Source organism: Bacillus pretiosus (assembly GCF_051294775.1).
Lineage (GTDB): Bacteria > Bacillota > Bacilli > Bacillales > Bacillaceae_G > Bacillus_A > Bacillus_A wiedmannii.
In genome coordinates, this window is record NZ_JBPPHF010000005.1 from 1 (window position 1) to 115,343 (window position 115,343).

The following is a 115,343-nucleotide window of genomic DNA, read 5'->3' on the forward strand; positions in this document are numbered from 1 at the left end:
CCCATATTAATAAAGATTTAGACCAAATGAGTTGCCATCTCATAAGAACACTCTATAACCGACTGAGGCGAGATTGGAAAAGAGCCACTAAGCACGATATGTCATCCACTTTGAGAAAAAGGTATCGGAACTATAATCCGAAACTCTATAAAATTCAAGATATTGTACTAATCCCGATTCATGCACAAAAGCATAAATCAGCAAGGAATTTTACCCAATCTATTTCAAATTATACCGAAGAAGGTAGGGCGGAAATTCATGATACCTTGAAAGCTATTGATAAAGAAACACTTAGACATGTGCAACGATTTTATATGAATCATCGAACCGTAGAATATAACGACAATCGTATTTCAAAATTTATAGCACAGTATGGAAGATGTGCAATTACTAAACAGGAATTAGGTCTAATGGGTTGGCACTGCCACCATAAAATTCCGTTGGAATTTGGCGGGAAAGACGACTATGAAAACCTGATAATTGTGCTAGAAGATATACATGTCGCAATTCATCATGATGATTCAGAGAAGGCAAAATCCATCTTAGCCAACTATGAAATAGAAGAAGAAAAGAAGAAAAGGTTCGATAAGCTAAGAATACTTGCGAATCGAGCACCTATCTTCTCTTTAATATAAAAGTTAGGTCAATTGAATCAGATGGAACGCCGTATGAGGGGAAACCCTCACGTACGGTGTGAAGTGGGGGAAAAGGTGAAGATAACTTCAAATCCTTACCTATCACTATTTGGCTCAGGTTTCATTAGCTATGCATTAGCAAAAGGTGGTTATTCAGAGGAAACAGCCATTGAATTCTCAAGAAGTAAGGCACATTTAAATCCGGGTGGTTGTTCTGATCCTAATAACTTTCGAACCAAAGTTGGAGCGTGTTATGGGGATTATACCTACGTTACCAAAGTTTTTAAATTTTACAAAAATTTAGGTTGTGTGACGTCTGGAGATGGTGAATGGATTTCTGATAAAGGTTGGAAATGGCCAACGAAATCAGGTCGTATTACAGATACATTTGATGCGGTTCGTAATGGAAAACAACATAATGCAGTAGATATTGGAGCGATGACCGCCGGAAAAGCTGGAGACCCTGTGTGGTCGATGGAAGTTGGTATTGTAACGAACCAAACCGGAAATGTAAATGGTGGTGGTTTAGGTATTTATGTAGACCATGGAAATGGCATTGTATCTCGCTACTTACACTTGAGTAAAATATCAGTTTCACCAGGAACCATGGTAACAAAAGGACAAATAATTGGGGAGATGGGCGGTTCTAACTATAATAAAGATACTGGTTTACTTAATATGAATGGATACGCTGTCCATTTAGACTTCCAAATTCGTATTAATGACCAACCAACGGATCCAATGAAATTCTTTAAGAAAAATGATGATCCAGGATTATCATCAGATGGTTCTCCTATTATGACGAATGACAAAAGACAAAAGGTATTAGCAGAAGCCAAAAAATGGCTAGGTCAAGGAAAAGTCAGATATGTATTAGGAAATCGTAATCCACCAGGTGGTACTTCAGATTGCTCAGGATTTACACAGTATGTCTTTAGAACAAGTATAGGTGTACAGCTTGGGGATTGGACAGGTGCTCAAGTCGGACAAGGTAAACAAGTACCAGATATTAATCATGCCCAACCAGGGGATCTTATATTCTTTGAAAACCCGGGACATGTTGCCATTTATATGGGGAATCAAAAAATGATTCATATTGGTGATAATAAAGGTGTACAAATTACAGGTCTAAACTACACAGCAAGAGGTCAACATATGACGCAAATTCGTAATGTTATAGACTGATTTAGGATGTGGGAAAATGAAGAAAGTAATGAATGTGTTAGCGAATCTTCCGCAAAAGTACATAGTGATACTTGGAATCATTGTGCTAGTGCTAGGTGTTGCTGCTTATAATACTGTGCATCGTTACATGATGAAATCACAAGAGCAGAAGGAAGAACAAGTAAATCAAGATGAGATAGAGATGCTTGGAGATAAACCAAAGGGATTTGATACAAAAGAAGAGGAATATATTGCGAAAACAAAAACAGTAGAAGATTTACTACGAAAAATTTCTAATAGTAGCTATGATGTTCCTTATTTGTTTACAAAGGCTGGATTTGGTATCGAGCCAATGAAAATGACAAGTAATGAGCGTATGCTTGCTACAGAAGCTGTTCAACGATATTTTCTAAATGGAGATAAATTTTACAATGCTCGTATTGTAAAAATAGAACGTGGAAAAAAAGTAGATACGTACTACATCGAAGTTCAAATTCAACAAGTGAATTTCCTTGAACCACGTCAATTTAAAATACAAGTAAATCGATATGCGCAAATTGTAACACCGATTGAACAAATACCACACGGACAAGAAGAAGTACCTGTTGATTAATTGAAAAATGAGGGTTGTGTAAATACAAACACAGCCCTTTTAAAAAAATTAAAGAGTACCTAAAAACATTTATTGAATATTCATAATTTTCTTATATAATAAAGTCATGGTTAAATGAAATTTATATATATTATTGAAATGATATAGATGTGGAGGTTAAAACAATGAGATTATTATTTGGAACAGCAGCAAACTATTTTGCTGGATACTCTTCAGGTAGAGGATCGGGATTTTTAGGGACATTATTCGGATGGGCCTTATTAGTGGGTAGTGGATACTTGTTAATTACCAATTGGGACAGTATTACAGTTTGGATGCATGGTTTAGATATTGTAACAGGATTAGATGGGTATGAAGACATGAGTAATGGATTTATATTTATCTGCTTGATTGTAAGTGCTTTTATCTTCATGCTATTGTTACCGGTTTTCGTAATTGTATTAATAGTGGGTGTGGTATTTTTGAATATTGTCATTTGTACAATCGTATTATTGGTATCACCAAGTACATATAAAAAAAATAAAGATGTGGAGAGTGAATGGAAATGAGTACAATTCTAGTTTTAGGTGGTTCAAATGGTAGAACATTAGAGAAATTAGCGAAAAAAAGAGATTGTCAGGTGATTTTTCATGATGGAAAAAATCATGGTGGTGTAAAGAAAACGTTTCGTAGTGTCATAAAAAAATGTGATGTTATTGTAGTACAGAAAGGTGCATGTGGTCATGTGTCTATTGATGTAGCAAAAGAATACGCAAAGAAGTATGATGTCCCACTTTTATTTAATCAGGGTTTTGGAGGAACAGGCGCGTTAGAGATAGGGTTAAAGCACCTGCAAGCAGCCTAAATGCGTTTGTTAGCAAACGTTTGTTTTATTATCATATAATCAATATATATACAATAAAAATGTAAATAGAAGTGAAAGGCGAATATCATAACATGAATAATAGCATACATAAATCAGGTTATATCATACTCATCTATTTTATAATGACTCAATTTGTTGGAATTATAGGAGTGCAATTGCTAGTGAAGACAGGCTGGTATGATATTCAGGGAAACCAACAGCAAGCAATCCAACAACTTCTCGTGCATTGGGAACTAATTGGATTTTCACTTACACTAATAATCATTTTTCTTATATATAATAAAGAATTAATGAATGATCCGAAGTTATCGATTAAATTATCAAGAAATTCATTCGTATGGATTTCATTTGGAATCATTTCAATATTTCTTGCACAGATGGTTGGTAGTATGTTAGATAAGAGTATATTTCAGTTAACTACGCAATCAGCAAATACGTCTAGTACAGTCGCTGCTGCAGCAATATCTCCTGTGGCACTTGTTTCAATTGTTCTTCTTGCACCGTTAGTAGAGGAGTTTGTTTTTCGTTACGCGGCCATAAACATTTTAATGTCCAAGTTTAAGCAAACTTGGAGCATATTAATAAGCTCATTGTTCTTTTCTATCATGCATTTTGATTTTTCATTTATATTTGGATATTTTCTAATTGGAGTTATACTAGCTTTAGTATATGTGCGTACCAATAGGTTACTATTATCATTTGTTGTTCATGCTAGTATGAACTTAATTGTTGTTATACTCCAGATTTCTTGATGAAAAAGCAACGGATTCGTGCAATTTACTAGTGGTTCAGTTTTTTTATCTTTATGAACTTTAAATTTATGGTAATATTAATAGGACTACATTTGAAAATGTGGGTTCAAGTTGCTGTATTGACTGAATTGCACCAAAAAAACCAATTCCATTACACGGGAATTGGTTTTTTTGGTGTGTGTTTTGTTAGCATAATGATTGACGGCCTAAAGGAGAGTTGTTTCTTTGTAGTTTAGTATAACTTAAATGAAAAGAAAGCACAAAATAAAATGATGAATATTTACATAATTTTAAATTCCAACACAAAACTGTAAATATATGGTTTGTAATGAATGATGAAACACTCTCCTATGTTTCTAGTGATTGTATCTTTTATCTGTTTTTGGTGCGAAATCTGTTGAAAGATTTTGCACTTTTTTATTTATTGCTAATAGGATCAGAATGATATAGTGCCCCTATTTCTTGTAAACTCCTTTTCTCCATACCCATTCAATAGGGCCATAACGGAAATATTTATTCCAAATCTTGCTGAATATAATTTGTACAAATATAATTAAAAGCCCGAAAATACATAGTTGCCAGTAATATACGTGTGAGACATCTTTAAAGTACAACGAAAGAATGACAAGAGTTAGTATGCTTTGGCTAATGTAATTCGTTAAAGCATACTTACCTACGTTCATAAAGGGTTGCAGCCACTCTATATATTTTTTATTCTCACAAGCTCTAAGTAGAGTACAAATATAGAATATAGCTAGCGTTTTCCCTCCAAATAGAATCCATAGTTGTACATCCTGAGAGTAATAAACATCCGTTTTTATAAAGTAGTAGATAATAGGACAAGAGAGAAGACATGAAATGCATAACGAAATCCACTGTAAAAATCTAATTTTCTTTATTAATTCCGGTACCCTTTTAAAAATATTTTTCTTACCAGCCCATAACCCTATTAAAAATAAGCCTATATATTCCGGAATTCCTATTAGTAGTTGTTGGGATTCCTCTGTCATCAGAAAGAATAGACGCGCTTTTACTTGTTGCAAATAATGTGTAAATAGATTTACCGTGTGATTGGTAGAGTTGCCTGTAAACATATATTGATAGTAAGTTGGCACTTCAGGAATAGAAGAACTTGCTCGTAAAAATACAATAATATGTAATACATAACTAACCATTAGGAAACTACAACCAGCTATAAAAATAAGCTTAGTAGATCGCTTATAAAAGAATAAAAGAATAAATCCAGCTATAGCATACGCATGTAGAATATCTCCAAACCATAGAAAGGTGAAGTGGAGTAAACCGAAGACTAGTAAAATACACAGTCTCCGGGTAAATAGCTTATACATAGGATATCCTTTTGCTTCTGTATTTTTCATAAAGATATAAAATCCTACTCCAAATAAGAATGCGAAAATAGTGTAGAACTTTGCTTGTATAAACAAATCTACTAAAAAACGAATCGCTTTATCTGTACCGGTGTAACCTGCCTGATTAAAGGGATCTAGTCCCGTCATAGTGGGTAGATTCGCAAAAAGGATACATAGTATGGCGATACCTCTTATTATGTCTAAAGAATGAATACGGGCGTTTTGTTGCATGTTAATTCTCCTTTCTTACAAAGAAAAACGAGCACTATACTAGCTAGCGCTCGAATTACGTCTTGCAAAGAATCCATCATATGTAGCAGCTGAAACAGCTCCTTCTAGACGTTCAACTTCTTCACCTCTGTTATAAGCTACAATAACTGGAGTACCCGGAATGTCGTACTCTTGAAAGGCACTTTGATTTTCTGGTGTAGAGATATCAATACGATAGATGGTTCTATCATGTTTTTTTGACATACTATTGATATCTGGCGCAGCCTTTTTACAATAATGACAGGTAGGTTGATAGTAATACGCAATGAACTCTTCATGGGATTGTATTTTTTGCTTTAATTCTTCTTTTGAAATATCTTTTAAATTTTCAGGTGCTTCTTTTACATTTGCAGCAGATACAATTGTTTTTTCTGGTGTTATAGTTTCTGTTTTGACTGATTCATTTTTAGTTAAAGTAAAGATCGCGATACAAGCAACGCATAAAGTTGTAAAAACTGCTCCAATTTTGTAGACTTTTTTCATAGTAAATTCCTCCTTAAAATAAAAAAAGGACAAACCTCGCCCGAGTTAACAGGGCGTAAGGTTTGTCCTTCACGCTACGTACAATAGAGTATAAACAATGGAAACAAATTTTCTATCTTTATAATACCATAAGATTCATATAGAAGGCTATAAGAATTTTAAAAGAAATACAAAGGAATAACTTGATTCATATAATTTCATGTACCAGATTGTATATAAAAAATTAAACACCCCACAGTGATAAGAGGAATTAGTACATTTTGATACCTTTTGGGATAGTGTGATAAAGATATAAAATTTGAATTAAGGGTACAGCCGAGATACGTGTAAAAATAGGTTATAGTGATACATTTTTTACCAAACTTTATTTTCGCTTGATATTTGCAACATAAATGTTCCTTGTTGTTACAGTTTAGTCTCTTACGGATGTGGTATAATATGGTTAATTCTGTTTGTAAAAAGGAGAAATGTTTAATGGGAATTTTTACAGCATTGTTAGCAACTAGCTCTATTTTATTATTAGCTTGGGTTGTAGGTGAAAGGGAAAAACAAAATCAAAGATAATATTTTATATTTATGGGTAAGTATAATTGTTAAAAAAGCTGGCATTGTGAACTGCACCCCTAAAAGTTAGACACGGTTATTTCATTGATCCAGCTTTTTCTTTTTTATTTTTGAATCTATTATCATACAACCTAATCACACAATTGAAATTAAGTGTTTTCAGTAACTAACCAATGAATGATTAGGGCTAACCCATAATAGACAAATTACTTAATAAAAATAGACGAAACTATATTTATAAGATCCATAAATTGCACCTGGAAATAAGAGTAAGCCTATGACCTATTTTTACACGTATCTCGGTCGAACCCCATCTAGTTGCGGATTGTTTAATTTTTTATAATGTATTTCAACTAACACAAATTCTTCATGAATATATCCAAGAAGGCAATAAAATTGATGCGGACGTATTATCTGATTTAAGTCCGTATGTAACATTTCATGTGAACCGATTTGGAAAATATAGATTAGATTCAAATCGCCGTCCACCAGATATTGAATTTGATATAACTGTATCGCTTCCTCCAAATGAAAAGGCAGGCTAATCAAAAGAAAGAGAAATGATTATATGAAAACATCACTTCTCTTTCTTTGTATTTACGAGTGGTTCCAAAAAGAAGGAATGGTTGCCGTACCCCATAAATGATTACTTTTTCATCCATGCATCTACTAATTTTTTATTCTTTTTTATCCATTTTTCAGCGGCCTGTTCAGGGTCATTCGATTCATTAATCATGGTCATCAACGTTCCGAGTTGCTCATCGGTCATGTTCCAGTTATTAAAATACTTTATAAGCTCTGGATAATCTTTTTCAAATCCTTTACGAACAGAGTAATAAATATCATCTTTTTCTCCATACACCTTTTTAGGATCTTTTAAATATTTAAGATCAAACTCTGAAAAAGCCCAATGTGGATTCCATAATGTTACTGCAATGGGTTTCTTTTGACTATATGCTTTTTTTAATTCACTCATCATAGCGGCTTCTGAAGATTGAACAAGATTTAGCTCTATCCCATATTTGTGTATCGCTTTATCTGTTAAGCCCATTAAACTGCTGCCAGGTTCAATACCAATGATTTTATTGTTGAATTTATCCTTATTTATATTCAAATCCTCAATACTATTGATATCTGTCATGTATGAAGGAACAACTAAACCAAGACCAGTACCTTTATACCACGCTGATTTTATTTCAACATCATCCTTATATTTTTCATATAATGGCTTATCAGTAATTGGTAACCAGACCTCTAAGTTGGCATCCACATCTCCTCGTGCTACTCCGGTCCAAACAGCTGCCTTTTCTAAATATAACAATTCAACTTTATAGCCCTTTTGCTCAAGTAATACTTTCCACATATTTGCGGTAGCTATGTTTTCTTTCCAACTCGTTACACCAATTTTGATTTTGCCCTTTGCATTACTGTTCACACCACTACAAGAAGTAGTAATTATACTAATTAATAATAGTATGCACAGAAGCCATATTTTTTTCTTCATCAAGCTCCTCCTAGTCTCTATGATTAGATATTTCTTCTTTAATTAACGCAGAAAATTATTTCAGTAAAGCTAAATACTTTATAATTATAAATAAATATTTTATAATTATAACTATCAATAATATAAACTAACTATTACTAGCTTAACAAAAAAATAAAAAAAAGTCTTTGATGAACGATTGTAATGTACTATTTGGTTTAAAAATAGTTACAGTATTTGTATAGAGTCAAAGAAAAGGAGTGAAAGAATGAAAGAAACGAAATTACGTGTTGAAAACGTTACAAAAGTATTTGGAAAGAATCCTTCTAAAGGAATCGCTTTACTAGAAGAGGGAAAAAGCAAAGCTGATATATTAAAAGAAACTGGTATGAATATTGGCGTGAACCAGGCAATATTCGATGTTTATGCTGGTGAAATATTTGTCATTATGGGATTATCCGGTAGTGGGAAATCTACACTTGTTCGTATGTTAAATCAGTTAATCAAACCGACTTCTGGCCATATATATATTGATGGTGAAGATATCGCAACAATGGGAAAAGAATCTCTTCGAAAAGTAAGAAGAAACAAAATGAGTATGGTATTTCAAAAATTCGCCTTATTCCCTCATCGAACGGTTTTACAAAATGTTGCATATGGTTTAGAAATACAAAAAGTATCAAAAGAAGAACGAGAAACAAAAGCGTTAGAATCTCTAAAATTAGTAGGTCTAGAAAACAATAAAGATAGTTATCCGGAACAACTTAGCGGTGGTATGCAGCAGCGTGTTGGTATCGCAAGAGCACTAACAAATAATCCAGATGTCCTACTGATGGATGAATCATTTAGTGCTTTAGATCCGATTATTCGAAAAGAAATGCAAAATGAATTATTAGAACTGCAAGATAAAATGAAAAAAACGATTATTTTTATTACACACGATCTAGATGAAGCACTCCGAATTGGTGATCGTATTGCTTTAATGAAAGACGGAGAAATTGTTCAAATTGGAACACCAGAGGAAATTATGGTGAGTCCTGCAAATGAATTTGTAGAGCAATTTGTTGCTGATGTAAATTTAGGAAAAGTTTTAACCTCTGAATCCATTATGAAAAGACCGGAAACCTTATTAATTGATCGCGGTCCACGTGTTGCACTCCAAATCATGAAAAATGCTAGTGTTTCTAGCGTATATGTAGTGAATAAGAAACATGAGTTTTTAGGTGTCTTAACTGCTGATAATGCTAGTAAAGCTGTTAAAAGACAGGTTCCGATAGCAGATTTATTAGTAACAGACATTCCTCCTGTTTATTTAGATACTCTATTAGAAGAAATGTATATAAAAATGGTTAAGGCAAAGTTACCTCTTCCTGTTCTAGATGATAAACATAGATTACGAGGGATAATAAAGCGTGAAAGTATTATTCAAGCTTTAGCAGGAAATGTAGAGGATGAGGTGAATGATAATGAATAGTATTCCACGTATTCCTTTAGGAGAATGGGTTGATACACTTGTTACAAGTTTGTATCAGCATTTCGAAGGGTTTTTCAAAGGATTTTCTTTTATTATCGGAGGATTTGTTGATTTATTAACAAATCTATTAATATTTATCCCAGCCATTATTTTTATCACAATCACATGCCTATTAGTTTGGTACACCTCCCGTAAAATTTCACTTATAGTATTTTCTTTAATTGGATTTCTGTTTATCCTTAACGTTAACTATTGGGAACAGACCATGCAAACACTAGCGCTTGTCTTGACGTCTGTTATTATCTCTATCATTATAGGTATACCAATTGGGATTTTGGCATCTCAGAACGAAAGGTTTTCCAAATTTTTAAAACCAACTCTTGATTTTATGCAAACAATGCCTGCATTTGTTTATCTTATTCCGGCAATTACATTCTTTGGTGTTGGAGTAGTACCAGGTATTATTGCATCTGTTATTTTTGCAATGCCACCTACTATTCGCTTTACTGAGTTAGGGATTAGGCAAGTACCAGAAGATTTAATTGAAGCAGCTAATGCCTTTGGTTCAACATCGTCACAGAAACTATTCAAAGTACAGCTTCCACTTGCAACTGGAACAATCATGGCTGGTGTAAATCAGAGTATTATGCTTTCTCTATCAATGGTTGTCACTGCATCTCTTGTCGGTGCACCAGGTCTTGGCGTAGACGTTTATCGGTCGGTTACACAAGTTAATATAGGTATGGGCTTTGAAGCAGGCCTTGCTATTGTAGTAATTGCAATTATATTAGATCGAATTACACAAGGTTTTCATAAAAAATAATTATAATGTACATACTAAAAGTTATCATTTGAAACCGTGAGAAATTTATTGCTTAAAGCTGGTGCAAGTAAGGTAATATTAGTTGGTATTATCCCTTTTAAGTAGACAGTGTAAAAAGACTACATTCTTAATGTGGAATGTTACACTATACTTGAAGGGATATTTTAATGGCAAAAAAGAACAACATTTCAAAAATATGCAGAGACATTTAAAAGGAAAGAGAAAAAATATGGAGGATAAACCAAAATGAATGATTTTCATATATATGAAGAACAAGCGGATGTACTTAGAAATATTGCACACCCTGTCCGACTTCAATTACTTCAGGAACTAATACGAAGAGGTGGTTGTACTGTGACCGAACTATATCATATGTTGAAAATTCCCCAAGCCACTACTTCTCAACACCTTGCAAAATTGAAAAGAGCTCGTATTGTGAGAAGTATTAATCAAGGAACAGTGAAAACATATCAGGTATGTCATAAACAGATACATCCAATTATTAATATCTTAGTGAATACGAGATAGACGAAGAGTAATTTCAATTTCTATTAATGTTTCATGAAGTACTGGATATCTAACCACATTAGTATGGTGATGGTTTATTTTTGATAATTAAGAATAGTCAGTATTGATTGTATCAATTTACTATATATTACATTTATGTAAGTATTGTTATAAGAGAATTTTTTAAAACTTTCCCCTAATAAAGTTTTGAAAGAGTTGTCTCAGTATTCTCCATGTTGTAAATATGCCAAGAAAAGAGAATCCATTTGGGTTCTCTTTTTCTTTTAAATTTGAGTCCTTAACCTCAAATTTAAAAGACGCATTAATAATTGTGATAATTTAACAGAAAAATCAGCTTAACATACAGCAAATACAAAAAAGACCGGATATAATATCCGGTCTTTACTTATTATTGATTAATTGGATTTTCACAATATTTCTTTCCAATTGCACTTGCCATATCAATTGCCCTTTGTAGAGTAGCGTGTTTAGAACTAAAATCATAAGGCTCAAATCCAAATTCTTCATAAATTTCAAAGGAGATGCTTGTTACAAGTCTATACTTTGAAGGGATAGCTTCATTATCAATTGTTAAATGGAAATCATAACGATCATCAAAACATAATAGTTTAACTTTGAATGTATTATGTGTGCTTGCTTGGCGAAATTGATAATACTCAACTGGATATAAATAATCACCTTCATTTTTGTAGTTAAAGTCTTTAAAAAAAATCTTAATCAACGCCCCTCGTGTGTTTTTTTGGATATTTCCTATTTTTATCATAAACTCTTACCTATTACAAAGTACATAATTATTAGATTTATTATTTATATTTTTTTCAAAAACGATGGTTTTTGATAATCATAAAACGAACAAAATTTAATCTTTACAAATCGCTTAACTACGTTATCAAAACTATTATCAAAATCATATTAATTTTAACCCCCCTTTATGATAAAATTATCTTGTAAAGGTTAGGTGATTTCATGAATTCATACATTTATGGCTACGCAAGGGTAAGTACTCAACAACAAGATTTGATTCGTCAACTAGACATGCTTCAAAATTATAACTGTACTGAAATTTTAACTGAAAAAATAACAGGTACGAAAAGTGATCGTCCAGAGCTTACTCGATTAAAAGATAAAATTAGACCAGGTGATACATTAGTTGTTGAAAGCTTTTCTAGATTAGGAAGAAGTACCAAAGATTTAATTGAACTTGTTGATTTTTTTGAGAATAAGGGAGTTAAGCTAATTAGTATCAAAGAGCAATTTGATACTAATACACCTCAAGGGAAATTGATGTTAACAGTATTTCAAGCATTCAGCCAGTTTGAAAGAGACTTAATTTCTCAACGTACTCAAGAGGGACTTGAAAGTGCAAGAGCGAGGGGGAGAGTGGGTGGACGTCCTCGTGTTAAGGATAGCTTCATTCAAAGGGCATTAAAGTTATATGATTCTAAAGAATATAGCATACAAGAAATTGTAAACATGACAGGTATTAGTCAGGCTACGCTTTACCGATACATACGAAAAAATAAATAAACTGAAAAAGATGAATTTGCTTATATAAAGAATTACATTATAAAATAGTAAGAAGAATAGAAAGACAGGGAGAGGAAACCCATGTCCACAAAATTAGTAAATTTACGTATTGATTTCGCTTTTAAACAGTTATTCGGAACGAAGAGATTTTAACTGGATTTCTAAACGCTATCCTAGAAGAATCTTTAGATGTACCTATTGTATCTCTACAACTAGAAGATCCACATCTTCATAAATCTTATGAAGATGATAAGTTATCCATATTAGACTTATTAGCAACATTAGACAATGGCACGCAAGTGAATATAGAGATACAGCTTCGAAATACACATGATATGGTCAAGCGATCTTTATATTACTGGAGTAAACTCTATACGTCCCAAATGCAAGAAGGGATGCCGTATCGTTCGCTACGCAAAACAATTACCATTAACTTATTAGATTTTATATTATTCTCGCAGGATGATTCATTTCATACCGTAGGACAATTATGGAATCCCAAAAAGAAACAGATACTAAGTGATGATATTGAAATTCATTTTGTAGAAATTCCAAAATTGGTCAAACAATGGCATGAAGAAAAAGTAAATCCATGGGAAAATGTATTTGTTCGCTGGATGTTACTATTATCAGCACATGAAGATGAACATTTAACTCAAACATTGGAGGAGATTGCAATGAATCAAGATCCAATTTTACAAAAAGCGATGAATAAGTGGGAAAATATGAGCCATGACTCTTCTTTCCGAACAGCTTATGAAGCTCGTGAAAAGTTACTTCTAGATGAGCAAGCTAAGTTAGCACATGCTCGAGAAGATGGCTTAGAGGAAGGCATTGAAAAAGGTATTGAGAAAGGGAAAATTCAATTAATTCGTGGTATGCATAAAAATGGTATGCCATTAGAAGACATTGCAAAATTCACAGGTCTAAGTACAGAAGAAATACGAAAATTACTATTGTAATATGTATTATTACAAAAACTTTGCGAAAAATATCGCAAAGTTTTTTATTTAGTCCTTTAAACATCAACTCCTTAAAATATTTTCCCTTTTTTAGACAGTTTACTTTTAATTTATATTAGTGTGATTTTAAAGTAAGTTGTACCGTTTGTAAAAAGTTTGATTAAAAATCCTGTATAAGGCCTCACCATACATGTCCATCAATTTAAGAAATGTATACACCCAAAAAACAAAAAAATGAGCTGATTTCTCAAGATAACTAACTGTAGAGAAAGAGAATTTTCATTTAGGGGGTACTTCAAAACCTTAGCTTGATGGCGATGGGACGTTATCCCATTAAGGAGTTTTTTATATTGAAAGCAACGGATATATTATTATACATGTCAATCAATATGCTAAATTACATATCTAAAAAAGTATAATTTGTTAACAATTTCAAAATAATGATTATCCTTATAAAATTCTGTTAATATCAAACTTGTACCTATATAAAAGAAGGGGATGTTTATATGTTTAAAAAAGTTATATTAGGGATATCATCATTAGCAATGGCATCGGTAGTTGGTTTAGGAATGGCATCGGAGGCATCTGCAGGACCAGCGGCACCTCTAACTTCTTTAAGTGTAGTGAAAGTAGAGTCACAATTGGGTGGGGTTGAATACATTAATCCTAATAGTTTTAGTACAACTAAAGATCATGGGGGAAGTTACTTATATGTTTACACAAAAGAAATAGGGTATGGCCAGTTTCCTTTTGCGAAAATGAATGGATTTGATGTGAAAAGTATTGGTTCACAAATAATTGGTGGTAATCCTATTGTAGGTTGGGAATATAAATGGGATGCATCAAAGCATCAAGAAGGGACTTTTGAATATCAAAAGACTTCAATAAACTATCCAAGAGATACGTGGCGTACTTCGCTATATATTAAATAATTAGTTTTATATATTCCTAGCATAAAATCCCTGCACCTTGTGTGGGGATTTTTTCATAAAGAAAAGACACCCTAAGGTGCCTTCCTCCGACTTGAACCACTTTACTTTTAATAATATGTATTGGACTTCTGTCCAAATACAATTTTATCATATTTTCCGCAAAATGAAAGTGCATTCATTAGCCTGCTTAATGGTTTTATCCATAACTTCTTTATATGTATTAAACTCTTTAGTTTTTATATCAACATTTATCTGTTAAAGGAAATCGCCTTTAGCATATATAGGAAAGAATATTATTGGAGCTGAGTTTCCAGGCTCATCATAGTACTTTTTAGCTTTCTCTAAATCTTCTTTCTTACTAAATAGGGTAGTGACAGGGTAGTTGTCATAGACCGCAAAATAAGTAAGGTTGAACTAACAGTAGCATTAAAACCATCTATTATCATAATTAATATAGAAGAAACTTATTCTAAATGGAAAAGTGGGGAATAACAGCTATTATATTTATGGAAATGTTAGAGCTAAAGAAAAATACGTTTTATAAAATAATGAAGGAATATGAGAGAAAAAAGTAGCATCTTTCCTATGAAAAATCCAACTTTTCCCTGGCTGTAAGAATCCTGGAGTTTTTGCACCAGAACAGTATTATATATCGAGAAAAATAAAAGACAACTCTAATTAAGAGCTGTCTTTTTGTGTAATAAATTTTAAAAAATCTGAAGATATAAAAACGAATATAATACGTTATGGTTATTATTATAACAAAAACGAATAGTATTTTGAATAAAAAAATATTTGAATGAGCTTTTGGGATTTTTGTTAACAATGTTCAAAAATAAACTTTTTGTAAAGGTTTTCTTTGAATATAATTATTTATTTTTAAAATATAATCATGGTTATTGTATTTCAATGGTTTCCTTATAAACCTTAGCTATATATTTAACAAATCAATGACGGGATAGTGTATGAGTGAACCCATGCCCATCAACTTAAGGAATGTAAACACCCCCAAAACAAAAAATGAGCTGACTTCTCAAAATAACTAACTGTAGAGAAAGCGAATTTTTATTTAGGGGGTACTTTTATGCTAGAAAAAAGGCTTAGAAGTTGAGTAGCTCAAAAATTAAATTAGGATAATCCGTAATTATATGCTAGACTTGGTTAACCATTTGATTTACTGTTTTCATGTCCTTTACGAGTGGGGGGGGTTTGTTTCACAGAAAAAAGAAAAGCAGACTCCCATCAAAGAGCCTGCCTTCCCCACTTTGTAAAATTAAGCAGCTTTACGTACGTTTGAAGCTTGAGGTCCACGTTGACCTTGCTCCAAATCAAAAGTCACTGCTTGACCTTCTTCTAAAGTTTTGTAACCTTCGCCTTGAATCGCTGAGAAATGAACGAATACATCGTCTCCACCTTCACGTTCGATGAATCCGAAGCCTTTTTCGCCATTAAACCATTTTACATTACCTTTTTCCATTTGTATTGCCTCCTAGTGTGTAAACACACACAATGTAATACTATCCTTGCTCTCAGTGATCATAAAGGTGAAAAGTTACAAATCCTTTACACCGAACAAAAATAATTAATTTTAATAATAACATTTTTTGTAATAAATGTCAAGGTGAAGAAACGACATTAAGCTCACTATTTCTTTATGATAATCATTGACGTATATGGGGTATGTGTAGCAATGGAACAAAATCACGCAACAAACACTAGCGGACATTCATTTTAAGGGTTATTTCGTATATTAGTGGACATAAAATAGCCATTTTGAATGACTTGATGTCCATTAATGCTTGTTGCTTTATCCTGTTCCATTGCTATACATACCCCTGTTAGAAAATGAAACTTTATTCGATAGCCGTAAGTTTCGTGAAATGTGTGACATGGGTCGGTTGATTGAAGATCAATTTTTATCTTTGCTTTCCTATGTTGCAGATCAAGAACGTAAAAAAATTCATCAGAGACAAGCGGAGGGAATTGCTGTAGCTAAATCTCAAGGGAAACATTTAGGACGTCCTCAGGTAAACCTTTCAACCCTAAGCAAACAACAAATGCATATAATAGTAGAAACTTATTCTAAATGGAAAAGTGGAGAAATAACAGCTATCATGTTTATGCAAATGTTGGAGCTAAAGAAAAACACGTTTTCTAAAATAATGAAGGAATATGAGGAAATAAAGTAGCATCGCTACTATGAGAAATCCTACTTTTTCTCTGGTTGTAAGAATCTTGAAGTTTTTGCATCAGAATAGTATTATGTATATCGAAAAAAATAAAAGACAACTCCAATTAAGAGTTGTCTTTTTGTGTAATAAAATTCCCAAAATATGAAGATATACAAGCGAATATAATACGTTATGGTTGATATTATAACAAAAATCAATAATATTGTGAATAAAAAGAATATTAAGATTATTTTTGGGGTTTTAGTTAAAAATCTTCGAAAATAAACCTTTATAAAAGGTTTATTTTAAATATGATTATTGTATTTCGAGGGGCTCCTTATAAATCTTAGCTATATATTTTACAAAATCAATGACGGGATAGTGTATGAGTGAACGGTGCTGCGTAAAACGAACCCCTGCTTTTTCCATTTTCGAAATGAGTTGTTCAACTTCCAACTCTTTTTTTTGTATTCTATTATAATTTTGATATACAATGTTTTTCCATTGATAGGAAGAGCCGTGAAAATAACTCTCTCCTTTTACCATGTGACTAAATATAATTTCTATTTTTTCTCTACGTTGTTTTTCCTTCATATGCGCTTCCGTTGACTGCATGTTTATCGCCTCTTCCCTTTGTGTTGTATACTGTTTCACAAAATTCGGTCTAAATTATCATAGTCAATGTACATTGTTCTTGTTGGGAATTGTCGTTTAAGGCTATCTCATCAACTGTACTTGTTTTTCAAGCGCTTAATCTAATAAATTTGATCTTACATCTAAATAAGTTGATAGTGTGTATAAAATACTATCAATCTTTATTATAAAACGATTCTATATAGGCATGCACCTTTTTACACTCACCAAGATTTACAACATGACGAGTATGTTCATCCATGAATGTTATCCTCAGTATCCCTTTTTATATGAAAAAATCATATAAAAACATAGCGCTCTTAAGGAGTTTTTTTACAAATTTATTATGTTGGACTTAAAAAAAGGAAAGTAATATTTATTTGTAGAAAATTTTTAAGGATAAAAATGAATGTAAAAATAGGATGACTATCTATGATAAGAAAAGGGGGCACTTATATATGCTAACAAATGATTTAGATTTCCGATTAGAACCACGTTTAAAAGAACTGTATGAACAACATAAAATAAGAGCGCAGAAGATAGACTGGGGTTATCATGAGTTTTTACCATGGGATAAGGGAATGGACTTTAAAAGAGTTCCTTGGGATGAAAGTCAAGTTACTCTTCCTTCTGGCGTAATTACGGCTATTGAAACAGCTTTATTAACAGAAGTGAATTTACCATGGTTTACAACGTATTTATCTGCAACTTTTAAAGGATCCCTTTCTGTTATTACAGACTTTATTCATACCTGGACCTCAGAAGAGGATCAACATTCGAATTTATTAGAGACATATTTACTACTCACTCGAAGTGTGAATCCTAAACGAATACATGAATTAAGAAAGTCAGTCGTTGAGGGTGGATTTGAACCTGATTTTCACACACCAATCGAAGCAATGACATATACGACCCTACAAGAACTTGCAACAATGGTGTTTTACAATAATGTAGCTAAGGTTGCAAGTAAGCACGATCCAGATCTTGCTACATTATTACGCCGTCTTGCCAAAGATGAGACTCTTCATTATGCGTTTTATCGAGACGTCATTCGAACACATTTGGAATTAGAACCTAATTATTGCTATCATATTGCCAATGTGATTAAGAATTTTAAAATGCCAGGTGCCGTCATGCCTGATTTTGAAAATAGAATGGCTGTAATTGCAAAAGAAGCGAATTATGGACCACTACAATATTTTGATCAAGTACTTGATGTAGTGGTTGATTATTGGGGGTTAAAAGACTTACGACCAATTGCACCTTTAGCTGAAAAAGCAAGAATTGAGATTTTGGAATACCACATAAGATTGAAAAAAATACGGGATCGATTTGGTCGTTTTCAAGGGAAAGCTGATCTACGTTAATGAGTAGAGATTTCAGAATATAAGCGGGGGAATTCCCATGCCCTTTATGGGAAATCTGACACACTCCCTATTGTTTTGGGGGTGTTTTCTACTTAATTTAATTTTTGTTAAAAATGTTATTGACGACAAAAATGATTTTATGATATTATAAAATATTTGATAAAAAATCGAATATATGTTAAGGTTAAGAAGGTTACCATATATGGAGGTGGATTATATGTTTCAAATTGGCGATAACATTGTTTATCCAATGCACGGAGCAGGTATAATTGAAGCCATAGAAGAAAAAGAATTCTCAGGGAAAAAACAACAGTATTATGTGATAAAAATGTCAATCCGTAATATGCAAGTCATGATTCCTACGGGAAAAATATTGAGTTCGAGTATACGACCAGTTACTGATATACTTGCATTAAAACACATTATACACATTTTCCAGCATGGAGAATCAGATAGATTACTGCCGTGGAAACAAAGGCATAAAGTGAACACGGACAAAATAAAAACGGGTGAAATACAAGAAGGTGCTGAAGTTGTACGTGATTTAATGCGTATGAAGAAAGAAAAAGCACTGAATACAAGCGACAAAAAAATGTTGGATAACGCACATGAATTTTTGATTAGTGAACTAGGATTAATTAAAGGTATCACTGAAAATCAAATAAAAAGTTTCTGTTAAGGTTCATTATAGATAATGTATTACATCTCCCGGAAATATCCTGAATTTTTCGGGAATATGATGATTATTAAAAGTAAATCATTTCAAAGACATTCAACTTCTTCAACTCACTTTTAGAGTAGAAACCTCTTTTGTTATTACTTCAATCTAATCCATTTTTATTTTTAAATTTCTTTTACGAACGTTCGAAGTTTCATTAAATAACTCGATCAAATAGTCACTTGATTTTTGCAATCCTGATTCACACTGGCACGGACAAGGAGCCGTAAGGATGAAAGAGAGGTAGGGCTTTCATTGTTTTAGGTATATATATCTAAGTCATTATTTCTAGAAGAAAAAACAATCAATCTCATCTCTATCTTTAAGAATTTTTACATTTACTGAGACAGTGAATAGTAATTGTTTATCTTCTTTTCATAAGAGAGATACGCGAGTTGGTAACATCTAAATATATGGTCAACGATACAAATTGATGGGAGTTCTAGAACTAGAACCCATTTTTACAATTTATTTCACATAATAAGATTAAATGAAACAATAAGAAGGAGTGAAGATATGAAACGCATGCCAACGCAAGAATTAAGTAACGAGTTAAAGAAGCGGAAAGGGATTACTTCTATTAAGATTGAGCCTTATGAAAAAATTGAAGTTGGTGGAATTGTTGTAGATGGACCGGCTGTTATTTTAATTAATCAAGAATACCTAAAAATTGTTGAATGAAGAAAAGGATGATCCTTTACGAAAAGGGATGATCCTTTTTGTTTGCTGCAGCTAATATGGGATATACATAACTTTTATCTAATGTATTGGGGTTAAAAGGAAGGAGAGGGTCGGGATTATCATAGTGGTAAGCTTAATATTGGTAGGATTTCTTTTTATGTTATATAAATTAGTTGCTTAAAAAAACTAATTATTTGAACCGATAGATTGTTTTCTTTTTAAGGGCGAGATTTATTTTATAGGAAAATTGATAATTTTAAGGAGGAATTTAGATGTATGCAAGGAAACAACGCATAAAATATGAGAAGATGTCAAAGAACTATGAACGTATTTCTTTAGTTTCGTTTCTCCTATTAATTGTACTTGTTTGTAGTAGTGTGATTATCATAGGAGCTACAGGGGGGAAATATGGAGTGTTTTTGTTGGTAGCGATTTTACTTAACGCACGTATTACGAAAGAATCTCAAAAAAAGTATGAGCAGTATGCTAATAAAGGGCATATTTAAAATAATACATATTTTGAGAAGTACAACCTGAATGTACATTCAAAATATCCCTATATCATCACCTATTAACTAGCAAAAGGAACCTTATTAAAATGTTAGTTTCGTTCCTATAATGAATTATCCTTCTAGCATATTTAAGAGATTTACATCATATATTAAGAGAAAGAATGTAAGTTAGAAAGGAGTCTTATAAAATCAGTTATTTAGAGGGAAATGACTTTAGTGAACAAAATATGGTAAGTGTACCGAATCCCTACGTATATCAGACATTACAATCGATAATTGGTAAACATGTGGTTATTGAAACTGTAAGAGGCAATGTAAGGGGAGAGTTAAAGGATGTGAAACCAGATCATTTGCTTATTGAAGATACAGTACCATATATTGTACGCATTCAACAAATTGTATGGATTATGCCAAAACAATGATCAAATTACATCTAATTTGATTTATAACAAATTGGTTTCATAGACGACCAAATAAAAACACAGGGTTTTATCTCTGTGTTTCTTCAAATTTTCGTTTTTGGATATATGCTTGAGCATGAATAATTTCTTTCTGCAGTTCTTTTAATTCTTCCGTAGATCCCGTTTCAATCCTCATGTACGTAGTAACTAGACTAATCATCATATCCATCTTCTCTACTATATTTTGAATGACCTGTTCAGCTTGCTCTTTTTTAGGGTGTTGTATTGCTATTAATACATTTTCTATATAATTGTTCTTTCTTTGCTGGATATCATAAATAAACTGTTTTGTGTTTGAGTTCATTTTTTGTTCCTCCATTTCGGATATAGCTCCATTCTATCATATCTGAATGGAAAATATTAGATTCCCCTATGTTTACACCTCTCTCCTACATCTCCTCAAATATACAAACTAATTCCTTAACGTACATAGAACCAATCGAAATGTGTCAATTTCATGTCTAAACGTAAAATTTTCTTTTCGGGGTAGGTGACCCCATATAGATATATCAAATAGCTATATGGGGTAAATAAATTATATGATCTATACCCCTAGCATATAAAAAAGAGGAGGTAACACTTTATGGAAAACAGCTTAGCAATAAGAAAGCCTAAACTATCTAAACAATGGCATGAAACTAAAAATGGGAAATTAACTCCTTTTGATGTTACATATAGTTGCGATAAAAAGGAATTGTGAGAGAGAGCATGAATGAGAAACATCCCCAACCGACATAAAGGAAGTGGCTGTCCTTATTGCTCAAGGAAAAATAAGTTAAGAAAATAATATAGTTTTAAAATATGGTTTAGACACGAATTTATCCTTTTTCCGTACGCTGTATCACAATATATGTACCTGAAACAGATAATTACAGAACTCAATAATAAATCAACTAATTAACCAATTCCAAGTATATAAGCATTTCTTAAAAAGAAAATTTTTATTACGCACATAATCTATTTAGGTTATGTGCTTTTTTGTCGAAATTAACAGAAATAATTTTCAGAAATATTATTGATTAATCACGAAAACTTGATAGTATAGAAATACAGAAAATCACGTTTTCGTGATTGGAGAGGGGGAATATAATGACCGATAAGAAGAATTCTGTAGAAAAAGTTTTTTAAACTCCCCACTTTTCAATGTTTTTACAGCAAGTGAAGCCGAACAGAAGTGGGGATTGGAAAAAGGTACCGTGAGATCGTCTTGTGTACGCGGTAAATTAAAAAATTAAGTAGAATTAGGGTTAGTCAAGAAGTCAGGGAATACATGGCTTCTGACTAAAGGGGTTATGACTGAAGTATACGGATTTCAAAAGAATTAGGGATCTATAAACCACAAGAAATACCCATTAAAAATAGACATAAAAAAGCCCCCACCACCGCCAAGTAAGTAAGGGCTTTTCCAGATACATTATAAAAGAAAGGCTGATTCTAGATTACAATTAGCTACCTAAAAACTCATCACAGCAAGAATATTTTATCATATTTAACTAAAAAAGAAAATTATTATAAAAACCAATTTAAATAAGCGATATAATGTCACTTGTAAATGGTTTATAGATAATTGTATTACCTCACAAATTTGCTTCTTCGGTACATCTGAAATATCTATTTTTATGGTTGTAGCTACATATATAATCTCTGGAATATATTTTGGGTTTTAATTCTAATATCTTTTAACCTATATAATTGAGGAGGAACTATTTGATGAATAAAAAATCTGTAAATGTAAAAATTGGTGATTCTGTACAATTCAGTTATCGTCATGATTCGTCAGTAACACTAATTGGTTCGGTAGTTAATGTATTAACTAATACCATTATTGTGGATGTCTCAGATTATTCAAATAAGATCCCTGGACTAGAAAATCGGCAACTAGTAAAGTTGGGTCAGTTTAAAAAAATTTGTAAACAAGATTTGTTCTTAGCGCAATAATTTCCCCTTATAACTAATTCCTTTCAAAAATACAATTTATCTACATCTAACATATGTCAATACGATTGTAGAAGATTTAAAATGCATATTTTAAATTTAGATTTCTTTGCCCATCCCTTCGAGGGGATGGGCAAAAACAACTTCTTCGACAATGTTTAAGATGAGAGAACTCCTCTTACGTAAGAAACAGAAAGAGCTAAGTGAATATAAAACGATGTACATAATTAAAGATTATTTTTCAATTTTCACTAAGCATTACACAAAAACACCCAAGAGCTATCAAAGTTTCTCCTTCGTCTGCTTAACCTCCTACAGCGCAACGAACGAAAATCTCTCATCGATACGAGAAAAAGACAGTCTTTGATATTTTAGGTGTTGTGTATGAGTATATCACTTCTACTCATCAGGTAGCATAGTAAAAAAATTCAAACATGTCAGGGTTTATTTGATATGCCTACTTTTATAAAATCTATAAACGATAATAAAATACTACGTGAAAAGACCGTGTTTTTTTATAAAAATATACCTTAAGTTGATGGATGTGGGGTTCTACCTCTAATGGAGCGGATAGATAAACGGATTATGAAGGAGGAACAAAAATGACAAACAAAGTTGAAGTGGCGCAGGATTTATTAGAAAGAATCAATGAATTAACTAAGGATTGTAACGACATAGAAACAGCGTTGCTAAAAGTATATCACCCTAGCTAAATAAAAATGAGCCTTGAGTGTGAAGCTCAAGACTCATTTTTTAAGGGTAAGGTCGAATTGGCGACCTTACAAACTAATAATACCACAAATTTACATATAAGACAAATTCTAAAATATCGGAACATTCGGTAAAAAAGTGACAGGTGCCCCCACTAATGCAACTATTCCTGGATATTCCGATGCGTGAAGGCATCAGAAAAGGTGAGCACAATGCATCCGCTAGCTAAAACTAGCATCAAAAAAAGCCCGTACAGAAGCACAGGCCGGTTGTAACACAACGGTAATTACATTTTAACAGGATAGTTAGAAATTATCAAAACCAAATAAAAAACCGCATTACCCCTAAGACGGTTTGGTTATTAAAAATGAAAAAACGCCCTGTCTCCCAACTGGGCGTTTCTCGAAAAGTCGAAAGATTATGAGCTGTTATTATATCATATCGACTTTTCCTAGTAAAGGGAAGAATGTGGAAATGAAAGGAGGTGTAGTTCTAATGTATTGCAAGGGTGGAGTGCTATATCCAGTAGCGTTAACAAACGAACAAAAAAAGATGTTACAAATGTCATCAATGTTATTTCAAGCATTAAAAGTGGTTTTTGATAAACCGCAAGGACAAGCTAGAGGATATACAAATACTTTTTTACCAGGCGGTCATATTGAATTTGGAGAGAGTGCAAAAGATGCATTGATAAGAGAGATTCAAGAAGAATTAGGCATTAAATGTACAGTAAATAATTTTCTTGGATTAGTTGAACACAAATGGGAGAAAAATGGAGAATTACATTGCGAGGTAAATCAAGTATTTGAGGTTAATAGTCATGAGTTACAAAATAATTTAAAGTCTAGCGAATCACACCTTAAGTTTTTCTGATGTGATGGAAAACATTTGGATGATAGGGGTCACCATATCATTTCGAGAAAATTGTACGCTAAGGAATTTATAAAGGTCATAGATACTTAATAAACGTTTATAAATGTTTTGTAACATGTTTATAAACGTGATAAACCTTGATTTGATAACGATTAAAGTTACGTCCTTACAGGTATACCTTTATAAACACGAGTTTTTTGAAACAAGAAAATGTTTACCTCAAGTGAATTTGAAAGTAAACAAATGGCTAAAAGTTTATTTTGGAAAATAGATAAAAAAATTATTCATATCATTCGTGAACATAAATATCCAATAAAGATACTTAATTACAAATATAATTATTTGATTTATAATTATATTTAGAAAATATAACAAAAAGGCCTTGGTAATTTGTTGGGTATTATGGTATATTATTGAATATATCGGATGACATTATTATGTAAATCAGGTAAAGGAAGGGTGGATAAAATGAAAAAATTTGGACAACTACTTTTAGCAGCACTTATCTTAACTAACGGATTTCTTTTCGGTACTTCAGATGCCTTTGCAATGGGATCAAAAGGTCATGATAAGTTGAAGTTAAGCACTAATGCAGATGTGTATTCTAATAATGCTCCTATCGTTGTATCTGGATGGACTGCTGGAGGAGCTGTTTCTATCGAATTAATAGCTAAGGATAGTGGTAAAGTTGTAGGCCGTAAAGATGTATATTATGAAAATATGAAAAATGGGAATTTTACTGTTAGTTTCCCAACAAAAGGACTAAAAGGTTTATATGATGTACGTTTAAATGGCGGTTGGGGAAAAGAAGACTATCATAGAGTACTTACAAACTACTTGAAAGTAAATCAATAATAAAAAATAAAGATCATAGCAATAAGTATTTATACATACTTGTTAGTAAAAAAGAACTTATAGAAATCCTACAAGTTCTTTTTGTTTTGAGTTAGATCGTAATCCTAAATCCTTCTGGATGATGGCCTTTGATTGGGGTCCCGCCAACCAAATGACATAAAACCCACGTTAAGCAAATTTCGACAAAATAAAAGCCAATTTCCTGTACGCTAAAAAATTGGCTTGTTTAGATGTTTTTGAAATGGTAACCCTACATTAATAAAATAAGAATTATTCACCTAATTGTTTATTATAAATATTGATTGAATATTTCTTAGAGATACTTGAAAACAAACCAATAGACTGTGTTCGTGCTCAAATGCTCTACAGTCTAAATCGTTAATATAACCCAACTTATAAGCTAAACTAAAAACCGGTTCCTTAACGTACAGGGAACCGGTTTGTTTGTGTCTGAATTATGTCTAAACGTACAATTTTCTTTTTTGATATGGTGACCCCCTCGCCATCAAGCTAACAAAACAAGTATCAAGTCGAATACACGTATTTATCAAAAAAATCCCAACCCTGATTACTTTCAAGATTCAAAACTAAATCAAAAATAGTATGGTTTAACTTAAGCTAACCATACTGTTTTTGAGTGATGTTTAGTTTTTCGAGAACCCGAGTAAATCTATTGAATCATCTGGTGTAAATAATTCCTTCGAATAATTAAGTAATAAATGAACTGTACAAATATAAAACTTGTGAATATCAGAATGGAGTTTCCTGTAACAGGTAAATCTACCCCTGCTTTGCGCTGTACTAAATATTGTAATGCCATAAAGGCTACACTACTATGAATAATTGCAACGATAATAGGAATAAAACATAATATGCTAAGTTGCTGCGTCACAATTCTTTTTAATTCTTTTTGAGTTAATCCTAATTTAGAAAGCATTTCATATTGTTTTTTGTCCCGCTCTAAATCAGTAAATAGACGGAAATATAAAAAGCTTATTGCAAACACAAAGAATACAATCCCCACTAGCACACTGATAGTAGCTAGTATTGCATTAAATCGTTTACTTTCCATCCAATCTAAATATAATGAATGAAAATTGTAAAACACCTTTCCTTTTTGAGTATCAGAATCGATTATTTTCGTAATCTTTTTAGAAATTTCTTCTGTATCAGTCCAATTTTGAATTAAATAACCGTAATTCGTATACCCACCTGCTGGATTTTCTTGTAATTGTGATGTACTTTTTAATTTTTCGTAAACTGAATCAGCAACAACAACGTAAACTCCATATCTCGGTCTTATTTCATTATTTAACAATAACTTCGAGTTAGAAAGATGAATATGCGTATCTCCTTCTTTTAGTATAGAGGCTTCTTTCTTTAATTCATTCTCAGATTGTTGTTTCATTCTATTTTTAGATGGGAGAATCAAACTATCCTGTTCATTCTTTAAAGTTTCTGTGGGATACCCCAGTATTTTCGCTGTTGCATTAAAATCAGTAAGCTTCATAACCTCAAACCTATTATGTGTTGCAATAATGGTATAAGACGCTAATTTATATGAAAATCCAGCAGCATTTAATTGCTTTTCTATCTCAGAAACATGAGATTTTTCTGAAACATTTCCTTTATAGGATGTATAAGTAAATGCATAAGGACTTTGAGCTAATGCTAATTGTCTACTACCTATAGCAAGACAAACACCAATAGATGTAAAAGTAACTGTTGATAGAATCGCGACTATAAATAGTGTTTTTGCATTATCTGTTATTCGATACGATAATTCTGATATGGTTAACAGATTCGTCTTCTTAAAAAATATGTGCTCACGCTTTTGTAATGTTTTAATCAGATAAAAACTAAGCTGCGTAAATAAAAAGTAGGTTCCTAATACACTAAAGAATACACAAGCTAACAGAGCATAAATATAGTGATTTCCTGTTTTCAAAGCAGTATCTAGATAAAATGCTGCAGCATAACCAATACTAATAAACAAAATCGCGAATATAGCTAACCATTTAGATACTTTTGGTTCTGGCTTTGGTTTTTCTTCTGATTTCATCAATTCAATTACCTGAGTTAGTTTAATTATTCTTGTAGTAAAGAACGAAACCAATAAAAATAACAACAAGAATGAAATAATTGTCACAAGAATTGCCTTTGTTGGAAAATAGAATGGCAATCCTCCTTTTAAAACAAATATAGATGCACTTACTAATAAGATTAACTTCCCAAAAATAAGCCCAATTCCAATTCCTACAATAATTGAACTACTCCCAATTAACATGTTTTCAATGAAAATTAACTGTTTTAATTGGAAATTCGTCATGCCATGAAGTGTTAAGATACCAAATTCACGTTTTCTCGTCTTCAAGAATGTGCCAACAGAATATAAAATAAAGAAAAAAGAAAAAAATATAATTAAATATTGAGCAATTTTAAATCCTTGTGTACCCAAACCAATCATAGATTCACTTGTTGCTCCAAGCTTTCCACTAAATTGGGGATGAAATGCAAGTAACTCAAACGTGAAAAAAATCATTACAGTAAAAATACTGCTCAGAAAATATCCTAGATATAATCGCTTATTACGAATGACATTATTCCATGCAAATTGACGAAAACTCATTCTCGGTTCCTCCTAATAGAGACAATTCATCCATAATTTTTTTATAAAAAATTAAGCGATTATCTTCACATTTAATCTCGTTATAAAGCATTCCATCTTTAATAAATACTACTCGGTCACAGTAACTGGAAACCATTGGATCATGTGTTACTAACACCATAGTTGTTTGGTGCTCCTTATTTAATTTTACTAATAATTGCATTACATCATTTGCAGCTTTTGAATCCAAATTCCCTGTCGGCTCATCTGCAAGAACTAATTGTGGAGAATGGATTAATGCACGAGCAATTGCTGTCCGTTGAGCTTGTCCTCCAGAAATTTCATATAGGCGTTTATGTAAAATCTTTTCTATACCCAATTGTATAGAAATTGATTCTACTCGTTTGTTCATTTCTGACAGATTTACGTTTTCTAATGTAAGTGGAAGAACGATATTTTCTTTCACTGTTAATGTATTCAGAAGGTTAAACGATTGAAAAATAAATCCCAATTCACGACGTCGAAATAATGCTAATTCATCAGTAGGCAATCGATGAGGGATTTTTTCATTAATTAATACTTCTCCTGAAGTCGGAGTATCAATAGTGGAAATCATATTGAGTAGAGTTGTTTTTCCACTTCCTGATGGCCCCATAATTCCTACAAACTCGCCCTTATTTATTGTTAAATTAATATTTGTAAGTGCTTCATATGATACCTTCCCAGTATAAGTTTTATTTAATTCACGAACCTTTAATATTTCCATCTAGTAAGTCTCCTTTATCTTTGACCTTTTCAAAATAAGTGTAATGCACATATTTTCTTTTTCATATTGAATAACCTTTCATTTATCTGACAGCTTTGTAATGTTTCTGAAAATAAGGAATGTAAAGAATAATAGATATCTCCTATGCGATTCTATAGTTGAATAATTAGAATTTTGATACAAGTCTCCATTGTATGTGTCCAGAAAATTGTATGTTTATGTATAGAGGATGAAACTCAATAATATCAACGTTTTCTAGCTATAATCGTGTTCATAAAGTGTGTAAATAAATCAATGTTCAATTAAACTTGAATTTTTATCTTTCTGAACATGTATTTATCTTTGAAAATCCTTTAAGGATAAGATTTTGTAGTCCTTAGCGTACAATTTTCCCGAAATGGTATGGTAACCCCACCACCATCAAGTTAAGATAAACAACTACCCCAAAATGAGAAAATTGACATCTCCAGGTGAAAATGTACAATTTTTTTGTTTTAGGGTGTTATAAAATTCTTAAGTTGATGAATGTGTGTCGTACCTCCTATAAAGAAATTAAGTTCATCTTTTTTCTCAATATGGGTATATATTGTAAAGCTTTATAATTATTTACACAGCGGTGTTTTGAATAATATCAAACAAAAAATCGATGGGGGTTCTTAATGCATAAGGAACTTCGAATACCTGTTGTAATAGGTTGTTATCCAACTTGAATACAGAAAAGAGGAGTCCTATATGAAAATTGAGTTGTTAGAGAAAAAACATATACAAGAGGCAACGGATTTGATTGCAACAGCCTTTGTACAAAATGAACCATTAGTAAGTTATATACATGTTCCCTTATTTTCCTATAAGAAAATATGTGAAGAAATGGTGGGCCGAGCTATTCAGCAAAAGATGTCATGGGTAGCTATGAAGGACGATGAAATGGTGGCAGTCATTTTATGCCGAAAAGCGGAGAAACCGTTAATCGATAAACATACAGCAATTCAAATATGTCCACCAGTCGCACCCATTTTACAACTATTAGCAGACTTAGAAGAAAAATCTGCAGAATTTTTACAATTACCCAAGGAAAATTTGATTTATTTTGATATGGGAGCCTGTCATCCCAAATGGATGGGAAAAGGAATCATGAGCGCCATCAATATGCTCATTTCTCATGCTTTAACATTAATGGCGGAGAATCAATCAAATATTATCACAGCATGTACCAATAAAATCTCTAATAAACTATGGACAAGACAATATCAAGCGATTCAACTGAATGAGATTGTATATGATTCATTTTGTTATCAAGATAATTATCCGTTTGCTGGCATCACTTCTTCCACAGCAGCCCAATTATTATATATGCCGACTGCTCACATTATTGAGGGACTGGCAAAACAAAAAAGACGTTCTCATACTCGTGTATAAACATTTATATCCAACGCATTTATAAAAAAGATTCTAAAAAGAATAGCTAACAAAATCATTTGAAGAAGGGTGTTTTTGCCCATCCCTCAAAAAGGAAGACTGCTCTTGCGTTAAATACATGCTCAGAATGTTAGTACTTGGGTACCGCCGCATCGCCAGCAACTTAAGAAATTGATTGTTCCCCAAAACGAAAGAAATGAGCCGCATTCTCATGAATAACTGTAAAAAGTTAAAATTTTCGTTATGGGGGTGTCTCAAAATCTTAGGTTGATGGGCATGTCCTCACCATATCAAAAAAAAGAAAATTGTACGTTTAGTTACAAATTGGACATATTTTAACTAATACACTGTACGTTAAGCGTAAAACTAATTACCATATCCTTTATTAGAATACTTGGCATCAAAAGCATACGACATTATGAAAAATAATTGCCAAAACGATTACCATAAAACTTTACCAAAAGTATGTTGCGCAGACACAGGGCTTAATTGTTACAAGAATGTTGCTAAACGTATAATTTTCTCGAAATGATATGGTGCCCCCAAATGGAAAATAACGGAATTTTCGTTAGGATGCAATAATGCATGTTCATTCAGCGAAAAAATCTGGTAAAATCTAAGCACCTGTTCTATTTTTTTCAGTATCTTGGAAACCTTACTTTTTAATTACCCAAATGGGAGGCGCTTTATTGCGTCTTTTTTTTATTTTTAAAAGGATCCGCTCAATTTCTTCTTAGAGCCGTATTTTAATTTGAATTTGATACGATAGTTGTATATAGACAACTATCGGAGGCAGCGAGTATTAAAAGAACAGTAGATATAAATAGGGGGCGTATTTCATGTATAACTTACAAGAAGATATGTATGAACAATTGAAAGAGAAAAAAGGGGAGGTTACTATAATTTTTAAGAATGGTGTTCCAGTACGTGGGCAGATTCTTGCAATGGATAAATTCACGGTTCTTATGATGGTTCATGGTAAGCAACAACTAGTCTACAAGCAAGCTATTTCCACAATTCTTAGGTAATTCTTTTTTTCTATTTTTCGAGGGAAGAGGAAAAAACAAAAAAAAATAGAAGATTGAACTCAATCTTCTTTAAAAAAAGGAACAGATGACAGATTACTACTTCGACTCTTAATTATAAATAAGCGTATAGATATATTCAATTCGTTCTGAATTTTCTCAATATGTTTTTCTTATTTTTAAATTATAATATAAGTAATTCTTTTTATTATTATATGTTTGTTCTTTCCTGTTGCAGAATCCTTATTATAAGGATTCTTTTTTTGTATTAAAAATCTACAAAGAAAAAAGATAAGATCGGGAACACAATCTTATCTTTAGCGTAAGGAGAAAAAAGTCAAAACCATCTTACTATTTACAATATTATATTTTTTAATAATTTTCGATATAAAACCCATATTTAACAACTATATCAATATTGAGAAATTTATTACAAAAGTAGCTATAAATGATCCAAAAACCGAATGTAAACTAATACCCAAAAGTTTACTTTCATTTTATTTTAATCATTGTGTTTATAATGTCTCTTCGTATTTCAAATAAATAACCGAAAAAGTATACATTCAAAATACTGTTATTGTTATAAACTATCTCAACTCTTACATAAAAAAACACTCGAACAACTTAAGAATTATATTTCCGTGTCCGATTAACTAAAATGATTTATCAAAACAAAAAGGAGAGTATGTCAATTTTCTCGTTTTGGGGTATTTGTTTATCTTAACTATTATAGGAATTATTCCTATCTCCTCCACTTCACTACCATAAGTATCATTTTCAAGGTTTTCTAATTCTTTACTAATTTCTAAAAGTAATTTTGAATGTTCCTGTTTTATTTCTACAGCGTGTATTCTCCCTTTTAATCAAAATCGTCTCGAATCCCAAACCAATATACCTCTTGTATAATATCAGTCTGATAGAAATAAAAATATGCAAATTTACATTTCATTAACTATTTTTGTAATTTATTGCTATAATGAAAAAGTAATTTTTAGAATTTTTTTACATGTTTGTATTGTTTTTATAAAAAGAATATATCGACAAAACGGTTTAGACCGTAAATTTTCTTGGAGGTAAGGTTATGTATACAGAAATTATTAGCAATAAGCTACAATCTTTAAAAGAAAGTGGACAATATCGCGAGTTTGTTACAATTAATCGAATTCGAGGTCAATATCCATTGGCACACTTAAATGGTCAGAAAGATACAGAACCTGTTGTCGTTTGGTGCAGTAATGACTATTTAGGAATGTCACAACACCCAGTGGTTACTGAAGCAATGCACGATGCTATTCGAGCATTCGGTGCGGGTTCAGGTGGATCACGTAATATAGGTGGTACACATTATCATTATGCTGCACTTGAATCATCACTTGCTGAATGGCATGGTAAGGAAGCGGCTTTAGTTTTCCCTACAGGATACGGTTCTAATGATGCGACATTACAATGTTTACTTCGTTTATTTCCAAATTGTATGGTATTCTCTGACGAACGCAATCACGCTTCAATTATTAATGGGATACGTAGTACAAAAGTCGAACGAGCGGTATTCAGACATAATGATGTTGAACACTTGGAAGAATTGCTTGCAGCTCAACCACATGATCGAGCTAAAATTATTGTTTTTGAATCCGTTTACTCAATGGATGGCGATATTTCACCAATTGAAAAAATTATAGATCTTGCTGAACAATATAATGCTTTAACTTTTATTGATGAAGTGCACGCAATCGGAATGTATGGCCCCCGCGGTGCAGGAATAGCTGCTGAACTAGATCTTGTAGATCGTTTAGACTTTATTCAAGGAACGATGGCAAAGGGGATTGGGGTAATAGGAGGATATATTGCAGCCTCATCATTATTAATTGATGCAGTACGTTCATTTGCATCCGGTTTCATTTTTACGACTTCATTACCACCAGCAATTGTCTCAGCTTGTCATGCTAGTGTTGAACACTTAAAATCTTCAGACAGTGAACGAAATGCTCTACATCAAAAGACTAGTATGCTAAGAGAATCGCTGGCTCAAGCAAATATTCCTATCATGGAATCAAGTGAGACACATATTCTTCCTGTACTGATTGGCGACGCTAAAAAATGTAAAGCTGCTGCTCAACGTTTACTTGAACAACATCATGTCTATTTACAACCTATTAACTCACCAACTGTTGCTGTGGGTACGGAACGTTTCCGAGTTAACGTCACACCAAACCATACCGAGGAACAAATCATGCAACTTGCTGATGCACTAACAGAAGTATTTAATTATTTTGATATTCCTTTTGCACAGGTTACTGAGGTAGCATTTGCATGACAGTTTTAATGTACATATTTTGCTTAGTAGTATGGGGTTTGAACTTTATAGTGGTAAAAATCCAAGGTACACCAGTAAGTCTTGAACTATCATTAACTTATCGCTTGGTGGGGGCTGCACTCATGTTTATTGTTCTTGCATGCGTGTTACGTCCAAATGGTAAGCCTTCTCGTGAAGACGCTTTACCTCTCATTACTTTTGGGGTATGCAACTTAGCTATTAGTTATTTGTGTTTATACTATGCTACGATTTGGATTTCTGCTGCATTAGTAACGCTACTGTTTTCGCTGAAAACAGTTTTGACACCAATTGCACTTCGTGTATTTTTAGGTGAGCGGCTTCATTCTCGAATTCTACTAGGTGGAATAGTTGGGATTGCAGGAGTTTCTATATTAGTTTATCCATTACTGACAACTGGATCTTCTAATACAAGTGATTTAAAAGGAATAGGACTTGCATTGTTAGGAACAGTCCTTACAGCTATTGGTGATGCGGCTTCTGCCCGAAATGCACGACGTGGTATTAATGCTGTTTATTCAAATAGTGTTGGTTTTATTGTAGCTTCAATACTTTTACTTGCTGTTTGTGTTTTCCAGCAACAAACCTTTACAATACCAACATCCGTTTCTTACCTAGGAGCTTTAGCATTTTTAACTGTATTTGCTTCCTTTGGTGCATGGATGTTTTACCTTAAGTTAGTAGAGCGTATTGGTGCATCAGTAAGTAGTTACATGGTTGCACTTTTCCCTGCAATTGGAGGCGTTGCTTCTGTTGCAATTGGAGAATCATCACCCACGCTCTATTTATTATTTGGCTGTTTATTTAGTTGTGCTGGAGCCGCAATCGCACTAGGATTCCGTTTACCATATAGAAACCGAATTACCATGAAAAATGAAAGCCCAGGGAATTAAAAATTCCTGTGGGCTTTATTCATAGTAAAGTCTAACTATACTTTACACATATTTGAAGGGAACATTTTATAACTGTAGTTCACAAAATGTATGTTTTCTTAACTTTTTAAACAGAATTTCACGAATTATTAAGTGGGATGCATATTAATTGATTCTTCTACTATGAACATATGTTAAACATCTCAATAATTCTTGTTTTATTTAATAATATTTCAAAAAATAAATCTGATCGTCTATAACTTTCATCAACAATGTTAAGGGGAACCAACTATTATGAACTATAGATCTGTATTTGATATCATCGATCCTATTACAATTGGAACATCCAATACTTTTGGGGCAGACACCGTAAAAATAGGATACATTATCCGGCAGCTATTTTCACAAGAACCAGAAAGAATTGATATTTCTTTATATGGAGGATTTAAAACGACGAATCATCATTTTGGTGCAGATGTAGCAATTATCGGTGGAATTTTAGGTTTCAAAATAAATGATTCACTAATTATTAATGCACTTACAATTGCAAAAGAACGAGGAATTACAATTAATTGTATAGAAGAGATTGCAAAACCAGTACATTCTCATACAGCGAAAATTTGCTTATATAAAGGTAAGGATAAAATTGAAATGATTGCTTGCTCTCTCAGAGGGGGAAGAGTAAAAATCATTGAAGTTAATGGTTTTGAACTAAAATTACGTGAGGAAAACCCTGCTCTTCTTATTATGAATAATAAACACTTTAGCACGATTTCTTCTGTAATCGCTATTTTATCAAGCTGTAAAATCAATATTAATAAAGTAAGAATTTCACGAAAAGAAACCGGGAAATTATCTATATTAATAATTGAAACTGAGAAACCATTAGTTCCAGAATTAATTGGGAAAATAAAAAAATTATCAGGAATTCATCAAGCATTAATTTTAGATTAAAATCTCCCATTTACCTGGGACGATCATAAAATTATCTCTATCTATATTTCAATCATGTGAACGGATAAATACTATAAATCAGAATACCTTAAACATATTAGATGGAATTCCAATGCGTATAAGATATTTATTAAATCGAGAAAGGACACTCAATTGAGTGTCCTTTTTAACAGGATTCAGGTTCATATAAGGGGCCACCATATCAAAAAAAGAAGATTGTACGTTTAGAAATAATTTGGACACATTTCATCCGGTTCCCTGTACGTTAAGGAACCGGCTACTTACTTTACTGCTTTTTTATAATTTCTCTCTCATAATGGTCTTAGATTATTAAAATTTGTTTTTTCATTTTAGTTCCAAACATAATCACCTGTCAATGTGGCGTACCATTAACATTTTAACGAAAATATACGCTAAACAAATTTCTGTAGCCTTTTATATCTTCAAAGATTTAAAAAAAGAGCTACACTACATTCGACACGAAAAAAGCCAAGTACATAGATACGAACCTATTTGGAAATACTAATATAATGCGTTAAGAAAAAGATAGTAATTCCAATATTCACAATTAGGTGGTCTTTAAAAATGGTTACTATTCGTATGTGGGTGCCCAAAAGAAAAGGTCGTGCACATCTTCGCTTAACCAGTCCTGTGATTAAATGGAATTCTGTTGTTCACATTTCAGTGAGTGAGGCAACTGAGTTAGAACCAAATCAACTTTTTGGACAGAATTTTCCCACTGTTTTTGGAGCCGCAAGTATTACCGTGCAGAACATTTCAGTGAGAGATGGCGTAGTTGATTTCAATGTATTTGTTGATTGGTCAACTCCACTTAACATTGTTACTGACATTACAATTTTAGAGCCACCTGCGGACGGAAATATAATTATTGGGACATGATGAACGAATGAGCGGTCCCGCCACATCGCTATCAGGCTAAAACGTTATTCTTTCTATAGAATCACAGGAAAGGATGGCGCTTTTGATATGAACTTGGGGTACGGAAACGATTCGAGGAATGAAGTGCCAATCTGGGGTTTTATTACAAATAATAAAAGAGTAGAAGTAAATTTTACTCTTTATAAAATGGAGTTCCACTATGGAACTTTGTACTATTGAATTAGCTTATTAATTATAATTCCCTGTTGCAGAATCCTTATTATAAGGATTCCTTTTTTGTATCTAAAATTTACAAATAAAAAAAGATAAGATCGGCGAATGCGATCTTATCTTAAGCATAAGGGAAAAACAAGTGACACAAACCATCTTAATTTTTATGATATTATATTTTTTGTTAATTTTCGATATAAAGTCCATATTTAACATCTATATCAATATTGAGAAATTTATTACAAAATTTGCTATAAACAATTCAAAAATCCAAAGTAAACTTTTGTATAAAAGTTTACTTTCATTTCATTGCAAACACTTAGTTTCTTCTATTTATCCATATTTCTAAGAAAACACCAACAAAAGTATATATTCAAAAAACCGACTTTATTAGATTTGTAAAGTTGTACATAGATAATAAAGTTGTTAAAAAAATGCAAGTCATTCTATTCAACAATTGTGCCATTTTGTTGAATAACAATAAAAAAATGAAGAAGATAATTTGCTTAATAAAAACAGATTATCTTCTTCATAGTACAATCTAAAAAGTCATTTATGAAACGAGTTTTAAACCTATTGCAGCACCTAAAACCATACCTATAAAGATAAGTCTTCTCCAGTCTTTTGATTCTCCATAAAAAACCATGCCTAAAATTGCACCTCCAGACGCACCAATTCCAGTCCAAATTGCATAAGCTGTTCCCATAGGTAGTGTTTCCATTGCGTAAGCAAGAAATATAAAACTTAACCCAAATCCGAAAATTAACAAAGCTAATGATTGCCAATTTCGATCTTTATGCAATTTATTTATCATAGCAACACCAAACATTTCAAAAAGACCTGCTAAGATTAAAGAAATCCATGCCATTAGGATTCATCACCTTTCTGAACTTTATCATCTGTAACTAATTTCAAGCCAATTACTCCAGCTAATAAAAATAAAATCAAGAGTACTTTTCCCACTTTAAATGGTTCACCAAAGAACAGTATTTCAGAAAAGACAGTTCCAGCTGTACCTAACCCAACAAAAACAGCATAAACAGTTCCCACGGGAAGTTTTCTTCCTGCCATGATCATTAAATAAAAGCTGAAAAATATAGCAATGATAGTCCCCGTCCAAGTCCAAAAGTCATCAGCATTTTTTAAACCAATAACCCAAAAAATTTCAAAGAAAGCAGCAATAAATACTTTAATCCAGTCTTTACTCATCTAAAAGACACCTCCAATTTTATTCTTACCAAAAAAACAAAAAAAGCCTAAGAGAAAACTGTTAAACAGTTTCTCCCAGGCTTTTATCCTTCCGTAACACAGGAAAGCTGTGAGTTTTCTCTCGAACAAGACCAAAACTAAATATACATACACACATGAAAACAAAATAGTTTAATGCTTTGTAAACATCTTTCATTATAATCGTTCCCTTAACTATATTTTCCCATTTTGGAATCCGCTGAGCGTACAAGATTCGCGTTTTGTTGACGAGACCACATTAAATAGTTTACCTAAAGCTGTACCGATAATAGAAAATATAATTGAGCGGTACTTTTTTCTTTGTTATATAAAATTTATATAACAAATGTGGAATTTAACAAAGTGGACAATTGAACCCCGTAACTCATATATCTCAAACATTGATTCATAGCTAAAATATTTTAAACAAACGTTTGTTTAATTCTCCTACAACAAATTTCTTCATCAAATAAATAAAAAATATAAGAATACCCCATTCACATATATTCATGAATTATATTTAGATATAATATGAAATTCATTTTCTTATAGTTAATTAATCTTAAATAAAAATATATATCTTTCTGTAAGAATGCACCATTCTTCTTTATTTACCTATGTATACATTTTTATTAATTTATTATGATATCAACGTTGATTTAAAACGGTTTATATAAAATCAATAAATGAGATTTTTAGAGGAAGGGTGGACCTTTATTAATTAATTCACATAATTTTCAAACATTAAAACCCAAGATTTTAATATTTGTTATATAATGGAATCAAGCCGTAATCAATATGGTTTCCCTGTTATGAATAATGAGATAATTTATGTGTCCCGTGTATTCGCTTTAAAGCAAAAAGAACTTGTAGTGATTTCTACAAGTTCTTTTTGTTTTTCTTATTGTATTAGAAAAACGTTCTTTAAATATAGCAGAAATAATAACGAAGTGTTTATTTCTCGTTTGCTAATTAAAAGTTTGTATTTTAACAGGTTTCATTAATAAACATATTTTATATTATAGAATATATGATTCAACAGTTGAAAAATAAGGAAAAAGAGAAGAACCACCAATATTCTTCCCTTTTTCCTGTGATTAGGGTCTCTATATTAATGAATATAGAAAATTATAAAATGTTGGATGCAACATTTTACACTTAAAATTATAGCAAGAGTAACAGGGCGTTTTTATGCAATATTGCATATTTCTAAATTTGTTTCTGTACTTCAATCAAGGATGAAGATAAAAAATAGTTGTTTTTTGTATGAGGAATTCTACATATCTTACTTTCGTCTAGTTTTCTTCGGTCGTATCATCTCTTCTATCACGGATTGCCCACAATTCTTCATGAGTGTATGCTTTTGAATTACCATTTAACTCGTAATCTACATATTTTTCAATTTCCTCGGGGTTCATTAGACCAAAAGCGACACCCTTAAATTCTTCAAGAAACTTATTCATTTTTACTACAATAAATTTATTAATTCTCTTATCAAATAAGTCTAATTCATTATATTCAAAATGGTCGTAATCATACCCAAAATGAAGTAACTTCATAGTTATATTGGATTTAATTCTATTCAGCTCATTAATCACAATTTCTTGTTCTACCTCAGAAAATAATTCTGCAGTTTGAAAGATATTTTTTAAACTAGGAGCTATGTTTGGTTTATTATCGAATATTAATGAACTAAAAGTCCTTATTAATTTATAACAGCTTATTTTTAAATGAAAATTAAGGTTATAAAAAGGTTTTATTTTAAAATAAGAATACTCTTTATTATAACTTACGATTTGTATATTATTTTTTTGAAAATGTCGATTAAATTTTGGTATTAACGACTCTATAAAATTGGGTTCTAAAACCTTATATGCACTTTCTTTTGTTATATATCCTTTAATTTTTAATATCTCAATTGTTTTAAAATCATGCCTGCGCTGTAACCAATTTGCCATTTTCCTTGTTACAATAAAATCCTGATTTTTATTGAGTTCTTCGTATTTACTCATTTTAGCCAAAAATTCTTTTCTGTCATTTAAATATTTTTTTATTGTTCCAGCATCTATTATATTAACTTTCCCGTTAATATAATTATCATATGAATTCTTTAATTTTTTTCCTGTTTCCAAGTATTCCTGTTCTATTTTGTGAGGGATGAGTATCTCATACATTTCTAATTCTTTTTCCCAATTGTTAACAATGCCCTCAATACCAGGGAACATGAAAATTAAATTCTGCAATTTATATTTTTGATTTGCACTTCTCATTACTTCTTTCTTAGATACCCCTGAAGGATATTCTAAAGAAGAAAAGTCATTAATACATGAACTACCAACATTTATTCTTCTTCCATTAAATTTATTTTTTATATGAAAAACTAATTTATTATTTTTTTGTTTACATAGTGAGCAAGTTTTTCTTTTCTTTTCATTTTCAATAATTGCATATGGATCAACGTCGCCAATCCACTCGTTCCTACATATGTTAATAACATTACCTAGCATTTCATTTAATAATAATATTTCTTTCCGCTGAAGGGTTTCAAATACCTTATCAATTTCTCTAGCATTACTATTTAAATGGATTTTTGCCAATTTATATAAGATTGGGAATTTTTCTTTTGGGTGCTGACTGTAAATTAATAATGCTCTATTATTTCGGTTTACAAATAAGTCCCTCGCGGTTTTGGAAATGACTATTTTTTCTGAAATCGGCAATAATATCAATCTCCCTTTATATGTAATTTCATTATTATTTTACCATATGTAACCTTTAATTCAAAATCGCTACTAACATATATGAAGATACAGTTAATAATTTTTTAATTATCCCAGAAGGTGCAAATTTCCGAGCATGTTTAAAAATTAAAGTGGAAATGAGTTTTACAAAACATACAAATGTTAAACTGATAAAACCCATTAATCTCAGTATGTGTACATGAGAGCAATGGGTTTTTATTATTATGTGTTCGAAGACGTGGGAAGTATTTTGTGTGTCTATAAAGGTGTACCTTTTGAAGCTTGTTTTGTAAGGGAAGTTTTTTTGAATAAAGTTATTTCGAAAAGATTGTTCATTTACCACTAAATCAATATCTACAATGTTAGTACTAGTAAATATCATTTTGAATTTTAAACAAACTTAAAATTCAAAATGATATTTATAAATTTATTAATATTCACACAATTGATTGAGTGCTGTATTGTTTTAGCTAATTGAAAAATATTAAAGACATTGAAAGGGGAAAATTCACATGATAAGTAAAAAAGTTGCTTTTTTTAGTCTAGCTACTATAGTTCTTATGAGTGGAACAGCTAATGTAGCATCTGCAATGGAGCAAAGTTCAACTCTCGATTATCCTATTTCTTCTATTGAATCTACAAAAAAAACGGATACATTTTTAGATAAATTGATAGATTTTAAAGACAAAGAAAAAGAAGCAAAAAATTATGGAAAGAACCTTCCTAATCATAGAGATAAAATTGTAGTAACACCAAAAGCAAAAGAAGCTTTTAATAAATATGAGCAAAATGGAACAAGAATTAATTAAGCTTTAAGAGAAGGGAAAGTAGATGGATATCCTAAAGAGTATGTAAAAGTAGCAAAAGAATATGCTGCAGAAATGGATAAAGTATTTAAACAAAATACTGCTAGTGTACCAGATGCAATTATGGTATATAGATATACAGATGAACAACAGTTTGGAATTGCCCCGGGGACATTTTTTCCAAAAGATCCAAAAAACCCAAAAGAAACACATGCTGTATATATGGGAAATGAATATGCGGAATTAATATTACCAAGAAATGCTTCATTAAAAATTAAAAAAGTTTCAGGAATTGTTGAAAAAGGAAAACTGATTGTAAAAGTTGATGCAAGTGTGATAAATAAATAGTTTAATAAAGCTTGAAGATGAGGAATTATGAAAAAAGATTACTGGGATGTTTGGGCTTGTCCATTAATTGCTCCAATGCTAATTAATGGGTATACCCCTCCTGTTTATATTGAAAGTAATTCCTTATAAAAAAGTATCCCTAGATAAGTCTAGGGGTACTTTTTTATAAACGAATTTAATAGATTCTTATAATGGGTAGTCTCGCCACATAGCCATCGAGTTAAGAAAAGCAAATACTTAAAAACGGAAATCTTATGCATTTTGCTTTTTTATTGTTTTGGAGTAACTAGTTCTTTTAGCTTGATGGTGATGTTTCCATATCCCTACAATCGACTTATGGGACAATCTCATTTTTCACCTTCTATTCTAACTAACAAGTCGTGAAATTCGTTTCTTCTGCCATGAAAGTTTATAGTATCCGTATTGCAAAAGTAAACTCACAATAAATGCAGCTGGATATCCAATCCATATTCCTTTTATACCAAGATTTGTATGATAAGAAAGGTAATAAGCAACTGGGACTTCTACAAGCCATATTGATACGACACCGATAACAGTGGGCCATAGTACAGTTCCACTTGCTCGCATTGTCGAACCAATAATTTGAGCATGACCAAAAATTAAGTAACTCCAAAGTGTAATCATCACTAAACTATGTGCAATTTCGATTGTATTCGGGCTCGTTAAGAATAACGATAGGATTTCTCTTGAAAACAAGTAAATAAGAGTGATTAATATTCCACCGATTATATAGTTCATAACAATTCCAGCGCGAATAACTTTCTGTAATCGATTAAATTGATTCGCACCAATGGATTGTGCAGCAAAAATGGATACCGTAATTCCAAGACTGACTGCCGGCATCTGAACATAACTTGCAACCTGGTTCACAACCCCATATGCAGCAGTCGCATCAGATCCGAAGCGATTCACAAATGCGATTACCGCAATCTCAGATAACGAAATAAGTATCATATTAATACTCGCTGGAATCCCAAGGCGTAATAATAGTTTTAATAAATCCCAATCCATACGAAGATACTTCCGTACTGTCTCATCTAATTGCAGTGGATGATTCTTCTTCTTTAAATAAATAAGCATAACAACAAATGTTACAATGGTTGAGATAACAGAAGCATAAGCGGCCCCATACACATCAAACTTCGGTATTCCTAGCCAGCCAAAAATTAGAATAGGTAATAAAATCATATTTAAAGCTGTACTAACAATTAAGAAATAAAATGGTGTTTTAGAATCTCCTGTACCTCGCATAAATGTTGTATAGGCAAAATATAAGAATAAAACTGGCATAGAAATAAATAAAATACGCGCATAATGCACACTCATATCAATTATATTTTCTGGCGTACCCATAAGGCGCATAATATTTAGGGCAAATATACTTCCCACCACTGCCAAAATAGCTCCTATTATAAAGGTAAAAGTCAGCGTCGTACCAACGATAGCTTTTAAACGCTCTTCATTACGGGCACCAAATGCCTGACCAATTAAAATCGAACTACCTGATCCAATCCCAATTACAAATGATACAAGTAAAAAGAATAATGGGAAAAATGCTGAAATAGCAGCTAAATCATTCACACCAAGCCATCGCCCTACCACTACCATACCAAACAATTGTCCAACTGATTGTAATATATTACTTAAAAGCAAGGGAACTAAAAACATAGACATGGATTTCCATATTGGTTGCCCTTGATTTTGTGATTTTGCACTCTCTTGAATATTATCTGTAGATGATTTCAAATTTCATTTCTCCTTTTATTAGGGGTACTATGTCATTCTGGGAATTACACGCGAAAAACAAAAAGAGATCTTAAACCCAGCTTTATTATTTGTAAACATTACTCTATATTAAATAACCAAAATTGTTCACCTATTTCAGAGTTAAATTTAGTGATGGATTTTAGCTAACTTTTAAAAAAAATCCTTATGCCCCCAAAAAACAAGATATAAACGACTAACTGAATAACGATAAGCAGTATAAAACTGATAGGTTATTAGATAGAATTTTCATACCAATCACCACATGCTCCACAAATTCTTCAGCCACAATAGTATTGCTTTATTTAATACCTATTTTTAATTTAAAGGTTTCAATTTCATCGACTGCCTTGTTATATCCTCCAGCATTTTTTAAAGATTCTCCAATTCTATGGCTATTTTTTATATAAATATCATTCGATAAAACATGCATTGCTGTATTACGTAATATTTCCGGAGTAAGCAAATTACGATCTAACTGGACTCCGGCTTCTAATTCTTCTATTCTTTGAGCAACTATAGGCTGATCTCCCATAACTGGAATAACTAGCATAGGAACACCAAAATATAAGCTTTCACTGGAACTATTCATTCCCCCGTGTGTAATAAATAGATCAGTTTGTTGTAGAATATCTAATTGAGGAACGTAATTATATAACTTAAAATTAGAAGGAATATTATCTAATTGACTAATATTATTTTGTTCCCCTATAGTTAATATGACAGTAACCGAGCTATCTCGAAATGCTTCAAAACATGTGTAATAAAAGTCGGGTTGCTGGTTAAATACTGTTCCCATAGAAATAAAAATCAGCTTGTTTCCCTTTTCCTGTTCTAAGGAAAAAGAATCTACATCTTTACGCTGTGCAATAGAGGGCCCGACAAATATATAAGAATCATCAAATTCTTCGACATTTGGTTGATACAATTTTGATGTATATACAATTGTAATATCCCCTGGGCATGTCATCACATTCTGTTTTTCATTAAGAGTAATTCCATAAATATCTTCCCATTTTTTCAAAATACACATGACTTCCTGATATAAAGGGGATTTTTTATTTTTTTCTCCATGATTTTTCATAAGAGTAGAAGCTATCTTTTTAGTAATGGCAAATGTTGTACATGAAGAAATTTTAGGTAATTGTAATACTTCTGCTATGATCCATCCAACAGCGAAATTATTATCATATATAACATAATCGTATTCTTCTTCTTTTACTTCTTCTAAAATTATCTCTATTATTTTATCCATGGATTTTACCATGTGTAATAATAGTTCATGAGAATCTATTTGCCCACTCATTCTTTTTACCATGTCTATTTGTGATATGAAATTTTCATATGGTCGAAACAAAGCTCCTGTATTCTCTATTTTACTTCTATACTTTTCTACGCAATAGTAAATAACTTCCTCGCCTCTTTTTATTAGTTCTTCGACAAGTGCAATTGTCGGATTAATATGTCCTTCTCCTGGAAAATTAAACATTAGAACTTTTGCCATATTATTGTTCCTCCCCCAAAGTTTAAATAACTATTCTATTATTACTAATATCAATCACGTACTGATATTTGAAGTAAAGGTAAAGATTTTCTCCTTTCATTTTAATGAAATCACTTGTGCTATTAAATGGAAAAAACAATTAAGAAACAAAGTAGATATAAAGAATCACATAATTCCCTCTCCCTATTTCTCTCATGTATAATAAAAAATAACTAAGAGTAGAAAGGGCTGAATTATGCGCAGATATCAATATTTTTAATCTACCCATCACCAATATAATGGAGGTAAAAGTATTGATTACAGAATTATACACACAAAGATTACATTTAAGAAAAACAGAAGAATCCGATTCATTAAGATTATTTGAAATATGGTCTGATCCAGATGTTACGAAATTCATGAATATTATTAATTTCACTACTGAGGATCAAGCAAAAGACATGATTAAATTTCTAAACGAGCTGGCTCAAAGCAATAAGGCGCTCCGATTTACTATTATCGAAGCAAAATCTAATCAAATCATTGGTTCATGTGGTTATAATTTCTTAGATTTCGAAAACTCTAAAACTGAGATTGGTTATGATATTTCAAAAGCGTTTTGGGGCAAAGGATATGCACCTGAAGCAATCTCCGCTTTATTAGACCATGCATTTACTAATTTAAAGCTAAACCGTATTGAAGCAAAAGTTGAACCTGAAAATCTAAATTCCATAAGTGTTTTAAAAAAATTAAAATTTACATTAGAAGGAACGCTAAGAAAAAGTGAAAAATCAAATGGAAAATTCATCGATTTAAGTATCTATTCGAAATTAATAACTGATTAATTTCTGTCTCTCCCCTATACTTCAGTGAAGTATAGGCTCTTTTTATTCCTTAAGAAAATTCAAATTGTAAGTCAATAGAAATTTGATTTCGTTTCTAGTTACTAACCTACAACTCAAAACTGTCTATAAAGGTACCCCTTTTAGAGCATATTTAATATTTGTAAATCGAAAATGAAGTTTACAAAACATACAAAATGTTAAACTCATAAAACCCAGTGATATCATGCATTTTTCTATGGTATTACTGGGGTTTTTCGCTATAAAATGAAAAGAAAAAGATCGTCAGTTTAACAAAATATAGTTAAAGTAAAAGTAAGTTTTACATATTATAGGCAACAGCATCGAATTAGGAGATCGTGTTTTATGGCGAAAGGAGGACGAAAACCTGGAGCAAATGAGCCAATTCGCTCATTAGAAAAAATTGAAGAGATGAAAGATTGGTTATTACAAAATTCCTCATATCGAAATTATTTTACTTTGGAATTAATACAGGTTTACGTATTAGTGATATTTTGCGATTACGTGTAAAAGATGTCATGAAAATTAAAATGGCAAAAACAGATAAAACGGTAGAAGTGTATTTCAATTCAGTCTTACAACAAGAAATTGCGAAGTACACAAGTAATCGAGCTGATTCTGATTGGCTATTTCCAAGTCGTCAAGGAGATAAACCTATTACAAGACAAATGGCTCATACCTTTTTACACAAATCGGCACTGGCTTGCGGGATTGAATCAGAAAAATGGGGAACACATAGCATGCGGAAAACGTTTGAATATCACTATTACCAAAGAAAAAAAGATGTGTACTATTTGATGAAGTTATTTGGCCATGCGACACAAGGGCAAACATTACAGTATATCGGGATTGAAGCGGATGAAATTCGTAAGACAATGGAGGACTTTACGTTATAAGAACGGAAAGGGGGATGTTGTTTGTGAGGGATATTGTTATTAATTTTTTGTTAAATGCTTTACCAAAGAAAAAATTCACTTGTGAGATGTGCCAATTTGTTTTTCCGTTACCAATAGGTGATGTAAGAGATTGTAAAAAGAAAAATGATGGTCCCTATTGCCCGAAATGTGGGAATAAGCATGGGGGACGGAAAGAGAAAAGCTATAAGGCGGTATTTGTAAATTAAGTAATAGAGAATGGAGGGAGTACGGATGAAGTGTGTCGAGTTGAAGCATTAAAAGAATGTGGATCACCAACCGTCCTTATTACAGATAAGGATCCCGCCTTACTTTGTGCGTTCAAAAAGCTCAAAAAGAATGGCTTTTATGCGTATACAAATCCATTGTACTGTTAATTAACTCAATAACCGGATTGAGTAGGATTACAGGCATGTAAAGAGATGTTTGGTTAAATCCGCAGGATTTCAAAGCATTCGTAATGATTCTTGTACCATGAAAGGGATTGAAACTGTCCATGAATCCGCAGTTTGGAACAACCGAACTGCAGATTTTCGATATATAATGAATTACAACGATTACTAACAATTGCATAAAATCCAACTGCAAGTATACCAACCTTTTATCTATTAAAAAACTTTGCATCAGAATCTTATATATTATATCAACTCCATAAATGTTATTTTTTTCTAAATAATACACAGAAAACAGTGAATATTACATTATTTATTTCTAAATTTTCTAAATGTTTACATAATTAATGTAGGAGAATATGCTTAAGTTGCATCAAAAAATAACAAAGAATAAAGGGGATGGATTTATGTTCAAAAAATTAGTAGTAGGCGCATTGGCAACCGGGATTGTATTAACTGGAGGAGCATCCACTTTTGCTGCGGATCAATCAATTCAAAGCGAACAAAAAATGTCTTCTGGTATCATTTATTTAGACAAAAGTAAATCAAATCAATTAATCCCTACGTTAGCTGAAAATTCAAGGTTAATCGCTACTGTAACTTCTGAGGCTCGCCCTCAAGGAGGACAAAAAAATCGTTCAAGCGGTAATTTTTCTGTTGAGAGTTTACCATCTGGAACATATGCATTGAGATGGACTGCACCACCAGGAATATATTTTAATGTGATGAGAGATGTATCAGGTGGTAAAGACCCTGTTGTATTTTCTAATGTTTCTGACGGAACAACAACATCCTATCCAACTTCTAGGTCTTATTATATTGCAAATCCATCAGGTGCATTTAGTGACTTTAATGTTAGTGTTTATGCTCTCTACAAATAAGCGTATTACATCTATATTATCATTTCGTTAATTAATTCTTATACAAATTAGTTTACACATGAGGTGGATAAAAATGGGGAAAGCTATGAGAAAATATCTATTTATTTTTTTAACTGCTATTTTAGTTGCAACTAGTTTTAGTGTTAGCACTTTTGCAAAAGTTTTAGGTTCAGATATTAGAACACAGGTAACAAATACTGCATCTTATCCAAATAGTGCTATTGTTCATTTGGATGGGGTATTATCTAATACTGGTGAATATGGCTGTACAGGATGGATGGTAGGTCCCAAAACTTTAGTAACGGCTGCACATTGTGTTAATGGAGGTACAACATCAATGACCGTATCACCAGGTAAAAATGGAGGTAGTAATCCTTACGGAACAGCAAAAATAAGCCAAGTATATATCTCCCCAAACTATATTAATACTGAAAATCCGGGTGATGATTGGGCGGTTATAAATATTAATCGAAATTTAGGAGATCAAACAAGTTGGTTTGGATATAACTCAGGATTACCTAATGGTAGCATTACTGTCACAGGATACCCAGGTGATAAAAGTTATGGTCAAATGTGGACAGGTGTAGGTTCAATCGAATGGTCAACTGGTAATATAGCATATCATAATGTGGATACGTTTGGAGGACAAAGCGGTGCTCCAGTATACGATTATAGAAGAGAGGTATATGCTATCCATGTTGGGTATGATGGAAACTATAATAAAAACCGAGCTGCACGAATAACTTCAGAGGTTATTAATGCAATTGAAACTATGAAAAGACAATAGAGAATTCTATTTAAAAAGCAGATGCCCCCTGATTAATGTCCAGGTGAGCATCTGCTTTTTTTAAAGATAACCATAATTTATTAAAAGGCTCAATGAGTTATAGTTTAAACAGATTCAAATAGTTGTAAATGCATATTATTAAGATGAAAGTCTTTTAATTTACCTTTAATCCATACCTCATTTACCCTCTAATAGGGTAAATGAATCTAAAGAGTAGAATAAAAGAAAGTAAAAAATTTTCATGTAATATAAATAAAACAAAATCTTTATAAATTATTTATGGAAGTGGAGGATTATTCCATTCATTTCTTTTCCATGGAGCATCCCTTGGATCACCGTTTTCATTAGAATTCAATTTATACTCTGGATCACCATAATAAAAAATATCTGGCTTATTTAAAAATGGTATTGTTTCTTTTAAAGAGTCGTTACTATATATAACCCATGGCTGAATGGAATTATCTCCCTCATCTAAACGACCATTATTTTTGGAGATTTCCCCGCTATAACGAATTTGCACACCATCTTCTAATTTCCACTTCATTGCATGTGAACCACCATCTACACCAATCAGAGGATGACCATCATCCTTAGGAACATCTGACCACGATTTTATTTTATAACTATTGTGGTTAGATATAAGTAAATGCGTAGGTTCTCCATTTTTCAAATAAACAAAATACTTTTCCCAATCATGTTCATGATCATTTATCCAATCATTATCTGCATAATATAGCCAATACTCATATACTTCATAATCCCCTTTTGTAACACTATGAAAATATACAGCAGGCCTTTGATCATTGGGTCCTCTATTTTGCCAACCTGTTGAACCAATTCCTGATACAGATTCCCCAATCTTAAATCTAATTAAATTTTCTTTATTGTGCTCTATATCTTCATCATAAGATTGAAATCTAAAAGCTTGTGGGAAATTTTGTTCTCCTGAATCAGCCCAATCTGTTCCGTCAAATTGTAAGGTCGGCAAGAACTTTGAAGGATCTTGACTTACACTCAAAGAGGTTTTTCCAATAGTTTCGGCCGATGTTACTATAGATCCACTTGCCAATATTACTAAAGAACTAAATACACTTAAATATGTTTTCTTATTCATAATAAGACCCCCATTTTAAAAAAGGATTTTAAGGATTTTAAGCACTTTAACATTAGAGTAAGCAGTAAATATCATATAATGTTTTTCTGCTTCCCCTTTTGAAATATCAGTGTTATCTATCTCATTTGCATGAACAGTAAGAGTATGGAAGGGACAGTTCATTGAATACATCATACCACTTATATAAATGTTATTCTTTTCTAAATATTACACAGAAAACGGTGAATATTCTGCTCTTCATTTCTTTTTTCTAAAATTTTCACAAATTAAGTTAGGGAATTTTGCTTAAGTTCTACCAAAAAATTAAGTATAAAGGGGATAGTTATATGTTTAAACAGTTAGTAGCAAGTGCATTAGCAACTGGTTTTGTATTAAGTGGAGGACTTGATGCAGGGATGGCTAATTAACTTAATCTGTAATCAATTATTCTTGTTCAAGAAATCCAAAGAGCTCAAATAAACAAGGAATAAAAAGGGGGGACAATGGAATTCAAAGGGATTATAGGTAGCTTTTTAGCGGTGGGGTTATTATTTACAGGATGTTCCACAATGCAAAATTCGAATTCTGTAAAACAAGCGAGTGGATCACAAAATATTGCACAAGTGATAGAGCTTCCATCAAATAAGTATTCAGAAACAGTGGCACATATTAAAGATGCGATTACAAATGGAAAGACAGATATTTGCACAATTGATCGGGATGGAGCCGCAGAAGGGAGAAAACAATCATTAGCAAATGTTCCAACGAAAAAGGGATATGATCGGGATGAATATCCTATGTCCATGTGTGTGCGACGCGTTCTCGTATAAGCGTTTAACAACGTGAAGACGAGCACTTCTGAATACAGAAGGAGAACTAAAGTGTCGAGAGAAGGAATGAAAACCGTCATGTTGAGTTGAAACTTCTCCCTTAATATCCTGCATGCATTAATAAATGGTAGTTAAATAGTGTGTGAAGCCAGGTGAAGTCGGCTGAGAGTTACCCGGTCCAAGCTGAGGAAAATTCGTAACTGGACGTAACCTATAAGCCGGAGGGCTCTGATAAGCTTCCTATGGTGAGTATGTCCAACGGGGACTGACAAAGTGATGAATGAAAGAATCTATACGCCAACGGACTCGAAAGGGTTCGACTGTATAAATGCAGGGTAGGATACCGTTGAGTATGACGGCACATTAAGAAAGACGGGATAACCGTTAGGGGTTATTTCGTATGCAAATCTTTCAATCATCTACACTTGCCCTTTAGAAAAAAGAAACAATCTCGCCTAAAATTGAATTTGCATAAGCTTAGCTTGATGGATGTGTGGCAGGACCCCATAAAGAAAAGACACTCTTATACGAGTGTCTTTCAAATATTCTGCTTGTGGGAGCAGCAATTCTAACACCAATCAGCAATAAGAGGGCATAGATATATATCCTCTTACTATTGATTAAAGGCACGAAACATAAAAGAAGAGACACTATACAGTGTCTTTTCTTGTTGATATTGCTTTAAGGAAAATGTAGTGATTAATCAAAGAATCTTGGATGCTTCTTGGTTAATCTTAGTATAACATTAATTTTAGTGTTTACATATGAAACTTTACATATATTCAGATATATATTTCCGTTGATGCTTTTTGTTTTATGAAAAACAAGGCTATTGAAAAAGGGACTGATATAAATATCAAATTCTATTCAATAAGTGTAATTATTTCACTGCCTCTTTTAATTCTTTTCCAGCCTTAAAAGCAGGTGCCTTTGAAGCGGCGATTTGCATTTCTTCACCTGTTTGTGGGTTACGTCCTGTACGTGCAGATCTTTCACGTACTTCAAATGTAACAAAACCAAGAATCTGTACTTTTTCTCCATTTGCTAACGCATTTGTTATTGTATCTAATACAGCTTGTGTTGCTGCAGCTGCCTCTTTTTGTGTAAGTTCTGTTTTTTCAGCTACTACTTTTGTTAATTCTGTTTTATTCATTTTTTGCACCTCTTCATATGTAATTAGGTGACTATTATAACGTGTGTGTAATTTGTGCATAGAAAAAGCCCTAGCAAGAGCTAGGGGACAATTTCTGTGTGGTAGTAAGAAAGAAAAATGTGTTTATCGTACAATGCATATTGTAACATCTCCATTAAATGATGCAAAGTACCTATTCTAGATGTTCTGCTCGTTTCCATATATTCTAAAATGAAAAATATCCCTCTGACTCATTTCATCTTAGAAGGATATTTCCAATCTTTTTCTTTTCGAGTATTTAGAGCAGGTTTAGATGAGTTTGTTGGAAGTGTTTGCTTTTCTATTTTAGCTAATCTCTCATCCAGTTTTTCAATAGCTTCTTTTGTTTCTTTCAGCTCTAATTTAATTTCTGTCAGTAAGCGAAGTATTGCATCTCCTTTTGTCATTTTCAACAGTAATCGCTCCTTTACGTATTAAAACGGAAATAACTTATTCATAAATATATAATAGCATTACTATTAAATCTCTAACAATTTAATTAAACAACAAAAAACTTCATGAAGTTTTTTGTTGTTTAACTTTTATCGCAATTATATAATCCGTATATAAAGTTATTTACAGTGTGTGAACTACAACTAAACAAAGGGTGTAGGCACACTAATATGCAAACACTAGCAATATCAAAGGATTAGTCCTTTTGGTTTCTCTATTATTACTAAACAGTGGTATATTAGCCTAAAAAGGGAGAGTATAAAAAACAACCAATTGGTCCTAATTAAAAGGAGATTAATTATACATGTTAGAGACTCTTGAAATGAGAAAAAAGCAACACGAAATAAAAATACATAAGTACAAAAATATCCAAAAATACTATAATCCATTTTTGTTTGCAATCTCGATTATTTATTTTCTCTATCTCATGATTATTGATCATTCTCTTTCAGCACATTTATTACTTTCTTTTATTATGGGGTTTATTCTTTGGAGCATAGGCCTTGCAATAAATCTAAAACTCTTATATGAAATAAAGGAAAAACGAAAAATCTTGAATATAGAAACAATAAACGAAATAAAAAAAAATAAATATATGAGTCGAGGAAGAAAAGAACGTTATATCACAGATTATAACGCGTCCAAAAGTGAGCTTGAAAAAATAATGACTTACGCTAAATTTATGTTAGAAGCTAAAGAAAGAGAAAACGAGATAAAAGACGACAAAGGAATTTAGAGATATAATTGTAGTATTGCATGCAGATGATACCGGAAAAACATCATTAAATCCGCTTGTTCATATGTAACTATTAGCTAGAAAAAATAAAAGGTGGTATAAACATGAAATCAACAGGTGTTACAAGAAAAGTAGATGAATTAGGGCGAATTGTTCTTCCGAAAGAGTTAAGAACAACGTTAAGAATTGCAGAAAAAGATCCTGTAGAAATATTTGTAGAAGATGAAAAAATCATTTTACAAAAATATAAATCTTATGATGCTTGTGCAATAACTGGTGATATTTCAGAAAAAAATATTTCATTAGCTAATGGTCAAATTGTTCTTAGTCCTGAAAGCGCTGAACTTTTAATTAAGGAAATTCAGCAGCAATTAGTTAAATAAGAACATTCTCCTTAGTACATTACAAAGAAAAAGACATCTATACAGATGTCTTTTTCTTTGACTTAAACCAACATGATTCTACTAACACTACTTTTACAATGGTGAATATATCAGCAATATTTCATATCATATTCATTTTAGCACATGAATATCCGCTATTCCGCATATAAAAATACAAGTTCAAGAAAAATACATAATTCCTTCCTAGAAAACGAACGTATTTTCGTAAAACAACTTGATTATTTAAGTTGAGTAGGAATATAATAAGAACAAACGTTCTTGTTTGTGAGGGCAATGCAGTGTATGGCTGTTTATTTTTCCAAACAATACAAAATTAATTGTTAATATGAGCTATGCAGACAAAAGAAGAAATAGATCTTTGGCATTATAAAGGTGTAATTATACTATATAGGATTGTTAGTATAATAAGTTTGATGCATTAAATAAGACATTATTTGCTACTGATGTATTTAGTTTTAAAAATCCAGAGTATTTAGATTGTAATGTAGAGTTTATTATTCACAAATATTAAAAAGGTATGGATGGATGCTCCAAACATATACCTTTTCATGAATTTCAAACTTAATTTTTCTACCTTATGATAGAAAGTACTTCTTAATGAAATATGTATAATCAATAAGAACATCTAGCGCTTCTTGTTGCTTTTCAGCAGGTATATCTGCTAATGCTACTTTAATGGATTCTAATTTACTTTCTAGAGGATTATTTCTTCCGAACAATTCATCTATGGAGATATTGTGTAGCTCTGCAATCCGCATTATAGAATCTGCATCAGGATCAGCTTTCCCATATTCCCAATTTGCATAAGTAGTACGGGCGATGTTTAGGCGATGTGATATATCGGCTTGGGTATATCCTCGTTTTTTTCGCAATTCAGCAAGTCGTTTGCTTAAATGGGACATATCTTTACCTATTCCTTTCTGATTTATAACGTTAGTGTAAAACAGAAAAGGGAAATTGTGTCCTTATGACTAATAATAAGTCATAATTAAAAATAACTTGTAATAATTAGTTTAAATGTTGTGATGAAAGAGAAATATTTAGAGTTCTATAAGCGGAAAAATAGGAAGAAAACGATACATCAATCGAGTTTCTTCCTATTATATATACTTACTAAAATAATGAATTTCCTATATCTATTGTGGCCAAGTTTTGACGTCTTGTACGCTCTCTTAAATAACGTTCTGTAGTCATGATAGATTCATGCCCTAAATAGTCTCTTATTTTTTTTAGTTCAATACCCTTTTCCATTAAGTAATTAGCCATGAAATGCCTACAGGTGTGAGGAGTGATTCTATCCTGTCGGTAACGCAGAAAAGCTAAATTTGTTTCTTCAATTTTTTCTGCCACAAGAGAAGATAGATAGTCCGCTCGATAATTTGATCCATCAGCTTTAGGGAGAAAAGCGGAGGTGCTCGATGCATCCAGTTCTGTTGTTTGTTTACGTAAACTTCGAACATGGCATAAAGCATCCAATGTATCTTCAAAGATGCGAACTTCCCTAATTTTGTTCCCTTTACCAACTACACGAAGTAGATAGGCATTTAAAGATGGATGAAAGACCAAACCTGCCCATTTAGCAGTTGCGATTTCTTCAATTCGTAGTCCTGTTGTAGTTAATAGGAAAAATGTAGTGTAAACAAAATAGTTGGATTTTTTTAGTTCATCTAATATCTGGGTAACTTCTTCTGGGTAAAGGTCACGATTGACCAGCTCTTCTTTTTTTACGGATACTTTTTTAAGGCGACTACTAAAGTTGTCTGAGAGTCCGTTGTTAGCATACACATATTTTAAAAACTGCTGAACTACTGTTTTCTTTCGACGTAATGTAGTGGCTGCATATTTTTTGCTTAATTCATAGAAATAGATTTCCATCTCATTATGGGATAAATCCTGGATGGTTCCGATTGTTTCTTTTATATAACGAAGAAAATGAGAAAGATCGTGCAGATACAGTTTTTTGGTTCGCTCACTTCTTTTTTTCGTTAAAGAAGGCTCATCGTGTAAAAATAAATAAACCAATGATTCTTCACTTAATTGAGAATAGTCAATATTTCGGATGCCCATACCCATAATTTTTTCGAAATGACTGCTATCAAAAAAATCCGATTTGGATTTTACAAGTTGATCATTATGTTCATAATTTATAATATTCAAATCTACACACCCTTTAATAGAATGAAATAATAAACATATATTTTTATATAAACTTTTATGATTCTAATTATACCACAATAAACGCATTATTTATTGTGGTATAAAATGAAATGATTAAATAAATATTTTCACCATAATATTTAACGTTTCTGTTTGGATGATGTATAATGGAAATGTTTAATTGATTTTTTTGTACATTTCAATCCAAATGCGGTAGGAGGAGATTTTTTTGACTCATCTTCGTCTGAAAATTTTACATGAAATCCATAATTTAGAAGAGACCCATTGTTCAATTTGCCCTCTGAACAACCTATCAGTGAATTGTACAGATGAGCAAGAACAGGCAAAACAGAGAAACTACAAACATTGTAAAGGTTGTCCCATTTTCGATTCCATCCGAGAGAAAGGAGAGCAATTGAATTCTTTATCGAAAAAGAGTACATTTAATAAGGTACGGGAACGTTATATGGAAAATCCATTTAAGTATCTGCAGTATAAGGAGTACTCAATCACAGATGTAGTAAAAGAAACAGGTTTAACAAAGTATCAACTAAGAAAATTTAAACAACAGCTAGAATGAAAGTTTCGGATGAGGTGAGAAATGGACTATTTATCTTTAGAAGAGGTATGCGATAGGGTAGGTTTAACAAAAAATCAATTAGGCTACTTAATTAAGTATAAACAGATCGAACCTATCAATATGGCCACCTGGAAAGCAGATGGCGGATATCGTTTTGAGCAAGAAGATGTAGAAAAGTTAGAAGAATTATACAAAGACTCTTTAACATTAAAAGAAGCAGCTGAGTTTCTAAAAAAGTCTAAGACTTACGTTCATAATGCAGCTAAAGACGGGATATTGCCATTTAAAGAGATTGCTAAAGGGAAATCTACTGAACGCTTGTACTTAAAAAAAGATCTGGAAATATTCAAAGAAAGAATTGAAAATAGATCAAAAGAAGAGTCGAAAGAAAAAAAGCAGCATTTAAGTCTATACCTTGATGAAAAGGTATTAGAAGCAATAAAGAAAAAGGCTGAAAAGAAAGGGTATAATGGCTACAAGAAGTTTGCTGAAGACATTTTATCTGCAGAAGTAAAAGAAGACATAGAAGAATAGAAATCCTAGAGAGAATAGATCCCTGAAAAACGAAAAAGCGTTATAAGGGGTCTATTTCTTCTTTTAAGAGATTTTTTATCTTTCGAGTGTAATTACATTACCTAAAGTTCCAAAAATGATTATGGACGATTTTGAGAGGTCGTTTTTCGAGTGCGTCTCGAAAAAAAAACACTGTAATTACAAAAAAAGGGTTAACATATAAAATTCAGAAAACAGAGGGAAGGAGAATGAATAATTACAAGAGCGTTTTATTTAAAATGAAAAATGTGAAAAGAAAGATATGAGAGATAATGATACCAGGAATATAAATATAAAGATTTCATATGGAACTTAGTAGGCCTATGAGTAAGCTAGAGAATTAGGCAGATGTACATCGCGGAATACATCAAAAAATATACAACTTTTATTTGAAATATATATTCTCAAAAAATAGCATATAAAACTAAGGTCAATTATGAAAAATCAAAGAAATATAGTATACATATTTATATTATAGTAAACTAAGTTCTTATAAAACTACTTAACTAAAAGATTATATACAGACTAAAATTGGACAGATTTTCTATTTTAGAGTGTTGAAGTATGGTAAAATAGAAGTATAACTGTATATCGTGTGAAGGTGGGCTTGTTATTATCCCTTCTTTCCATTTGGAAAGAAAGGGGGTGATATAACATGGAATTTTTGTTTGAACTTTTAAAAGAAATTGCAAGAGCAGTTGTGCGTGAGGTTTCAGCATACGCACTGAAAAAGCAATTCGAAAAAAAAGACAACAAAAAACCCGCGCTTCACCGACCAAAGTACAAGCGTGGGTCTAAAAGAAAAAGATAATGCATAATAACAGCCACCTTGACAGTAGCAGTTATGAGACGGGATGTTGACAGCATCTCGTCTTTTTTAGTTTATGCAATTCAGTTAAGTGCTATACTTTATATATACTGAATATGCATTCAATATATAACTAATCTAAAGTAAACATATCATATTTTTATTTTTTGGTCAACGTTTGGACATATGAGGGACTAAATTAAGTGGTTTATTATGTTTTTACCCATAAAGCTATCGCTAAAGGAAGCATAAGTTGGCCAAAACAGCCATCTGACGCTTCCTGTTATAGAAAAATTCAGAAAAGAATAATAAAAATATTTATATTTTACGATATTTTTAATATCATTTAATTAAAAGTAAAAATTGTAACGACAAATTTTAGGAGGGATTAGAACTACTCATAATCATCGATAGTAAGGTCGTTTTTCCAGTGCCAATAGAACCTACTAATAATGATTTAGGAGTAAAACATATGAAACTCAATAAAAATTCACATGACTATGTAGAAATTTTTCGATTTGATAATAAAGGTTTTTTTTGCAAACCTTATAACTCTGATGCATATGATCATATTTTTGAATTTATAGATGTCGAGGTAACAGATCTCACATTATTTAATCAATCTATACTGAAAGAAAAAGTCCATACACCACAGATTAATGATATCAACTGGTCAGGTTGTTTTTGTTTTCTAAGTGAATTTGCGAAAAATATTACCAAGGATGATGGTCCATTATCAATGAGAAAAGGCCACAAACTGAATATGGCTCTATTACCTAGAAACACAATTATTTGGGTTAGAAATTGCAGTTACTTGGGTGAGGCAGATACTTTTTATAACGAATTCACCTATCAAATTGAACATGAAGGAAATTTATTTTGGACCTCCAACAGTCAAAGCTATAATTGTTATTGTTGGGTGCGAATGAGCGTTGAATTAGCGTTAGAACGAATTAAATTATGGAAAACAAATCATGAAGGGTATGAACCACCTGAATGGTTAACAGAATTCTATCTAATGGAAGAACAATTAGAGATACTCTATCCTCTTTCCTTATGGGATAGGCTAACTTTGTCTGTACAAAAATTCAAAACGTCTATTGTAAAAAAATAAACTAAACAAATGTTTTTTAACTCATAAGTTGGCTGTGAATTAATTATTAACCCATAAGCTGGCCGTTAGTTTATGCGGAATTTTATACATATGGAGTAAAGGAAATAAAGACAATGATTGCTTTTACCCACTAATATAATGGGATGAATAAGAAACTACATACGTAGGTGAAGAGGATGTTTCACAGAATGTTGATAAGCCCAGGATTGTTGGTGAGGAGAACTTCTGATAATGAGACGTTATGTTAACTTCTTATGTATATAATATACATTATATTAAAATATAATTAAAAAAAGTAAAAAGAATTATTAGATAATGTGACTTAGCTCATAGATTTGTTGATGGAAACAAATCTGATACTATAGGTATTTTAAAAATTCTAACATATAAAGAAATTTATAATTTTTATTTAATTCCCTTTAAAAATACAGGAGTAATATCAACTAGGTTTCCAACCTACATATTATACAAAGTTATGCTTCTTTGGTACAAAAATGTATAGTTAATATAATTTAAGGAATAATAAAATTAAATAAATGAAAAGGATTGATAAAATGTTAAATAATACACACGATGATTCGATCGAAACCTTAGAAGAGTTCGACGAGTATAAAGAAAATGTTTTATCTCATCTTTTAGATTCCGCGGTTTTAGAAGAATTTTCTAATAGTGTTAAATTTTCAAGTAAAGGTTTTTGTACAGCAAAGTATAGTGTAATCGAAGACAAATTATCTTTTAAAGAATTTGTTCGACTCTTTAACAATTTAGGAATGGATTTAAATAAATTTGCTGACCATGTAGATTACATTTGTGATGGTGGAAGTTGTAGAGCATACGAAGGATATATATGTAACCCAGATACATGTGAATAGTAAAAAAATTACTAAATATATAATAATAAAACTCTAATAAGATTTAATAATTGTTTTAACAATAATTTAATCTTATTAGAGTTTTTTATTTATAAAACGTAATTTATTTTAAAATTAGAAATTTTATAGATTATTATTCACAAGGGGTATTAGGTAAAAACTCTTTATCATCTCCATCTTCATCTTCTGGATTAATCATGCTATACTTTGCAGAACACTCTTGAGATTTCTGTACTTCATCTCCTATTAATGTATCTCGATATTCTATACTACCCTTATCCCAAATAGTACAACAATGTTTTCCAACTAATAACCCTTTTTCTTTCTTTTTTCCTACTGTTTTCATTTTTATCACCTCCAACTATAGTATTTTCCAATTCTTAAAAATAAAACATGTAAATTTTTCATGATGAAAAAACATTTTTACAGATGAATTAAAGAGAATAAATTCATCTGTAAAAATGTTTAAGACTTATGGAACAATATATAAACCACCATTCCACCCGAACTAACTACAAAACATAAAAAAAATTAACTACAACTAAAAATCGGTCTTTTTACACAAACTTTGTAATTCAACCTATAATTTTTTTTAAAAATATAAGTTAATCACACAAAATCCACTTTTTCATAAAATGTTATTTATCTTCATAAAGGAGTGGATTCTATGAATTATCAAACATATCAACATAGACAATGTGAATATTGGGGAGCACCACCAGCACCTACTAATACACCACCAGCACCTACGTGGCCACAAATACCAACTATTCCAGATATGTGTAAATGTATAAGAAAATGGACTTATTTCTGGACAATAAACGGTAATAAATGGATATACGTTCTTATGACTGGAGTTGGAACAGATACTCAAACTAATACTCCTATTGATGCAGTATGGGGATGTAATTCAACTGGAAATTTTGAAGGAATAGCTTTAAAAAATATAACCAATTGGGTTTAAATGTTATTCACTTATTAATAATCAGTAGGTTTTGATCTGAAAAAGGAGTTTTGGCTAGAGTGCTAGCTCTTTGTAACTGACGCTGAACAACTTCTGATAACGAATTTTACGTCAACTAGTACCTCTTTACGAGGGGCTAGTTGTTTTTTTTGTTGTATGCTTCTTGTTACATTTATACTGTGACTCCTAATTTAAGTGATATAAAAAATAAAAGTAGTTTTATAGGGAAGGGTTTGCTTATTTTGAAAACAAGCAAACCCATTTGATAGTTAGTCTTTAATATATTTTACGGCAATGCTTTTATCTATATCTTTGTGCAAATTGCTCGGTATAAGAATCGACTAATTTTGTACGTCCAGAATCAGAATAAACTTTAATGTTGTATTTAATATAAACATTGTATGCATCTTGATCCTGCCATTTTTGTACAGTCCACCAATAGTTTTTACTTTTAGGAAGAGATAGTCCGCCTATTACATACCCAGCTACACCAGAAGCAAACGCATTTCCGATTTTCGCTATAACCCCAGCACCTAAACCTGCTATAGCTGCGTTAACCATAAAACGATATGAGGCATTATAAAATACATTGTTTCCATAAGTTGTCGTTACATATTTCCAGTTGAATGTACCAGCTGTTGGGTGAACATATTGAATTTGATCCGAATCTTTAGGTGCTATTGGATTAAATGGAGCTTGTCCATTTAGGAATAAAGAGTCTAAATCTTGTTGTGGTAATGAACTAATATCAATTGCTCTATTTTCTTCTGATACATCCTGGTTGTAAGAAACTGCAGGTGAATTTCCTTCCTTGTTCTCTGCTGCTTGCGTTGTTGAACTAAATGCAAACCCTGAGCTTAGTAATAAAACCAATGAACTTCCAGCTAATAATGTTTTTTTCATAATAATCCCCTTTCATTTGTATAAGAAATTTAATACAATATATTATACAGTCATTCTCTGAAAAGTAATTATTTTCTAAAAATAGGAGGTAGGAGTCAATATGTTTGGTAAGATTACTTCAAAAAATGAACGTATTTACGTAATTATTGTAGTTGCACTGTCTATAGGGTTGTTTAGCATATCTCGTACAGTTTGGTGGTTGTATGGAATGGCGTTTTTATTATTTTTATCCGCTTTTATATTTAGAGACAGACCTACAAAAAAGGAAGTAATGATAAATCTTGTTGGCTTTGTAGCATTATGTTTCATTTTCTGGATAGGAGAATACATCATAAACTTGTAAAATATTAACAACAATTCTTATTAAATACGATTATAACAAATTATTAGATAAATGGAATATTTTACTAACAATTTTAATATAGTGCTAGTTAGGAAAAATCGGTTATTTAAGGGGTTTATGCCTTTATTTTTATTTAGAAACCTTGAAATAATTAAGATTCCTTGGTAGCAATGAAATAAATAAGTCTATAAAAAAATATAAAATAAAACATATTTATAACAGAAACAGCCCAAATTTCTCATTAGGAATTTGGGCTGTTTTTATGATGGGCCTTACTTTCACCTTTAGGAACGGATATTTTCAAATGATAACCATTAATGAAATAATGATATGTTATAATTTTCATAATATATATGCAAAGAAGGGATGGAATGAGCACACAAATTAAGGTAACACCGGAACAATTAGAACAAGCTGCTAAAACCGTAAGAAATACGAGATCATCATTAGAATATATACATAAAGATTTATACTCTCAAACTGAATATATAGCTTCTCAGTGGAGTGGAGCAAGCAGTGATCACTTCTATCAGATGTTTAATGAAGCAAAGCCAATGATGTTTAACATTTTGCAAGAATTAGATAAAATTGCAGTAGAATTAGAACGTGCAGCTGTTAAATTCCGAGAAGCCGATGAGTTGTATGGCGGAAATTTAGTTGACTCTGATATTCAAGAAGGAGCTATGTGTGGAAAAAACCCTCCAAAATCGGAAGAGTCATTTTTTAATAAAAAGGATTTAAATGCTGCGTGGACTGGTATTTCTACTGGGTTTGTAGATGGTGCAGTGGATGCGTGGGAAGGACTGATATCCTTAGGTGATAAAGAAACCTGGTTGAATATGCGAGATGCGATTGTAAATTATGAGGAAACTATTCCTGCTGCATTAAATGCTCTATCAGATTCATTTGTAAACAATCTTTGGCATGGAGATATGGAAAGTAGAGAGCATTATGCAGCTTATGGTATAGCAACGTTAGGACTCGGGCTTCTGGGTGATAAGGGTCTTAGTAAAGCAGGACAAGTTGGGAAGGGAGCTGCTATTACAGGTTTTACTAAAGGAAAATCACTTTTAATTAATTCTCCGGCATACAGAAATGCATTACATATATTAAACAACTATGAATTCAAAGCTGGAAATCATCTTACATATGCGGGAGTAGGAAGTATTCAACAGTATTTGCGGAAAGCAGCTCCATATACTTATGAAGGTCCAAATGGCCAAAAGACAATAAGATTAAGAATGGGTGAGTTAGCGGGGGACAAACATCCTGTTACAGGCATTCGGTATGATTTAGATGGTTTCCCTATTTTTAAAGCTCTTTCTGAAGTTAAATTAAAAGAAGCTGATTTTAAAAAATCTAGACCAACACATGATAGAATATGTAGTAAAGCATTATACGAACAAATAATGAAAGACCCTAAGTTAGCTGCAAAATTCACAGAAGAAGAAATAGAGTTATTTAAGCTAGGCGAGGTACCAGAAAATTATACATGGCATCATCATCAAGAAGCAGGACGAATGCAACTTGTTGATTATGAAACACATAGGAAAACAGGTCACACTGGTGGATATAAAATTTGGGGGAAAGACAGCGATAAGTAAGGAGGAGTATATATGAGCAACGTTACTTGGATTGGAGTAAATAAAAAAGAAATTACCGATGAAAACATTCAGAAAGTAGAACAATATTTCAATATTAAATTCCCTATGGATTTTGTAGAATGTGTAAAAAAATATGATAGTGGTTATCCAAGACCCAAAATATTTGATGTACCCGGACAGGATGAAAATGTATTTAGTAAGCTTTTAACTTTTGATTTAGAAAATAGAAATTCAATCATTCAAGTTTATGATGATATAAAAGATAGATTAGCAAATAAAGTATATCCCTTTGGTAAGGATTCATTTGGGAATCATCTGTGCTTTGACTACCGTAGCAATCCTGAATCACCGACAGTAGTATTTTGGGAGCATGAGGAAGAAAACATAGAGGAAGCAATACATCCTGTATGCTCAACATTTACAGAATTACTTGCTAGTTTACGTGATCTTGAAGAAGAAGATTGAGGTAACAAAAAAACGGCCTAGAATTCTAGACCGTTTTTTTATGATTTACTAATTTTCCAACCATCATCCGTTTTCTCTAGTTCAATTACGATTACTTTTTTTGGATTATCTTTATATACAGCATCAACAGTTACTGTAGCAATTTCATTTTTCTCTTCAACTTTTCGAATTTTATAGCTTTTAAGATCTTTGCTAACTGATTTCATTAGAACTGCATTTCCGCCTACAAAAGCAACAATTTTCTTTGCTTCAGGAGTGAATAACTCTCCACATTTCCTTCTTTTGCATCTTCGAAATACGCTGTAGCAACTTCTTCGGGATCACGATTATTTCCACATGCTGCAAGTGCTGTAACTGATAAAGCCATTAACACCATTAACATGATCATACGTGTAAATTTGTTCTTCATCCAAACCGCTCCTTATTTATAACTTAATTTAACTCTTAAAAAGAGCTAAATCACTTGTATAAGTATATAATAATTAAAACTGTAAAACTATATATATTTAGATATTACTTTTATGATTTTAGAGACATAAAAATAAAGGATAGTAGGGGAAATCTAGCTATTACTATAATATTGATTTCTGTTATATACATTAGTATAATAATAAAGTCAGAGCATGCTCTGATTAGTCAGCGTTATATTGGGGTATAACAGACGACATTCATTTTTAAAATCATAAAATCGGATTCACTTATATGAAAGATAAAAGCCCTCCTAATCAAAGGAGGGCTTTTATCTTTTCTTTTAAACTACAACATATACATGGGCAGAAACAATAGGATTCATAGAATCATACCAATCAATTCAGTCCTGCAAAGACGGTAGAGTAAATATTACACATTAAAAATAAAAATCTTATATTATTTGAAGTGTAAACCTGGAAAGAGACTCTTATTTTAGAGTTCCATTTCGGGTTTTTTACTACCTTAACGAACAGATAACGTCTAGTTCTTATATAAATCACTTTTTCAAGATTTATGTTACTGGTACTTATCCAGTTACTAAAATGGGTGGGGGGATGGATAACATTGCTAAGCGTTGCAGCACATGTATTGAAAAATTCCCCAATTATACCATACAATAAGAAGGTACACATAATTACTAAAAAAATAAATATATTCAATTTACGAAAAGGGGAATTAGCATGGGAGGAACCATTAAACTAGGAAGATTGTTTTCTTTATCAGAAGATATGTTACGACATGATATTGATTACCAGGTTGTAAATGGAATACGCTATAAAAACAATTTAGAAATATGTGCAATTTTCAAGCATGATTATAAAGATATAAATAATAAGAAAAAGTATGATGAAATTACAAATAAAGTATATACATTAGGCTTATTTAAAAGAGGAACTAGAGAATTTTTGGAATTACCATTAAAATACGAAGTTAAAGGGAAATATAAGTCATTTACATTACCATTAGTAGGCCCAAACGATAGTTTATACAAAGACCTTTGTGAGTTCTTGGAAATTGATTATACAAAAAACGGTCCTTTTAAACCACTAGATTTTTTCAAGGCTCTACATAACGCTATTCCAACAAAAGCTAGTATTAAGTTTAAAGATAGATTGGCTTGTTCATATTCATATCCTACCAGTAAAGATAATGAACAAGAAAAAATTTATTTTCGCAGTTTCCTTAATAATGATATAAATGGAAACAAACGGAGTTTAGAAAATAAAGCGAAAACGGAAAAACTTTTACCAGATGCTCATAAGGTTATTGGTACAAGGAATATTTCCGTATGTTTCACGCATACACCAAAAGATGAACAAAAAGAAAAAGAAGAGATCGCGTCTAAATTTAATGAACTCCAACCCCAAATCTAGCTCAGAAGAACCAGGCAAAAATTGCCCGGTTCTTTTTGTATATTTAACTGCTTAACATTCAATTTTTAGCAGTTAATTGAAAATTTAACATGATGGAGAGAATCGTTTATAAAATAATGTCAACTTTCTTGTCCAAATGGTTTAGACTTTCATATCTTTTTACAGTACGAGAATAACTACAGCAGGGGATAGTAACGCCTTTCTAACTGTCCGCAAATTTTAATTTAACGAACAGTTGACAAAAGAAAAACAACTTTGCTATACCCGTTTCAATAAAGGGTATATTTACCATATAAAAATACTATAAAAAAAGGATGATTATTTTGAAATCAGGGGTCACCATACACATCCATCAACTTAAGAAGAATAAACGCCACCTAAACAAAAAAACCCCAAATTTTTCTTGAAAATAATTTAGGGCTTTTGAACCAGAAAAGTATATTTTTAACTATGAAAACTACGATAAATTTTTCCTTTTTTCCTACTTACTAAATTCAGCAAGTAAAATATTTTTAAAAGGATTAGGACTATCAGTTCTACCCAAACTATTCCAATTGACGACCAACGTATGCTTGCCTCCAAGTTTACCTCCAACAAGAGTTGTAAACCCTAGAATGCCACCTGTGTGTCCCCATATCGAGACACCGCTTGGAAGCTTAGTTTCATAGATCCCAAGACCATATCCATCGATTCCTTCTTTTCCTGTAGGAACTGTAGTAAGCATTTGTTTTAGTTGCTGTTCCTTCAGTAATTTGCCACCGAGCAAGTAAGAGAAGAATTTGTTTAAGTCGTCAGCAGTAGAAATCATATCTCCAGCAGAGCTACCTGCACTTGGGTTATAATACGTAACATCTTTTAGCTCACTTGCTCCGTCTGGTTGGACATATCCACGGGCATGGTTAGTGCCTGGAATAACACTTGAATTGCCTGGTAGGAATGTATTCGACAATTCAAGTGGTTCAATAATCCGATTTTCAATCTCTTCCGCATAGCTGTTTTTGGTTACTTTTTCAATAAGCATACCCAGTAATACGTATCCTGTGTTTGAATAAGACCAGCCCTTTCCTGGTTCAAAGTCTGGGGGCAGAGAAATCCCCATCTTCACTAACTCTTCAGCCGTATACGATTTTTTTGTATCCGTAAAATCAGCGTCTTTTGACCTTGAGTATTCAGCGATACCACTTGTATGGTTCAATATATGCCGGATAGTAATCTTGTTACCATCATATCCATTTCCTTGAATGACACCAGGCAACCAGTCTTCGATGTAGTCGTCTAGATTCAGGCGATTCTCTCCAGCTAATTGAAGTACAACTGTTGCGGTGAATGTCTTCGTCACACTCCCAATGCGAAAGCGAAAATCTGTTTTCATTGGTTTCTTGGTTCTCAGATCCGCTATTCCAGCGGCATACCCCCACGTTTTTCCACCCTCAGAAGTTTTAGCAAGTATCCCCGGGTATCCAAGTTGCAATGTATCCCGCATTGCTTGCTTGACGGAAGTACGATCTCGTTGAGTATTTGTTTGTAACGAACTAGATACATTTTGAGTGGGCTCTGCTTTTACAATTGAGGTTGGTGTTGTATATAACAGGGAACTTCCAGCTATTAAAAGGGCCAGACTTGCACATGTAATTTGACTACGTATTTTCATAAGGCATTCCTCTTCTCTATTCATATAGTATCAGTGTTTGCTTACTGTTCCTTACTTCCTGACAAGACTTAGGGAAAGGCCCTCACACATATAGATTAAAGCCCCAGTACAAAGGTATCTATCAATACCAATAATTTGAGCCATTTAAATCTCCATCCCTCCTATAACAAAATTATTCAAAGGTATGAAAGCATATTATGTACCCTTAGTTATTGTTAGGATTAACACAACATGAGACATAACCCCAACCCATATTTTACTTTATTTATCCATAATATGTATTGAGAAAGAATGTAAATTCGAATCCTTTCCGTCCCCCAACTATTGATCGTTTTTTCACCTATTATAATTAGTTATTTTGAATTTCATAATAAAAAACTGTAAAAAAAATAGCGAGTCCCTTAACGTACAGGAAGCGGTTGAAAAATATGTCTATACGCACAATTTTCTTTTTTTGATATGGTGACCCCATCGCCATCAAGCTAAGGTTTTGAAGTACCCACTAAATGAAATTTTTCTTTCTCTACAGTTAGTTATTTTGAAAAGTCATCTCATTTTTTTTTTTTGGGGTGTTTCTTTTTCTTAAGTTGATGGATGTGGGGTCTCGCCACATATCCATCAACTTATCTAAATAAAATACCCTCTAAAAATTAAGGGTATCCAAAAATAAAAATAGACATTTATTCACTTCGTTTGTTATAATTCAAACAAAATAAAAAATCGTTTACTTTTTTACATTTAACGATATCAAATTTACTGGAGGGGATAAAGATGAAAAAAGCACTTTACATCAATATAAGTGGAGAAGGACACTTAAATCCAACGTTAGGATTAGTACAGGATTTAGTACAACGTGGAGACAACATTGTCTATTATTCATCAAATGATTTTGAAGAAAAAATCAAAAAAGCAGGTGCACAATTCCGTCCCATCAATCAAGAGGCACAAAGAGAGCTTTCGGAAAATATGAATCTTATGACTTCCCATCCTCAAGAGTACTTATTACACTTCCTTCATGCTATGGAAAGAATTACTGATTCCATTTTTGAAGAAATCTCCAAAGAAACATACGATTACATCCTCTATGATGCACAGTCTTTACCTGGAAAATGGGTTGCTCACCATAGAGGTTTAGCATCTATTGCAACTTGGACCACGTTTGCTTTTTCACAAGAACTAAAAGAAAATATGAACCTGACAAGAACAAGAAACATAGAACAAAAACAGGAACGTTTAGCCATGCTACAAGCATTTTTGCAATTAGAAGAAATAGCAAAAATGAAACAATATTTAGAAGGAAAATATGAAGTATCCCTATCTGATAATTTTTTACTTTGTCCGGGTTCAGGCGATTTGAATATTGTCTTTACTTCTCGCTATTTCCAAAGAAACAGCAAGGATTTTAAGGATGGCTATATTTTTATCGGTCCTTCCATTGCTGAAAATGAAACTCTAAATGATTTTTCGGTTGATGAATTAAAAGGAGAACGTGTGATTTATATTTCTATGGGAACCATAATTAATAATCAGCCTGAATTCTATCAAAAATGTTTCGTCGGTTTAAAAGATCTCAATGCGAAAGTAGTACTTAGTATAGGCAAACAATTAACAGTGGAGCAGCTAGGAGATATACCTGATAATTTTATTGTTGGTAACTATCTTCCACAATTAGATATACTGCGTCAAGCGGATGTATTTATTAGTCATTGTGGAATGAATAGCACAAGTGAATCACTTTATTTTGAAGTACCTCTAGTTATGCTCCCATTTATAAATGATCAGCATACGATTGCTGAGCGAGTATACGAACTTGGCGCAGGATTTATGTTAAATATCCAGCAATTATCGGCCGAGGATTTAAAACATGCCGTTAATGAAGTGTTGCAGCATTCGATTTACAAAGAGAATGCCAAAAAAATTAGTCAATCATTCCGTGAGGCAGGTGGTTATATCAAAGCTGTTGATGAGATTATTACATTTACTCGTTAATTCTGCTATGTATGCCACTCAAGGCCTATTAACTTAAGAATTTTATAACACCCTACAACAAGAATATAGAAGATAGAAGTAATGCTGGCAGTATCCCATACTCATCAAGCTAAGAAATTGAATACCCCATTACTATCAATTCTTAAGTTGATAGTAATGGGGTACAGCCACATCGCCATCAAACTAAGGTTTTGAAGTACCCCCTAAACGAAAATTTTCTTTCTCTACAGATAGTTACTTTGAGAAATTAGCACAAAATTTCGTTCTGAGGGTAGTTGTATTTTCTTAGCTTGATTGTGATGTGACGACACCCTCTATTTAGATATTTATCTTTTTTTGATTATAGAAAGGAAAGAATATTCATATACAGAATATTCAGAATACACTTGATAAATATACCAAAATTACCCATATTGAGAGGTAAATATGCTAATATTAAAATAACAATATAAAAAGGAGTGAAGAATTTGAAACATTTAACAAAATTAGTATTGGTATTAGGTTTAATGTGTAGTGGATTTTTTATTACATCCAGTAAAACTGAAGCAGCAGTAGGAGGTTGGTATAAAGTAACAGCGGGAGGACCTGATTGTAAAGCCAGAGTTTATACCGATCGCACCGAGTATGAAAAAACTCATAAAACGGTGAACGCTAAAATTGAAACGAGTGGAACATGTAGTAAATTATATTATGATATGGGACTTCCGTATTCTGGTTCAAATTCTGCTTTTCATGATATGACCAGTGGATACTTTTCCTCTAGTACACCACTAAAATCATTAAATATAAATGACACTTGGCATGGTACTAAGGAGAATACATTCGTACATGTTCAACTTTTCAAAAATGCAGCACATACCGAACTTGCCGGAGAATTGTTTTCGGCAAATCTCATTCTTTACCCTAGATAATTTATATAAAGACGCTCACCACCAGGTTGTACCTCATGTCGAGGGCATAAAAAGAGTAGCAAATGCTACTCTTTTTATTTTTTATCATAGAAAACCGTTCCACCAGTTAGGACAATAGCTCCGTTATCAGGATATACGTTATAAAGTTGTATTGAATAATAATCCTCTGACATTAAAATTAAGCCATTTTCATATAAAAAGTACATTTTTATCATTTCTAATGTCCGCTAATGCTTGTTGCGTTATCCAGTTCCATTGCTACACAAAGGCCAGAATAATATTAGAAAGATGAATCCATATAAAGGCTCTATTATCATAAAGAAGCCTGATTTTTTTAGGTTAAGCACTTTGATAAAGGAAAACAATACTATGTCATTGTAAACATAAATATACATGAGGATGTGACTAGGTATGTATAATAATCAATGAAATCCTAATAACGACGTACTTTTTCAAAATGCTATTTCGAATTTAAATACTAATCAACAGTATTATCCTAACTATGTTCCGAGTAATAACCCAAACTATCGGTATCATCAAAAAGCTTTTTCGAATGTAAATTTAAATAATCAATATACTCCAAATATAGATTCAAATTTTGAGCGAAAGTATTATGAACCAGCAACTCAATATGGTGAAGAAAGACAAGATGTCACAAGACTTAGTTTTAATGCTAATCTAAGTGAGGGGGAAGATCTTGGAGATGGTTTCTTTTCCTTTAAATGGGATGCATTGATTGATCAAAATGAATATATTACTGCGTTCCTCTTAGCGCCGCCTGGAATGAAAGCCATTAGTGGTGGTTGGGCTCCGCAAGCTTATGATTCTTTTTCTGTATTAGAGAGTTTTCCTTATAGGAGAGATCAATGGGTAGTTAGTGTATTAAATCCCCAAGGTAGTCTATCGCCTAGGAAAGTTACATTTTTCTTAATAGTCAAGTGATAAAAATATTTAAAATGTAAATATTTTTAATAAATTTTTTATTTTGGGATTTCTTATGTAGAACATAAATGAGTTAAACAAAAAACCTAGTAAAAACTAGGTTTTTTGTTTGAAAAAATACCATTTTCATCTTAATACATCTCTAATTTCACTCTATTTTATACAAATTTTTATAAAAGGTTCCAAAGTAAACTAATAAATATTAGTTTATAGTTTCTTGCTTCAACAAATACGTCAAAGTGAAAGTTTAGACTTTCTTGTCTAAACTATAATTTCATGAACAATTGTTGATAAATAGCCATTATCACAAAATTTTGTAGGTAGTTTCATGTCTCGATAGCGGGACATGAAAGTCTAAACTTTTTGAACTTAGGACAAGAAACTCTAAACTACTTAGTTAATAATATAAGATTCGGAAATAAATCTTATATTATTATTTTACTTTCAAATCCCCGTAAATTTCAACTTCAAACCAGAACCCTTAATATCCTTAAACACATAATGAAAATATACATTCAAAACATTTTAAAGTAAGATTTTTTGGGTACTAATAATAAGCTTTTATATTAAATAAAAATATGTGTTTTATACGATGGGGTTTTTCGGAAATTGATATATTAATTTTCATAATATAAGATATTTTTTTGATACTAATTTTAAGAAATTTTATTGCATATAATTTCTTATTGTACTTACATTTGAATTTTTTAATTTATAACAGGATTTTATTAGCTATAATAAAATTTTTTTGGAGGTGAATGTATGTATAATGAAGATTTTTGGAAAAGTATTTACCCTGAAGATATTTTAGTGGCTGCTGCATTAAATCCCAATTTAATCGGTCCGACTTTCCCGCCAATTCCTCCTTTTACATTTCCGACAGGAGGTACTGGAGCAACTGGGGATACTGGACCTACCGGAGCAACTGGGGATACTGGGCCTACTGGAGCAGATGGAACCTGTGAATTTTGCCAAGATGCAAATTTTTTAGATGGGCTTAATTCTACCCAATTTCTACGTTCAGATGTATCTGGTACTTTAAATGGAAATTTATTAATTAATGGTAATTTCACCGCAACAGGAACAAAGGCTGCTATCGTTCCACATCCAGATGGGTCATATCGAACTTTTTACTGTGTAGAGAGTCCTGAAAGTTGGTTTGAGGACTTTGGAATAGGTGAATTGGTAAATGGTTTAGCTACCATTCAACTTGATGCAGAATTTACAATGCTAATACAAAATAATAACTACCATGTATTTCTAACACCCGAAGGTGACTCAAAGGGTCTATTCATTAGTAAAAAAACTCCTACTAACTTTGAAGTTCAAGAACAACAAGAAGGAAATAATAATCTCAGTTTTAGTTATCGTGTGGTTGCTAAGCGCAAAGACGTGACAACACGAAGATTTGAGAGAATAATACTATCAACTGAAAAATTTCAATCTGACATTTAAAGTTTGCATAAATAAATAACATTATTAATAGTGTTCAATAAAGCTCATAGTTCTTAAATGACTCTGAGCTTTATTTTTGTATGAATTAATGATTTTACTTAATTAAGATTACATTATCATAGACAATTAATTTTTTAACATTAAGTTTATAGTTTCTTGCTTCAACAAATATGTCAAAGTGAAAGTTTAGACTTTCTTGTCTAAATAGTTTAGAGATTCATGTCCTTGTACAGTAAAAGGGGAGTTCTACTTCCCATCTTCTCAAGTGTTCGTTAAATTCACATTTAACGAACACTTGGATGATCTGATTTGAATGATATAATTAATATAAAGGATATGGTACACAACCATTACATTTATATTTAAGGTTATGGAAATCACTTAAATATTATAAAATGATATTAAAATAAATAGACGATACTTTAAAACCATACATCAATTTACTAGTCGCTGCACAGCATTTAGATAATAAAAGGAGTGGTTTTATGTTTCAAAGATTTAAAAATACATATTTGGTAGTTGCATTCTTTTCATTATTATTTGGAGGTCTTATTCTTTTTGGTGATATACATAGTCCCATTATATCCGGAGCAATGTATCTATTCGGATTAATTTATACCGTGTTTTTACCTGTCCTCAAAGAAAATTTCAAAGAAAAAGTTACTTCTAAACGTAGCATCTATTTAAACAATGCCGTTATGGATTTAGTATTATGGATTGCATCATTAATAGGCTTAACTAAACTAATTGATTCAGAGGCATTTAACGGTTCGGAAGTATTCATGTATTTATACGTGGTTACTCTTCTTATTCTGAAATATGCTTTAACAACATACTTTGATCTTGAAAAATACAATAAAGATTCCAAGGGATAATCTTTATTGTATTAAAAATGAGTGTAGAAAAACCCCACTCTAATTACTAAATTAAAGCATAAGGGTAAAATTGATTTTATCAGATTCATATTATAAAACAAACTGTGCAGTGACTAGTAAACTGATTTTTTATCTTGCTAATAAAGGTATTAGTTAAATTTCAATGGATGTTAGAATAAAGATTTGCTATAATCGACACACCCTACTACCCATTTAAAAATAATATTACTATAACAAGAGAAATGCGAAAGGAATTTTTTATGAAACAAATTTTAAATTGTATTGATATGGAACATACTTTTGACTCCATTTCATCTATTTTGGACGTCCCAATGAATCAAGTTACTTCATTCTTAAAAGAAAATAAGTGGAGAATTTCTAACGATAAAGGTTTCTGGAGATATGATAACCTAGAGTTTAGTGATATACAGGAATATTTTAATTTTGATATGAAAACTTGTTTATTTGATGAAATAGTTGTAAATCATATTACAGCTATCCTAGATAAAAAGAGTTTTTTAGAAGTAGGTTTGTTAAACCTCAAGGGACTAGCTACTCAAAAGAATAGTTTTACTGAGTTTCTTAATAATTACGATATAAATATCAGGATTGATAATAATGGTAATATCAATTGGTATCATAATAATAAACAAATAACATCGGACTATTTAAAAGTTCGCTCAAGTAAAGATAAACGTATCAATGGCTTTTTATTTGGTGGACAGGCTCCATATGATTCTAATATACGTGATATAAAAGAGTGTCCAGAAATTTTAAAACATATAGCGAATGTCATTATAGAAGATTCCCAAATACCAAGAAATTGGACAAAGCAGGCCATTCCTTCTCTAATTTCTTTCAAAGTAAAGATTGAAGATATAGATAATACAACATATCCTGAAGCGCATTCAATTGATGAAATAAGACAGTCATGTATTTTAGATGTATTTAATTACCTGCTACAGACATATGCATTTTGCCCAATCGGTCGTGCAAAAATGATATTCCTTAAAGAAGATATTTCAATCCCCCCTTCTAATATTATTAGTATAAAAACATTAGATGAAATTTAAAACTGTTCGTTAAAAGTGTATTTAACGAACAGTTTGATGAATTTCAAAGAATTGAGTATAGTAGAGGTATCAATTATATATTGATACCTCTCTTCTTTTACAAAAAAACTAGTAAGGTGTCCAATATGTAAGCAAAATATTTATTAAAATAGCATTTTATCGCACGAATTTTAATAGTTAGTTTAAATATTCATTTATGATATTCGATTTGAGGTGCACAGCATGAGTAATAAGGAAAAAGAAAAATTTAAAATATTGGTAGATAAACATAAAAATAAAATGCCCTGGTATATCATAGAGTACGCAGAAATGAAAACAGCCCTCTCCCCCGCTACATTATATGCTTACATTACTGAATATGAAAAGTTTTTAAAATGGCTTGTTAATAATCGGCTTGCTGTTGATAATGGTAAGGTTGTTACAGACATATGTGATGTACCCATTACAACCCTAGAAACTTTACCGTTAAACGAAGCGAGATCGTTTCAAAGATACCTTCAGGGAGAAGGAATTGAAACAAGAGCTATCAATAGGACATTCTCAGCATTAAAATCCCTATTCAAGTATTTGGCTCAGAATACCGAAAATGAACACGGAGAAAATTACATCTCACGTAATGTTATGGAGAAAATTGAGCTGCACAAAGAAAAAGTAGATGCAGCTGCAAGAGCAGATGATGTTGCAAACATGATATTTAATGAAAAGGATGATGTAGCCTTTCTTCAATTTTTAGCAAATGATTACGGGGAAATGTTGAAAGATATATCACCAAGAAAGTACAGTTTTTTTCAGCGGGATAAAGAAAGAGATATAGCCATCATAAGCCTCATTTTAGGCACTGGCCTTCGAGTATCTGAAGTAGCTAGTCTTACTATCTCTAGTATAAACTTCCGCCAGGGAACGGTAAAAGTAACGCGTAAAGGCAATAAAAGATCGTCCATATTAGCTACCCGCTCCTGCTTAGATGACGTTCAAGAATATATTAAAGTTCGTCCTAGTAAATATAACTGCCCTCAAGATGAAGATTTACTTTTTGTTACAAATTATAAAGGTAAATACACGCAGCTAACAGTTAGAGCTATACAGAAATTAATTGATAAGTATACGAGTGCATTTGATGAGAAGCGTAGCCCACATAAACTACGGCATACATATGCTACAAATCATTATAAAGAAAACAAGGACTTAGTATTACTACGTGATCAACTTGGCCATACTTCTGTTGAAGTAACTAGTATTTATACGAATATTAATAACGAGAAAAAACGTGAAGCTGTTGATCGATTGGAAAGAAGACAACTTGAATAAAAAAAGGATATTTCCGTTAACGGAAATATCCTTTTTTACTGTTTATATAAACTAAACGTATGGGATTGAACAATTAAGAAGGACCTGATTATTTTATCGTACAAATGTTGGATAAGCTTTTTCTGTAGCATTAATCCACTCTGCTACATCATTAAGCATGCTCTGCACCTCTTCATGAGACAAGCCATCTTCAGCAGCTTGGTTCCATATATCTACCATAACATCTCCTAAATTATTCGGGTACACAATGCTATCGTGTCGTAAGCTTGGAATTAAAACTTCAAGAGCATCTTTTCCGGACTGCCCATTATACGTCATGTGAGAAACATGCCACCCCTCTTCATTACGGGTAAGTGTATACAGGTCATTATGACCCCATCTACGTGAATAAATCTGCATCTCAAATGAATTTCCTATCGTTTGGTCTTCTGGGTCATTATTAGCATCGGTATCATCCAAATAAGCTAATAAATCCTCTACTGCGTGGATACTACGATAGAAACCTGCCTCTTCTGGTTGCATACCACTATTCTCTATCATATATTGATGATGTCTTGGATGCGGTTCAAGAGACATGTGTAGCTCGTGTGCTACGTCTGCCATTTGTTCAAATAACTGATCATGTTCTGGGTGTGCCTGCCCATTAGTAGCTTGCTTAACTAATTCTAAATTCTTTTCAATTATTGCGCGTTGCTCTTGTTGTACTGCATTTAATTCTACATTCATTGCTAACCACTCCTATACATTTATTGAAAAGAATTTTATATAACACACAAGCTGGAAGTCCTGCAAAACAAACTTTAAAAGTTACCAATTCTTTCTAAAAACAGTATATAGTCAAAGATAGTCAAAGTCAAATTATTTGATTATTAATTCGTCTTTTGATTATATTTCCTACAGTCGACTTCTTTGGTTTTCACTATATCGGTGAGTTCATTTTCATTTATAATACTATTAACAACATATTTCGAAATCAATGTACAAATTTGTTTATCACTATTCTACAACCAAAAATCCGGTACCACCGACAGATTTTGGTTGTATTTTATATTCTTTTAAAGAACTCACATAATTCCTGGTCTCCATTACTAATTACATCTTTTATATATTGAAGGATCTCTGGATGTTGAGTTAAAACTTCTTCTAACTCACGAAATACTGAGGGATTTTCCAAATCAACTAAAGTATTGTTTAATAGAGTAGCAAATCTCTCACCATCATCATCAGTCATTAAACAATATTTCACAAAATAAGCCAATTCTACAGACTTACCATTGACTTTGGAATATGAAAATGCTTTTCCATTATGTAAACCTTTCATCATATTTTCTTTTATATAGTCAAAAAAGCCCTGACTTTTCAGTAATAATATTTCTTCATGCCTTAGCCCTTTTAAATCACAACTTACACGTACGACGAGTTTTTTTGATTCGGTAGAATCTAATAAACCATTCCTTATGCATGTACAAAGTATACTGACTGCATTGGGGTTATTAGCACTTAGCCAGCCTGGTAAATCCTGATTTATAAATTTACTTATTACAGGTTTTTTTTCAGCATGACATTTTAAAAACCTTACAGGGAACAGCATTATGAAAGTTCCAAAAATTTCATCGTCATGAATTAAAAAATTATTAAAATTATTACTAATATGTAAATTTTCACTAGAATTTATTGTTTTCCAAAATTCATGTGCTTTACTAGAAGAGTCACCAATACGGTAATTTCTATTCTCTTCAAAGTGATTGTGTATTTCAACAAATAATTCAGAGATATTATTATTTTCAGCTAAATGAGGGATCATTCTAACAATCTCATGTACCTTGTCTGGATAATTAAAATAAACGTTATCAAAATAGTCTTCAAGCTCGCTCAATAAGAAATCTTTGCTACCGTTAATTACTAACTTAGGAAGAATTGACTGTATAAATAGCCAAAAGGATTCAACGTGCGCAGCTGCAATTAGATTATCTTTAGAATGTACACAGTCATTCCTTAATGCTCTCCAATATTCCATTTGTGCAATTCTGGATTTGCTAATTTTAAAGTAACGACTATGCGTTTGCCCTTCATTAATTAAATCAAACACCTTATTTTCCCAATCATCTTCGTTTGAAATTCCTTTCTTTTTGTTATTCCATTCGCCCACAGATATTTCATTAGGAGTATGCGAACTTTCTAACACTCTATATTTCACTACATTTAAGAAAAATAAGTATGACATGATATATGATGATCTGTAGGCTCCTACTTTATAACAAAGTATCCCTTCTTCAATAAAACTCATAGCAGCTTCCGGAAACTCTATTTCACTAATAAACTTTTCAATCTCTAATTTCATTTTCTTTTCTCCTTTAACTTTTTCACTATCTAAAGAATATTAATTTAAGTTTCTTTTTATAAAAATATTATGAATGTAGGATACTAATATGACAACTCATCTTTTAACTCTTCAAGATATACATCCCTAACTAATTTACAGAAGAAACCTATATATTCCCCGAAATAATCGCTAAATTGCTTTATAAACCCTTCTCTTTCTTCTGTATGATGAGACCATATTGACATACTACCCATCAATTCATCTATCTCTCTTTCAATTTCTTTTAATTCACCTGGCGATATACCTTGCGGGTAATCATTAAACCATTCCAACCAATTCGCAAGTAGCTCCTCCACAGAGGATACTCCGGATTCTGAGCAGAAATCAAATTCTCTTTTTCCAGCTGTAATAAATGTGTCTAAATCATTTAAAATTAGACGGATTATATATGAAGCACTAACATTTCCGATACTATGTTTCATATGTTCACCTCCTCTTCATTTTTTTCTTCCAATGAAATATGTTTGTTATACCATTTATTTATTTTTCCTTTGTAATACTTTTCGACTTCGTAATCCGGAATCCAAATTTCACAATCATAGATTTTACTCATTACTATTTCTAAAACATCCTCATGTTCTCTCGGTTTCAATCTATGGTTATGAACTTTAATCTTCTCAATATAAGCCTCTCTCAGCCAAGTTGATATGGTTTCACGCTGTTTTTGCTTTAGGTGCGACCATTTCTTATTAGTTTGAAGTAATTGCCCCTTAGAATTCCTTGTATGATTCTTTATTGAATGCTACCTCCCCTCTTTTATTTTTACTTATTTTTTATTCGAACCGAAAACACAGTGCATTCCAAATCGAGTCACAGCATATGTCGTACCAATTTTACGGATTGAGCCTTTTGGGAAATCATTTATTCTTTTACGTAATGTCGATGATTCGATTCCCCACTCTTCTATTGCATCCGTACTACTCATAATTTCGTTATCCAATAGATTAAGTTCTCCCCATTCTACATCTTCAAAATTAAATCCATCCATCTCTAACTGCTGCAGCATGTCTCTTTCGTCCCCTTTTACCGCAAACAAATTATGATCCTCTCCCTGCTGGACTTCTTCTAGCACTTCTACATTTAGATAATCATGGTTAGTTACCTCGATCGTACTATTCTCAGATATATAATAATAGCTACCTTCTTTTACTTTGAATATAGCCTTGTTCCATATGCCATCTGCACTAGTACCCTCAAAAATCCGTTTCGCTTTCATATTTATTCATCCTCCTTCCACGCAAACGTGATATATTCCGGCTCACCTCAACCGTATCACGTTTGCGTGAAAGGTTAAAGTGAGAATTATGATTCAAATATAAGCGGGACATTTAAATTAATTAACTTTTCTGAATTTTGTTGAAAAACAATTCTAAAGCAAGTAAATGCTACGGAGATTTTGATATAATGGTAATATATAACATCAGCAGACTTCTATAGGATGGGGGAATATATAATGATTGTTTCAACTAAGGGGAACAATGAAATTACAAAGCTACTAAACGATTGGTATCTTGAAATACGCTCAAGACGTATAGGTAATGCTCATCAATTAAAAGAAATAATTGATTCTAAGATTCATAGTATTGAAGAGGATCAGAATTTATTGCTCTACTACTCACTACTAGATTTTAGATATCAATTTGTAATTGATAATTTAAGCGTTTCAAAAAGCAGTTTTGACAAAGTTGAGGCTTTTGATATGCCTACAGATAATTTCTTAGCTTATTATTATCACTTTTTCAAAGGGATTCATGCCTCTACTATTGGCGAATATCAAATCGCAAAAGAGAGTTATGAAAACGCAGAAAAACTTTTAGACTGCATTCCTGATGAATTGGAAAAAGCGGAATTTTATTATAAAGTTGGAGCTTTCCATTATGACATATATCAAGGGCTCTTATCTTATAAAAAAGTATCAGAGGCAAGAGAAATCTTTGCTCAACATGCTGGGTATGAGATTAATGTCGCTTTTTGTGATAACCTTATAGGCTTAGCTTGTACTCATTTGAGAGAATGGGAACTCGCTGAAGAATATTTCACGAAAGCTATGGATATGTTCCGAAAAGTAGACGAAGAGCAATTTATTTTAATGGTGCGTCAAAATTTAGGGTTAATGTATGCTACTCAAAACCTTTCACCATTGGCTATTAGATATCTTTCAGAAGTAAATCAAAAAATGCCTAACAATTATAAAGCACTATTTATTGAGGCAAGGGAACACATGAAAGAAGGAAATCACTCCGTTGCAAAAGATCTCATAGCAAAAGGACATTCAGTATGTGAAGAGGTTGAAAATATAGAGTATCTTCACCATTTTAAAATATTAGATGCAATGAATGGAGATTTTCCTGCCGAAGCACTTGAAAGAACAGTGTTAGAAGGCGTATCATATTTTAAAGAGCAAGAACTTTTTGAATATATTAAGGAATACGAAGAATATCTTGCTACTGCATTTTATAAAGAAAATAACCATGTTAAAGCAAGTCAATATTTCTATTCATGTTCTCAAGCAGGAAAAAAAGCTTTTGAGAAGGAGGCATTAAAATGAAAAAGACAATTCTCGGTTTAGTTGGTGTAATTACTATTTTTACTTTAATGTTTGGTGCTCAATCCCCTACAGAAACACAGAAAGCTATTGATGTTATTCAATATGCACATGGAAATCATGGTGGTTAAGGTTGTAATATAATTCAGCGAGCATAAAGTCGTAGGATATGCTCACGGTCATACTGGCGGATGATAAAAAAACAAAGGTCTTCACTTCATTGTGAGGACTTTTGTTTTTTATAAATACACCCATATAATACTATTTAAATAGTGGAGGGAACTATTAATGTATACACAAGAAGATTTTTATAAAAAATTAATAGAAGAACAAAGAGTAGTAACAATATTCCTAATAAACGGTGTTAGATTACCTGGAATCATTATGGCTATGGATAAATTTTCAGTACTGATCTCCTATAATGGCAAACAACAATTCCTTTATAAACAAGCGATTTCAACAGTTGCTGTTTAAACGATTTTGAACTCCGGTGTTTCATTATTAATATGTTCCACTTTAAAATTGAATTTGAATTATATTAATGTGCGAATCAATAAAAAAGAATCCTTAATAAAAGGATTCGCCCCAGGAAGATATAGAGATACATAAATAAAAAGAATTAATTATATTATAATATAAAAACGAACGAAACATATTGAGAAACAAAAAACAAGATTTTATATTCTTACTATTAAATATAAAATGATTATGAGTCAAGTACAACTGCTCTCTAACCCTTTTAAAAGAACCCTTTATCATGTAGGAGATTCTTTTACTTTATACAGATTATTCTTGTTATAACAATTGTATTTGTATAAAATGTACTTGAGACTATTTTTGGTTTCTATATCTATCTACCTAATTTTGGCCTGTGTATACAGGCTTTTTTTATTTGATATAGAAGAAAAATATTTGCTATACTAAATTCGCACAATATATGCAAAATCACAAATGAAATAGGGGCAGCCTGGCATAACTGCCCCTATTTCATTTGTATTCTCATAGTTTCCTTTATAAATCTAGTGAATTACATTTCTTCTTGGGTGTTTTTGCCCATTCCCCGAAAAAGGGGAATAAGAACTTATGATAGGAGCGATAGACTTGAATGAAGTGTTAGACTAAAAAGTCTTGAATGTCTTCTAAAACAGTAATTGTGATAATGACATTTATATTTCTCACGTCTATACGTGGTGGCCACTCGACGTGCAGATAATACTCTACTCCACCAGTACCACCACCCTCTGGGTCATGAGGGCCAATATTGGTTACATAGACATTTGCATCACCTAGGTGGGGTCTACCATCGCCGCCAAAGACTCCCCCGTAGAATTTCCATTCCGCAGCAGTGATTATAACTGCTGATTTCTTGTTAATTATCCCCCAGTTGAAATTTAAGGGTTTTCTGCCGTCCATGTACAAATCTCGATAGAGTATCCGTATTGAGCTAGCCATACTGCTTTCCTCCTTCTCCTGTGAGCATCTCACTAACTTCCGAAATTTTATATATACAATACAATTTTCACGAAAATAAGTTTAAGTCGTTTCAATGAAACTTTGATATAGAGAATGAGTTTTTGTTCTAAAAACTAGTGATTTTCAATATACTTTAAACTAGGTAATTTTTGCTCCAAAAACAATCGTTGCGGATATTTTCCTTTTATATCAATATCTATAGTCTTAACGTACATTTTTAAATGTTGTTTTCCCCTCTAATAATTAGTTGGAAAATGTATTCTTAAAATATTATTTAAGATATGAACCAAGAAAAAAAATATGCCAACAAATCATATATTTATTTCATGCCCAACAACTTAAGATAACAAATTACACCAAAAAACAAAAAATCCCTCAGACAAGCCAAGGGACCACCTATTTATACAAAAATATCACCATTTTCTATGAAGCTCCTCAATTTATAACCAACCTTCGACTTTAGTAGTAATCCATAAAATCAGTTGAGACTGCACCTGATTTTTAATGTATTATTATAAACATCTAAAAAGATATAATGATTTAATTAAAAACCACCACAGTCTCCTCCACCATCACCAGAAGAGCCACATCCCAAGCCAGTAGTTGTATCATTTTGGAATACTGAAGTTGTTGTAGCAACGCTTAGTGCTACACCTAATGCAACTTGTGTCGTATTACTTGTTTCATCATTAGATTCAAGTTTCTTATTCTTTATCTCTACATTTCCTTGTTTTCTAGATTCAGTATTTGTTGGCTGAGAAGAATTAATAATGACGTTGCTATTTTGATTAAATACACGTCTCTTACTCTCTTCATCTACTTTATTTCCATCACTTTTGCTTCCACTTTTACTTAATTTATTCACATAAACAGTAGCACTCGCTGTTCCTGTATCTTTTATATTAAATTCATTAATATTGTAAAAGTTGTTTTTTTGTAAATTTGCTATTTTTCTTTTCAGCTTAAAAATCTCATACCCCGATATGAAGGTTGACGCTATAGTAAATAAAAGAATCCAAGTGTCAAATAACAAATTGCTTACAATGAACAGTTGATCAATTGATTTTCCCAAGACATAAAACATGGATAACAACATAATCTGGAAGCTAACACAAAATATCCACAATGCTTTTAGTTCCTTTTTTTTTCGACCAATTTCATATTTCATATTTTTTATTTGATTTTCATTAGATATATTTAACTTCATATTATCATCCCTCTTATGTTTTTTTATAAACCTAATACACTCACAATTTGACATGCTTTGGAATTCGCAATATAGTAGTACATCTCCAACCCTTTTCTTTCTGAACGAAGAATCTTCCCACGCATTTTAGATAAATGCTGAGATACGGTAGATTGAGGGACATCTAATAGCTCTGTTAATTGTGTTACATTACAAATCTTACGATGTTCTAACTCTTTTACAATTTGCAGCCTAACTGGGTGAGCCATGATTTTTAGTAATTCTACATCCGCCTCCGGAATTCTGTTCATTTCTTTATTTAGTTGCATTGTTGTCATTTTTGTTGTCTCCTTAATGTTTTTTAGTTTTATTTTAATTTCGATTTTGAATGTTCTAATTTGTATTTAAATTTATAGAGTTCTTATTTTTTATCCTATTTACTGTCCGGTTTTATATATAAAAATACAATAATAGCTAAAAATCCGACAAACGATAGCATAGGTATTGAGATGAAACCGAATAAATTTAAGTAATCCTCTGTACAAGAAACTCCTAATGAACAAGTCTTCATCTCACTAATAGGAAACGCTTGAATTGTAATTTGATATACAGATAACATTAAACCCATACACGCAAATGGAAATGCATACGTGCTGACGTGCGGATCTCTTCTATACATTCCTATCCCCAATATTAATACTAATGGATACATGGCCATTCTTTGGTACCAGCACAAATCACATGGCGGCAGCTTCATCCATTCACTAAAAAACAAACTAATTAACATTGCACTAGTAGCTATCGTCCAAGCAATTGCAATGTGGTACTTACGAATCCATTCCATTTTATGTTCTCCCCACACGATTTTAGTTGCTTTGAAGGTTTTATAATAAGGATGTGATATTATCTCAATTATCTATTTAGAATGTCACTAACTTATTTCCGTATTTGGAATAACCGGTTTCAATGGATAGTATCCAATCATTTAGATCTTCCCAGTCATACCCCTTATCTTTCAACTCTGGTGGAAAGCAATTCTCAAAATCATCACGCATTCCGTACATAGTTTCTAATGCTGTTTCTAGTGGACCGAATCTATATGCAATATGTGTTTTCACTCGTTTGTTTTTCTTTTCTGCTACAGCCAAATATACATATCGTCTTTCCTTTGCTAAAACAAACTTCAAAAACCCTGGTGTTTGACTCATCTAAAACATGTCCCTTTCGGTTTTCCTTACCCTTTTCTTTTGTATACGAGTAAGGAAAACAAGCGCTTTGGTCGTATTAATTTAAGAGGTGTCTCATTTTTTTGCTTTGAAAATACAAGAACACACTCATCATGACAATATTTATTACACCAGCTGCAGCTCCAATTTTTGATATAACATATACATATTCATTACCGCTAAATGGAAATAGACTCAAAAAAATAAAGAAAGTAGAAATAAAAAAAGATAAGAGCATGTTTCTTTTGTTCCCATTCATTCATGAAACCTCCTTTTGGAATAAGTATTGATATTAAGCTGCATCATTACGGTTATAATGCCGGTTCTTTTCATCTACAAATCCTTTAATGCTCCACACGCCAGCCTTTAATTCTTTTGCTTCTTTTTCTGCTTCTAGCATTTCAGGTAGAAATGTAGTATTAGGTCTAGAAATATAGGCTATAATTCCGTAACCTGACTTGACCATTAATTCGTTGATGTGTATTCCATCACAAAATACATAAGCCAATTTCCTACCGTATTTGTCTTCTTTTGGTCCTCGATCATAAACCATGGTCACCCTTTTCCCTTTTAGCTGTTTCTTTAAAAAGGAAGAGGCTTCTTTTCCCATCTTTTGTGGTGGGATTTTTTGAGATACAGACTCAGGGGTATCTAATAACAGTAACCTTACCGTCTGTTTCTTGCTCTTTACGCTCACGTCTATCGTATCTCCGTCCTTTATATGTAATACCTTCCCTTTAACAGTCTCTAAGCCTTTTATTTTCCCTTTATAAGATTCTGGAATATCAACAATACCTTTCCCTTCCACGTGTTGTTGTATCCCGTTTTGTACTGCTTGGGCAGGTCTTGATTCATTTTTTGTTTGCGTCGAATTGCTACATGCTGTCATTTGAAATACGAATGATGTTATACAAATAGCCTTAATCCATATTTTCATATCGAAATTTCTTCCTCCTAATCAAAATACGTAAATAGCTACATCTAATAAACAAACGGACTCTCTATTGTATCTACTTCTCGATAATTACAACATAGGCAAAACTGTATCCATTTTGGATAATCATTATAAAGTGCTCTAAATGAGCGTTTCTTACAATTCGGACATATTGACACTATGTTTTTTTCATTCTCTTCCTGACTTTTCAATTTTTCAAAAGCAATATTAGTAGATGCTATACTAGTGGTACACAATATATATCCCCCTTTTGAGCCTTGAAATCTCAAACAAATAAAAAAGGACACACCTATGGCATATGTATGCGTAGGTGTGTCCTTTTGCAAGATAGTTTTAGAAGTATTTTGTTACTTTCATCATATCATATTTCTTATTAATTTTATATATAGAATTTAAGATTTTGCGATGTTATTTCTTTTTCTCATTTATAAACATAATACGTTGTTTTTGTATAACATAGCTTAATTTTGCATCAAGTTTTTCTCCATTATTCCTATTTTCAAAACCTGAGATTGTATTGATCATATTCTTTTCTAATAACTTTTTTAATTTCGTGCTAGTTATTTTCTTTTTCAACATGATGTTATTTTTCTTTTATTTTGGGTAAACACATATTAGAGGTAGAAAAACGGAAAACTTCTCTTATTCTAAAATAATTCCCTCGACACAAAGATACTGTCTCGTACAAGTATTCAACTTAACAAATATGTTTTAGGAAGGTTAGAAAAAATGGATATTTTATTAGCGATTTTACCAGCCTTATTTTGGGGAAGTATTGTACTCTTCAACGTTAAACTAGGAGGCGGTCCTTACAGTCAAGTACTTGGAACTACCCTTGGCGCTTTAGTTTTTTCTATCGGTGTTTATATTTTTATAAAACCCGTTTGGACGCCTATGGTGATAATTATCGGGATTATATCAGGCCTATTTTGGGCATTAGGACAAGCCAATCAATTGAAAAGTATTGATTTAATTGGGGTTTCTAAAACAATGCCTATTTCAACAGGAATGCAATTAGTTTCGACTACTTTATTTGGGGTCATTGTATTTCATGAATGGTCAACAACAACATCTGTTGTATTAGGTGTTCTGGCACTTCTTTGTATCATTATTGGAATCGTTCTCGCATCTCTCCAAAACAAAGAAGAGAAAAACAATGAACAAACAGGAAATTTCAAAAAAGGGATTGTGATTTTATTAATTTCAACTCTTGGTTACTTAGTATATGTGGTAATTATCCGCCTATTCGGTATAGACGGATGGTCAGCGTTATTACCACAAGCCATTGGTATGGTGTTAGGTGGAATCCTATTAACCTTTAAGCATCAACCATTTAATAAATATGCAATTCGCAATATTATTCCTGGTTTAATTTGGGCAGCCGGAAATATGTTTTTATTTATTTCCCAGCCACGTGTAGGGGTGGCAACAAGTTTTTCCCTTTCCCAAATGGGGATCGTGATCTCAACTTTAGGTGGAATTTTTATATTAGGTGAAAAGAAAACAAAACGACAATTTATTGCAATTGTCATTGGAATTATTTTCATTATTGCAGCTGGCATTATGTTAGGAATTGCAAAAGGATAAAAAGGAGGAAAAAATTATGTATACAGATTTAAAAGGGAAAGTTGTTGTTATTACAGGTGCATCCACAGGATTAGGAAGAGCGATGGCAATTCGTTTTGGAGAAGAACAAGCCAAAGTTGTAATTAATTATTATTCAAACGAATCAGAGGCAAATGAAGTAGTACAAGTAGTTAAGCAAGTAGGTGGAGAAGCAATCGCGGTAAAAGGAGATGTAACAGTTGAATCAGATGTTATCAATCTCATTCAATCTGCTGTGAAAGAATTTGGTACACTGGATGTAATGATTAATAATGCGGGTATCGAAAATTCAGTACCTTCACATGAAATGCCATTAAGTGATTGGAATAGGGTAATTGCTACGAATTTAACAGGGGCTTTCTTAGGGAGCCGGGAAGCAATTAAATATTTTGTTGAGCATGGTATTAAAGGTAGTGTTATTAATATGTCAAGCGTTCACGAGCAAATTCCATGGCCATTATTTGTACACTATGCAGCAAGTAAAGGTGGCGTTAAGCTAATGACAGAAACATTAGCACTAGAATATGCACCAAAAGGTATCCGTGTAAATAATATTGGGCCTGGTGCTATGAATACGCCGATTAATGCTGAAAAATTTGCGGATCCAGAAAAACGTGCCGATGTTGAAAGTATGGTTCCTATGGGATATATCGGAGAACCGAAAGAAATTGCAGCGGTAGCAGCATGGCTTGCTTCTTCACAAGCGAGCTATGTAACAGGTATTACACTGTTTGCTGATGGTGGTATGTCGCTATACCCATCTTTCCAAGCTGGACGTGGTTGATTGATATATAACTAAATTAGTTACTTTCAATAAGTTTAAATGCGGCAGTTAGCTTTTTTATTGAATAACTTTTTAATTATTCGTGACATCACATGCATTTTGCAAAAAATAAACTTTTCTTTCTGTAGAATTATAGGAAAGGATAAAGTTATTTTATTTTAGGTTTACAATTTCGCTTTAGTTAAATGCCGATGGGTAAAGAAGCTCTATAATAAATTTAATATTATAATCAAAACAAAGGAATCCCTTATTATAAGGGATTCCTTTGTTTTGATTATATAGTTACCTATTTTCAATTTCCAAGTAGCCAATTTATAGGTACCTAGGATAAAGTATAATATCATTTGAAATCAGTTTCCCTATAGTCTGTGTATGAGCAGCATCTTTGTATAATTGAACCATAATAACTGTAGTTTCTTTTTCGCGAACAGTACCTATTTTTAGTTTTTTATTGGAGTTTTCAAAGAAAAGCTTCCAACAGTTCCATCATGTGCTACAGACTCTAGGCCTTTATATGTTAAATCTGCGACATAATACATTGTACTACACTTTCTTTCTGACTCTAATTGAATACCTACTGTTTTATTATTTATTAATACTAAGATTAATAATCTATTTCTATAAATTCACACTTCCCTTTTTGATTTATTACTTATTCTTTTTCATTACAAATTCTTTCGGATCTCCTTTTAGTTTGTAATACTTCATGTTGAGACGAATAGCTACTACAGAGATTACAATAAACCCAATTACATATAACATGTCCCTTTCTCCATTTCTTATTGTTTAGCGAACTTATTATGTAAATACTTCACATGTTTCTTTTCAATATCCTTATCCGTAATGTTCACTCGCAATATTGTTTGGTAAATATGCTGTACTTCAGCATTTGTTAGTTGCACGTCAGTATATGATTCAATACATTTTTGTAGATCGTTATAATATAGGACATGTTTATCTTTAGAATGAACATGTACCTTTTTTAGACTACATTTTGGATGAAACGCAGCAATAGAGATACAAGGCAACTGTTGCTCCATCACCCATTCAATTGCTTTCATATGTTTATAATTTTGTCGCAATGGATTTTGAAAAGATTGTTTCTTTCTAAAGATACCTTGTGTCCATCTTGCTGCCTTTTCAGTTCCATAGATCCATCCTTCGTAGTTCTTCGTTTCTATAACAAATACTCCTGTTTCCGCAATAACAATATGGTCAATTTGTGTTGTTTCACCATCCTCCGTATGAACCATAACATCATGTAATACATAATAACTTTCGGGATCCAATTTGTTTAATATACGTTTCACTAGTTTTTCTCCAGCTTTCCTTTTCCATTTTGGTATATGTTTTTTCGCAACAATATTCAACGGAACCAGAATCGCAATGAGAATTAATTCGAATATCAATACTTTCATTTTAAAATCCTCCTTTTTATACTCTTGCGTTTCTGCGCATTAAACGATATATATACGTTTCTAATCCTAAAATAAAATATGAAATACATAAGCCTTTTATCACCATTTCTACAAATCCTAAAGCTAATGAAACAATGAACCCGCCCCGAAACGGAAATGGTCTTGTCACTCTTCGATTTACTGGTTTTTCAATAACTCCAAAATTAGCCCAAGTAGGCAAACGTTTTTCCACATTCTTTACGGTGCCCATTAATCCATATTTAAGTGATAGAATGAAACATCCGATTAGTAAATATACAATAGACGAAAAATAGATAGATAGACCTATAACAATAATTGTGAGCAGCCAACCTATGAAAATGGAATTCCGCAAAACAACATATTCTTGATTTCTTTTCAAAACAAACATCCCTTTCAAAATTAATAAGGCTATTTTAAATTGGTAAATATTTACATTAGGTAATAGGCATGATATGATACATCTGTATTCATTTCAGAAATAGCCTAAAAGGATTGTGATAGATATGTTAAAACTCGTAGTAGATAATACCGTAACAGACAAAGAATCAGATTCTACTTTTTCAAACTTTTTCACCTGCAAAGACTGTGTATACTATCTTTCAAAATCAAATTCTTGCAGTCTACAATTAGCAGCTGATTCAAATAGTCCCCTTATTCCTTATGAGTGTGGGAATTTTGAGGAAACCTATGAAATTGGAACGGAAGATCCATTGAATTCACATATTCATCAACGACTTCGTGAAGAAAAAGCACAAATGCTAGCTGAAAATTATCCAGAACAACCTTCTTTTGATCCTATTCATAAAGATGCAATATGGTATGGAGCAGCATATTATGGTTGCTGGATTGTAAATGATTCAAAGAAACGCTTTGCTCTTGCAGAACAAGTTCCTTTTGATATTAATTCCTCCCTACAAAAATATGCTTCTCCTTTCCCTTTACATGATCACGGTGCAAAAGAAGGTATTAGGCACTATATGTGTTGGTATGTAAATGAAAAAGGAATTGGTGAATACCATCTCCTTATTGGTGGTGTCATCATGAAAATTGCAGAAGGAGTTAAGAAACTTGGATTCAATCACTAAGCGTATTTATAAGAAAAGAATGATAGAACAAACGATATTATTTAGTCTAGTACAATTGGTGCCACTCCTCTTTGTTACTGGTATCATATACGTAGCAATGGAGATTTTTAATTCAAGATGGAAAATTTGGCTTAGTTATGAAGGGATCTTCACAATTTTATTCCTCATAACAAGACTCCAAGTCTTTCAAACGAAAGATCCACCACACTATTTATATACAGCTGTATATCTAAGATCTAAGTAGCATATTATCCCCTATATCAAAAGAAATATTTGAAGAGTACAAGACAAGGAACCTAATGAGTAGATAAAAGGTACTGAATGTAGATCCAGTACCTTTTATAATTCTTATATAAGGTTTTTCACATATTAGCAAATAGCCATGGAGCGAGTACGGCTAACATACACAGCAAACAAGATCCTGTTATGACACGATTAGACCAACGGTAATACTCAGGCTGTTTCGTACTCTCGTGAATTTTTCTTAAACGAATACCTGCAATTAACATAAATGGTGTGAAAATAAGTGCTGTTGCTTTAAACAGGTCTAAAAAATCCGTAAAGATGTTCATAAACGAAAATACATCGGAACTAAATAAGAAGTACACACTTAGTCTCATGGACATCATGCTAATAAATGAGAAAATCATACTACCAGTCGCCCACTTCATCCATTGACCATTCTTTGTAATTAATGCCATAACCATGACAATAACACCTAATACGAATGAAATAGAAAAGATATTTACTCCTACTTTAAAAGCTGGTGCATACATACCTTCAATCTTTTGTATGATTGATGAGCCGAATGAATCATCTTTCTCTGTTGTTTTTGCTCGATTGTTTAACCCCTTTTGAAAGGATGACGAAAGTTCGCTCCCCTTTACTTCATTAAAACTTGGTTTTACAGAAGCTTGAGCCGCTTGTAAGGGTATAAGTAGTAAAATCATTAAAACAAGCGTACATAGGACTCCAAGCATCCCTTTTTCTTGTTTCATCACACATCACCCGCTAATTTTGGTTTAATGCTCTTTAATTTGATTTGATTTCCTTCCGCAACATAATAAAGATCTGCTGCATAATAGATATTTGCTTTCGTATATGCTCCCATAATAGCATTCGCAATTTCTTCCTTCTCTACTGCAATGTATGTTTCATTTTCATTGTAAAATTCAATTTCAATTCGGTTAATATTATTATTTAATACTGTAATATGTAACTCTTTTAGACTATCTAGACGATTTCCTAATCCACACACCAATTTAAATACTTTATTTGCAATTGTTGGTGGTTTAACATACGTCGTATTAAAATGAAGTGTTTCATCATCTATCACACCATCTTCCTCAACTGCACACGTCATAATGAAAGAATGATTTTGCTTTTCAATTTCTTGTTGACTCAACTTGCGATCAATGACATACTTCACGCTTGTTGACAGGTTTTCTATATATTCATCCAGTTCGGTATTTGAAATTTTAACCTCTGAGAATTCCGGAAAAATCATATAAGCATGTACATTTGAACTACTTTTACTTACACGTAATACCTGAACTTGTTTTCTTTCATAGCGCACCGTTTGTTCTAATTTTTCTACTACATTGTTACTTAGGGAATTAATATTCATTTACATTCACCTTTCAAATTTGTTATTTTTTAAATCGAAAATATTTTTTACTTCATATAATCCTCATGTTTGGATTTTATCTATTTTAAGCATTGTTATATTGTGGAGAGTTCTCGGTTCTCCTGTTTCAAGATTATTAATCACTTAATCTTAAAACATTTTAATATTACAATGACGTACAATGTCTCATTATAGTCGAATATCCTTATATGGTGAATCATTCTGTCCCACTCATTTGTACAAAAATAAAAAAATGTTTTATCCTTGTACAAATGAGTGGAAAAATGCTGCATTCATACTATCTATCTATAAAAATACAACTAGGAAATTGTTTTATATATTCCCTAGTTGTCTATCACTCCATTCAACTAATGTATAAGAATACGGTGAATCAATTTGTAATTCTATATACAATGGTTGATTTTCTGGTAAGATTTCTCCCTCTGTATGGATCCAATAACGTTTGTTATCCGACATATTCAGTACGCGCGTCAGTCCTTGTTCGCTTCCTATTACTTTTGCAGTCCACCTGACCACATTCATATCATCTACCCTTGATACTTCTTGTGTAAAAGGTAGGTTCAGTTCTGTTTCTAGCGGTATTGGCAACTGTTCTAGTTCCTGTAATATCTCCTCATATTCTAATATTTCCTCTGGTATATCCTCATCACTCGGAAAAGGAAATTCATATACTGCTTCAGAAGCAGGAGCATGATGAAATTCTTCAACATACTCCACTTCTTTTGCAACTTCCTTGTCCTGCTCTAACGTTTTTTCTTCTTCACCTACATTCATTCGAATAGATGTAGCAACTAAATCGTATATATTTGCTACATCCTTTTCTAAGGTAATTTCTTTTGTTGGAACAGTAACACGTTCTTGTTCCCTACCTATAGGCCTATTTTCTCTCGGGCACCAATAAACAGGTCGTTCCACCGGTTCAGGTCCTTTCTCCTTTTTCTGCTCCTCAATCACCATGTTTCTCTTTGTTTTGTAAACTACAAAACACATATAGCAAATGAATGCGATAAGAAGTGTCGTAAACATAATTTTCACCTCTCATTTAACCGAATAAATCAAACTCAAATTGTCCTTCAATTACTTTACTTTTTCGTTTGCCTTTCTTTTGAGAAGTATCTACTTCCACAATCAATTCTTCCCATAATGCAATATCTTGTTTTTGTACAAGCATACGCTTATCGGTATTCAGTGTTGTTAAAGTACGTATGATATCTTCTACATTCCCGTCAATTTCAAGTTTACGTTGCTTTACAACAACGCCAGGAACTTTTTCTTCTTTGATACATTCAACAGCTTTTCGCACAAATTTTGCATCTTCCATAAACGATACATCAAATGTACTCGGTAATGTTTTCACCCAATTTGTAAATTGAATTTCAATTGATTCAAACACTGGTGTAATTACTTTACCGATATTTGCAAGTACTCGCTTAGATTCTTCCGATGCCGCTTGTGTCCATTCTTCTGTTGAACCTTTTAACTGATTCCCACTCTTGATATTTTGAATTAATAATGTTTGTAGATCCCCAGTATCACCAAGCATTGCATTTAGTCCATCACTTGTTGCATCACCGTTCATTGCTTCAGCAGCTTTATTCTTTTGGGCAATTAATTGATTGGGTCGAAGATGGGCGCACAGCTTAACTGTGTTTCCCATCAGCTCCCGTTAGAACCGTACGAGCAACTTTCGAAGCATACGGCTCGCGACAAATCTCTTCCTATTTTATCTACGAATTTGTAATAGGATTTATTTTCGAGTGACACTTTTTACACAGTAGAACTTTTGGTAGATTCATACTGGCTTGTTTAATTGCATCACTGTTTATCCTTTTATTTCTGTTTACTTTTCTGAGATGATGTACCTCTAACAATTCATCTTTACTTCCACATTGACTACATTTACGTCCCTGTGTTGCTTCAAGCTCAACAAAATTCGAATACGAGTATCCATGATTTGTTCTGGCTATTTGTTGTTTTATTTCTTTATCGTCCAGTTCAACAAAGTACCAGTTCTCAGTTTTGGCTTTGTTTTTAATTTGGTCAGCAATTTCTTTAGGAGTGACATAACACACATCAGAAAACATTCTGAGTGGGACTATTCGCGCTTCAACCACATCAGCAATTCGATTGCGTTTTAATCCCCACATTTCAAACTTAATTTTCATGTACTTTTTGTACATTTCTTTAACAGTAGATTTATGTTTTCGAGCCCGATGTTTCATGACTTTCCACCATAACCACTTGTCCAAAGTACCAGCAGTCGTATTTAAGTTGTTACAAATTTTGTAGAAATTGCTCCAACCTAAAATGATAGAATTTAATACTTTGATTAAATCTGCAAGTGGAAGATTGTGGTGCGCTCTAATTACTCTTTCGATTTTGTTTTTGACCTTATTTACTTTTTCTTTCGGGATGTACACTTTGGAGAATGTTTCATATCCTAATGTTTTTCCTTCAAGTTGCTTTGGTCTTTTAACAATATCGTATCCGAGAAATCTAAATCCCTTTGTTGCATGTGTTATGAGAGTTTTCTCGGGGCTGAGTGCCAATCCTAAATTTGCTTCAAACCAGTCTTTAATTTCTTCTTTAAATTTCTTTGCATCTTCCTTGGTTAAATTACCTAGTAGAATTACAAAGTCATCTGCATACCTCACATATCCTAGACTCTTATGATTGAAATAATCTTTCTCGTTATAAGTGTTTACATGCTTTCTCATTTTCACTAGTGTTTTTAGCATCTGTTGCATTTCAAATCGGTTATTCAATACTACTCTTTCACCGTTTGTACTACTTCCATCTAGGTTATAGGAGAAAGATACCGGATATTTTCCTTCATCATAGGTTGCACGAAGTTTCCTAATAACAGCTGTTAAAGTCTTGTATGGTTTAGTTTTACTTCCCATGCCTTCTCTGGATTTCATTGCCTCTTCTATTGCAGATAGAATTTCCTCTTCACTTTCAAAAGTATATTGAGGTATTTCTTTAAAATCCCATCTGATTTTAACTGCATAATTGCCTCTCCCTATTTTCAAGGCTTTGTTTAGTTTGCTAATTTTGTTTTGCAGGTAGCTTCTTTCTTTTGCAACCTCGATTTCATGGACATCTATATTCTTTAGATGTTTTTCCATAAAGCTGTCAAATTCATGAAGGTATATGTTTGCAAGAACAGGACTAACTATACCGCCTTGTGGAGTACCATTTTCAGTTTCAAAGATTGGCAATTTCCCATCGATTCCATAACCCATTTGATACCCACTCTTTAGGAATTTAAGTATTAAATTGATGAATTTTTCATCAGATACTCTTTTCCGTAGGATATCCAGCAATTTTCCATGCTTAATATTATCAAAACAACCTTTAATGTCTCCTTCTATTACCCAATCGTATTTTCTTGGAATAATATCAGAAACTGCTGTTTGACAGCTTCTTCTAGGTCGAAAACCATGTGAAGTTTCATGGAAAATAGGTTCGTACAAGGCTTCTAACACCATTTTTACAGCTGATTGAACTATTCTATCTTTTAAAGCAGGAATCCCGAGAGGTCTCCTTCCTTTTCCGTTGTTTTTCGGTATCTCGACTCTCCTTACAGGCAGGGGTTGATAACCTCCATCTGTAAGCTCATCTGATAGTTCGTTTAGGATTTCGTTTTGCACCACAGGATTCATAAGGTCAAGTTTGGTCATACCATCAACTCCACCTGTTTTGGACCCTGTATTGCTTGCAATTTTTAAATATGCAGTTCTGAGAACATCTTTATTCCGGACAATTTTATAAAGATCCTTGAAGCGTCTTTTTTTATTTTCATTCGCAGTTTTTGTTAGGGTAGCAATCTTCTCAATAGCCCATGATTGATTCATCATAAGAGCATTCACTCTCCTGTCCATTGATTTGTTTGCTAACTAGATTTGCCTCACGTCATTCACCAGCACATATAGAATGTCACCATTTTATATGTGTCCTATATCCCTCGATATAGATGTGGATGGGTTATTCCCTCGTTGATTAAACTTTCACTGTACCTTTTGAGTACAGTTACCATCCGCAGATTACTCTAACGTATCTTTAAGTTTTAGTACCTCATAGGGAATACAACTCCCTCTTTACTAAAACCGTTGCAGGTTATCTACATAACACGCCTTTTTGAAAATCCTTAGGTTGCTTTCCAATGCTTACACAATCTGTGCATGTGTCCATTTAGTCAGATAAGTTTTGGTAGCTTTCTGACCTAGTAAATCTTTATTTACTTTCCAATACCTCATGGCACACTAGGATTGGACAAATGGATAAGGACGTAACGACTGGTATTAGTTACTACTATAAAATAGCTCGTCCAAGTCCGAGAGATAGACCACACATCTCAGCTTTATCAATAACCGATTAACCATAGACTTTCTTTTGGACTCCAGTGAAAGACTTCGCCATACACCAGTTTCGGCTCATCTCCCAGTTCTCACCCTCCAAGCTTGACCCGTAATTAGAAGGCTTATCTTCTAATCAGGGGAGGGGTTAGGATAGGGTGCTACCAACACCTAAGAGCGATATTACTATCTCTCCCTAGAACCCATTGGGTTCATTGTTATGCAGACATCATCTGCCGCCCCGCCATCTGTTCTTGGAATGTTTCTCGGTATCCAAGATAGAAAGTTCTGCATTGCTTTGTTTGACCAATACGCCAATGTCTTCTTGCAGCCTGATTTAATGTAAATAAGCTGAATGATAATTGATAGAAAATTAATGTTGGCGTCGCCAGCAAGTCCAATCCTACCTTGACTAATTCTTGCGAACAAATAATTACATTCACACCGCTATTTACTTGCTCTTTTAACCATGCACTGCGCTTTGGCGGGTTAACTGTATTCGTGCGAAGAATAGCTACTTTTGCACCAGGTACTTGCTCAGCGACCTTCTGTAAACGAGGTTGAATGTCTCGTTCTTTCACTGTAGATCCTGTATCAGATACATAAATGATAGTTGGACGGCCTTCAGAGATTTCAGTATGCAATATTTCTTGCAACTTCTTCTCCTTCGGCTGTATACAATCCTCATCAAATCTGAATTCATTATTGGACCAAACCAATTCCTTTTCCGCGTTATCTAAGTGATAGTTTGGATAGTGGTTCATATTGTCTGGATACGAATTTCCTGTACGAATATAAGAGAGCCATAGTTTCCCAACATCCGGTGTACCTTTCGCCCCTTCAATCGCTTTCTCAAAAGACTCTTTCATATGCTCATAAGCCTGTTTTTGTTCTTCCGACATATCTACAAGAATTGTAGGTACATTAATTAACTCCACAGGATTTGGCCAAACATCTTTTAAGCGTACATTAATGGTTGTATCCATTAAAAATTGAGTAAACACATAAGGTGAAATACCAGGTACGACCTTAGTTTTATCTAATGTACCTTGCGCTCCGCGTGAAGCTATATTAGATCTGACCTCACCATCATGGTAATATGTTCTCTCGATGTTTCCGTAGGTTTCATTCCATTCCATTAAAGAACTATATTCAAAACCACTTTTCACCATTTTTTGAGGGAATAAACGCCATAGCGTATAGAAAACATCGCTTGCTCGCCCACCAAATAATGTACCTGTTCCAGCTACAACTTTCTTACAAACCTTTGCTAAACTTCCTAAAGCAGTTCCTTGTGCTGTTTCACTTTTTAATAGCGATAGGTAAGGTTTTGAAGTAATCTCCACCTTTTCCCCCGCTCCACACCGTACGTGAACCTTTCAGCTCATACGGCGTTCCCTCTAGTTTTATCTAATAGTAATTCTTTCGAGTTTACATAGCTTCCTGAGTTGGTTGATTTTCTCAATTTGTTTTGTGTGCAATCGGAATCTATTAACATACCTTAGTATGGTGCCTTCTAGTGATGCATGGATTAGTGTATGGATATCTTTATGAACGATGATAAGATTCTGAAACTCATCTGTTCCACCAAGGAAAGTGGGTTTCTTATGATGACAGTGAACATCCCTAGCTTTAAGCGGTAATCCAGTAATAAAACATTTCCCTTTTTGTGCGGAATATTTGGATAGTCTATTGTCCATATATTCGATGCTCCTATTAGAAAGTCTGGATTTCATCAGCTCGGTAAGTTCTTTGTCCCAATCGAATACTTTTTCATCTGTATAGGGGTTAATGGACTGTGAATAATTTAGATTATTCTTTGTTGTAACCTGCCCTATAGGAAAAAGATATACACCTGCTACCCTGTATGTTTTACGTGTATTTTTGTAAAACTTTAGGTATGCCCCTTTCTCTGGAAGTTCATTAGGCTTACCATACCATGCAATCTTTTTCAGTCGGTTGTTAAGAGTTCGTAAAACCCTATATTCAATGTCGCTCATATCCTTAACAATGTGAGTAGCATATTGGAAATTATTTTGGACTCCTAATACTACTGAATTGTAAAGATTTGCATTGCCGGCCGTAGGATGCTTTTGTATCTCATAGATTCTTTCTTTTAATTTCGTGATGATTTGTTTTTGTTTGTCATCATCTATATGCGAGAAGAATACCCTTTTGTTTTCCTTGATAGCAGTTTTAAATTTATAACCTAAGAAGGAAGAAGACTTCATTCGAAGATTAATAATTTTTGATTTATATGGTGAGATTTCAAGCTTTAATCTTTTATTTAAAAAATCAACTACTGCATGAAACCATTTAACCGCTGAATCGTGAGTGTTAGTCATGATTCTAAAATCATCTGCGTACCTCACTAAGAATCCTTCTTTAAGTTTAGAATTTCTTCTAAGGTTAACGTATTTGGAATAGTTGACGGAGTATTGGTACCTTGTTTCAAAGCATTCCCATTGATCGGCTACCCATTGGTCTAAGTCATTGAGAACAATGTTAGATAGCAGCGGTGAAAGAATTCCACCTTGGGGTACGCCTTTTGTTGGTGTACCTTCTCCTTTAATCGGTGCTTTAAGCATTTTGCTAATTACAGCGATTACTCGTTTGTCCCTTATGCCAATATTCCAGACTTGTTTAAGAAGAATGGAGTGATTTACATTATCAAAGAAACCTTTTATATCAATATCAACCGTGTAGTGATATTTATTGATATTTACTAATGTTTGAACTCTTGCAACCGCATGTCGTGTAGTACGTGTTGGCCTAAAACCATAAGAATGATTGTAGAATTTCCCTTCGCATATTGGTTCGAGAACGTTCAGGAACATTTGTTGGACGATTCTGTCTTGTATGCAAGGAATACCTAAAGGTCTTTTCCCTTTTGAGTAATTTTTATCTATCCATACACGTCTAACCGATTTTGGTTTGTAATTTAACACTAGTTCTCTCATATAATGAATGAACTCATCTTGATTAGTATTAGCAAGATCCAAAATTGTTTGGTCATCAGTACCCGGGGTTTTTGAACCGGTGTTTGATTTAACTTGCCGATATGCTAATAAGATATTTTCATCCGAAATGACAATCTCTAGTAGGTTCTTAAAATTCTTAGTCCCCTCACGACTTCTTTGGAATAAATCATTCTGTATTCCTGTGAAATCGTAGTATTGTTTATGTCGATTTGCTATCGCGCTCATTGGTGTAGAAATCAGCTCCTTCAAGTGATTTCCAACTCACCTTCTTACCCGAAATATGAGCTACAACTCTAACTCGAATTTCTATTAGTAAAACTAGACTTGGGCCTATCCCTCCACTATGTTTCCATAGCTTCAACGGTACTGTGACCCTACTTTCACAACCATAAACACATTTCGATTCATTACTGAATCTTATAGTGACCTTCCCACTGATAGGTGTTTGGTATAGAAGTTGGCTGCTTACCACGTTCCAATATACCTAGCTTTACATATACCCTTAGATGGCTGCTTTACACCTGTGAGCCTTATAGTCTCTTTGTTGACTATGCCGATTTTCATAACGAATAATCTTACTCATCGATATCTCACACTACATAAGTAGCAAGAAAGGTTTCCCATTCTTTAGTCCTCTAGGCGCGTACATTCGCAGTCTTCGTCAGTTCCCCATGGAACATTCTCATCATAGGTATTTTATAGCGTCCCGGCCTATCTCTAACCATACCTTCTCTGTAAGAGTGGTTTTAGAATTAGATTCAGCCGACTTCACCTAGTTTCATACATAACGCAATGTATCTCTATCAAGATAAATGCATGTAGGAGTATTAGACTGTCAGTTTCAGCTCAACATGACGGCTTTCATTCCTGACATCGGTATATCAGTTGTACCTAAAATACTTTTAGGCCACCTATTTCGTATCAATTAAGCGACACTTATAAGGTAACGTGTCACACATTCGTGAACTTCATCAACGATAAGAGCATCAAAGAAGTGTTTCATTTTTCTACGAATATACTCAACGGTAGCTACCTTTCGATATGCTCGTCCTGATTGTTTCGCATCATATGGCTTCACACGATTCTCTAGCTCTAGTTGTTTTTGCAGCGGTTTATTTCCCTCTTTTATTGCTTGCACTAATTTATTTTCATATTTGGTCCAATCTTTAAAGCTTGCATATTTGGTTTTTACTTTTGGACTCCAAATATTTGAATTACAATCAGCACATACACTGTTTTTATTTGTTTTCGAATCTAAGTCACTACCTGTAAAATCTTTATACTGACAGACTTCTTTCTGTTCGCCATTAGCTTGGTGAACCATAATAGAGGATGTTTTTTTACGTAACTTAGCACCACAATCTGGACAGTAATATCCATTCTTATAATATCTTTGCACCTCTTCCTCCGACTTCTTGGAAAATGCAATTTGCTTATAAGGCAATGGCATCTGTTTAATAGAATCCCCTCGCATCGTAGTAAAACTAATGACAAAGAAGGTTGGTTTTTCTGGTTTTGGTCTTCCAGCCTGAATCCATGATTGATGAATGCGTATTAAATCCTCTGTACGTTTAATCAGATGTACTTCTGCGTCTGGTATTAAGTGTCGTATTTCTTCTTTTGCCCACTTCTCAGTTAGAGTCGGTGGAACAAATACGCAAGTACGATATCCCTTTTGTTCTATCAAATGGAAATATCCATCTACTGTCGCTGTCATTATTGCACTTTTTCCGCTCGACATTTCCCCCTGTATTATGATCCCTTTTTGCACTTGTAATGCTTTTGCTGCACCTGTTGCTACATGTGCCTGTACAGGGAATAAAGGTCTTTGATATGTATCAAAATGAGATAATGCCTGTTCTTTCATCGGTTGATGTAAAGGCTCATCTAATTTTGTTACCTTATCAAGCATGACAGGCGAATATTCCAGTAAATATTCATTTAAATCATTAATTTCATTGATTTTTTCACCTGTACCCTCTTGCGGGAATTGACATTTTCCAGTACGTATCATTTCTGATAAAAACCCTTTACAATCCTCTTCTTTTAATGCTACCTGCGCAATAGATAGAGAAGTAAATTCATTCCTATCAAAATACACATTTAATGGTTGTAACAAATTTCTTGTTAACATCTCTTCATAAATTGGCTTCGCCCATTCTTCTAAAATTGGGAGACCATACGGAGGAGCCATTAAGAAATCTCTTACTTGCATTTCTGGTGCTTCATCAATTGCCACAATATACTTTTCTTCTAATTCTTTAGAAAACGCAATAATTGCCTTTTTTCTATTTACTGTTTGTGTATTTATAAACTCAAATTGTCCTTTCGAATTTACATTCATTTTTTTGCCTAATACATAATGTAATTCTTCTTTTTGTCCCTCTCCAAAATACAAACGACTAGTACCCATTGATATGGCTGCTCTGAATGACTTTAGTGTACTGTCATTCGCACCTAACACTGCAAATTGCATTTGGTTGTTATGATTAACTGCCATAGCAAAGCAGAAAGCTGAATGTGAAGCAGTGCCTGTCTCCAATTGCAACATTGCTGGTGTTTGTTCCTGGTCAAATGTATCTTGTTTAATTATTTCTTGTAACATAAGTTTCCCTCCTAAAATAAAAAACGCATCTTATTCGATACGTTTCATGTCCTACTCATTCAATTTATTGGTTAAAAATCTATAAACTGTTTCCACTCTGGTAATGACTGTTCAGCCGCATGTAACATATCACCTGCACCTTGAAAGACAGAGAATTGCTCTAATACTTCAAAAGATGTACCTGCACCTAATTGAGAAGCACATAAACAAATAACTGTAAGTACAATAGCAATACGAAATATACGATTGCTAAACTCCCATACAATGTATAGTGCTCCTATCCCTAACAGTACAGACATATCTCTCTTCCTTTCCTAGACAAGTTCTTTGACTTCACCAGTTGGTGTTGCGATGATAAATTTCGCGCGGCGTTTTTGTAATACAACTTCTTTCGTTGTTGTTTCCAGTTTCTCGAATGAAGTTTCAAAAAACACATTTTCAGAACCACGAACAGCATGGAGTGTATCACCTTCACCAAGCAAACCATCTGCCACACCCGTTATCAGCAATAGTCCTAATTGTCCAGAAGCAATTGGCATCTTTGCTCTCTCTGCAGCTGTTTTCTCAGCTTGAAGTGAGTAACCATTTCCTCTATTTAAGCGTTTCTTTAATGTTAAGATCCCCTCTGATTTGCCTACACCTTCATAAGCATCTTTATAATCTACGCGAGATGTGAAAATCAATTTATTTTGATTTCGTAATGCAGGTATAGTCCAACTTTTACGATTCACCATTTGCGCTAATGTATTTACATGTTCTCTAACAAAATCTAGTTCTGACATATTCTCACAAAAATTAGCGAATCGATCGTTAAAATATGTAACATTTTTCGTAGCTGCACGCTTACGGCCAATAAAGACACATTGCTTAAATTGCTCAAATTCTTCATTTTCATCACCAAAACGCATTAACCCGATTTCCTCGTAATTCTTAGCTAAAAAGTAGCTAATTTCATCTCGAGCAAAACGATCGTATGGAATGACATACACCATAATGCCACCGTCTTGTAAATAATGGTGTGCACGCTTTAAGAAGTTAAATTCCATTTTCTCTGATTTCTTTTTTTCTGTCCGAAGCTCTGTATTATACGGTGGGTTTAAAAAGATAAGTGGAAAATAGTCATGACTAATCATCATACTTTCAAAGCTAGAGCGTATCACTACGTCTAATTGCTCTTTTGCTTTGTTATATCGATTTGCATCTAATTCCACACCATATGAAACAAGTTGTATACCAACTTGTTTCACCGCATCTGCAAAACTTCGTAAAATTGTACCTTCTCCACAACATGGATCAAAGCAAGCATAAGCTCGCTCTGATTCCATTTGTAATAACTGTATTAAATGATTCCCTTCTGTTAGTGGTGTTGGATAAAATCCCGCCGCTAAATCATTTCCTAAACGCATAATCGTTCCCTCCAAGTTCTTTTTTACAATAAAAAAAGGAAGATCCAAGTAAATACATCACTTAGTTCTTCCTTTTACCCTCTATAAACTACCTCGACCTTATTAAAATGGTAGTTCTTCATCTGTAATCTCCGGTAGCTCATCCATACCAGCAAAAATATCATCCGGCTCTTGGGATGGCTCTCTTGTTTCCTGCTCTTTTGGATCATCTAATTCTGTCCAAGTGTTATCTTTTTTCATTTTCATTTCCCTCTATCTTTCTTATTTTTCAGGTTCGTATACAACTTCTTCGTAATCAAAAAAGAAATCTTTCAGTTTACGTAGGATTGTACGAAACTTCGGTTCAGCTACGATCTTTGTACCATGGTAAAAACTTTGTTGCCCGACAAAGCGCCATAAGATTACGTAGCCTTCTTTTGCTTCCTGTATGCCTTCAATGTATAATGCGATTTCTTGAATGGCCACCTTTTCATTAAGAGTATCTGGTTTAAAGTATTGAAATTTTCCATCTGGTAATATAATTTCAGCTTCAAAACATCCTCTCATTTGATTCACTCTTGCTCTGGATTCAGATGACATCGCTGGTGCAGCATATGATTTCTGTTTTTTTTCCATTCCTGTTTTATGTTCCTCTACTGTTGGGACTAGTTTTAAGTGTCTACAATCTTTTTTCATTTTACTATCTCCTCTACTGTTTAATTTGTTATTTTATGAATCATAAATAACCCCGCCTGCAAACTTGAAAACAACACAAAAAGGGCTTCTTCAAGTCGATTAATAATGTGCATAGCAAAATAAGCTATATATACACTAATCGGCTCAAAGAAGCCCTTTCACAAATGAAACAAGACGCAACTTGCTTCTACAACTCAACCACAACACAAAAAAAGGTGTGGGAATAAACGGAATCAAATAAACTAACAATATACCCATATATTACACAATTTAAATTTTTATATCAAGATTTTTTAAAAAAATTTGCTCTCTCCTCTTAGAATCTAGGACGAAAATCCTTATAATCCTATACTGAATAAAAAAATTCTAATTGGAGGTATTCAATATGTTAATTAACGTTAAAAATGCAAAGAAAGAAATTTTTTCTATGATATTTCTATTCTTAATATTTTTTACTGCACTTTTCTTTAATGAAAAAATCGCTGTCGCAAACATGCTCATGTGTATATTTACTATTGGGACAAAAGATATTTTCTCTCCAAAAGAATAAATGTTAAATAGAAGAAGAGGTATTTTAAAAGCCTCTTTTTCTATTTCTATATTATAAATTTGCTCTTCTAATCTCTTAAACTTTTCATTTGAGGGAACTATTTTTGAATCTGAGAGTCGAGAAAATCTTTAAAATCTGTTGCTCTGTCTTCACTAATGATTGCCATCTCGTTTACGATTTCATATAAAAGTTCGTACGCAGAAAGATACGCTTCTTGAACTCGATCATTATTTTTATAAAGATTTGTAGATAGAACTTTGTCCAAATTATCTCGAATAGAAATAATTTGCTCAGTATAATTGTTAACTGGTAATAAGATAGCTTCTATTAAATCATATATAGCGAATATTTCCGAGAATGTTACGGAATAAGGCCGTGTACATTCCTTAATTAATAAGAAAAAATGAGTGAAAAAATAAGGTGCTCTTAGTTCCTCATTGACTATTTTGTGCTTAAACTTTAAAGACTTGTTAATCTTTATAAACTGTGCGAAAAAAGTATTTGCGAATGTAATACTTAAATCCATTTGATTCTCTATTTTTACTGTGTTAGGTAATTCATCTTTGCTTGAAGGATGCGAGTAATCTCTTTTCCACACTTGATAGATATTTATAATATCCACACTTGTATAAGCTAAATTCTTTTCAATGTGTTGCATTACTTCATAAAAAATATCAGAAGGTTTTTGGTAAGTAGTGTTAAGTTCATAAAAATCATCATAACATGCTTCAGATTTTATATAATCGGTTAATTTAAAAATTATTGGTGAGTTATAAGTTTTGATAACATGCTTTCTTATAGTTTTTCTTTTCTCTTCTTAAGGTAAGAATGTGACTTATTAATTGTGCGCTAGATGCTGCTAAAAATGAGCCAATAATTGTTATTACTGTTTTTGTATCCATAAAAAACCCCTTTCCTTTTAATAGGATAAAGAAAATCATTTAATGTTTCAAGGCTTAGAAAGCACTTGTAAAAAGTGTATATGGAGTATTTAATGCGATTAATAACTAAAATCAAAAGGGCCTAGCCATTATTTTGACTAAGCCTCATTATATTAATATATTTACTTATGTACTCGCATTACAACAGATTAACTACCTTTTGTCTTTCAATCCATTTATCAAATCTGTAGTATTATCTACATTATATATATTAAAATTAGTCTTCTTCTGTTGTATGAGATTTAAAACATTTTGAGTAAAAATGTCTAGATTCACTTTAATATGCCTCCCTATATGTATTTTAAGATATCAAAGATTACCTCTGTTTGTTAGAGTGAAAACACTCTTTTATTCTCATATTTATTATTTTCCCTATATTCCCTAAGTCACATTAAAAAAATAAAAAAACTCTTCCACCTTTACCAGATATAGCTACATCCATTCTTCCTAGAGTAGAAGCCACGCATATACTAAAAAAGAACAGCTTGATTTACGGGAACAGTCTGTCCAAAATCAGAAAGAATTCATCCATCAATTGTTTTGACTTGCAGCATAAGATACGATTCCGTTAAGAATATATGCACTGTATTCTCTTTTATTTTCGCACTAAAATCCTCTTTTTTGAATAATATACTGAAAATAAATTAAACTCCACATGCAAAAATATTGAAAAAACAATTGATAGTGAGTAATCCGTAATCATACCATATATGATTCCCCCGAGAAATGCGAACAGCATAAATTTTATGCTAGTCTGATTAAAGCTGTAATATTGTAAGTGAGCTACAGCGAATAGGAAAGAAGATATTAGGATCGGTACCGTAACTGGTATGTAAGCTATTTCATAAAGAGGGTATATTGGGAATGAATTATTAAGTAGTGGTATAATCATCCCTCTGAAAATTACTTCTTCAAAAATAGGATACATAATTACAAAGTTTAAGATATTCTTTTTCCCGCTCGGCTTATATCCTGAGTATCGTGAAATGAAAATATTCGTTATCGCGGCAATAAAGATTAATAAAACAATTGGTTCGTAGTGAATTGGTAAACGGAAGACATAATTATCTTCATAAAAATAAATAATTACTGTCAGCAGTGTTCCCCATATATAAATAATCTCATTTTCTATCTTTCGGTACAATGTTCTTCCAATAATAGTGCCAACTGTCAAATCAACAATTTTATATGAAAAAGCTAATAAAACAGCAAGTACCAAAGCAACAAGGTAGCTCATATAGATTTATCACCCTATCTCACAAGGAACTCCTTTGCAATTCATGCATTTGATTAGCATCCAGCGTTACTTGATTTTGAAATATTTTCCCGCTATCTAATTTAATTATTCTGTCTGCAACATGAAAATACTGATCATCGTGCGTCACAACAATGATACACTTGCCTTGAGATTTTAAACCCTTTAGTAACTCTTCATAGAAAAACGCTTTAAATTCAGGATCTTGCTCCGCTGCCCATTCATCCAATAAAATCAATGGTTTGTTTTCCAAGCAGGATATAATATATGCTAACCGTTTCTTTTGTCCTGTTGACAATTCTCCTGAATTGACTTCTCTTTTTTCATTTATTACTACTTTATCATCCAATTTCATTAGTGCTAATGAACTTTGAATGGACTGCTCACTTTTCGTCAAATCAACTCCATACATTTTTCTAAACAAATGGAAGTCATTGAATATCGCTGAGAAATAATTATTTAGTTCGTCATAGTTAATACTTCTCCCATTTATAGTAATTTGTCCTTTATGCGGTCTATACAATCCCGTAATTATTTTGGATAAAGTTGACTTACCGCTTCCGTTGCCACCTACTATAAAAGTAATCTCACCTGTATGGAATTCTAGATTTACAGGGCCTAATTTAAATTCATGATTTGTTTCTTGAGCATCGGCTGAATAATAGCTATACTCTATATTATTTAATTTAAGTTCAATATGGGTAGGGAAATTTTCATATGACTCAATATTGAAATTTCCTGGTTGCTGCTGATTATTGTGTGTCTTTAGCATCGTTGTCAATGTATCAATTTGTTTCAAGTTTACTTTCATAGCCTCGTATTGAGTTAAACAATTAGTTAACGATTGAAAAGGGCCTATTAAATAAAATACGATGAATAGAGTTTCACGAAGGTCATTTACATTAATTTGCGTTAACAGCATCGGAAATATAAAAACAACGACCGCAAATATTATATTGTAAATTGTGGTATTGTATAACGTGAAATTTAATATTTTGGTTGAGGCAACAACATTATAATCCGTGGTTTCTTTTGTACAATTATTCATTTCCACGGAGTATTCGCCTCTTTTAATACGATTTAGACTTAACTCTTTGAAACCCTTCAGCATGTCTGTAATATAACCAAAATATTTATCTTTCATCTCTCGATTTTTTCTCCAATATTGCGAAGCTTTTCTATTGATCACAGTATTAAAAATGAGATTCAATATTATGATTACAAGCGACCCTATAAAACCGTATATATTTTGATATCCGAGATAACTCATACAAAATATGATTGTCAATAAGCTAGAACAACCAACAACAAAAATTTCCGGCAATCTGGATATCGCTTCAGTATCATTATTCAACACAGTATACATCTTCGAACTTCCAATATTCTCAATATTTTCGTAAGAAGAATTCATGATTTCATTCACGATAGCAATTCTTTTCTCATTAATAATTTGATTCGTAGTTTTAATCAGCTTTTCCTGTAACAATTTTTGCGTATAAACAAGAAAGACTAGAAAAAAAAGAAAAAACATTAATAAATCCATTGAATACATCAAATTTGTGTTAAAAGTTTCATTAATAGTTAGAATAATCAAAGTGTTCATTAAACCATTTAATATACTTAATGAAATGATGGCAATAAAATTCTTTTCTTTCATTCTTGTACAAGTAAATAATATATTAATGTATACCAAATAAAAAATTAGACAAACAAATGTCAAAATGACAAATGTAAAAATCCAATAATACTTTAATGAATAGATATCGTACCAAGTCATTTGCTTCATTATGTAATTAGGGCTGATGTATAGACACACCCCAAAAAGCACTATTACACTTATTAAAATTCCGCTTGCCCATTTGATTTCTTTCTTTGACTTGGTTACTGTCCTATTTTTAGAAAGGGTTTCAGCAACAACCTTGCCCGTAAGCACCAACAACCCAATAATTAACAAGCTAATTAACGGACTCAGCATTTTTGCGTATTCATTCATGGTACTGGCATATTTTAAGATGTAAGCATTCTGGTCGGCAGCTGAGTTGTTATTAGCTGCATAAACGTTATTCATAGGAAGCAAAAATATGAATATTGTTGCAACAATTTTCTTCATGTTATATCCCTCTCATAAGAAACTGAATAATATTATTGTACTTACCCAAATCACTGTATTGAAACATAAAAAGAGACACCCCTGGCTCTCTGTGTAAATTAGAAGCACAACCAACCACTTTACGCAGAGGAGAACAAGAAATGTCACATACCTATACGCTAAGACATCAACTCAATTAGAAAAATATATTTCGCCAAATCGCCTTCAAGGCAGGTTCAATCGAATGCTAAACAAACTAACAGCCCTATCTTCGCTATCGTGGATGATTATATTTGTGAGAAAACCAAGTCTTCGTCACGAATACCTTCCCCATACAGGAGCCTCCAACCATCATTCACAACTGAAGCGCAAACGAGTTTATGGTCTCCAATCATCGCTTCGGTCAGTCGATGTTAGCTATCCATTTATGTCTCGTCGTATTATCCAAAGGTAAGAGCAAAATTCAGCTTGCGAGCGAAATGATTGAGCAGGTACATGCTTCATGGCATAAGACTTATGTAATCATGACTTACGGCAAACGTTGGTCGATTGAAACCTATTTCAGAAGCGCGAAGGTTAATCTTTACATAGATCGTTACCGAGTCAGCTCTATAAAACGATTGATTGGTATTTAGTACTACTCGCATTTACATCAATGTGTTTTAAGATATGGGTAGGTAAGAATTTGATGTTATTTCCTTCTTTTCCCCATTCAGACTGTGCAAGCGACTTTCATCGCACACGGCGTTCCATCAAATTTGTTATCATTAAACTTTCATTTTATCGTTTCCAATCAATTTAGAAGTCAGATAATCTGTTCTATTCCTTGATTGTTATCAGTCAACTACTAACCATTGGTGGTTTTCGTTTCTCTTAGTCATACACGAATCTGATAGATGATAATTGCAGTAGTGTTTAACAAATTGACTAGTGGCTATCCCTCCACGATGTTTCCATCATTTCAACGGCAGATCAGACATCCATGTTGTCAGCCTCCCACGTTCCAACGATTCTATCTGTACATACACTTTTAGGTGAATCCTCTAGCCCCGCTAGCTTACTCATGTCTGTACCACGATAGGGGGTGTTTCATAAAGACAAATCTTACCCCACCCCACTAGCACCACAAAGCGTGGCAGATACCATTTCTAGTACCCATACCTCTAGAGCTGTACATTCGGATTTTCGTCAGTTAGCGTTTTCGCACTAATATTCCCACCATGAGTGTTTTATAGCCCCCCGACATATCCATTGCCTTTTCCACCTCTGGAAAATTTTCGTCAACATTACTTGTTACGGCAATTTTCTGCCGACTTCACCGAACTTATAACCCCAAGATACTACCTTATCTTGATGCTATTCGGAGTATTAGGGAGAGCCTTTCAGGGTATTACTCCTTCACTCGACTCTTTAAATCATTAGTTCTCCTAGCGTGTTAGCTAGTGTCTAACCTTTTCAGTTAGAAGCGTATCGCACTACCTTGGAACTCATAATTTTTTTGGATGGAATACACTGATATCTCAAAGAAAAATAGGATAAATGGATTGATTATACTTATCAACAAGCTCAATCGGGTTTTCCCCTAGCTGAGGTTAAAACTTAACTTCGGGCAGCATAGAGATACTATCAGCATTTTTGATTTTACAAAACATCAAAGTGAATGTTGGTAAGTATAGTAATATTACAACGAGCTGTACACTTCCCCTGATACATACTGAATCAAGTCTCCAACGGTATCAAAATATTTATTCATTAAAGTTTCTTCCGATAAGGTGATGTTGAATGTATTCTCAATCTCTACCAGTATTTTAATAAAGGAAATAGAATCGATTTCTTCAATTTCTGAACGTGGAGTGATGTAATTTCGTTCTGTAATAGTTTTTATAATCTCAATAACTTGATGATATACATCATCACCCTGTATCTGACTATCTCTTGAGTTCTCTTCATGAATTGTGCCCATTTCCTCGTTATTAAAATACATTTCATTTAATGCTTTACGATCAATCTTACCATTTGGAGTCTGTGGCATTGTTAATAATTCTATATACCTACTTGGAACCATGTAATCTGGCAACTTATCTCTAATATAAGCTTTTAATTGTTCGGGCACATTTACACGATTTGAACAATAATATAAAACTAAACTATTAATATCGTCAGTAGTTCGAACTAATACTACAACTTGAGAAATGAATCCTGATTCATAAGCAATTGATTCAATTTCTTCCAATTCAATTCTATATCCTCTAATTTTCACTTGATTATCCATTCTTCCGATATATTTAATATTTCCATCAACTAATAGCTTAACGTAATCGCCAGTTCTATATACTCTTACATTCTGTTGTTCGTTCAAACTCACAAATTTTTGTAATGTTAATGCCTCTCTATTAATATAACCCAACGAAAGGCCTGCTCCTGCAATACATAATTCACCCATTTCACCATTTGGTACAACTTTTAAATTATGATCCAGGACATAGGTTTCATAATTTGGGAGTGCCTTTCCAATACTTATTTCATCTTGTTTCGTAACATCACAAATTGTCGCCCAGATTGTCGCCTCAGTAGGGCCGTATACATTGTATATCTTTGCATTTGTATTTTCCTGTAGATCCTTAAGTAAATTTACCGGAAAATTTTCTCCCCCAATAATAATTTCACTCACATGACTAAAAACATCTTTACTATAACTCAGCAGTAAACTTGCTCTAGAAGGCGTCAATTGAACGATGTCAACATTATGATTCGATATTAATTTTTTAATAAGCTTCGCTAGGGTTCAAATGTTTTGACACAGCTACATCCATTCTTTCTGGAATAGAAGCCATGCATATGATTAAAAAAGAACAACTTGATTTACGAGACCACTCTGTCCAAAATCAGAAAAAATTCATCCATCAATTGTTTGGATTTGCAGCATAAGATACGATTCCATTAGGAATATATGCGCTTTATTCTCTTTTATTTTTGCACCAAAACCACTTTAACTATAATATTGTTACATATTTTGAAGGGAATCCTTTTGTTCATGTTATTTTACTAATACGTTTAAAAAACGTATATTAATTCTTTATTTTCCATTCACTCTAAATACTATTTCATAAACATTATTTTGATATCGATATACGTAAATTTCTATAAAATTCAATCGAATAAAAACCAAAACTTTTTATACTTCAATCTACACAAACAAAATTTCTTGCTATTTAATTATCTTATTGATGGTTTAATCGACAAATATGGTTGGAAATTTTTGATTATTACTAATTAATTCATGTTGTTTAAGCAAGCTATACTTAATACATAATCATTAATTATAATCCTCTCAACCTTTAAATGTGGAAAAAATGTAAAGTATACATTAAGTTTGTTCTCCTTAAAATTCCTATACTACTGACAGGTAAGACTTCTCTCAAAATAATTTCTTCCTAAATATAAGCGAAAATACATCATTTACCACAATTCAAATAAGCCGTATAAAAGCAAGTATACCCCTACTTTTACACAGCCTATTCATTACATTTTATCAATTATAACTTGCCTTTTATACCACCGGTTCAGCTTCTCCTTAGCAACACCTGAAAGACGCTTAGTTTTTTGATTATAGAACCTAGAAAGGGTAGGTTGTGATATACCTATCTCTTCTGAAAGTTCCCTCATTGTTATATTCTTCTTCGTATGCAAAAATACTATCTTTTCACGAATTAAATATTCACTTTCATCCGCACTTATGGGCTTACTTTCTTTCTTTGCAACAGCTTTTTCCGCTTGTATTACATTGGTAGTTTTCTTTTTAGGCAAACTCTCCATTGAATTCATTAATTCTTTAGGTGGAAATATTCTAATACCTAACTGCGAATAATAATTTTTAAACCAATTCTTCTTTGTTAATTTTTCTTCATCTAAGCCATTTTCATACTCCCAATGGGAAATAACCTTTTCACGTTCTAGATCCATTAAGACATTTTCTAATTGATCTCTAATTCTATTAGGTTTTTGATTTTGTTTAATATCCATTACTGCTAAAAGTCCTTTATCCCCACCTATAGAATAGGGCCTGCTTAAACTAGAAAACATTTGTCGAATTCTCCACTGCCATGTTAAATAACGAATTAGCCTTTTATGATACTTATGCCTATAACTATTGTATTCAAGTGCTTTTTTAGAAAGTAACGCGTTTGTACTATTTGAGCCATATAAGTAGCTTGACAAGAAACTACCTGGTTTAATTCGACATGATTCTATTCCCATGTATTCATTAGTGTTTTTATCTCTCCAAAGCACCACTGAATCAAGTACAAAAAGCCTTTTTATGATTTCACGTTTTACTTCGTAATGTTTACCAGGTTCTGCACGATCATTTAATACTACAACCTCATTTTCATCATTAAGATATATAAAAATACTTGCTAAAGCAGCAATTCTTTTAGCAACTTTAATCTTATCTTCAGCTCGATAATATTCAACTCCATTAGCTTTTGCCTTAGGAATACTACACATTTCTAAAACTTGTTCATATGAAAAATCAATGAACTCATCTGGTGATTTAGCCTCATTCAACCATTGAATAGTGATAAAATCAAGACAATCTGCTGTTAAGTCATCCATATTACTCATAACACCATCCACTATATTTTCTACTTAAAACATAGTATTATTATTAGCTGTCTCATTTGGAATCTCTTGAATTATATCCCAATGCTCGACAATCTTACCATTCTTCAAACGAAATATATCGACTATAGCAACTGCCTTATCTTGAGAATTAGTACGAGAATGTACATGAAGAGCAACTGTATCTCCTTCAGCTACTACACGTTTAATCTCTGCAGAGGAATTTGGATTTTTAACAAAGTCCTCCTTAAAGAAATCCATGAAGGCTTTTCGTCCATAAGCAACAAAAGGATTATGTTGCTTATAATCTTCACTTACATATTTAGGGATAATATCGATATTATGTTTGTTAAAAACTTCATTATAGAAATCAACTATCATCTTTTTATTCTTTTCTTTTTCTGTCACATTATCTTTCGATACTGGTGCAACATTCTCACTCTTTATTAAGTGACCTTTGGTATTACCAGTTGAAGCTTGAAATATCAAAGTCGACACAATTCCTAAAATAAACACAGAAATAATTATTACTATTAAATTTTTCTCTAATTTCATATATATCTATCTCTTCTAATTTTATAATTCATCTTCGATAACACGCTTAATAAAGGAAAAATCTTTCCCAGAATGTGATGTAAGAAATATTGTTAGGAAAATCCATCTATCCTAACAATACTCCTTATACGAGGCATATTAGAAACAGGTAACTCTAACTTAATACCTCATTAACAGTTGCACTGTCCACAATTTGAATAAACTTCTTAACCTTATCGTTCTCATCAAACTCATAAAGATGACAAAAATCTGCTATGAATGATTTCCCTGTTACTTTATATGTTCCACTATATTTTCCATACACGATAACAGTATTGTTATTAAAAGCATAAATTTCATCTTTAGCGCTATAGTTATCCCATTCAGTTCCAAGACGTTCATGTACATTTTTCACTACTTCATCAGGACCTATATAAGTGCCCGCATATGGAAACCCAGTAGCTTCTGTCCAAGTTACATTTTTACTTAAATAAGTTTTGAAAGCATCCAATTTTCCCTCGCCAGTTAACACATACGTTTCATGTAATAGTTTTTGATATTTATTCATAGCATTAACCCCAAGGCATTTCTTTTGTTACAACTTTTGCACTTAATTCTAATACACCTTTATTAGCATAGTCTGGATATGCTGTTTCAAGTTTTGCTACAAAATCTTTTGAAGTTTTACTTTCCTCAGAAGCTTGAATTGCAGTTCTTAGATAATCCATAGTTGAAGTAATTGCTTGATTATCTAATGATTTTTCGATTGATCCATGGCTCGGTACAATTATGTCAGCATTTAACGCCTGTAATACTTTCAAGTTCTCAATCCATGCCTCCATTTCTGTTTTTGAGCTAGTATCTGCTAAGAATAGATGGATTTCGTTAAATACATCAATACCTCCAATTAATAATTTCAGCTCTCTGTTAAATAAGCTAGTTCTGTAATGATCTAAACCTACTAGTTCAAATGTTAGTCCCTGAAAATCAATAGATTCTTTCTTAAACACTTGAGGTAATACCACATTACTTGGTGCATTTTCTCCAAGTGCATCTTTCCAAACTTTTAATTTCCCTAATACAGAATGAACAATATGTTCAACCGTAGACTCTGTAGCATACGCTATGGCATCTGGGTAAGCAGCTTTAATACTTTCTAACCCAAAATAGTAATCAGGATCCCCATGAATAATAAAGATTTTATCTAGAGATAAGTTATTGTTTTTCAAAT

112 protein-coding genes and 17 pseudogenes (1 of these 129 running past the window's edge) are annotated in these 115,343 nt (G+C 32.5%); 70 read left to right on the forward strand and 59 right to left on the reverse strand.

What is annotated here, in order from left to right; all coding sequences use genetic code 11:
* From ACSG5Z_RS23160 to ACSG5Z_RS23185, 6 genes and pseudogenes are all read left to right on the forward strand, one after another.
* Positions 1 to 635 (forward strand): HNH endonuclease signature motif containing protein (locus ACSG5Z_RS23160; protein ID WP_435712210.1); only part of this gene is annotated, 635 nt, incomplete at its 5' end.
* 108 nt (positions 636 to 743) lie between these two features.
* Positions 744 to 1,820: pseudogene (locus ACSG5Z_RS23165) on the forward strand (NlpC/P60 family protein); the annotation flags it as partial.
* Positions 1,821 to 1,836: 16 nt separating this feature from the next.
* Positions 1,837 to 2,412, forward strand: a complete 576-nt coding sequence (locus tag ACSG5Z_RS23170; protein WP_435712211.1) for a hypothetical protein — start codon at positions 1,837 to 1,839, stop codon at positions 2,410 to 2,412.
* Positions 2,413 to 2,576: 164 nt separating this feature from the next.
* Positions 2,577 to 2,960 (forward strand): hypothetical protein, encoded by a 384-nt coding sequence (locus tag ACSG5Z_RS23175; RefSeq protein ID WP_435712212.1) that lies wholly within the window; start codon positions 2,577 to 2,579, stop codon positions 2,958 to 2,960.
* Positions 2,951 to 3,256 (forward strand): DUF2325 domain-containing protein, encoded by a 306-nt coding sequence (locus tag ACSG5Z_RS23180; RefSeq protein ID WP_000426064.1) that lies wholly within the window; start codon positions 2,951 to 2,953, stop codon positions 3,254 to 3,256. Before ACSG5Z_RS23175 ends, ACSG5Z_RS23180 begins: the two co-directional genes overlap by 10 nt.
* Before the next feature lie 92 nt (positions 3,257 to 3,348).
* Positions 3,349 to 4,029, forward strand: a complete 681-nt coding sequence (locus ACSG5Z_RS23185; protein WP_435712213.1) for a CPBP family intramembrane glutamic endopeptidase — start codon at positions 3,349 to 3,351, stop codon at positions 4,027 to 4,029.
* A gap of 455 nt (positions 4,030 to 4,484) precedes the next feature.
* Here the strand turns inward: ACSG5Z_RS23185 and ACSG5Z_RS23190 are convergent, their stop codons facing one another.
* Positions 4,485 to 5,630: a DUF418 domain-containing protein gene (locus ACSG5Z_RS23190; protein ID WP_435712214.1), complete on the reverse strand. Its 1,146-nt coding sequence runs from the start codon at positions 5,628 to 5,630 to the stop codon at positions 4,485 to 4,487.
* Positions 5,631 to 5,669: 39 nt separating this feature from the next.
* Complete coding sequence (locus tag ACSG5Z_RS23195; RefSeq protein ID WP_435712215.1) at positions 5,670 to 6,152, reverse strand: thioredoxin family protein; 483 nt, start codon at positions 6,150 to 6,152, stop codon at positions 5,670 to 5,672.
* An 875-nt stretch (positions 6,153 to 7,027) separates the two neighbouring features.
* Here ACSG5Z_RS23195 and ACSG5Z_RS23200 point away from each other — a divergent pair.
* Positions 7,028 to 7,261 (forward strand): annotated as a pseudogene (locus tag ACSG5Z_RS23200) (Tn3 family transposase); the annotation flags it as partial.
* Positions 7,262 to 7,362: 101 nt separating this feature from the next.
* On the opposite strand, the gene ACSG5Z_RS23205 reads toward ACSG5Z_RS23200, so the two are convergent.
* Complete coding sequence (locus ACSG5Z_RS23205) at positions 7,363 to 8,220, reverse strand: glycine betaine ABC transporter substrate-binding protein (RefSeq protein WP_435712216.1); 858 nt, start codon at positions 8,218 to 8,220, stop codon at positions 7,363 to 7,365.
* Positions 8,221 to 8,467: 247 nt separating this feature from the next.
* Here ACSG5Z_RS23205 and ACSG5Z_RS23210 point away from each other — a divergent pair, with 247 nt between their 5' ends.
* From ACSG5Z_RS23210 to ACSG5Z_RS23220, 3 genes are all read left to right on the forward strand, one after another.
* The gene (locus ACSG5Z_RS23210; protein WP_435712217.1) at positions 8,468 to 9,673 is read left to right on the forward strand and encodes a quaternary amine ABC transporter ATP-binding protein; all 1,206 of its coding nucleotides are present in this window, start codon (positions 8,468 to 8,470) and stop codon (positions 9,671 to 9,673) included.
* Positions 9,666 to 10,496, forward strand: coding sequence for an ABC transporter permease (locus ACSG5Z_RS23215; protein WP_002144230.1), 831 nt, complete (start codon positions 9,666 to 9,668; stop codon positions 10,494 to 10,496). Before ACSG5Z_RS23210 ends, ACSG5Z_RS23215 begins: the two co-directional genes overlap by 8 nt.
* A 246-nt stretch (positions 10,497 to 10,742) precedes the next feature.
* On the forward strand, positions 10,743 to 11,024 hold the full coding sequence (locus ACSG5Z_RS23220) for an ArsR/SmtB family transcription factor (protein ID WP_435712218.1): 282 nt from the start codon (positions 10,743 to 10,745) through the stop codon (positions 11,022 to 11,024).
* A gap of 388 nt (positions 11,025 to 11,412) precedes the next feature.
* Here ACSG5Z_RS23220 and ACSG5Z_RS23225 read toward each other — a convergent pair whose 3' ends face one another.
* The gene (locus ACSG5Z_RS23225; protein ID WP_435712219.1) at positions 11,413 to 11,787 is read right to left on the reverse strand and encodes a hypothetical protein; all 375 of its coding nucleotides are present in this window, start codon (positions 11,785 to 11,787) and stop codon (positions 11,413 to 11,415) included.
* A gap of 203 nt (positions 11,788 to 11,990) precedes the next feature.
* Between ACSG5Z_RS23225 and ACSG5Z_RS23230 the strand changes: the two are divergent.
* From ACSG5Z_RS23230 to ACSG5Z_RS23240, 3 genes and pseudogenes are all read left to right on the forward strand, one after another.
* Positions 11,991 to 12,548 (forward strand): annotated as a pseudogene (locus ACSG5Z_RS23230) (recombinase family protein); the annotation flags it as partial.
* Between the two features lie 84 nt (positions 12,549 to 12,632).
* Positions 12,633 to 13,513, forward strand: a pseudogene (locus ACSG5Z_RS23235) (Rpn family recombination-promoting nuclease/putative transposase).
* Between the two features lie 506 nt (positions 13,514 to 14,019).
* On the forward strand, positions 14,020 to 14,445 hold the full coding sequence (locus ACSG5Z_RS23240; protein ID WP_064472726.1) for a DUF4879 domain-containing protein: 426 nt from the start codon (positions 14,020 to 14,022) through the stop codon (positions 14,443 to 14,445).
* 147 nt (positions 14,446 to 14,592) lie between these two features.
* On the opposite strand, the pseudogene ACSG5Z_RS23245 reads toward ACSG5Z_RS23240, so the two are convergent.
* Positions 14,593 to 14,808 (reverse strand): annotated as a pseudogene (locus ACSG5Z_RS23245) (hypothetical protein); the annotation flags it as partial.
* Between the two features lie 90 nt (positions 14,809 to 14,898).
* Here ACSG5Z_RS23245 and ACSG5Z_RS23250 point away from each other — a divergent pair.
* Positions 14,899 to 15,020: pseudogene (locus ACSG5Z_RS23250) on the forward strand (recombinase family protein); the annotation flags it as partial.
* 698 nt (positions 15,021 to 15,718) lie between these two features.
* Here the strand turns inward: ACSG5Z_RS23250 and ACSG5Z_RS23255 are convergent.
* Positions 15,719 to 15,922, reverse strand: a complete 204-nt coding sequence (locus tag ACSG5Z_RS23255; RefSeq protein ID WP_044784723.1) for a cold-shock protein — start codon at positions 15,920 to 15,922, stop codon at positions 15,719 to 15,721.
* A 352-nt stretch (positions 15,923 to 16,274) separates the two neighbouring features.
* Between ACSG5Z_RS23255 and ACSG5Z_RS23260 the strand changes: the two are divergent.
* Positions 16,275 to 16,634 (forward strand): annotated as a pseudogene (locus ACSG5Z_RS23260) (recombinase family protein); the annotation flags it as partial.
* Positions 16,635 to 16,931: 297 nt separating this feature from the next.
* Here ACSG5Z_RS23260 and ACSG5Z_RS23265 read toward each other — a convergent pair.
* Positions 16,932 to 17,231 (reverse strand): hypothetical protein, encoded by a 300-nt coding sequence (locus ACSG5Z_RS23265; RefSeq protein WP_222655919.1) that lies wholly within the window; start codon positions 17,229 to 17,231, stop codon positions 16,932 to 16,934.
* A gap of 476 nt (positions 17,232 to 17,707) precedes the next feature.
* Between ACSG5Z_RS23265 and ACSG5Z_RS23270 the strand changes: the two genes are divergently transcribed.
* From ACSG5Z_RS23270 to ACSG5Z_RS23290, 5 genes are all read left to right on the forward strand, one after another.
* Entirely contained in the window at positions 17,708 to 18,616 is a 909-nt protein-coding gene (locus tag ACSG5Z_RS23270) for an acyl-ACP desaturase (protein ID WP_435712220.1), read from the forward strand.
* A 217-nt stretch (positions 18,617 to 18,833) separates the two neighbouring features.
* The gene (locus tag ACSG5Z_RS23275) at positions 18,834 to 19,295 is read left to right on the forward strand and encodes a CarD family transcriptional regulator (RefSeq protein ID WP_000486309.1); all 462 of its coding nucleotides are present in this window, start codon (positions 18,834 to 18,836) and stop codon (positions 19,293 to 19,295) included.
* A 555-nt stretch (positions 19,296 to 19,850) separates the two neighbouring features.
* Complete coding sequence (locus ACSG5Z_RS23280; RefSeq protein WP_000827566.1) at positions 19,851 to 20,015, forward strand: BC1881 family protein; 165 nt, start codon at positions 19,851 to 19,853, stop codon at positions 20,013 to 20,015.
* Positions 20,016 to 20,287: 272 nt separating this feature from the next.
* On the forward strand, positions 20,288 to 20,521 hold the full coding sequence (locus ACSG5Z_RS23285; protein ID WP_106102623.1) for a hypothetical protein: 234 nt from the start codon (positions 20,288 to 20,290) through the stop codon (positions 20,519 to 20,521).
* A 194-nt stretch (positions 20,522 to 20,715) separates the two neighbouring features.
* Positions 20,716 to 20,949: a YuzF family protein gene (locus ACSG5Z_RS23290; RefSeq protein ID WP_097816285.1), complete on the forward strand. Its 234-nt coding sequence runs from the start codon at positions 20,716 to 20,718 to the stop codon at positions 20,947 to 20,949.
* Positions 20,950 to 21,016: 67 nt separating this feature from the next.
* Here the strand turns inward: ACSG5Z_RS23290 and ACSG5Z_RS23295 are convergent, their stop codons facing one another.
* Positions 21,017 to 21,292, reverse strand: coding sequence for a hypothetical protein (locus ACSG5Z_RS23295; protein ID WP_048567261.1), 276 nt, complete (start codon positions 21,290 to 21,292; stop codon positions 21,017 to 21,019).
* Positions 21,293 to 21,571: 279 nt separating this feature from the next.
* On the opposite strand from ACSG5Z_RS23295, the gene ACSG5Z_RS23300 reads away from it, so the two are divergent.
* The 5 genes and pseudogenes from ACSG5Z_RS23300 (at position 21,572) to ACSG5Z_RS23320 (ending at position 25,362) form a co-directional block, all read left to right on the forward strand.
* Positions 21,572 to 21,688: a zinc-ribbon domain-containing protein gene (locus ACSG5Z_RS23300; protein ID WP_239661424.1), complete on the forward strand. Its 117-nt coding sequence runs from the start codon at positions 21,572 to 21,574 to the stop codon at positions 21,686 to 21,688.
* A 1,010-nt stretch (positions 21,689 to 22,698) separates the two neighbouring features.
* Entirely contained in the window at positions 22,699 to 22,926 is a 228-nt protein-coding gene (locus ACSG5Z_RS23305) for a methyltransferase (RefSeq protein ID WP_435712221.1), read from the forward strand.
* A gap of 142 nt (positions 22,927 to 23,068) precedes the next feature.
* Positions 23,069 to 23,342: pseudogene (locus ACSG5Z_RS23310) on the forward strand (IS4 family transposase); the annotation flags it as partial.
* 787 nt (positions 23,343 to 24,129) lie between these two features.
* On the forward strand, positions 24,130 to 24,507 hold the full coding sequence (locus ACSG5Z_RS23315) for an NUDIX domain-containing protein (protein ID WP_435712222.1): 378 nt from the start codon (positions 24,130 to 24,132) through the stop codon (positions 24,505 to 24,507).
* 468 nt (positions 24,508 to 24,975) lie between these two features.
* Positions 24,976 to 25,362, forward strand: a complete 387-nt coding sequence (locus ACSG5Z_RS23320; RefSeq protein WP_435712223.1) for a hypothetical protein — start codon at positions 24,976 to 24,978, stop codon at positions 25,360 to 25,362.
* A 670-nt stretch (positions 25,363 to 26,032) separates the two neighbouring features.
* Here ACSG5Z_RS23320 and ACSG5Z_RS23325 read toward each other — a convergent pair.
* Complete coding sequence (locus ACSG5Z_RS23325) at positions 26,033 to 27,991, reverse strand: FtsX-like permease family protein (protein ID WP_435712224.1); 1,959 nt, start codon at positions 27,989 to 27,991, stop codon at positions 26,033 to 26,035.
* Entirely contained in the window at positions 27,963 to 28,736 is a 774-nt protein-coding gene (locus ACSG5Z_RS23330; RefSeq protein WP_435712225.1) for an ABC transporter ATP-binding protein, read from the reverse strand. Before ACSG5Z_RS23330 ends, ACSG5Z_RS23325 begins: the two co-directional genes overlap by 29 nt.
* A gap of 732 nt (positions 28,737 to 29,468) precedes the next feature.
* On the opposite strand from ACSG5Z_RS23330, the gene ACSG5Z_RS23335 reads away from it, so the two are divergent.
* The 6 genes from ACSG5Z_RS23335 to ACSG5Z_RS23365 all read left to right on the forward strand — a co-directional run bounded on the left by ACSG5Z_RS23335 (position 29,469) and on the right by ACSG5Z_RS23365 (position 36,235).
* Positions 29,469 to 30,152, forward strand: coding sequence for a hypothetical protein (locus ACSG5Z_RS23335; protein WP_435712226.1), 684 nt, complete (start codon positions 29,469 to 29,471; stop codon positions 30,150 to 30,152).
* An 839-nt stretch (positions 30,153 to 30,991) separates the two neighbouring features.
* The gene (gene hfq, locus ACSG5Z_RS23340) at positions 30,992 to 31,180 is read left to right on the forward strand and encodes an RNA chaperone Hfq (protein WP_435712227.1); all 189 of its coding nucleotides are present in this window, start codon (positions 30,992 to 30,994) and stop codon (positions 31,178 to 31,180) included.
* 1,078 nt (positions 31,181 to 32,258) lie between these two features.
* The gene (gene hemA / locus ACSG5Z_RS23350) at positions 32,259 to 33,491 is read left to right on the forward strand and encodes a 5-aminolevulinate synthase (RefSeq protein ID WP_074651529.1); all 1,233 of its coding nucleotides are present in this window, start codon (positions 32,259 to 32,261) and stop codon (positions 33,489 to 33,491) included.
* Complete coding sequence (locus ACSG5Z_RS23355; RefSeq protein ID WP_061530223.1) at positions 33,488 to 34,402, forward strand: DMT family transporter; 915 nt, start codon at positions 33,488 to 33,490, stop codon at positions 34,400 to 34,402. The genes hemA and ACSG5Z_RS23355 overlap by 4 nt, the downstream gene beginning before the upstream one ends.
* A gap of 273 nt (positions 34,403 to 34,675) precedes the next feature.
* Positions 34,676 to 35,335: an L-serine ammonia-lyase, iron-sulfur-dependent subunit beta gene (gene sdaAB, locus ACSG5Z_RS23360; RefSeq protein ID WP_435712228.1), complete on the forward strand. Its 660-nt coding sequence runs from the start codon at positions 34,676 to 34,678 to the stop codon at positions 35,333 to 35,335.
* Positions 35,336 to 35,920: 585 nt separating this feature from the next.
* A complete protein-coding gene (locus tag ACSG5Z_RS23365) occupies positions 35,921 to 36,235 on the forward strand; it encodes a hypothetical protein (RefSeq protein WP_097959313.1) in 315 nt (104 codons plus the stop codon).
* A gap of 763 nt (positions 36,236 to 36,998) precedes the next feature.
* Here ACSG5Z_RS23365 and ACSG5Z_RS23370 read toward each other — a convergent pair.
* The 3 genes from ACSG5Z_RS23370 to ACSG5Z_RS23380 all read right to left on the reverse strand — a co-directional run bounded on the left by ACSG5Z_RS23370 (position 36,999) and on the right by ACSG5Z_RS23380 (position 40,392).
* Positions 36,999 to 37,313, reverse strand: coding sequence for a DMT family transporter (locus ACSG5Z_RS23370; RefSeq protein ID WP_097859373.1), 315 nt, complete (start codon positions 37,311 to 37,313; stop codon positions 36,999 to 37,001).
* Positions 37,313 to 37,654 carry a DMT family transporter gene (locus ACSG5Z_RS23375; protein ID WP_002090534.1) on the reverse strand — a complete coding sequence of 114 codons (342 nt, stop codon included), beginning with the start codon at positions 37,652 to 37,654 and terminating at the stop codon, positions 37,313 to 37,315. The genes ACSG5Z_RS23370 and ACSG5Z_RS23375 overlap by 1 nt, the downstream gene beginning before the upstream one ends.
* A gap of 1,313 nt (positions 37,655 to 38,967) precedes the next feature.
* A complete protein-coding gene (locus tag ACSG5Z_RS23380) occupies positions 38,968 to 40,392 on the reverse strand; it encodes a hypothetical protein (protein WP_435712229.1) in 1,425 nt (474 codons plus the stop codon).
* A gap of 533 nt (positions 40,393 to 40,925) precedes the next feature.
* Between ACSG5Z_RS23380 and ACSG5Z_RS23385 the strand changes: the two genes are divergently transcribed.
* Positions 40,926 to 41,222: a hypothetical protein gene (locus tag ACSG5Z_RS23385; protein WP_435712230.1), complete on the forward strand. Its 297-nt coding sequence runs from the start codon at positions 40,926 to 40,928 to the stop codon at positions 41,220 to 41,222.
* A 72-nt stretch (positions 41,223 to 41,294) separates the two neighbouring features.
* Complete coding sequence (locus ACSG5Z_RS23390; RefSeq protein WP_435712231.1) at positions 41,295 to 41,567, forward strand: ADP-ribosyltransferase family protein; 273 nt, start codon at positions 41,295 to 41,297, stop codon at positions 41,565 to 41,567.
* 366 nt (positions 41,568 to 41,933) lie between these two features.
* Here the strand turns inward: ACSG5Z_RS23390 and ACSG5Z_RS23395 are convergent, their stop codons facing one another.
* Both ACSG5Z_RS23395 and ACSG5Z_RS23400 read right to left on the reverse strand, forming a co-directional pair.
* The gene (locus ACSG5Z_RS23395) at positions 41,934 to 43,334 is read right to left on the reverse strand and encodes an MATE family efflux transporter (protein ID WP_435712232.1); all 1,401 of its coding nucleotides are present in this window, start codon (positions 43,332 to 43,334) and stop codon (positions 41,934 to 41,936) included.
* 319 nt (positions 43,335 to 43,653) lie between these two features.
* Positions 43,654 to 44,856, reverse strand: coding sequence for a macrolide family glycosyltransferase (locus ACSG5Z_RS23400; protein ID WP_435712233.1), 1,203 nt, complete (start codon positions 44,854 to 44,856; stop codon positions 43,654 to 43,656).
* A 293-nt stretch (positions 44,857 to 45,149) separates the two neighbouring features.
* Here ACSG5Z_RS23400 and ACSG5Z_RS23405 point away from each other — a divergent pair, with 293 nt between their 5' ends.
* The 6 genes and pseudogenes from ACSG5Z_RS23405 to ACSG5Z_RS23430 all read left to right on the forward strand — a co-directional run bounded on the left by ACSG5Z_RS23405 (position 45,150) and on the right by ACSG5Z_RS23430 (position 48,672).
* Positions 45,150 to 45,680, forward strand: coding sequence for a GNAT family N-acetyltransferase (locus ACSG5Z_RS23405; protein ID WP_435712234.1), 531 nt, complete (start codon positions 45,150 to 45,152; stop codon positions 45,678 to 45,680).
* A gap of 437 nt (positions 45,681 to 46,117) precedes the next feature.
* Positions 46,118 to 46,594, forward strand: a complete 477-nt coding sequence (locus ACSG5Z_RS23410; RefSeq protein ID WP_435712235.1) for a tyrosine-type recombinase/integrase — start codon at positions 46,118 to 46,120, stop codon at positions 46,592 to 46,594.
* A 14-nt stretch (positions 46,595 to 46,608) separates the two neighbouring features.
* Positions 46,609 to 46,821, forward strand: a complete 213-nt coding sequence (locus ACSG5Z_RS23415) for a hypothetical protein (protein ID WP_257153032.1) — start codon at positions 46,609 to 46,611, stop codon at positions 46,819 to 46,821.
* Between the two features lie 48 nt (positions 46,822 to 46,869).
* Positions 46,870 to 47,187: pseudogene (locus tag ACSG5Z_RS23420) on the forward strand (DDE-type integrase/transposase/recombinase); the annotation flags it as partial.
* 185 nt (positions 47,188 to 47,372) lie between these two features.
* Entirely contained in the window at positions 47,373 to 47,885 is a 513-nt protein-coding gene (locus ACSG5Z_RS23425; protein WP_223266710.1) for a hypothetical protein, read from the forward strand.
* 73 nt (positions 47,886 to 47,958) lie between these two features.
* Complete coding sequence (locus tag ACSG5Z_RS23430; RefSeq protein ID WP_046956915.1) at positions 47,959 to 48,672, forward strand: trypsin-like serine peptidase; 714 nt, start codon at positions 47,959 to 47,961, stop codon at positions 48,670 to 48,672.
* Positions 48,673 to 48,949: 277 nt separating this feature from the next.
* On the opposite strand, the gene ACSG5Z_RS23435 is transcribed toward ACSG5Z_RS23430, so the two are convergent.
* Positions 48,950 to 49,786: an NPP1 family protein gene (locus tag ACSG5Z_RS23435; protein ID WP_435712236.1), complete on the reverse strand. Its 837-nt coding sequence runs from the start codon at positions 49,784 to 49,786 to the stop codon at positions 48,950 to 48,952.
* A gap of 281 nt (positions 49,787 to 50,067) precedes the next feature.
* Here ACSG5Z_RS23435 and ACSG5Z_RS23440 point away from each other — a divergent pair, with 281 nt between their 5' ends.
* Entirely contained in the window at positions 50,068 to 50,193 is a 126-nt protein-coding gene (locus ACSG5Z_RS23440; protein WP_257140803.1) for a hypothetical protein, read from the forward strand.
* A gap of 75 nt (positions 50,194 to 50,268) precedes the next feature.
* A pseudogene (locus tag ACSG5Z_RS23445) lies at positions 50,269 to 50,574 on the forward strand (NucA/NucB deoxyribonuclease domain-containing protein); the annotation flags it as partial.
* Between the two features lie 901 nt (positions 50,575 to 51,475).
* Here ACSG5Z_RS23445 and hbs read toward each other — a convergent pair.
* Both hbs and ACSG5Z_RS23455 read right to left on the reverse strand, forming a co-directional pair.
* Positions 51,476 to 51,748 (reverse strand): non-specific DNA-binding protein Hbs, encoded by a 273-nt coding sequence (gene hbs, locus ACSG5Z_RS23450; protein ID WP_088112581.1) that lies wholly within the window; start codon positions 51,746 to 51,748, stop codon positions 51,476 to 51,478.
* A gap of 230 nt (positions 51,749 to 51,978) precedes the next feature.
* The gene (locus ACSG5Z_RS23455; RefSeq protein WP_046945195.1) at positions 51,979 to 52,173 is read right to left on the reverse strand and encodes a hypothetical protein; all 195 of its coding nucleotides are present in this window, start codon (positions 52,171 to 52,173) and stop codon (positions 51,979 to 51,981) included.
* A 350-nt stretch (positions 52,174 to 52,523) separates the two neighbouring features.
* Here ACSG5Z_RS23455 and ACSG5Z_RS23460 point away from each other — a divergent pair, with 350 nt between their 5' ends.
* Together ACSG5Z_RS23460 and ACSG5Z_RS23465 are read left to right on the forward strand one after the other, a co-directional pair.
* Entirely contained in the window at positions 52,524 to 52,955 is a 432-nt protein-coding gene (locus tag ACSG5Z_RS23460; RefSeq protein WP_435712237.1) for a hypothetical protein, read from the forward strand.
* Positions 52,956 to 53,059: 104 nt separating this feature from the next.
* Positions 53,060 to 53,338 carry an AbrB/MazE/SpoVT family DNA-binding domain-containing protein gene (locus ACSG5Z_RS23465; protein WP_098202271.1) on the forward strand — a complete coding sequence of 93 codons (279 nt, stop codon included), beginning with the start codon at positions 53,060 to 53,062 and terminating at the stop codon, positions 53,336 to 53,338.
* A 596-nt stretch (positions 53,339 to 53,934) separates the two neighbouring features.
* Here ACSG5Z_RS23465 and ACSG5Z_RS23470 read toward each other — a convergent pair.
* Positions 53,935 to 54,261, reverse strand: coding sequence for a helix-turn-helix transcriptional regulator (locus ACSG5Z_RS23470; protein WP_435712238.1), 327 nt, complete (start codon positions 54,259 to 54,261; stop codon positions 53,935 to 53,937).
* A 211-nt stretch (positions 54,262 to 54,472) separates the two neighbouring features.
* Positions 54,473 to 55,516 carry a tyrosine-type recombinase/integrase gene (locus ACSG5Z_RS23475; protein WP_098202269.1) on the reverse strand — a complete coding sequence of 348 codons (1,044 nt, stop codon included), beginning with the start codon at positions 55,514 to 55,516 and terminating at the stop codon, positions 54,473 to 54,475.
* A 229-nt stretch (positions 55,517 to 55,745) separates the two neighbouring features.
* Between ACSG5Z_RS23475 and ACSG5Z_RS23480 the strand changes: the two genes are divergently transcribed.
* The 5 genes from ACSG5Z_RS23480 to ACSG5Z_RS23500 all read left to right on the forward strand — a co-directional run bounded on the left by ACSG5Z_RS23480 (position 55,746) and on the right by ACSG5Z_RS23500 (position 59,442).
* Entirely contained in the window at positions 55,746 to 56,096 is a 351-nt protein-coding gene (locus ACSG5Z_RS23480) for a zinc-finger domain-containing protein (protein WP_098828778.1), read from the forward strand.
* Between the two features lie 21 nt (positions 56,097 to 56,117).
* Positions 56,118 to 56,630 carry a helix-turn-helix domain-containing protein gene (locus tag ACSG5Z_RS23485; protein ID WP_435712239.1) on the forward strand — a complete coding sequence of 171 codons (513 nt, stop codon included), beginning with the start codon at positions 56,118 to 56,120 and terminating at the stop codon, positions 56,628 to 56,630.
* 673 nt (positions 56,631 to 57,303) lie between these two features.
* On the forward strand, positions 57,304 to 57,459 hold the full coding sequence (locus tag ACSG5Z_RS23490) for a hypothetical protein (protein ID WP_000394773.1): 156 nt from the start codon (positions 57,304 to 57,306) through the stop codon (positions 57,457 to 57,459).
* 469 nt (positions 57,460 to 57,928) lie between these two features.
* Entirely contained in the window at positions 57,929 to 58,570 is a 642-nt protein-coding gene (locus ACSG5Z_RS23495) for a hypothetical protein (RefSeq protein ID WP_435712240.1), read from the forward strand.
* Between the two features lie 554 nt (positions 58,571 to 59,124).
* Positions 59,125 to 59,442 (forward strand): hypothetical protein, encoded by a 318-nt coding sequence (locus ACSG5Z_RS23500; protein WP_435712241.1) that lies wholly within the window; start codon positions 59,125 to 59,127, stop codon positions 59,440 to 59,442.
* 133 nt (positions 59,443 to 59,575) lie between these two features.
* Here the strand turns inward: ACSG5Z_RS23500 and ACSG5Z_RS23505 are convergent, their stop codons facing one another.
* Entirely contained in the window at positions 59,576 to 59,788 is a 213-nt protein-coding gene (locus ACSG5Z_RS23505; protein WP_435712242.1) for a hypothetical protein, read from the reverse strand.
* A gap of 321 nt (positions 59,789 to 60,109) precedes the next feature.
* Between ACSG5Z_RS23505 and ACSG5Z_RS23510 the strand changes: the two genes are divergently transcribed.
* Positions 60,110 to 60,406, forward strand: coding sequence for a hypothetical protein (locus tag ACSG5Z_RS23510; RefSeq protein WP_435712243.1), 297 nt, complete (start codon positions 60,110 to 60,112; stop codon positions 60,404 to 60,406).
* Between the two features lie 300 nt (positions 60,407 to 60,706).
* Here the strand turns inward: ACSG5Z_RS23510 and ACSG5Z_RS23515 are convergent, their stop codons facing one another.
* Positions 60,707 to 61,309 carry a hypothetical protein gene (locus ACSG5Z_RS23515; RefSeq protein WP_435712244.1) on the reverse strand — a complete coding sequence of 201 codons (603 nt, stop codon included), beginning with the start codon at positions 61,307 to 61,309 and terminating at the stop codon, positions 60,707 to 60,709.
* Between the two features lie 100 nt (positions 61,310 to 61,409).
* Here ACSG5Z_RS23515 and ACSG5Z_RS23520 point away from each other — a divergent pair, with 100 nt between their 5' ends.
* From ACSG5Z_RS23520 to ACSG5Z_RS23530, 3 genes are all read left to right on the forward strand, one after another.
* On the forward strand, positions 61,410 to 61,652 hold the full coding sequence (locus ACSG5Z_RS23520; protein ID WP_000467112.1) for a hypothetical protein: 243 nt from the start codon (positions 61,410 to 61,412) through the stop codon (positions 61,650 to 61,652).
* Between the two features lie 371 nt (positions 61,653 to 62,023).
* Positions 62,024 to 63,256: a WXG100 family type VII secretion target gene (locus ACSG5Z_RS23525; RefSeq protein ID WP_435712245.1), complete on the forward strand. Its 1,233-nt coding sequence runs from the start codon at positions 62,024 to 62,026 to the stop codon at positions 63,254 to 63,256.
* A gap of 12 nt (positions 63,257 to 63,268) precedes the next feature.
* A complete protein-coding gene (locus ACSG5Z_RS23530) occupies positions 63,269 to 63,721 on the forward strand; it encodes an SMI1/KNR4 family protein (protein ID WP_098587473.1) in 453 nt (150 codons plus the stop codon).
* A gap of 38 nt (positions 63,722 to 63,759) precedes the next feature.
* Here ACSG5Z_RS23530 and ACSG5Z_RS23535 read toward each other — a convergent pair.
* Positions 63,760 to 64,130 (reverse strand): annotated as a pseudogene (locus ACSG5Z_RS23535) (nuclear transport factor 2 family protein).
* A 742-nt stretch (positions 64,131 to 64,872) separates the two neighbouring features.
* On the opposite strand from ACSG5Z_RS23535, the gene ACSG5Z_RS23540 reads away from it, so the two are divergent.
* Positions 64,873 to 65,565 (forward strand): DUF6037 family protein, encoded by a 693-nt coding sequence (locus tag ACSG5Z_RS23540; protein WP_000509528.1) that lies wholly within the window; start codon positions 64,873 to 64,875, stop codon positions 65,563 to 65,565.
* Positions 65,566 to 66,046: 481 nt separating this feature from the next.
* Here the strand turns inward: ACSG5Z_RS23540 and ACSG5Z_RS23545 are convergent, their stop codons facing one another.
* Positions 66,047 to 67,216: a serine hydrolase domain-containing protein gene (locus ACSG5Z_RS23545; RefSeq protein ID WP_435712246.1), complete on the reverse strand. Its 1,170-nt coding sequence runs from the start codon at positions 67,214 to 67,216 to the stop codon at positions 66,047 to 66,049.
* Between the two features lie 771 nt (positions 67,217 to 67,987).
* On the opposite strand from ACSG5Z_RS23545, the gene ACSG5Z_RS23550 reads away from it, so the two are divergent.
* From ACSG5Z_RS23550 to xerS, 7 genes are all read left to right on the forward strand, one after another.
* The gene (locus tag ACSG5Z_RS23550) at positions 67,988 to 69,205 is read left to right on the forward strand and encodes a macrolide family glycosyltransferase (protein ID WP_435712247.1); all 1,218 of its coding nucleotides are present in this window, start codon (positions 67,988 to 67,990) and stop codon (positions 69,203 to 69,205) included.
* Positions 69,206 to 69,663: 458 nt separating this feature from the next.
* Positions 69,664 to 70,116, forward strand: a complete 453-nt coding sequence (gene yqgA / locus ACSG5Z_RS23555; protein ID WP_435712248.1) for a cell wall-binding protein YqgA — start codon at positions 69,664 to 69,666, stop codon at positions 70,114 to 70,116.
* Positions 70,117 to 70,701: 585 nt separating this feature from the next.
* Entirely contained in the window at positions 70,702 to 71,058 is a 357-nt protein-coding gene (locus ACSG5Z_RS32885) for a hypothetical protein (RefSeq protein ID WP_503827176.1), read from the forward strand.
* Between the two features lie 762 nt (positions 71,059 to 71,820).
* Positions 71,821 to 72,513, forward strand: coding sequence for an exosporium leader peptide-containing protein (locus ACSG5Z_RS23560; RefSeq protein ID WP_435712249.1), 693 nt, complete (start codon positions 71,821 to 71,823; stop codon positions 72,511 to 72,513).
* Between the two features lie 485 nt (positions 72,514 to 72,998).
* Positions 72,999 to 73,388, forward strand: coding sequence for a hypothetical protein (locus tag ACSG5Z_RS23565; protein WP_435712250.1), 390 nt, complete (start codon positions 72,999 to 73,001; stop codon positions 73,386 to 73,388).
* A gap of 260 nt (positions 73,389 to 73,648) precedes the next feature.
* A complete protein-coding gene (locus ACSG5Z_RS23570) occupies positions 73,649 to 74,461 on the forward strand; it encodes a hypothetical protein (protein WP_435712251.1) in 813 nt (270 codons plus the stop codon).
* Between the two features lie 222 nt (positions 74,462 to 74,683).
* Positions 74,684 to 75,769 carry a tyrosine recombinase XerS gene (gene xerS, locus ACSG5Z_RS23575; RefSeq protein ID WP_435712252.1) on the forward strand — a complete coding sequence of 362 codons (1,086 nt, stop codon included), beginning with the start codon at positions 74,684 to 74,686 and terminating at the stop codon, positions 75,767 to 75,769.
* Positions 75,770 to 75,862: 93 nt separating this feature from the next.
* Here xerS and ACSG5Z_RS23580 read toward each other — a convergent pair whose 3' ends face one another.
* The 5 genes from ACSG5Z_RS23580 to ACSG5Z_RS23600 form a co-directional block, all read right to left on the reverse strand.
* Positions 75,863 to 76,495: a hypothetical protein gene (locus tag ACSG5Z_RS23580; RefSeq protein ID WP_435712253.1), complete on the reverse strand. Its 633-nt coding sequence runs from the start codon at positions 76,493 to 76,495 to the stop codon at positions 75,863 to 75,865.
* Between the two features lie 319 nt (positions 76,496 to 76,814).
* On the reverse strand, positions 76,815 to 78,110 hold the full coding sequence (locus ACSG5Z_RS23585; RefSeq protein WP_435712254.1) for a hypothetical protein: 1,296 nt from the start codon (positions 78,108 to 78,110) through the stop codon (positions 76,815 to 76,817).
* An 83-nt stretch (positions 78,111 to 78,193) separates the two neighbouring features.
* Positions 78,194 to 78,574, reverse strand: coding sequence for a hypothetical protein (locus ACSG5Z_RS23590; protein WP_435712255.1), 381 nt, complete (start codon positions 78,572 to 78,574; stop codon positions 78,194 to 78,196).
* On the reverse strand, positions 78,571 to 78,888 hold the full coding sequence (locus ACSG5Z_RS23595) for a transposase (protein WP_435712361.1): 318 nt from the start codon (positions 78,886 to 78,888) through the stop codon (positions 78,571 to 78,573). The genes ACSG5Z_RS23590 and ACSG5Z_RS23595 overlap by 4 nt, the downstream gene beginning before the upstream one ends.
* Positions 78,889 to 78,918: 30 nt before the next feature.
* A complete protein-coding gene (locus ACSG5Z_RS23600; RefSeq protein ID WP_435712256.1) occupies positions 78,919 to 79,368 on the reverse strand; it encodes a helix-turn-helix domain-containing protein in 450 nt (149 codons plus the stop codon).
* A gap of 237 nt (positions 79,369 to 79,605) precedes the next feature.
* Here ACSG5Z_RS23600 and ACSG5Z_RS23605 point away from each other — a divergent pair, with 237 nt between their 5' ends.
* The 3 genes from ACSG5Z_RS23605 (at position 79,606) to hfq (ACSG5Z_RS23615) (ending at position 81,171) form a co-directional block, all read left to right on the forward strand.
* Positions 79,606 to 80,700, forward strand: coding sequence for a response regulator aspartate phosphatase (locus tag ACSG5Z_RS23605; protein ID WP_435712257.1), 1,095 nt, complete (start codon positions 79,606 to 79,608; stop codon positions 80,698 to 80,700).
* Positions 80,697 to 80,828: a hypothetical protein gene (locus ACSG5Z_RS23610; protein WP_000751017.1), complete on the forward strand. Its 132-nt coding sequence runs from the start codon at positions 80,697 to 80,699 to the stop codon at positions 80,826 to 80,828. The genes ACSG5Z_RS23605 and ACSG5Z_RS23610 overlap by 4 nt, the downstream gene beginning before the upstream one ends.
* Before the next feature lie 157 nt (positions 80,829 to 80,985).
* Positions 80,986 to 81,171, forward strand: a complete 186-nt coding sequence (gene hfq / locus ACSG5Z_RS23615; protein ID WP_435712258.1) for an RNA chaperone Hfq — start codon at positions 80,986 to 80,988, stop codon at positions 81,169 to 81,171.
* Between the two features lie 639 nt (positions 81,172 to 81,810).
* On the opposite strand, the gene ACSG5Z_RS23620 is transcribed toward hfq (ACSG5Z_RS23615), so the two are convergent.
* The 7 genes from ACSG5Z_RS23620 to ACSG5Z_RS23650 form a co-directional block, all read right to left on the reverse strand.
* Positions 81,811 to 82,149, reverse strand: coding sequence for a hypothetical protein (locus ACSG5Z_RS23620; protein WP_435712259.1), 339 nt, complete (start codon positions 82,147 to 82,149; stop codon positions 81,811 to 81,813).
* Between the two features lie 565 nt (positions 82,150 to 82,714).
* The gene (locus tag ACSG5Z_RS23625; protein ID WP_435712260.1) at positions 82,715 to 83,377 is read right to left on the reverse strand and encodes a hypothetical protein; all 663 of its coding nucleotides are present in this window, start codon (positions 83,375 to 83,377) and stop codon (positions 82,715 to 82,717) included.
* Positions 83,378 to 83,400: 23 nt separating this feature from the next.
* Positions 83,401 to 83,694, reverse strand: coding sequence for an ArsR/SmtB family transcription factor (locus ACSG5Z_RS23630; RefSeq protein WP_435712261.1), 294 nt, complete (start codon positions 83,692 to 83,694; stop codon positions 83,401 to 83,403).
* Between the two features lie 95 nt (positions 83,695 to 83,789).
* Positions 83,790 to 84,200, reverse strand: coding sequence for a disulfide oxidoreductase (locus ACSG5Z_RS23635; RefSeq protein WP_435712262.1), 411 nt, complete (start codon positions 84,198 to 84,200; stop codon positions 83,790 to 83,792).
* 76 nt (positions 84,201 to 84,276) lie between these two features.
* Positions 84,277 to 84,564, reverse strand: coding sequence for a hypothetical protein (locus tag ACSG5Z_RS23640; RefSeq protein ID WP_435712263.1), 288 nt, complete (start codon positions 84,562 to 84,564; stop codon positions 84,277 to 84,279).
* 76 nt (positions 84,565 to 84,640) lie between these two features.
* Complete coding sequence (locus ACSG5Z_RS23645; RefSeq protein WP_001014123.1) at positions 84,641 to 84,841, reverse strand: hypothetical protein; 201 nt, start codon at positions 84,839 to 84,841, stop codon at positions 84,641 to 84,643.
* Between the two features lie 33 nt (positions 84,842 to 84,874).
* Positions 84,875 to 85,519, reverse strand: coding sequence for a thermonuclease family protein (locus ACSG5Z_RS23650; RefSeq protein WP_435712264.1), 645 nt, complete (start codon positions 85,517 to 85,519; stop codon positions 84,875 to 84,877).
* Between the two features lie 747 nt (positions 85,520 to 86,266).
* Between ACSG5Z_RS23650 and ACSG5Z_RS23655 the strand changes: the two genes are divergently transcribed.
* Positions 86,267 to 87,124, forward strand: coding sequence for a RhaT/GlcU family sugar-proton symporter (locus tag ACSG5Z_RS23655; protein WP_435712265.1), 858 nt, complete (start codon positions 86,267 to 86,269; stop codon positions 87,122 to 87,124).
* Between the two features lie 16 nt (positions 87,125 to 87,140).
* Complete coding sequence (gdh, locus tag ACSG5Z_RS23660; protein WP_435712266.1) at positions 87,141 to 87,926, forward strand: glucose 1-dehydrogenase; 786 nt, start codon at positions 87,141 to 87,143, stop codon at positions 87,924 to 87,926.
* A gap of 779 nt (positions 87,927 to 88,705) precedes the next feature.
* Here gdh and ACSG5Z_RS23665 read toward each other — a convergent pair.
* Both ACSG5Z_RS23665 and ACSG5Z_RS23670 read right to left on the reverse strand, forming a co-directional pair.
* Positions 88,706 to 89,344, reverse strand: coding sequence for a nuclease-related domain-containing protein (locus ACSG5Z_RS23665; RefSeq protein WP_435712267.1), 639 nt, complete (start codon positions 89,342 to 89,344; stop codon positions 88,706 to 88,708).
* Positions 89,345 to 89,360: 16 nt separating this feature from the next.
* Positions 89,361 to 89,744 (reverse strand): hypothetical protein, encoded by a 384-nt coding sequence (locus tag ACSG5Z_RS23670; RefSeq protein WP_435712268.1) that lies wholly within the window; start codon positions 89,742 to 89,744, stop codon positions 89,361 to 89,363.
* A gap of 124 nt (positions 89,745 to 89,868) precedes the next feature.
* Between ACSG5Z_RS23670 and ACSG5Z_RS23675 the strand changes: the two genes are divergently transcribed.
* Positions 89,869 to 90,450 (forward strand): hypothetical protein, encoded by a 582-nt coding sequence (locus tag ACSG5Z_RS23675; protein WP_435712269.1) that lies wholly within the window; start codon positions 89,869 to 89,871, stop codon positions 90,448 to 90,450.
* Positions 90,434 to 90,646 (forward strand): annotated as a pseudogene (locus tag ACSG5Z_RS23680) (hypothetical protein); the annotation flags it as partial. The gene ACSG5Z_RS23675 and the pseudogene ACSG5Z_RS23680, both read left to right, overlap by 17 nt.
* Positions 90,647 to 90,812: 166 nt before the next feature.
* Here the strand turns inward: ACSG5Z_RS23680 and ACSG5Z_RS23685 are convergent.
* The 12 genes and pseudogenes from ACSG5Z_RS23685 to ACSG5Z_RS23740 form a co-directional block, all read right to left on the reverse strand.
* On the reverse strand, positions 90,813 to 91,448 hold the full coding sequence (locus ACSG5Z_RS23685) for a hypothetical protein (RefSeq protein ID WP_435712270.1): 636 nt from the start codon (positions 91,446 to 91,448) through the stop codon (positions 90,813 to 90,815).
* Positions 91,448 to 92,077: a hypothetical protein gene (locus tag ACSG5Z_RS23690; protein ID WP_016112263.1), complete on the reverse strand. Its 630-nt coding sequence runs from the start codon at positions 92,075 to 92,077 to the stop codon at positions 91,448 to 91,450. The genes ACSG5Z_RS23685 and ACSG5Z_RS23690 overlap by 1 nt, the downstream gene beginning before the upstream one ends.
* A 333-nt stretch (positions 92,078 to 92,410) precedes the next feature.
* Positions 92,411 to 93,124: a transposase gene (locus ACSG5Z_RS23695; protein ID WP_435712271.1), complete on the reverse strand. Its 714-nt coding sequence runs from the start codon at positions 93,122 to 93,124 to the stop codon at positions 92,411 to 92,413.
* A gap of 16 nt (positions 93,125 to 93,140) precedes the next feature.
* Positions 93,141 to 93,713, reverse strand: a pseudogene (locus ACSG5Z_RS23700) (hypothetical protein); the annotation flags it as partial.
* Positions 93,714 to 93,825: 112 nt separating this feature from the next.
* Positions 93,826 to 95,958 (reverse strand): reverse transcriptase domain-containing protein, encoded by a 2,133-nt coding sequence (locus tag ACSG5Z_RS23705; protein ID WP_435712272.1) that lies wholly within the window; start codon positions 95,956 to 95,958, stop codon positions 93,826 to 93,828.
* Between the two features lie 740 nt (positions 95,959 to 96,698).
* Positions 96,699 to 97,769: pseudogene (locus ACSG5Z_RS23710) on the reverse strand (helicase); the annotation flags it as partial.
* A 93-nt stretch (positions 97,770 to 97,862) separates the two neighbouring features.
* Positions 97,863 to 99,662: a group II intron reverse transcriptase/maturase gene (gene ltrA / locus ACSG5Z_RS23715; protein WP_435712273.1), complete on the reverse strand. Its 1,800-nt coding sequence runs from the start codon at positions 99,660 to 99,662 to the stop codon at positions 97,863 to 97,865.
* A 700-nt stretch (positions 99,663 to 100,362) separates the two neighbouring features.
* Positions 100,363 to 102,042, reverse strand: a complete 1,680-nt coding sequence (locus tag ACSG5Z_RS23720; protein ID WP_435712274.1) for a hypothetical protein — start codon at positions 102,040 to 102,042, stop codon at positions 100,363 to 100,365.
* Positions 102,043 to 102,113: 71 nt separating this feature from the next.
* Positions 102,114 to 102,341: a hypothetical protein gene (locus tag ACSG5Z_RS23725; protein ID WP_435712275.1), complete on the reverse strand. Its 228-nt coding sequence runs from the start codon at positions 102,339 to 102,341 to the stop codon at positions 102,114 to 102,116.
* Positions 102,342 to 102,356: 15 nt separating this feature from the next.
* The gene (locus ACSG5Z_RS23730) at positions 102,357 to 103,448 is read right to left on the reverse strand and encodes a DUF6094 domain-containing protein (RefSeq protein WP_435712276.1); all 1,092 of its coding nucleotides are present in this window, start codon (positions 103,446 to 103,448) and stop codon (positions 102,357 to 102,359) included.
* 102 nt (positions 103,449 to 103,550) lie between these two features.
* Positions 103,551 to 103,688 carry a hypothetical protein gene (locus ACSG5Z_RS23735; RefSeq protein ID WP_435712277.1) on the reverse strand — a complete coding sequence of 46 codons (138 nt, stop codon included), beginning with the start codon at positions 103,686 to 103,688 and terminating at the stop codon, positions 103,551 to 103,553.
* A 21-nt stretch (positions 103,689 to 103,709) separates the two neighbouring features.
* Entirely contained in the window at positions 103,710 to 104,123 is a 414-nt protein-coding gene (locus ACSG5Z_RS23740) for a DUF6018 family natural product bioysynthesis protein (RefSeq protein ID WP_435712278.1), read from the reverse strand.
* Between the two features lie 385 nt (positions 104,124 to 104,508).
* On the opposite strand from ACSG5Z_RS23740, the gene ACSG5Z_RS23745 reads away from it, so the two are divergent.
* Positions 104,509 to 104,673, forward strand: coding sequence for a hypothetical protein (locus ACSG5Z_RS23745; RefSeq protein WP_435712279.1), 165 nt, complete (start codon positions 104,509 to 104,511; stop codon positions 104,671 to 104,673).
* A 97-nt stretch (positions 104,674 to 104,770) separates the two neighbouring features.
* Here the strand turns inward: ACSG5Z_RS23745 and ACSG5Z_RS23750 are convergent, their stop codons facing one another.
* Together ACSG5Z_RS23750 and ACSG5Z_RS23755 are read right to left on the reverse strand one after the other, a co-directional pair.
* Positions 104,771 to 105,331 carry a hypothetical protein gene (locus ACSG5Z_RS23750; protein WP_435712280.1) on the reverse strand — a complete coding sequence of 187 codons (561 nt, stop codon included), beginning with the start codon at positions 105,329 to 105,331 and terminating at the stop codon, positions 104,771 to 104,773.
* A 112-nt stretch (positions 105,332 to 105,443) separates the two neighbouring features.
* Positions 105,444 to 105,575, reverse strand: a complete 132-nt coding sequence (locus tag ACSG5Z_RS23755; RefSeq protein ID WP_435712281.1) for a hypothetical protein — start codon at positions 105,573 to 105,575, stop codon at positions 105,444 to 105,446.
* 470 nt (positions 105,576 to 106,045) lie between these two features.
* Here ACSG5Z_RS23755 and ACSG5Z_RS23760 point away from each other — a divergent pair.
* Positions 106,046 to 106,158: pseudogene (locus ACSG5Z_RS23760) on the forward strand (IS6 family transposase); the annotation flags it as partial.
* 51 nt (positions 106,159 to 106,209) lie between these two features.
* On the opposite strand, the gene ACSG5Z_RS23765 reads toward ACSG5Z_RS23760, so the two are convergent.
* From ACSG5Z_RS23765 to ACSG5Z_RS23775, 3 genes are all read right to left on the reverse strand, one after another.
* Positions 106,210 to 106,851: a CPBP family intramembrane glutamic endopeptidase gene (locus ACSG5Z_RS23765; protein WP_435712282.1), complete on the reverse strand. Its 642-nt coding sequence runs from the start codon at positions 106,849 to 106,851 to the stop codon at positions 106,210 to 106,212.
* Positions 106,852 to 106,870: 19 nt separating this feature from the next.
* Complete coding sequence (locus tag ACSG5Z_RS23770; RefSeq protein ID WP_435712283.1) at positions 106,871 to 108,979, reverse strand: cyclic peptide export ABC transporter; 2,109 nt, start codon at positions 108,977 to 108,979, stop codon at positions 106,871 to 106,873.
* Positions 108,980 to 110,639: 1,660 nt separating this feature from the next.
* Positions 110,640 to 111,728: a non-ribosomal peptide synthetase gene (locus tag ACSG5Z_RS23775; RefSeq protein ID WP_435712362.1), complete on the reverse strand. Its 1,089-nt coding sequence runs from the start codon at positions 111,726 to 111,728 to the stop codon at positions 110,640 to 110,642.
* A gap of 8 nt (positions 111,729 to 111,736) precedes the next feature.
* Between ACSG5Z_RS23775 and ACSG5Z_RS23780 the strand changes: the two are divergent.
* A pseudogene (locus tag ACSG5Z_RS23780) lies at positions 111,737 to 111,886 on the forward strand (IS6 family transposase); the annotation flags it as partial.
* 594 nt (positions 111,887 to 112,480) lie between these two features.
* On the opposite strand, the pseudogene ACSG5Z_RS23785 reads toward ACSG5Z_RS23780, so the two are convergent.
* The 4 genes and pseudogenes from ACSG5Z_RS23785 to ACSG5Z_RS23800 form a co-directional block, all read right to left on the reverse strand.
* Positions 112,481 to 113,596: pseudogene (locus ACSG5Z_RS23785) on the reverse strand (helix-turn-helix domain-containing protein); the annotation flags it as partial.
* A 9-nt stretch (positions 113,597 to 113,605) separates the two neighbouring features.
* Positions 113,606 to 114,133 (reverse strand): nuclear transport factor 2 family protein, encoded by a 528-nt coding sequence (locus ACSG5Z_RS23790; protein ID WP_435712284.1) that lies wholly within the window; start codon positions 114,131 to 114,133, stop codon positions 113,606 to 113,608.
* Between the two features lie 154 nt (positions 114,134 to 114,287).
* A complete protein-coding gene (locus ACSG5Z_RS23795; protein ID WP_210627899.1) occupies positions 114,288 to 114,680 on the reverse strand; it encodes a nuclear transport factor 2 family protein in 393 nt (130 codons plus the stop codon).
* 4 nt (positions 114,681 to 114,684) lie between these two features.
* Positions 114,685 to 115,343, reverse strand: the 3' portion of a protein-coding gene (locus ACSG5Z_RS23800) for an MBL fold metallo-hydrolase (RefSeq protein WP_435712285.1). Its footprint extends 163 nt past the window's final position; 659 of the gene's 822 nt are visible here — the last part of the coding sequence; its start codon lies beyond the right edge, outside the window; it ends in the stop codon at positions 114,685 to 114,687.

Excerpts from the sequence above, each read along its gene's own strand:
- ACSG5Z_RS23750 (WP_435712280.1), bottom strand. The coding sequence starts at position 105,331 with ATGCAACACATTGAAAAGAATTTAGCTTATACAAGTGTGGATATTATA.
- ACSG5Z_RS23560 (WP_435712249.1), top strand. The coding sequence starts at position 71,821 with ATGTATAATGAAGATTTTTGGAAAAGTATTTACCCTGAAGATATTTTA.
- sdaAB (WP_435712228.1), top strand. The coding sequence starts at position 34,676 with ATGAACTATAGATCTGTATTTGATATCATCGATCCTATTACAATTGGA.
- hbs (WP_088112581.1), bottom strand. The coding sequence starts at position 51,748 with ATGAATAAAACAGAATTAACAAAAGTAGTAGCTGAAAAAACAGAACTT.
- ltrA (WP_435712273.1), bottom strand. The coding sequence starts at position 99,662 with ATGAGCGCGATAGCAAATCGACATAAACAATACTACGATTTCACAGGA.
- ACSG5Z_RS23605 (WP_435712257.1), top strand. The coding sequence starts at position 79,606 with ATGATTGTTTCAACTAAGGGGAACAATGAAATTACAAAGCTACTAAAC.
- ACSG5Z_RS23240 (WP_064472726.1), top strand. The coding sequence starts at position 14,020 with ATGTTTAAAAAAGTTATATTAGGGATATCATCATTAGCAATGGCATCG.
- ACSG5Z_RS23335 (WP_435712226.1), top strand. The coding sequence starts at position 29,469 with ATGAAAATTGAGTTGTTAGAGAAAAAACATATACAAGAGGCAACGGAT.
- ACSG5Z_RS23645 (WP_001014123.1), bottom strand. The coding sequence starts at position 84,841 with ATGAATGGGAACAAAAGAAACATGCTCTTATCTTTTTTTATTTCTACT.
- ACSG5Z_RS23195 (WP_435712215.1), bottom strand. The coding sequence starts at position 6,152 with ATGAAAAAAGTCTACAAAATTGGAGCAGTTTTTACAACTTTATGCGTT.
- ACSG5Z_RS23265 (WP_222655919.1), bottom strand. The coding sequence starts at position 17,231 with ATGCAGTCAACGGAAGCGCATATGAAGGAAAAACAACGTAGAGAAAAA.
- ACSG5Z_RS23170 (WP_435712211.1), top strand. The coding sequence starts at position 1,837 with ATGAAGAAAGTAATGAATGTGTTAGCGAATCTTCCGCAAAAGTACATA.
- ACSG5Z_RS23225 (WP_435712219.1), bottom strand. The coding sequence starts at position 11,787 with ATGATAAAAATAGGAAATATCCAAAAAAACACACGAGGGGCGTTGATT.
- ACSG5Z_RS23500 (WP_435712241.1), top strand. The coding sequence starts at position 59,125 with ATGTTAAATAATACACACGATGATTCGATCGAAACCTTAGAAGAGTTC.
- ACSG5Z_RS23635 (WP_435712262.1), bottom strand. The coding sequence starts at position 84,200 with ATGGAATGGATTCGTAAGTACCACATTGCAATTGCTTGGACGATAGCT.
- ACSG5Z_RS23620 (WP_435712259.1), bottom strand. The coding sequence starts at position 82,149 with ATGGCTAGCTCAATACGGATACTCTATCGAGATTTGTACATGGACGGC.
- xerS (WP_435712252.1), top strand. The coding sequence starts at position 74,684 with ATGAGTAATAAGGAAAAAGAAAAATTTAAAATATTGGTAGATAAACAT.
- ACSG5Z_RS23765 (WP_435712282.1), bottom strand. The coding sequence starts at position 106,851 with ATGAGCTACCTTGTTGCTTTGGTACTTGCTGTTTTATTAGCTTTTTCA.
- ACSG5Z_RS23530 (WP_098587473.1), top strand. The coding sequence starts at position 63,269 with ATGAGCAACGTTACTTGGATTGGAGTAAATAAAAAAGAAATTACCGAT.
- ACSG5Z_RS23565 (WP_435712250.1), top strand. The coding sequence starts at position 72,999 with ATGTTTCAAAGATTTAAAAATACATATTTGGTAGTTGCATTCTTTTCA.
- ACSG5Z_RS23695 (WP_435712271.1), bottom strand. The coding sequence starts at position 93,124 with ATGTTTACGACACTTCTTATCGCATTCATTTGCTATATGTGTTTTGTA.
- ACSG5Z_RS23300 (WP_239661424.1), top strand. The coding sequence starts at position 21,572 with ATGGAAAACAGCTTAGCAATAAGAAAGCCTAAACTATCTAAACAATGG.
- ACSG5Z_RS23720 (WP_435712274.1), bottom strand. The coding sequence starts at position 102,042 with ATGTTACAAGAAATAATTAAACAAGATACATTTGACCAGGAACAAACA.
- ACSG5Z_RS23205 (WP_435712216.1), bottom strand. The coding sequence starts at position 8,220 with ATGAAGAAAAAAATATGGCTTCTGTGCATACTATTATTAATTAGTATA.
- ACSG5Z_RS23790 (WP_435712284.1), bottom strand. The coding sequence starts at position 114,133 with ATGAAATTAGAGAAAAATTTAATAGTAATAATTATTTCTGTGTTTATT.
- hemA (WP_074651529.1), top strand. The coding sequence starts at position 32,259 with ATGTATACAGAAATTATTAGCAATAAGCTACAATCTTTAAAAGAAAGT.
- ACSG5Z_RS23730 (WP_435712276.1), bottom strand. The coding sequence starts at position 103,448 with ATGCGTTTAGGAAATGATTTAGCGGCGGGATTTTATCCAACACCACTA.
- ACSG5Z_RS23385 (WP_435712230.1), top strand. The coding sequence starts at position 40,926 with ATGATAAGTAAAAAAGTTGCTTTTTTTAGTCTAGCTACTATAGTTCTT.
- ACSG5Z_RS23365 (WP_097959313.1), top strand. The coding sequence starts at position 35,921 with ATGGTTACTATTCGTATGTGGGTGCCCAAAAGAAAAGGTCGTGCACAT.
- ACSG5Z_RS23510 (WP_435712243.1), top strand. The coding sequence starts at position 60,110 with ATGAATTATCAAACATATCAACATAGACAATGTGAATATTGGGGAGCA.
- ACSG5Z_RS23485 (WP_435712239.1), top strand. The coding sequence starts at position 56,118 with ATGGACTATTTATCTTTAGAAGAGGTATGCGATAGGGTAGGTTTAACA.
- ACSG5Z_RS23470 (WP_435712238.1), bottom strand. The coding sequence starts at position 54,261 with ATGTCCCATTTAAGCAAACGACTTGCTGAATTGCGAAAAAAACGAGGA.
- ACSG5Z_RS23725 (WP_435712275.1), bottom strand. The coding sequence starts at position 102,341 with ATGTCTGTACTGTTAGGGATAGGAGCACTATACATTGTATGGGAGTTT.
- ACSG5Z_RS23570 (WP_435712251.1), top strand. The coding sequence starts at position 73,649 with ATGAAACAAATTTTAAATTGTATTGATATGGAACATACTTTTGACTCC.
- ACSG5Z_RS23185 (WP_435712213.1), top strand. The coding sequence starts at position 3,349 with ATGAATAATAGCATACATAAATCAGGTTATATCATACTCATCTATTTT.
- ACSG5Z_RS23640 (WP_435712263.1), bottom strand. The coding sequence starts at position 84,564 with ATGAGTCAAACACCAGGGTTTTTGAAGTTTGTTTTAGCAAAGGAAAGA.
- ACSG5Z_RS23330 (WP_435712225.1), bottom strand. The coding sequence starts at position 28,736 with ATGGAAATATTAAAGGTTCGTGAATTAAATAAAACTTATACTGGGAAG.
- ACSG5Z_RS23390 (WP_435712231.1), top strand. The coding sequence starts at position 41,295 with ATGGATAAAGTATTTAAACAAAATACTGCTAGTGTACCAGATGCAATT.
- ACSG5Z_RS23435 (WP_435712236.1), bottom strand. The coding sequence starts at position 49,786 with ATGAATAAGAAAACATATTTAAGTGTATTTAGTTCTTTAGTAATATTG.
- ACSG5Z_RS23280 (WP_000827566.1), top strand. The coding sequence starts at position 19,851 with ATGAAACGCATGCCAACGCAAGAATTAAGTAACGAGTTAAAGAAGCGG.
- hfq (WP_435712258.1), top strand. The coding sequence starts at position 80,986 with ATGTATACACAAGAAGATTTTTATAAAAAATTAATAGAAGAACAAAGA.
- ACSG5Z_RS23320 (WP_435712223.1), top strand. The coding sequence starts at position 24,976 with ATGAAAAAATTTGGACAACTACTTTTAGCAGCACTTATCTTAACTAAC.
- ACSG5Z_RS23270 (WP_435712220.1), top strand. The coding sequence starts at position 17,708 with ATGCTAACAAATGATTTAGATTTCCGATTAGAACCACGTTTAAAAGAA.
- ACSG5Z_RS23460 (WP_435712237.1), top strand. The coding sequence starts at position 52,524 with ATGTTAGAGACTCTTGAAATGAGAAAAAAGCAACACGAAATAAAAATA.
- ACSG5Z_RS23590 (WP_435712255.1), bottom strand. The coding sequence starts at position 78,574 with ATGAAACATAGTATCGGAAATGTTAGTGCTTCATATATAATCCGTCTA.
- ACSG5Z_RS23505 (WP_435712242.1), bottom strand. The coding sequence starts at position 59,788 with ATGAAAACAGTAGGAAAAAAGAAAGAAAAAGGGTTATTAGTTGGAAAA.
- ACSG5Z_RS23705 (WP_435712272.1), bottom strand. The coding sequence starts at position 95,958 with ATGATGAATCAATCATGGGCTATTGAGAAGATTGCTACCCTAACAAAA.
- ACSG5Z_RS23685 (WP_435712270.1), bottom strand. The coding sequence starts at position 91,448 with ATGAAACAAGAAAAAGGGATGCTTGGAGTCCTATGTACGCTTGTTTTA.
- ACSG5Z_RS23755 (WP_435712281.1), bottom strand. The coding sequence starts at position 105,575 with ATGGATACAAAAACAGTAATAACAATTATTGGCTCATTTTTAGCAGCA.
- ACSG5Z_RS23495 (WP_435712240.1), top strand. The coding sequence starts at position 57,929 with ATGAAACTCAATAAAAATTCACATGACTATGTAGAAATTTTTCGATTT.
- ACSG5Z_RS23490 (WP_000394773.1), top strand. The coding sequence starts at position 57,304 with ATGGAATTTTTGTTTGAACTTTTAAAAGAAATTGCAAGAGCAGTTGTG.
- ACSG5Z_RS23430 (WP_046956915.1), top strand. The coding sequence starts at position 47,959 with ATGGGGAAAGCTATGAGAAAATATCTATTTATTTTTTTAACTGCTATT.
- ACSG5Z_RS23735 (WP_435712277.1), bottom strand. The coding sequence starts at position 103,688 with ATGAAAAAAGATAACACTTGGACAGAATTAGATGATCCAAAAGAGCAG.
- ACSG5Z_RS23655 (WP_435712265.1), top strand. The coding sequence starts at position 86,267 with ATGGATATTTTATTAGCGATTTTACCAGCCTTATTTTGGGGAAGTATT.
- ACSG5Z_RS23630 (WP_435712261.1), bottom strand. The coding sequence starts at position 83,694 with ATGACAACAATGCAACTAAATAAAGAAATGAACAGAATTCCGGAGGCG.
- ACSG5Z_RS23175 (WP_435712212.1), top strand. The coding sequence starts at position 2,577 with ATGAGATTATTATTTGGAACAGCAGCAAACTATTTTGCTGGATACTCT.
- ACSG5Z_RS23375 (WP_002090534.1), bottom strand. The coding sequence starts at position 37,654 with ATGAGTAAAGACTGGATTAAAGTATTTATTGCTGCTTTCTTTGAAATT.
- ACSG5Z_RS23600 (WP_435712256.1), bottom strand. The coding sequence starts at position 79,368 with ATGAAAGCGAAACGGATTTTTGAGGGTACTAGTGCAGATGGCATATGG.
- ACSG5Z_RS23285 (WP_106102623.1), top strand. The coding sequence starts at position 20,288 with ATGTATGCAAGGAAACAACGCATAAAATATGAGAAGATGTCAAAGAAC.
- ACSG5Z_RS23180 (WP_000426064.1), top strand. The coding sequence starts at position 2,951 with ATGGAAATGAGTACAATTCTAGTTTTAGGTGGTTCAAATGGTAGAACA.
- hfq (WP_435712227.1), top strand. The coding sequence starts at position 30,992 with ATGTATAACTTACAAGAAGATATGTATGAACAATTGAAAGAGAAAAAA.
- ACSG5Z_RS23275 (WP_000486309.1), top strand. The coding sequence starts at position 18,834 with ATGTTTCAAATTGGCGATAACATTGTTTATCCAATGCACGGAGCAGGT.
- ACSG5Z_RS23650 (WP_435712264.1), bottom strand. The coding sequence starts at position 85,519 with ATGAAAATATGGATTAAGGCTATTTGTATAACATCATTCGTATTTCAA.
- ACSG5Z_RS23770 (WP_435712283.1), bottom strand. The coding sequence starts at position 108,979 with ATGAAGAAAATTGTTGCAACAATATTCATATTTTTGCTTCCTATGAAT.
- ACSG5Z_RS23525 (WP_435712245.1), top strand. The coding sequence starts at position 62,024 with ATGAGCACACAAATTAAGGTAACACCGGAACAATTAGAACAAGCTGCT.
- ACSG5Z_RS23215 (WP_002144230.1), top strand. The coding sequence starts at position 9,666 with ATGAATAGTATTCCACGTATTCCTTTAGGAGAATGGGTTGATACACTT.
- ACSG5Z_RS23455 (WP_046945195.1), bottom strand. The coding sequence starts at position 52,173 with ATGACAAAAGGAGATGCAATACTTCGCTTACTGACAGAAATTAAATTA.
- ACSG5Z_RS23675 (WP_435712269.1), top strand. The coding sequence starts at position 89,869 with ATGTTAAAACTCGTAGTAGATAATACCGTAACAGACAAAGAATCAGAT.
- ACSG5Z_RS23740 (WP_435712278.1), bottom strand. The coding sequence starts at position 104,123 with ATGAAAAAAGATTGTAGACACTTAAAACTAGTCCCAACAGTAGAGGAA.
- ACSG5Z_RS23520 (WP_000467112.1), top strand. The coding sequence starts at position 61,410 with ATGTTTGGTAAGATTACTTCAAAAAATGAACGTATTTACGTAATTATT.
- ACSG5Z_RS23315 (WP_435712222.1), top strand. The coding sequence starts at position 24,130 with ATGTATTGCAAGGGTGGAGTGCTATATCCAGTAGCGTTAACAAACGAA.
- ACSG5Z_RS23745 (WP_435712279.1), top strand. The coding sequence starts at position 104,509 with ATGTTAATTAACGTTAAAAATGCAAAGAAAGAAATTTTTTCTATGATA.
- ACSG5Z_RS23550 (WP_435712247.1), top strand. The coding sequence starts at position 67,988 with ATGAAAAAAGCACTTTACATCAATATAAGTGGAGAAGGACACTTAAAT.
- ACSG5Z_RS23465 (WP_098202271.1), top strand. The coding sequence starts at position 53,060 with ATGAAATCAACAGGTGTTACAAGAAAAGTAGATGAATTAGGGCGAATT.
- gdh (WP_435712266.1), top strand. The coding sequence starts at position 87,141 with ATGTATACAGATTTAAAAGGGAAAGTTGTTGTTATTACAGGTGCATCC.
- ACSG5Z_RS23665 (WP_435712267.1), bottom strand. The coding sequence starts at position 89,344 with ATGAAAGTATTGATATTCGAATTAATTCTCATTGCGATTCTGGTTCCG.
- ACSG5Z_RS23690 (WP_016112263.1), bottom strand. The coding sequence starts at position 92,077 with ATGAATATTAATTCCCTAAGTAACAATGTAGTAGAAAAATTAGAACAA.
- ACSG5Z_RS23625 (WP_435712260.1), bottom strand. The coding sequence starts at position 83,377 with ATGAAGTTAAATATATCTAATGAAAATCAAATAAAAAATATGAAATAT.
- ACSG5Z_RS23580 (WP_435712253.1), bottom strand. The coding sequence starts at position 76,495 with ATGAATGTAGAATTAAATGCAGTACAACAAGAGCAACGCGCAATAATT.
- ACSG5Z_RS23795 (WP_210627899.1), bottom strand. The coding sequence starts at position 114,680 with ATGAATAAATATCAAAAACTATTACATGAAACGTATGTGTTAACTGGC.
- ACSG5Z_RS23355 (WP_061530223.1), top strand. The coding sequence starts at position 33,488 with ATGACAGTTTTAATGTACATATTTTGCTTAGTAGTATGGGGTTTGAAC.
- ACSG5Z_RS23400 (WP_435712233.1), bottom strand. The coding sequence starts at position 44,856 with ATGGCAAAAGTTCTAATGTTTAATTTTCCAGGAGAAGGACATATTAAT.
- ACSG5Z_RS23325 (WP_435712224.1), bottom strand. The coding sequence starts at position 27,991 with ATGAGTTTTCGTCAATTTGCATGGAATAATGTCATTCGTAATAAGCGA.
- ACSG5Z_RS23210 (WP_435712217.1), top strand. The coding sequence starts at position 8,468 with ATGAAAGAAACGAAATTACGTGTTGAAAACGTTACAAAAGTATTTGGA.
- ACSG5Z_RS23255 (WP_044784723.1), bottom strand. The coding sequence starts at position 15,922 with ATGGAAAAAGGTAATGTAAAATGGTTTAATGGCGAAAAAGGCTTCGGA.
- ACSG5Z_RS23585 (WP_435712254.1), bottom strand. The coding sequence starts at position 78,110 with ATGAAATTAGAGATTGAAAAGTTTATTAGTGAAATAGAGTTTCCGGAA.
- ACSG5Z_RS23415 (WP_257153032.1), top strand. The coding sequence starts at position 46,609 with ATGTTGTTTGTGAGGGATATTGTTATTAATTTTTTGTTAAATGCTTTA.
- ACSG5Z_RS23540 (WP_000509528.1), top strand. The coding sequence starts at position 64,873 with ATGGGAGGAACCATTAAACTAGGAAGATTGTTTTCTTTATCAGAAGAT.
- ACSG5Z_RS23305 (WP_435712221.1), top strand. The coding sequence starts at position 22,699 with ATGAATAAAAAATCTGTAAATGTAAAAATTGGTGATTCTGTACAATTC.
- ACSG5Z_RS23295 (WP_048567261.1), bottom strand. The coding sequence starts at position 21,292 with ATGAACTCAAACACAAAACAGTTTATTTATGATATCCAGCAAAGAAAG.
- ACSG5Z_RS23190 (WP_435712214.1), bottom strand. The coding sequence starts at position 5,630 with ATGCAACAAAACGCCCGTATTCATTCTTTAGACATAATAAGAGGTATC.
- ACSG5Z_RS23610 (WP_000751017.1), top strand. The coding sequence starts at position 80,697 with ATGAAAAAGACAATTCTCGGTTTAGTTGGTGTAATTACTATTTTTACT.
- ACSG5Z_RS23515 (WP_435712244.1), bottom strand. The coding sequence starts at position 61,309 with ATGAAAAAAACATTATTAGCTGGAAGTTCATTGGTTTTATTACTAAGC.
- ACSG5Z_RS23370 (WP_097859373.1), bottom strand. The coding sequence starts at position 37,313 with ATGGCATGGATTTCTTTAATCTTAGCAGGTCTTTTTGAAATGTTTGGT.
- ACSG5Z_RS23545 (WP_435712246.1), bottom strand. The coding sequence starts at position 67,216 with ATGAAAATACGTAGTCAAATTACATGTGCAAGTCTGGCCCTTTTAATA.
- ACSG5Z_RS23220 (WP_435712218.1), top strand. The coding sequence starts at position 10,743 with ATGAATGATTTTCATATATATGAAGAACAAGCGGATGTACTTAGAAAT.